The sequence below is a fragment of the Nonomuraea sp. H19 genome, from assembly GCF_052068215.1.
Classification (GTDB): Bacteria; Actinomycetota; Actinomycetes; order Streptosporangiales; family Streptosporangiaceae; genus Nonomuraea.
The window spans coordinates 111,214-224,225 of sequence record NZ_JBQHCV010000009.1 but is presented as its reverse complement, the minus strand read 5'-3'; the positions used below and the strand labels follow the sequence as shown (position 1 = coordinate 224,225).

The window sequence follows — 113,012 nt, the reverse complement described above, 5'->3', positions numbered from 1 at the left end:
CGACGTCGTCGGTGGTCACCTGGATCTCGGCCATCCCCGTCCAGCCGGACTCGTGGACCAGCTCGGCGCGGTATTCCTCCGCCGACAGGCCGAGCGAGGCCGCCTTGACCCGCATGGGCAGGTCCTTCGACACCAGGACGACGTCGCAGCCTTCGGCGGCCAGATGGCGCGCCACGGTCAGGATGCGCGTGTCGTTGTCGCCGAGGCGGAATCCCACGGGCAGGATGGACGGATCACTGTGATTGAGCTCAACCCTGATCGTGCCATCCCCCGTCGGCATCTGCTCGTCGAGCCTGCCGTACTGGATCCGCAGATCGTCGAGGTAGCGCAGCGCCTTTCTCGCGAAGTAGCCGAGCTCGGGATGGTGCCGCTTACCTTCCAGCTCCGTGATGACCACGATCGGAAGGACCACGTCGTGCTCGGCGAATCTGGTCATGGCCGCCGGGTCGGCGAGCAGGACCGAGGTGTCCAGCACATACGTGCGCTTGGGCTGGTTCGTAGGGTTGCTCGAGGACACTGCCACACGTTCTCCCCCGGGCGCCCAACATTCGGGCACCCTGCAGACGAGGCGGGATTCGGACCGGACCCGCGTCCCCGACCGCGAACTGCCGGGCGGCGCCGGGTTCCGGCCCCCTCGGCAGGTGTTGGTGCAAAGGCGGGCCCTCTCCGGAGTGTCCGGCCTGTGGCCGGACACTTCTTACGTTACGTCCTTGATGCCCGATTGTCGTGTCAAGAACCGTAACGACGGTGCCTCGCGGCGTAGTCGCGCAGCGCCCGCAGGAAGTCGACCCTGCGGAAGTCCGGCCAGTAGGCCTCGTGGAAGTAGAACTCGGAATGAGCGCTCTGCCACAACATGAAGCCGGACAAGCGCTGCTCGCCCGAGGTCCGGATGAGGAGATCCGGGTCGGGCTGGCCGCGAGTGTAGAGATGCTCCGCGATGTGCTCGACATCGAGTACCTCGACGAGGTCCTCGATGCTCGCCCCCTTGCTCGCTTGCTCCTGGAGGAGTGAGCGCACCGCATCGGCAATCTCACGTCTTCCTCCATACCCAACTGCAACGTTCACAATCAGGCCGGGACGGTGTGATGACGCTTCTTTTGCATTTTTGAGGACATTCGCCGTCCGGTCGGGGAGCAGGTCAAGCGCGCCGACCGGGCTGATCCGCCAGCCCTCGGCCACGAGCTCCTGCGTGACGTCCTCGATGATGCGCAGGAGAGGCTCCAGCTCCTCCCTCGGCCGGTTGAGGTTGTCGTTGGACAGCATCCACACGGTGACGACCTCGACGCCGGTCTCCCGGCACCAGTTGAGCAGCTCGGAGATCTTGTCCGCGCCCTTGCGGTGGCCGGTGGCCACGTCGCGCATGCCCATGGCACGCGCCCAGCGGCGGTTGCCGTCGATGATGACCCCGACGTGCCGAGGGATGCTGTCCTTCGACAGCTTGGCCTCCAGCCGGCGCTCGTACAGCCGGTAGACGAGGTCGCGCAGGCCCACGGAGTGCCTCCCCAGCGGTGCTGTGCCTTCGGTCCTTTGACCCAACAGGTCATTATCACCGCGATTCGCCCGTGCCTGCTCCCTCTATCGGATTCCTCACCAGATCCCTACCCGCCAGACACCTCTCGGCCTCTTCCACGAGACCCCGTACGAACGCCGACAGCTCGCCCGACGTCAGCACCGCCCGCAGGCCCACGCCCGTCGCCCCCCACGCCTCCACATAGGCCCGCCTGATCAGCCGCCACTCGCCGCCTCCGCCCCGCCGGGGGACCCAGAGCGGGATCGTCCTGAGCTGGCAGCGCAGCTCGCCGCCGCCGACCAGGCTGGACCTACTGCGATAGCGGAAGGAGAACAGCTCGCCGTCGGGCTCGTCGCCGGGGAACCTGTCGTCGGGATCGGCCCATCGTCTGGCCGCTCCCATGCCCCGGCGGGCCTGGTCGACGCCGCATGCCAGGCGGGCGAGCAGCCAGCCGCACCGCTCACCGACGCTTCCGTACGGGGTGCCGTCGCGACGCAGCTCCAGGGTGACCTCGTACGGCGTGCCGAGGCTGTCCGTGCACGCGACAGGCGTGACGGTCAGATAAGATCCATCGACGCAGCGTAGTCCCCCCATCTCTCCACTGTTTCCTGCCGAAATCTCACTAAACCCGACTTTGTGGCACCAGACCCCCACGATTCAGTGGTGTTTCTCTGGCACCAGACGGGACCACCAACGGGGCTTGGGAGGCGGATTCTGCGGCATCCTGCCGCGTTCGCGTAGCCAGGCGGCGAAGTCGTCGGCGTCGGTGCGGTAGTCGGGCGGTGGCGCGCTGCGGGAGCGGGCGTAGGCGGCGAACTCGGCGGCCAGGTCGGCTCCCGCGGCGATGGCGGCGTCGGGGCGGATCCTCGCCACGATGCCGCGCCGCTTGGCGATCAGGCTGGCCGCCTGCGCCCGCATCCGTTCCCGGTCGAAGCCCTCGGGGAGGTCCGCCCCGGCGACCAGCGCCGCGACCAGCCGTCCCTGCGCCTCGGCCAGCCGCCGCTGTGCCGCGGCGAGCTCTTCCCGGTCGGTCACCGGGTCTCCCTCGCCGGTGACATCGCGGCCCTGATCCGGGACAGCTCCCCCGCCAGCACCGTGTCGCTCGGGTATTCGTCGTCCCACTCCAGCAGCACGCCCGGCGGGGTGGCGCGGGCGCACAGCTCGGTGAGCACGTCGAGCACCGGCTCGGGCGCGGAGGTGGTGTGCGTGTCGTGCCAGATGCCGTGCTGCTCATATCCGCCGGCAACGTGCACGTAGGCCAGGTGTTCCAGAGGGAGCGTGTCGAGCGCGGCCACCGCCGACAGGCCCAGGTTGAACTGGTTGGTGTAGAGGTTGGCCACGTCGATCAGCAGCTTGATCCCGGTACGCGCGACCAGCTCGGCGAGGAACTCGGCCTCGGTCAGCTCGTCGTCGGGCCAGCCGAAGATGGCCGCGACGTTCTCCAGGGCCAGCGGGACGGGCAGCGCGTCCTGCGCCCGGCGCACGTTCTCGGTGATGACCCGCAGGGACTCGCGCGTACGCGGGACGGGCAGCAGATGGCCCGCCTCCAGGCCGCCGCCGCGGACGAAGGCCAGGTGCTCGCTGACCAGCGGCGCGTCCAGGGCCTGCGCGCAGGCGGCCAGGTGCGCGAGCCGGTCCGGCGACGGCGGCTCGGCGCCGCCGACGCCGAGCGACACCCCGTGCGGGATCACCGGCACACCCCTGGCCCGCAGCACCTCCAGCGACTGGGGCAGGCGGGCGGGCTTGACGTTCTCGGCCACCACCTCGACGAACTCGACGCCCGCCATCCGCTCGATCGTCAGGTCCAGCTCCGCCCGCCAGCCGATCCCTACGCCCAGATTCGCCACATCAGCCCCTCTCCTGTCGGACCCTCCGCGCAGCCACGGCGGGCTGGGTACCGAGAAGACGTATGAAGCAGGCGTAGCGGTTCCGTCTGCTCAGATACAGTTCCGCGCCCTGTGCTGCGCGCCGTCAGCTGCTGCCGCCGCAGCTCGACCCACCGCCACCGCAGCTGGACGACGACCCTCCTCCGCAGCTCGACCCGCCACTGCCGCAACTGGACGACGAGCCTCCTCCGCAGCTCGATGAGCCGCCGCCGAAGTCCAGGCCGCCGTAGGAGTCGCCGCCGCCGCTGTGGGTCCCGCAGGATCCGGCGCAGTCGGCGGACGGGTCGCCGGCCGACAGCTCGTCGCAGAGCGTCTGGTCGCCGGCGTCCGCGAGGCCGTACAGGGCGACGGGCACCCCCACCGCCATGGCCAGCGAGCCCGGGTCGCGCAGCCCTCTCGGGTGGTAGCCGCGAGCCGAGCTCAAAACCTCGCGCCCCTCGCGGGTGATGACGTTCCGCAGCCTCCGGCGCTGCTTGCGGAGTTTGGCGAGGCCGTTGAGGAAGGCCATCACGGCGAAGAACAGCGAGATGAAGAACGCCGGTGAGTGCCCGGCAGGGCCGGCCACGGCCAGCACGATCGCCAGCACCACGAAGCCGGCGGCACCGGCGACAACGAACTCCAGTTGCTCCCTGAGCCGCCACGCCCTGGCGAACGCCTGCTCGGGCACGATCAGGCCGCGCCGTTCGAGGCCGGCGGCCAGCTCGGCCAGTGCCGGGGCGCCGCGAGCTCACGCCGCAGCTCGCCGGCCCGGTAGCCGCCCGGCCTGGTCGCCAGCACGTCGAGCACGGCCTGCTCGATCGGCACCGGCGAGGGCGGCGCGCCGTAGACGGGGGTGACCTGCGAGCCCCGTGACACGCGGATGGCGCCGGCCGTCGCCAGGACGGCCAGCGCCGTGTTGATGGCCCTGCGCGGGCCACCGGACAGGTACGCCAGCTCATAGTGCGACAGGGCGTGGCCGACGCCGCTGAAGGCGAGCTCGCTGACGCGTCTGCGCTCGCGTTCGACTCGTTGCTCGGCTATGCCGACCAGGAGCACCAGGCCTAACGCGGCGACGACGAGGACGTAGTCCACGATGGCCCTCCCTCATGAGTACGGCGGTCGGGCCAGATTAAGGCCGGAGCCGCCGTACCCCACAAGGGGTTTCGCTCACCCGAGGCGGTCGAGCAGCGCGTTGTACTCGTCCCACAGCTCCTTGGGCAGGTGCGAGCCGAACTTGTCGAAGTGGGCCGGGATCAGCGCGGCCTCCTCACGCCACACCTCGCGGTCGACCGACAGCAGCGTGCCCATGTCCTCCTCGGACAGGTCCAGGCCCTCGGTGTCGAGCTCGGCGGGCAGCAGCCCGATCGGCGTGGGCACGGCCTTGGCCTCGCCGTTGAGCCGCTCCACGATCCACTTGAGCACGCGGCTGTTCTCGCCGTAGCCGGGCCAGATGAACTGGCCGTCGGCGTTCTTGCGGAACCAGTTGACGTAGTAGATCCGCGGGAGCACGGCGTCCGCGCGACGGCCGACCTCCAGCCAGTGGCCGAAGTAGTCGCCCATGTTGTAGCCGCAGAACGGCAGCATGGCGAACGGGTCGTGGCGCAGCTCGCCGACCTTGCCCTCGGCCGCGGCGGTCTTCTCGGAGGCGACGTTGGCTCCGAGAAAGACGCCGTGCTCCCAGCTCAACGACTCCGTCACCAGAGGGACGGCGGTGGCGCGGCGGCCCCCGAACAAGATCGCTGAGATGGGCACGCCCTTGGGGTCCTGCCACTCGCGTCCGATGGTCGGGCACTGGGAGGCCGGAGTGGTGAAGCGGGCGTTCGGATGGGCGGCCGGCTCGTCGCTGTCCGGCGTCCACGAGCGGCCCTTCCAGTCGGTCAGGTGCGCCGGGGGCTCATCGGTCAGGCCCTCCCACCACACGTCGCCGTCGTCGGTGAGCGCGACGTTGGTGAAGATGCTGTTGCCCCAGAGCGTCTTGATCGCGTTGGCGTTGGTGACCTGGCCGGTGCCGGGCGCGACGCCGAAGAAGCCGGCCTCGGGGTTGATCGCGTAGAGGCGGCCGTCGGCGCCGAAGCGCATCCAGGCGATGTCGTCGCCGATCGTCTCGACCTTCCAGCCCGGGATGGTGGGCTGGAGCATGGCGAGGTTGGTCTTGCCGCACGCGCTCGGGAAGGCGGCGGCGATGTAGCGGGTCTCGCCGGACGGCGGCGTGAGCTTGAGAATCAGCATGTGCTCGGCCAGCCAGCCCTCGTCGCGGGCCATGACGCTGGCGATGCGCAGGGCGTAGCACTTCTTGCCGAGCAGGGCGTTGCCGCCGTACCCGGAGCCGTAGGACCAGATCTCGCGGGTCTCGGGGAAGTGGCTGATGTACTTGGTGGAGCTGCACGGCCAGGGCACGTCGACCTGGCCCGGCTCCAGAGGGGCGCCGACGGAGTGGACTGCCTTGACGAAGTCGCCCCGCTCTTCGATGAGACGCAGCGCCCTGTCGCCCATCCTGGTCATGATCCGCATGGACACGGCGACGTACGCGGAGTCGGTGATCTCCACGCCGAGCTGGGAGATCTCGCCGCCCAGCGGGCCCATGCAGAACGGCACCACGTACATCGTCCGGCCGCGCATGCAGCCCTTGAAGAGCGTGCCGAAGGTCTTGCGCATCTCGGCCGGCGCGATCCAGTTGTTCGTCGGCCCGGCGTCCTCTTCGCGCTCCGAGCAGATGAAGGTGCGGTCCTCGACCCTGGCCACGTCGCTGGGGTCGGACTTGGAGTAGAAGCTGTTGGGCCGGGCGGCGAGCCGCGTGAAGGTGCCCTGCTCGACGAGGAGGTTGGTCAGGCGCGTCCACTCCTCCTCCGAACCGTCGCACCACTCGATCCGGTCTGGCTGGGTCAGGGCTGCTATCTCGTTCACCCATGCGGCCAATTCGCTATTGCTCGTCGGCGTGGGCACTGCCACCGAAACAGACACGTCTGCGACTCCTCCACTCTCTCAGGGCCCAGTCATCATTAACGACGAAGCGGCTGGAAAGCCAATTGGCATAGACCTGTTGGCGTAGCCGTCGCCGCAGGCAGCGGCCCTGACGATTGGGGGAGCCTACCCATGCGGAGCGGATTTAAAAAATTAATTCCCGGCAGTGGTCCAGTCCAATTGGGCTGGTCTAAACCAATTTCCGCAGTGGTTTAGTCCATTGCTCGGGCCGTTTCCGCTGGACGGTCTCAGGAATTGACGTCCGGGCCCGCGGAGCGAACTCTGTCGACGTGCTGGAGCGCGTCACGCAACTCGGCGAGCCACGTGTCGGTGTTCTTGCCGACCAGGCGTACGCACCAGGCCAGTGCGTCGCTGCGACTCCTGGCCACCCCGGCGGCCACGAGCGTGTCCAGGACCTGGCGTTCCGCCTGGCGCAGCCGGGTCATCACGGGCACGGAGAGTGTGGTGAACATCACAGTCTCGCCGCCGCAGCTCACGCCCCAGGAGACCTTCTGCCGGAACCTGTGCTCGGCCTCCCTGGCGATCTCGATGCGCCGCTCCCGCGTCTCTTCCCGGAACCGCCTGATCAGTCCCTCGATCAGAGCCGCCCGCTCGGCCTCGGGCACCTCACCGGGCGGATCCGGCAGCACTCCGACCACCGCGATCTCCTCGCGATCCCTGACGATCTCCGGCGCCCCCGCGAACCACCCTTCGGGCAACCGCCCGGTGAACCAGCCATGAACCTCGGCCGTCGTTTCGTCTGTAGTCATGTAATTGAGATTACACACTTGCACCGAAAATGCACGTGCTGGCGGCTCACAACTTCCCCGCAACCGGCCAACGGGTCACCACGGAGCCGGGCAACATGGGCTCGCGTAACGGCGGCACGCCACTGACCGGTCAGCGGCCGTTTCCTGGACAGAGGCAAGCCGGCGGCGGCGGGTGGCCGGCCACGGCAGCGCGTAAAGGATGGTTATCAAGCCACCGGTCAGCGGCCGTTTCCCTGGACAGAGGCGAGCCAGCGACGGCGAGTGGCCGGCCACGGCAGCGCCTAACAGATAGAAAAGACGAAAGCGGTTAACGCACCCCGGCCGCGGCGGCGGGGCTTACTCTTACGACGCCGGCGAAGCCGCGGGTGTGGACGGGGGAGATCTTGACCACGTCGCCGGTGCGTGGGGCCTGGATCATCTTCCCGTCACCCCAATAAATCGCCACATGCGAGATATAACCCGGATTCGTCGGGTCAAGGCGCCAGAAGATGAGGTCACCCGGCTGCGCCTGCGACAACGGCACCTGCGGCCCGGCCACCCACTGCTGGTGCGTCACTCGTGGCATCCGCACCCCGGCCTTGGCGAAGGCCCACTGGACCAGCCCGGAGCAGTCGAACGTGTCAGGCCCTTCGGCCCCCCACACGTACGGCCGGCCCAGCTTGGAAGCGGCGGCCTTCAGCGCCACCATGATCTGGTCGCCGGTCATGAACGAGCCGGTCGGCCAGTTCTGCTTGGCGGTCTGGGGCTGCGGCAGCACCGGGTTGACCATGACGACCTGCGTGCCTTTGGGCAGCACGTCCAGGATCTTGTCGCGGAGGGTGGCGGAGTTGGCGTCGGGGGCGCTGACGATGAGCGCGTTGTCGCGCGGCAGGCCGAGCGTGCGCCCCACGTTCTTGGAGACGACGGCGTCCACCGCGCCGAATCCGGTGGTGGCGTACGCGCCGATCCGCAGCGGCCCCGCCGGGCCGTCCACGTGACGATGCAGCGTGAGCCCGCCGTCGCTGCCGAGCACGAAGGAGACCGCCACGTCGCCGGCCGCGACGTTCTGCCACAGCGCGTCGGAGGAGGCGGTCACCTTGGGCGTGTAGGACCGGAACGTGGACGGGTTGACCGCGAGCGTCTGCACCCGCTTGCCGTCCAGCGTGACCGACGCCGCGTCGGCGAGTTCCAGCGCCCGCACCCCGCGCAGCTTGGCCACCTTCTGTAACAGCTCGTTGGTGAAGGGCTTGCGGGTGAGCACGAACAGGTTGGGCTTGTGCAGCTTGCGCAGCGGCGCGACCGGCTCGACGGCCTTGGTGGTCTGCTTCGGTTGCTCGTGCGGCTGCTGCTGCGCCATCAGCGTCTGCTTCGGTGCGGGCTGCTGGCGCAGCGGCTCGCTCTGCGGACCGGATTGCGCCAGCAGCAGCACGTCAGCGGTCAGCACCGCGACCAGCAGCACCACGATGAACGGCACCAGCTTGTACGGGTCGCGCCGCTTACCCGTCTTGACGAGAAAACCGAGATCCTGCCGGATTCCAGAGCCATGCATGAATTCCGCCGGGCCAGCGGGGACCCGGCGGTTTGTTTCCAGGGGTGTCAGTTGCCGATGTACGGCACTGCCTCGAGGATCTCGACGGTGTTCTGGCGCCCGTTGGGGAGCGAGTAGGTCGCCTTCTCCCCGATCTTCTTGCCGTTGATCGCCGCCCCGAGGGGGGACTTGGGCGAGTAGACGTCGATCGGTGCTCCGCTCTCCTCACGGGAGGCGAGCAGGAAGGTGACCTCGTCGTCGTCGCCGACGAACCGGATGGTCACGGTCATTCCGGGGCCCACGACCCCTTCTGCCTTGGGCGCCTCTCCCACCTGGGCGTTGTCGAGGATCTGCCGGAGGTGGAAGATCCGGGCCTCCATCTTGCCCTGCTCGTCCTTGGCGGCGTGGTAACCGCCGTTCTCGCGCAGGTCGCCCTCTTCACGGGCGGCCTCGATCTTCTTGGCGATGTCGACGCGCCCGGGGCCAGAGAGATATTCGTACTCCGCCTTCAGGCGGTCATACGCCTCCTGCGTCAGCCATGTGACGTTCTCATCGCGAGAGTCGGCCACGGGTTCTCCTTGCTTGCCTAGGGGGCCCTGAGATCACTTGAGGTTTCCAACGGTTGAATTGCGAAAGGCTAACAACTTAACCGCTCGAACGCTTCCCCAAATGTCTCACTATACGAGATTGCAGTACTGGATGTGGACGGACGTGGCCTGACCACTGGTGTCGAGGCTTTCCTTGAGCTGCTTACTACCCTCACCAGCCGGGATTCTTACTTCCTTGCTTCCCACTTCCGCGTGATTGACATCCAGAGCCCTGATCCGGCAGACCGCCACCCTATCGTCTGGCTTGTACACCTCAAAGGTGATCTCGGCTCGTGTCGGGCCCTCGACGCTGAACGTCACGACCTGCGCCGGCGCCTCCGAGCCTCCGGCCGTCATCGACCACATCACGTAGCCCCACCCGCCCGCGATGATGGCCACCAGCACGCCGATCACCACGTGGACGACGAGCCGGCCGCCTCGTCTGCGACGATCGGGCAAGTCATCGGGTGTGCCGAGAACGGGGCCGTTCTCGACATCTCTGGTGACCATGGCGGAATCTCCCTGCACTCCCTCAGCGTTATCCGAGACAATTGTCGCCCGCGGGGGTCCCAGTACAAGACCTGGCCCTCCGTAACCGCATGCAGACAAACTAAGCGACCGGTCCGACTGAGGAGACATCGAGCCCGTGAGTGCACCGCTGAGGCTGATGGCCGTCCACGCCCACCCCGACGACGAGTCGAGCAAGGGCGCCGCCACGATGGCGCGTTACGTGCGTGAAGGCGTGGAAGTGCTGGTCTGTACCCTCACGGGCGGCGAGCGCGGGTCCGTACTGAATCCGAAGATGGACCGCCCCGAGATCGTTGCCAACATCGGGGAGGTGCGCAGGGCGGAGATGGACCGCGCGCGCGAGATCCTCGGCGTGCGGCAGCAGTTCCTGGGCTTCATCGACTCGGGGCTGCCGGAGAACGAGGAGGAGCAACTGCCCGAGGGCTGCTTCGCCCTGCAGAAGCTCGAGGACGCCTCCCAGCCGCTCGTGGCGGCGGTGCGCGAGTTCCGGCCGCACGTCATCATCACCTACGACGACGACGGCGGCTACCCGCACCCCGACCACATCATGACCAACAAGGTGTCCGTCGAGGCGTTCGAGGCGGCCGGCGACCCCGACCGCTACCCGGGCACCGGCGACCCGTGGCAGCCGCTGAAGCTCTACTACCAGATGGGCTTCACCAAGGAGCGATTCGAGGCGCTGCACGAGGCGATGACCGAACGCGGGCTCGGCTCCCCCTACGCCGACTGGATCTCCCGCTGGGAGGACCGCCCGGCCAAGTGGCCGGTCACCACCCGGGTGCCGTGCGGCGACTACTTCGACATCCGCGACGAGGCGCTGAAGGCGCACGCCACCCAGGTCGATCCCGACAGCTGGTGGTTCGTCTGCCCGCGGGAGCTGCAGCAGGAGGTCTGGCCGACCGAGGACTACCACCTGGCGCGCTCGCTGGTCGACACGGAGCTGCCGGAGGACGACCTGTTCGCGGGCATCCACGCCGAGGACGTCTCCCCCGCCTGCCACTGAACGGACCGCCCATACCCGGTGGCAGACTGGAAGTGTGAACGTTCTAGCAGCCGGTGAGGTGAGTCCGGGTCTCCTGGGCTTCGTCGTCGTCGCCCTCATCGGGGTGGCTCTTTACATGCTGATCAAGTCGATGAACAAGCAGATGTCGAAGATCCAGGTACCGCATGAGGGTGACGCGGACGACAAGAAGGCCGAGTAGATGGCGATCGAAATAGTCGACAACTCGACGGAGAGCCGCTTCGAGGTTCTCGTGGACGGCACGGTCGCCGGGTTCGCCGACTACCGGCTGCGGCCCACGAAGATCATCTTCACGCACACCGAGGTGCGGCCCGAGTATGAGGGGCAGGGGCTGGCGGGCAAGCTGGTCGGGCACGCGCTCCAGGCGAGCGCCGACACCGGGCTCCGCGTCGTGCCGGTCTGCCCCTACGTGGCGAAATACATCGAACGCCACCCGGAGTTCAAGGAGCTCGTGGACGGCTGATCACTCCGGCGCGGGCGACCAGGCGCGCTCCAGCGCCTTCGGCAGCCCCCACCAGCCCAGCGGTGTGAGCACGTCGTCCTCGTCCACGACGCCGAGATAGCCCCACAGCGCCACCACCGACGCGAACAACCGCTCGGTCGCGTCGATGTCGTCGTCGTCCTGGTCGTCGATGTCGAGGTCGATGTCCTCGGACTCGGCGATGAGCCGGGCCATCCGCTCGGGCGAGGCCAGCACCCCGGGACCCATTCTGGCCAGCGCCGCCACCCCGGCCAGCCAGTCGGCGTGCTGGATCGCGCACAGGTTGGCCAGCGCCGCGTCCTCCGCGCTGAGCTCTCCCTCGAGATCGGCGAACTCCTCCAGCACGTCCCCGTTCTCCGAAAGATCGGAAATGGGCCCGGCGATGCCCGCCGCGACCGCCAGCCACAGCTCCCTGTCGTCGTCCGGCATCGGGTGATCCTCGAATCCGGCGCAGGCCCGCAGCACGTTGGCGGGGTAGCCGGGCAGCGCGAGCAGCGCGCGCAGGCGGGCCCCTGCCGCGTCCAGCTCGGCGGCGGGCAGCTCGGGCTGCTTGGGCAGCTCTCCGACGATGCGCCGCAGCTCGGACAGCGCGAAGGCCTCCTCCTCGTCCCAGGCCGAGAACAGCTCCGCGTCCTGCTCGTCGTTGACCGCCGCACCGGGCACCCGCCCGTCGGGCAGCGGCGTGCTCAGCCAGCGCTCCTGCAGTTCCTCGTACGCCGCCCGCGCCTCCCGGTCCCCCGCCGCCAGCGCGTCGGGATCGATCTCCCCGGCCGCGACGCGCTCCTCCAGGTAGGCGACCAGCCGGGCGAACATCTCGGCGGCCACCGGCCCGCGCTCGTCCTCCTCCGGCCAGACGAAATAGCTGGGCGTCATGAGGATCGGCTCGGTGCCGGTGGACTCGACCCAGCGCTGCACGTCGCCGACCGTGGCGACGCCCGCCTCGATGGAGCTGAGCGTGGCCTTGGCGGAGTCCCAGAACGGGAGCGAGAGCGGGTTGCCCGCCGCCATCATCGCGCGCCGCAGGTCGGGCAGCTCGACCAGCGCGACCCCGGAGGGCACGGCGAGCAGCGCCCTGGCCACGTCCCTGCGCGTCAGGGCGGTAGCGGGGCGTCCGGCGTAGGCGCAGACAAAGTCCATATCCACGCTCCGTAACCTACGCCGTGCTACGGTCCCGAGTCAGCCGCGGGCCCCCTGCAGCCCCCCAGGCACCGCTGGACCATGGCCTTCACGCCGCCCTCTCCCGCCTGCCGCATTCCGCGCGGTGGATGGGACGGGCAGCGCAGGCGCTGGGGCGCCGACGGGGAGGGAGCCTGAAGGGCGGGTGCACCGGTCAGGAAGGAGGGCGGTTTAGGGTGAGGCGAGGGAGGTCATGATGAACCGCTTGAAAGACGCCACCAGCCCCTACCTGCTGCAACACGCCGACAACCCGGTGGACTGGCACCCGTGGGGCGAGGAGGCGTTCGCGGAGGCCCGGCGCCGGGACGTGCCCCTGCTCATCAGCGTGGGCTACTCAGCCTGCCATTGGTGTCACGTCATGGCCCATGAGAGCTTCGAGGACGCCGCCACCGCACGCCTCATGAACGAGCACTTCGTCAACATCAAGGTCGATCGCGAGGAGCGACCGGACGTGGACGCCGTCTACATGGGCGCCACGCAGGCCATGACGAATCAGGGCGGCTGGCCGATGACGGTGTTCGCGACGCCCGACGGCCATCCGTTCTACTGCGGCACCTACTTCCCGCGACCCCACTTCCAACGCCTGCTCACCGAGGTCCACAACGTGTGGACCGGCGACAGGGAGACCGTGCTGAAGCAGGGCGCGAAGGTGGTCGAGGCGCTCAACGCGCACAGCATGCTGCCCAGCGGCGCCGTGCCCGGCGAGGAGACGCTGGCGGAGGCCGTACGCAATCTGCGGGAGGCCTTCGACCCCGTCAACGGTGGTTTCGGCAGGGCGCCCAAGTTCCCGCCGTCCATGGTGCTGGAGTTCCTGCTGCGGTCCGGCGAGCGCGAGATGAGCGGCAAGACGCTGGAGGCGATGGCCCGCGGCGGCATGTACGACCAGCTCGGCGGCGGGTTCGCCCGCTACAGCGTGGACGCGGAATGGGTCGTTCCGCACTTCGAGAAGATGCTCTACGACAACGCGCTCCTGCTGCGGGTCTACACCCACTGGTGGAAGGCGGGCGGCGGCGATCTGGCCCGCCGGGTGGCGCTGGAGACGGCCGGCTGGATGCTGCGCGAGCTGCGCACTCCTGAAGGCGGGTTCGCCTCGGCCCTGGACGCCGACAGCGAGGGCGTGGAGGGCAAGTTCTACGTCTGGACGCCCGAGCAGCTCCGCGAGGTGCTCGGGGAGGACGACGGGCGGTGGGCGGCCGGGTTGTTCGACGTCACCGGCACGTTCGAGCACGGCACGTCCGTGCTGCAGCTCCCGCGCGACCCCGAGGACCCCGCGCGATACGCGAGCGTGCGCGAGCGGCTGCTCGCCGCCCGTGAGCAGCGGGTACGCCCGGGGCGCGACGACAAGGTCGTGGCCTCGTGGAACGGCCTGGCGATCGCGGCGCTGGCCGAGACCGGCGTGGTGTTCGAGCGGCCGGACCTCGTGGCGGCGGCCACGGAGGCGGCGGAGCTGCTGGCCGGCACGCACGTGCTGAACGCCAGGCTGCTGCGCACGTCGCGGGACGGCCGGGCGGGCACGAACGCCGGCGTGCTGGAGGACTACGCGAACGTGGCCGAGGGGCTGATCGCGCTGTACGGCGTGACCGGCGAGGCCAGGTGGCTGCGCCTGGCGGGATCGCTCCTCGACGTCGTGCTCGACCGGTTCACCAATGGAGCGGGCGGGTTCTACGACACGGCGGACGACGCCGAGCGGCTGTTCCAGCGGCCACAGGACCCCACGGACAACGCCACCCCGTCGGGCCAGTACGCGGCCGCGGGCGCCCTGCTCTCCTACGGGGCCCTGACCGGCTCCGCACGCCACCGTGAGGCCGCCTACGCCGCACTCGGCACCGTCTCCGTGCTGGCCCCGGCGCATGCCCGGTTCGCCGGGTGGGGACTGGCGGCGGCGCGGGCCGCGTTGGAGGGGCCGGTGGAAGTGGCCGTCGTCGGGCCGCCGGACGACCCGCGCACCGCGGCGCTGCACAGGGAAGCGCTGCTGGCGGACGCGCCAGGGCTGGTGGTCGCGCTCGGCGCCGGCGACTCGGCCGACAGGGGCGCTGCCGGAGACCCGCTCATGCCGCGCGCGGAGACGTTCCCCGCGTTGCTCGAGGGCCGCGGCCTGGTCGGCGACGCCCCTGCGGCGTACGTGTGCAAGGGCTTCACCTGCCGGATGCCCGTCACGACGGTCGAGGCGCTACGGACCGAGCTGGCGCGGCGCCCATAGCGGGCCCTTGACGGACGCGGCGCCCGTAGCGAGCCCCTGCCGGAGCGCGGCGCCCGTAGCGAGACCCCGCTGGCTGTGGGGCCGGATCGGGCGGCGTGTCAGCCCGGTGGGCGGTCTCGGTTCTGGCCGGTGTCGGCGGTGGGGTCCGTCGTGGGCTGGTCGGGGAACTGCGTGGGCGGTGGCCCGCTCTGCTCCGGCCGGTTGTCCGGCCGGTTGTCGTTCGGCGCCTCCGTCACCGGCGGGTCGGTGGCGGGGGGCTCGCTGAAGTCGGGCTCGGGCGTGTTCCACTGGTCCGGGTTCGCCGGCGGCGTGTACTCCTGCGAGGGCACCTCCCGGCCCTGGTCCGGAACGGAGTAGTCGTTGGAGTAGCCGTAGTCCGACGGCTCCGGGAACTCCTCGACCGGTTTGCCCGCCATGGCCTCGGTCATGAAGGCCCGCCAGATCTGCGCGGGCAGCTGCCCGCCGAACTGCGTGCCGTATCCCGGGATCGTCACCGTGGCGTTGTCGTCGCGGAACATGTCGACCGCCACCGCGAGCTGCGGTGTGTACCCGTTGAACCACACCGACTTGGACTTGTCCGTGGTGCCCGTCTTGCCGGCCACCGGGCGGTCGTAGAGCCGGGCGGCGGTGCCGGTGCCGTATTTGACGACCTGCTGCATCGCGTACGTCGTGTCGGCCGCGGCCTGATCGCTGACCACCCGCGTGGAGACCGGCTTGATGACATCCTTGCGGCCCGTGCTGTCGGTGACCGACTTGATCACGTGGGCCTCCATGTGGACGCCCTTGTTGGCGAACGTGGAGAAGCCGGAGGCGTTCTGGACGGCGCTGACGGAGGCCACGCCGAGCGGGAAGGTGGCGGCCTGCTCGTGCTGCTCCAGCTGGGCGGCGGGGATGCCGGCCAGCTCGGCGGTCTTGGCGACCTTGCCCAGGCCCACTTTCTGGCCGAGGTCCACGAACGCGGTGTTGACCGAGTTCTGGGTGGCGGCCACCAGGTCGATCTGGCCGTACGAGCGCCCGCTGTCGTTGGGGATGGGCTTGGACGCGGACGCGACCCGCAGCGGCGAGTTGCCGTCGACCCTGGTGGACAGGTCGAAGCCGTTGTCCAGGGCGGCCGCCAGCGTGTACGGCTTGAACGTGGATCCGGCCATCACCTTGGCCGAGAACGCGCTGTCGTAGTAGGCCGACTGCGAGGGACGGCCGCCGTAGAAGGCGACGACCTCGCCGGTGGCCGGATCGACGGCGGCCAGGCCCGTACGCACCTTCTTGGGCGTGGACTCCGGCAGCACCTCCTTGACCGCCCGCTGCGCCGCGCCCATGAGCTTCCTGTCGAACGTGGTGACGATCTTGAGCCCGCCGCTGTTGATGTCCTCGTCGGTGTAGCCGCGCCGGTTGAGCTCGGCGGTCACCTGCTCCAGCATGTATTGGGCCTGGCCCTTGAGCTCGAACGGCTTCTTCGGCGCCGTCAGCTCGGGGAACTTCTGGGCGGCGACCTGCTCGGGCGTCAGCGCGCCCGTCTGCCTCATCGCGTCGATCACCGACTTCCAGCGCTCCTGGGCCGCCGCGAGGTCGGCGCCCTTGGGGTCGGCGAACCGGCTGGGCTGCTGGATCACCGCCGCCAGGTAGGCGCCCTCGGCCACGCTCAGTTTGTCGACGTCCTTGCCGAAGTAGGCCCGTGCGGCCGACTGGACGCCGTTGGCGCCGCGCCCGAAGTAGATCGTGTTGAGGTACTGCTCCAGCACCCAGTCCTTCGACTTGGACTGGTCGACCTTCATCGCGATGAGGATCTCTTTGAACTTGCGGGTGACGGAGCGCTCCTGGCTGAGGCCGCTGTAGTAGTTGCGCACGAGCTGCTGGGTGATCGTCGAGCCGCCCTGGAGCTGCTGCCCGGTGACCGTGGACCAGACCGCCCGCGTGGTGCCCTTGAGGGAGACTCCGGCGTCCTCGTAGAACGAGCGGTTCTCGGCGGCGATGACCGCGTCGCGCACGTGCACGGGCACCTTGGCCAGCGGGACGACCTTGCGGTCGACGCCCTGCCGGGCGAGCACGCCCTTCCCGTCGCGGTAGTAGATCACCGAGCCCTGCGCGGTGGCCTCTTTCTGCGTCGTGTCGGGAATGGGAGTCATGGCCCACGCGACCGCGAAAAGCCCGACCAGGAGGAGAATTCCCGCGCCAATGGAGATCAGGAGTAGTCGGAGAATCCGCCGCTTTCGCATCCCGTTTCCTCCACCGCCTCGCACCCTCAACCCCCTCTTCCAGCTTCGCCCAACTCAACGCCGTGCAACCCCGCAAGCTGGGCGAATGCCAAGGTTAAACGATCGACGACGGTGCCTCGTCCTCTTGCGATAGTAACTACTACCGCGACCCGCGACGCGGAACATCGGCGACCAAGGGCAGCACTCGGTAAGGAACCGGGGTGTCCAGGGCGATGATCGAATTAGTCCGGAGTACGCCCTGAACATCGACGATCTGGTCGATAACTCGCTGCAAATCGGCATTCGTCCGGGCCACCACGCGGCAGAGCAGATCGCTGTCGCCGGTGATCGTGTGCACCTCCAGCACCTCGGGGATGTCGGCCAGCCGGTGCGCCACCGGATCGTGTCCGGCGACCTGCCTGATCTCCATGGTGACGAACGCGGTGACGTCGTAGCCGAGCGCGGCGGGCGACACGTCGGGCCCGAACCCGGTGATCACGCCGCGCGCGATCAGCCGGTCGAGCCTGGCCTGTACGGTGCCGCGGGCCACGCCGAGCCGGCGCGAACATTCGAGCACGCCCAGGCGGGGCTCGGCGGTCAGCAAGGCGAGCAGTCGGGCGTCAAGGTCATCGATCGTCATGCTGTACACATCTACTGGACATTTCGCACGGTGACTAGGCAGATTGTGCACTCTTGAAAGTAACTCTTGCGCAACTCGTCCAGGAAAATCGAGAGTTGTCGGTATGAGCGATGTTTTTCCGGTTAACGGGATGGATGCCGTGGTCTTCGCTGTGGGCAACGCCAGGCAGGCGGCCCACTACTACTCGACCGCGTTCGGCATGAGGCTGGCGGCCTACCGAGGGCCGGAGAACGGCAGCCGCGACGCGGTGTCGTACGTGCTGACCTCGGGCGGTGCGACGTTCGAGTTCCGGGGCTCGCTGCGGCCGGGCACGGACCTCGCGCGGCACGTCGCCGCGCACGGGGACGGCGTGATCGATCTGGCCCTGCAGGTGCCCGACGTGGAGGGGGCCTACGCGCACGCCCTCGCGCACGGGGCGAAGGGGCTGGCGGAGCCGTACACGATGGAGGACGAGCGCGGCAAGGTGCAGCTCGCGGCCATCGCCACGTACGGCGAGACGCGGCACACGCTGGTCGACAGGTCCAACTACGGCGGCGCGTACCTGCCCGGTTACGTCCCCGCCGAGCCGCTGGTCGCACCGCCGCCGACCAAGGGCGGGCGGCTGTTCCAGGCCATCGACCACTGCGTCGGCAACGTCGAGCTGGGCAAGATGGACGAGTGGGTGGAGTTCTACCGCAACGTCATGGGCTTCACCAACATGGCCGAGTTCATCGGCGACGACATCGCGACCGAGTACTCGGCCCTCATGTCCAAGGTCGTGGCCGACGGCACGCGGAAGGTCAAGTTCCCGCTCAACGAGCCGGCCGTCAGCCGCAGGAAGTCGCAGATCGACGAGTATCTGGAGTTCTATGGCGGTCCAGGCGTGCAGCACATCGCGCTGGCCACCAACGACATCCTGACCACGGTCGACCACATGCGCGCGGCCGGGGTGCGGTTCCTGGAGACACCGGACTCGTACTATGAGGATCCCGAGCTGCGGGCGCGCATCGGGAAGGTGCGGGCGCCGATCGAGGAGCTGAAGAAGCGCGGGATCCTCGTCGACCGGGACGAGGACGGCTACCTGCTGCAGATCTTCACCCAGCCGGTGCAGGACCGGCCCACGGTCTTCTTCGAGCTGATCGAGCGGCACGGCTCGCTCGGATTCGGCAAGGGCAACTTCAAGGCCCTGTTCGAGGCGATCGAGCGTGAGCAGGAACGCAGGGGCAACCTTTAGTTTGCCCTGACTTAGTACTGGTCATCCCGACTTCATGGGATCACCACCGGGGCTGGCGGGATGCCGGCGGGCGGCTGCCCGCCGGCATCCTTGACCGGCCCATCGTCACGTCGTGTCCGTGCCGTTCAGCTGGACGAGCTGGGATCGCGTCTAGGATCGTGCGACGACGCCTGCCTTACTCAGGGTAATATTCCCGTCACTAATTGAAGGGGGCTCGTTCGCCTATGCGGTCCAGGAAGGTAGCGCTGCTGGCGGCGCTGATCAGCGCGCTCGCCTGTGCGCCCGTCGACGGGCCGCGACAGTCGGTGGAACGGGGTGACGGGGCGCCGCCGTCGGCGTCAGCGCCGGCAGCGGCGATGCCCGGCGCGCCGGGCATCGGCGACACCGACTTCCCCAAGGACGGCAACGGCGGCTACGACGTCTCCCACTACGACATCGCCATCCGCTACACGCCCGCGACCAAGCGGCTCGACGGCGTGACCACCATCCAGGCCGCCGCCACCCAAGCCCTGTCGAGCTTCAACCTCGACCTGTCCGGACTCGACGTGCGCCAGGTGACCGTCGACGACACGCCGGCGACCTACACGCGCCAGGGCGACGAGCTGACCGTGCGCCCGGCCCGGCCGATCGGCAACAGCTCCCGCTTCGCGGTGAAGGTGTCCTACTCGGGGGTGCCCGAGCCGGCCAAGGACCAGGGCAACCTGGGGACGTACGGCTTCGTGCCGACGGCCGACGGCGCGTTCGTGGCCTCCGAGCCCAACGGCTCCAAGACCTGGTTCCCCGCCAACGACCATCCCGCCGACAAGGCCGCCTTCGACTTCACGATCACCGTGCCCGCCGGGGTGACGGCCCTGGCCAACGGCGAGATGGTCGGGCAGCCCACGACCGCGGGCGGCAAGACCACCTACCGCTGGCGCGAGCGGAACCCGATGGTGACCTATCTGGCGACGGCCACACTGGGCAAGTTCGAGCTGCGCCAGGGCCGCACGCCCGCCGGCATCGCCAACCTGGCGGCCGCCGACCCGAGGTTCAAGAGCTCACTCGATCGCCTCTACACCACCACCGCCGAGGTCACCGACCACTGGACCACGGTCTTCGGCCCCTACCCGTTCGGCTCGACCGGCGGCGTGGTCGACGACTACGCCGCCGGATACGCGCTGGAAAACCAGACCAAGCCGCTCTACGGGGGCTTCGACCCGGGCGAGAGCATCATCGTGCACGAGCTGGCCCACCAGTGGTTCGGCAACAGCCTGAGCATCAGGCGATGGAAGGATCTCTGGCTCAACGAAGGCTTCGCCACCTACGCCGAGTGGCTGTGGTCAGAGCACAAGGGCAGGCGCACCGCCGAGGCGATCTTCACGCAGTACCACAGCCGCCCGGCCACCGACCCCATCTGGAAATACCCGCCGGGGCGGGCCCGGCCCGACGACCTGTTCAACCAGTCGGTCTATTCGCGCGGCGCCATGACGCTGCACGCCCTGCGCAAGGCCGTCGGCGACCAGACGTTCTTCCAGCTCCTGAAGCAGTGGGCCGCCGATCACCGCTACGGTCACGTCACGACGGACGAGTTCGTCGCGCTCTCCGAACGCCTGTCGGGCAAGGAGCTCGACGCCCTCTTCGACGCCTGGCTCTTCCAGCCGCGCCGCCCGAGCTGATTCCTCCGGCCTGACCAGGGCCGAAACGCTTTTCGTCGCTCGGTCCAAGTACGGGTGTAAGGCGAACGACGAAGGGAGCGAGGCCAGTGCGCCTCAACGAAGACCCCGCGGCCTTTGAGGCCTTCTATCGCCGCCACGTCGATGCCGTACTGAAATTCGTGACTCGGCGGGTGAGTGATCCTCATCTCGCCGCCGACCTCACAGCGGACATCTTCCTGGCGGCCCTGGACTCGGCTCACACCTATGTCCCCGGCCGGGGCAGCGAGATCGCATGGCTGTACGGCGTGGCGCGCAACGTCGTGTCGGCCCGGCATCGCCAGGCGGCCAGGGAGGCGCGGGCGACCGGCCGCCTCGCGGGCCGCAGGCTGATGGACGACGACGATCTCGTTCGCATGGAGGAGCGGATCGACGCCGAGCGCCGGATGCGCAGCGCTCTGGAGGCCATGGCGGGCCTGCCGGAGGGCGAGCGCGCCGTACTGGAGCTCGTGGCGATCGATCAGCTCACCGTCTCCGAAGCCGCCAAGGCCCTGGGCATCAGGCAGGTGACCGCACGAGTCCGGTTACATCGGGCGAGACGAGCCCTGGAAAACGTCGCTTCGCCGGCACCTGTGTACGTGGAAGGACAGGCATGAGCAACTTCGAAGATCGCCTTCTCAGTGCACTCAAGGAAGAGATCACGACGAGAACGGCGGAGGACAACATGACCACCACTGTCACACCGGTTCAGCGTGGCTCGCGGCGGCGCCTCTTGGGGCTGTCCGCGGCGGCGGCGGGGCTCGCTACGGCCACCACGGCCGTAGTGGCTCTGACGGGGATCGCCGGCAGTCCGGCGTACGCGGTCACGAAGGGTTCGGACGGCGCGGTCAGCGTGCGGATCGAGTCGTTCACCGACCCTGAGGGGCTGGAGGCCGAGCTGGCCGACGCCGGTGTCAAGGCGGTCGTCGACTACCTGCCGTTCGGGCAGACCTGCAAGTCTCCCCGTGGCGAGCCGGGGTCCCTCCAGGGGCAGTTCGCGGTGAGCATGCGCAAGGAGGGTGACGGCATCTCGTTCACGATCGAGAAGGGGCAGGTTCCGGAGGGCGAGACGCTCGTCCTGGCGGTCTCCCAGAGCAGGGACGGCTCGGAGGGGGCGCCGTTCGGCAGCTCTCTGGAGGTGGTGAAGGGGGCGGTCGCGGACTGCGAGCCCACCGCGATGCCCGCCCCCGGCTCGCCCCGTGGCCGGGGCGGCGACTCCGGTTTCCACACCAAGAACGACGACGGCACGAACACCGGTCCGAGCACGGACTCGGTCACCGAGTAACCCACTCTCCAGGGCGGCTTCCTCACGTCGCCGTCCTGCCCTCGACCCGGCGGCCTCCACACTGTGACAGCCGACGGGGCGATCAGGCCCGGCGGCCCTCCCGAGCAGCGGGGCCGCCGGGCCTTCACCTCCAGTAGCTCTCCTCCGCCAGGATCAGCGCGGCGGCGCCCACCAGCCCGGCCTCCTGGCCCAAGGCGGCGGGCATGACCTTGACCCGGCGCGCGAACTCCATCCTGGCGTGCTCGCGCAGCGCCTCGTCCAGCGGCCCGAACAGCGGCTCGCCGGCCTGCGACAGCCCGCCGCCGATCGTGACCAGGTCCAGATCGCACAGGTGGGTGGCCGAGGCGATCGCGATGCCCAGCGCCCGCCCGGCCCTGCGCATCGCCCGCACCGCCGCCGGATCACCGGCCCGCGCGTCGGCCGCCAGCGCCCGCGCCGTGACCGCCCGATCCTCTCGGTACGTCCCGTCCTCCCAGACACTCGCCTCTGGCCCTGGCTGTGGCCCTGGCTGTGGCCCTGACTGTGGCCCTGGCTGTGGCCCTGACTGTGGCTCTGGCTGTGGCCTTGGCCCGTCGCCACCAGCCCGCCCGGACCGCACGGCAAGGGCCGGTCCGGGCTGTGCGGCGGTGCTCGGCACCCAGCCGTGGTCCAGGGCCCAGGCGGTCAGGGCCGGGCCCCGGGCGACGGCCTCGAGACAGCCGCGACCGCCGCAGCCGCATGGCGGGCCGCCCTCCGGCTCGACCACAACGTGCCCGATGTGCCCGGCGTTGCCGGTACCGCCGTTGACCAGCCGCCTTTGCAGGATCAGGCCGCCGCCGACCCCTGTGGAGACCACCATGCCCAGCATGTCGGCGCTGCCCTGCCCGGCGCCCTTCCAGTGCTCGGCGACGGCCAGGCAGATGGCGTCATTGTGCAGGCGTACCGGTGAACCGGGGAAGCGCGCGGCCAGCCGGGCGCGCAGGGGGAAGCCGCGCCAGCCGGGGATGTTCAGGGGCGAGACCTCGCCGTCGGGCCAGATCATGGGCCCGCCGCAGCCCACACCCACCCCTTCGACGCCGTGCGACAGCGGCTCGATCAGCTCGACGAGCGTCTTCCACAGGGTCGAGGCGTCCGCGTCCTGCGGTGTCGCGACGCGCTGGGACCGCACCACCGTCCCGTCCGGGGCCACCAGGCCGGCGGCCATCTTGGTGCCCCCGACGTCGATCGCGAGGATCAAGGACGGCCTTCTCTGCTCATTGCCTCACTCCGTTCGGCGGGCTCGGTCGCCCTACGCCGCTGCGGCTCATGAGTTACCCGCTGTGCTGGAGAAGACCAGGATAGAGGCGGTGAAACCGTGCACGTGGTTGTGGCCCGCGACGGGGCCGACCTCGCCGGCCGCGAAAAAGCCGGCCATGCCGATCGGCCCGAGCGTGTCGCGAAGGGCGACCGGGTCGTGGTCCGCGGTGCCGAACATGGCCGAGCCCCGCCCGTTGCACGAGAACAGCAGCGCCCCGTCCACCTTGCCGAGCTGCTCCCGGTGGGCGTCGAGCATGTCGTACAGGTCCTCGTCGGCCGTGGCCGCGTCGCGTACCTGGAAGCGCACGGTCCTGCCGATCTCCACGATGTCGCCGATCGCCACGGCCTCGCGTTCGGGGTCGATGCCGATGACTCCCCTGATGAGGAAGTCGCCGCGTTCGTGGCGTTCGGCGTACTCGTCCATCGCGATGCCGATCTGCAGCCCGGCGGCGACCAGCTCGCGGTCGTCCTCGTCCAGCTCGCTGACGATGTCCTCCAGCCGGGCCAGCGCGGGCTGGCCGGCCAGTTCCAGCAGCAGGTTGTCCTCCGACGCCGTGACGACCATGCTGGGGCCGATCGGGCGGCAGCCCTGACTCACCACGGTGCTGACCTTCAGCGGTCCGCTGAGCAGCACGCCGATCGCGCCCTCGGTGTAGATGCGGCCGTCGGCGAAGAGCCGTACGGAGCCGCGCCCCTGCAGCCCGTTGGCCAGCCCGCCGATCAGCGGCAGTTCGCCGAGCACGTCGACCGAGCGCTCGACGAAGGCGTCGGCCGGGAACGTGTACGGATCCGCGAGCAGTATCGCCACATGGTCGTCCGCGCCGCGCTCAGGCAGCCCGACCACCACGAACTTGTCCTCGGCCGCCAACGTGTCCAGCGCGAACGTGGTCAGCCGCGCCCCGTCCAAAGTGGCCGCCCAAGCGCTCACGGCAGGCGTCAGCTCCACGCCTTGCCCGTCTCCGATCACCCCTGTGGCGCTGCATCCGATCACATGTGCGCCGGGCGCGAGCTTCATCGCGGCCTGACCGGCCCGCGCGACATCGTCCGGATCATCGCCGCAGATGAAAAAGCAGACCAGGTCGGCCTGGCCGCTGAGCCTCGACAGTGCCTGACTGACGGCGTTCTGCGCGGCCTCCACCAGGTCGGAACCCACGGCGAGGCCGTCGGCGAAGCGGCTTGTCAACACGGCCACGGGTCTCGCCTCCCTCGACATTCCAAGTTCCCTAGGCCCGATTCTCCCCACTAGAAGGACAAGCATGTACACGAACCGTCACGCAATAGCCAAGATCCGAAATCTCCGCCAGATGCGAAACTCTCTGCCGCATTCCTCGCTGGGGACGTAGTCTCGTTCCCGTGCATCAGCCACGTATTCTCCGCGAGTTGCGAGAGAGCGGCCACGTTCATCGCACCGTCAAAGCCGAGGTCCGCGAAAATCTGCTGGCCAAGCTACGGGCGGGTGAGCCCAGGTTCCCGGGCATCGTCGGGTTCGACGACTCCGTCCTGCCGAACCTGGAGCGGGCCCTGCTCGCCGGTCACGACCTGGTCCTGCTCGGTGAGCGCGGCCAGGGCAAGACCCGGCTCATCCGCACCATCACCGGCCTGCTCGACGAGTGGACCCCCGTCGTCGAAGGGTGTGAGATCAACGACCACCCTTACGCGCCGGTCTGCACGCGCTGCCAGGCGCTGGCGCGGGAGCTGGGCGACGAACTGCCGGTCGCGTGGAAGCACCGCGACGAGCGTTACGGCGAGAAGCTCGCCACGCCCGACACCTCCGTAGGCGACCTGATCGGCGACATCGACCCGATCAAGATCGCAGAGGGGCGGACGCTCGGCGACCCCGAAACGGTCCACTACGGGCTCGTCCCCCGCACCAACCGCGGCGTCTTCTCCGTCAACGAGCTGCCCGATCTTGCCGAGCGCATCCAGGTGTCGCTGCTCAACGTGCTGGAGGAGCGCGACATCCAGGTGCGCGGCTACAACCTGCGGCTGCCGCTCGACATCCTGCTCATCGCCAGCGCCAACCCCGAGGACTACACCAACAGGGGCCGGATCATCACGCCGCTGAAGGACCGCTTCGGCGCGGAGGTCCGCACCCACTACCCGCTCACGGTCGAGGACGAGCTCACACTCATCCGCCAGGAGTCCGTGCCGGACATCGGGGCCGACATCCCGGAGCACCTGGTCGAGGTGATCGCCAGGTTCACCCGGCTGGTCCGTGAGTCCACCGCTGTGGACGCCCGCTCCGGCGTGTCCGCGCGCTTCTCGATCGCGGCCGCCGAGACCGCCGCGGCCGCCGCCGTACGCAGGGCGGCCCTCACGGGCGAGGAGCAGGCCGTCACGCGCGTGGTCGACCTGGCCACCGTGGTGCACAGCCTGCGGGGCAAGGTGGAGTTCGAGGTCAGCGAGGAGGGCAGGGAAACCGAGATCCTGGCCCACCTGTTGCGCAGGGCCACGGCGGAGACATTCAGGAACCGGTTGGGCGGCATGGACCTGTCGGCGGTGACCGACAAGTTCGCCGAGGGCAACCAGGTGGAGTCCGGTGAGCTGGTCCCGGCCGGCGAGCTGCTGCACCGCATGGGTCCCGTGACCGGCTTGGCGAAGATCATGTCGAGGCTCGGCATGGGCGCGGGCGAGGAGTCGCCGGGTCACGCCGCGGCGGCGCTGGAGTTCGCGCTCGAAGGGCTTTACCTCATGCGTCGCCTGTCCAAGGAAGACCTTGACGGAGTGACGGTCTACCGGACGTGAACATCGGGGCAGTCTCCCGCGTCATAGTTGATGGCTGATCACTTTGACGGGGGACGACCACCCATGCGCCTGCTTGCCTGTGCCACCGCTTTTACCTTGGGCTTCCTCGCCATGCCCGCCGACGCCGCGACGACCAAGGTCGTGTACGGATACGCCTGGGGCGACGGGAGCGGCCACCTGCGAATCGTGCCCAAGTCGGCCACGCTCGCGAAGAAGCGCTACACGCTCAAGGTCATTCCCGGGGCCCGGGAGCTGCGGCTGGACTACACGGCGGCCGCGTACGGGCGGATCACCGTGGCCTGCGACCTGAAGGAGACCGAGGGCCGGGTCGCGCTCGACGCCAAGGGCCTGGGACGGACGGCCTGCAAGCCGGGCGACCTGACGGATGAGCTCGGGCGCGGCCCCGCCTCTCTGCGGATCGAATACCGGGGCGGCAAGGCCGTCAAGATCAACGAGTTCCTGCCCGCCAGGTGGCCGGGCTCGCGTACCGCGGAGGGCACGCTCAAGCGCGTCAACGACAACACCGTGCTGTTCGCGACCGGCGGAAAAACGGTCAAGCTCGGCTACATGTACTTCACGGGCTTCTTCAGGGTCACGGCCCGCTGCAGGGACGGCTGGCTGGCGGGACGCCCGGTCAACGCCGACAACCAGGGACTCGGCAAGAAGCAGTGCAGCGCCGCCGACCTCACCAGGGCACTCAAGCGGGAGCGGCACCCCGTACTCGTGAAGATCGACTACACGCCCGACGTCGGGAGCATCGAGCAGGTTCGGGAGGTCTACGGGGACGCGTAAACGGCCTTAGCGGGTTAGCGTGGTTGGGTGATGGCCCACCGCTATGGCGAGTACCACAACGGCCCCGACCCTCTCGCTCCCCCCTACGACGTGCGGGCGGCTCTCGACGAGATGGGTGACGCGATCCTCTCGGGCTCGACGCCGGTCCACGCCCTGCGCGACCTGCTCAAGCGCGGCCTGCCCGGCACCCAGGACCGCCGCGGGCTCGACGACATGCTCCGAGAGGTCCGCAGGCGCCGCCGCGACCTGCGCGAGCGCGGCCGGCTCGACGGCACGCTGGAGCGCGCCAGGGCGCTGCTCGACAAGGCCATCGGACAGGAGCGGGCCGAGCTGTTCCCCGATCCCTCCGACGACGCGCGGCTGCGGGAGGCCGGGCTCGACGCGCTGCCCGAGGACACGTCCAGCGCCATTCAGGAGCTGAGCACGTACGACTGGCGCTCGGCCGCGGCGCGGCAGACGTTCGAGGAGTTGCGCGACCTGCTGCGGCGGGAGGTCCTGGACAGCCAGTTCAGGGGTCTGCGGGACGCGCTCGCCAATCCGGACCCTGAGGCCATGGAGCGCGTCCGCCAGATGATGTCGGATTTGAACGACATGCTGGACCAGGACGCCCGCGGCCAGCACACCCAGGAGGACTTTGACGCCTTCATGGAGAAATATGGCGATTTGTTCCCCGAGAAGCCGCGCAACCTCGAGGAACTCGTCGACATCCTGGCCCGCCGCGCCGCCGCCACGCAGCGCATGCTGGCCTCGATGACCCCGCGCCAGCGCGAGGAGCTCAGCAACCTCATCAACCAGACCCTCGACCAGGCCGGGCTCTCCGAGCAGATGCGCCGCCTCGGCGAGGCACTCTACGCCCGCCGCCCCGAACTGGCCTGGAACGCCCCCGAACGCCTCACCGGCGAGGAGCCCCTGGGCATGGGCGACGCGGTCACCGCCCTGGAGGAGCTGGCCGACCTCACCCAGCTCGAAACCGCCCTGCGCCAGGACTACCCGGGCGCCCGGCTCGACGACATCGACGAGGCCGCCGTACGCCGCGCGCTCGGCCGCTCGGCGGTCGACGACCTGGAGGCGCTCAGGCGGATCGAGCGGGAGCTGGAGGAGCAGGGCTACCTCCTGCGCCGCCGCGGCAAGCTCGAGCTGACGCCCAAGGCGGTGCGCCGGCTCGGCGAGACGGCGCTGCGCCGGGTGTTCTCCTCCCTCGACGCGGGCCGGCGCGGGGACCACGACCAGCACGACGCCGGCTCGGCCGGAGAGCTCACGGGCTCGTCGCGGCCGTGGCGCTTCGGCGACGAGCAGCCGATCGACGTGGTTCGCACCCTGGTCAACGGCGTCCGCAACGGCGGCGTCGCGCCCGGGGCCACGGCCGTACGGCTCTCCGTGGACGACTTCGAGGTGGCCGAGACCGAGCGCCGCACCGCCGCGGCCGTCTGCCTGCTCGTCGACCTGTCCTACTCGATGGCCCTGCGCGGCACGTGGGCCGCCGCCAAGCAGACGGCGCTGGCGCTGCAGGCGCTGGTGGCCTCCAAGTTCCCACAGGACGCGGTGCAGATCATCGGCTTCTCCAACTACGCCCGGGTGCTGCAGCCGGACGAGCTGGCCGGCCTCGACTGGGACATGGTCCAGGGCACCAACCTGCACCATGCCCTCCTGATCGCCGGCCGCCACCTCGACCGCCACCCCGACTTCGAGCCGGTGGTCCTGGTGGTCACGGACGGCGAGCCCACCGCCCACCTCATGCGCAACGGCCGGTCGGCCTTCGAGTGGCCGCCGTCGCACGAGACGCTGGAGCTCACGCTGGCCGAGGTGGACAAGATGACCCGGCGCCGGGCCACGATCAACATCTTCATGCTGGCGGCCGACGACCGGCTGAAGGAGTTCGTGGACGAGGTGGCCCGCCGCAACGGCGGCCGGGTGTTCTCGCCCAGTGCCGAGCGGCTGGGCGAATACGTCGTCAGCGACTTCCTCCGGCTGCGGCGGGCCCGCTGAATTGTCGGTCCCTCCTGCCAGACTCGCTTGGCATGAGCGATGACGACGTGCGGTTGAGGGATGTCGTGGAGGCGGATCTGGAGGTGTTCCTGGCGCAGGAGCACGATCCTGAGGCGGTTCGGAGGTCGAGGTTCACTCCTCGGCCGCGGGAGAGGTTCCTCACGCACTGGAAGACCCGGATCCTCGACGATCCCACGGTGTTCGTGCAGGCGGTCACGGTGGGCGACGCCTTGGCCGGAAACCTCGTGGCATGGTGGGACGGAGATCGGCGCTTCATCGGCTACTGGCTGGGCCGCGAGTTCTGGGGCCGCGGCATCGGCACCCAGGCCCTGGCCCTCTTCCTCCGCCAGGAGAAGACCCGGCCGCTCTATGCCGACCCGTTCCACGCCAACACCGCCTCGGTCCGGCTCCTGGAGAAGCACGGCTTCCAGCGGGCCGGGACCGTCCGGCACGACGAGGACGAGCACATCATGCTCGTCCTCCACGACCCGACACCGCCCGGTCCATAGCGGGGGCTCATGGTGTTGTTCTGGGGTTACTCGGTGCGGTGCGGTGAAGACGCAGACCCAGGCGGGCTCAGCACCTCGGTGATCAACTGAGTGTCGGTGTACTCGGTGATGTCAGCTACCTTGCCGTTCCGCATCACGAACACCCAGCAGTAGCGGTTCGGATAGGCAGGCCCGGCCTTCGTCACGCTGTGATTGCGGCCTTCAACGACGATCAGGTCACCTTCGGCTATGAAACGTTCGGCGCTGACGAGATTCGGCCCGGCGAACTGCTCCGCGAGTGGTCCGAGCAGTTCGTCGAGCACGGCCCGCTTCCCCTCATAGGTACGCGACCAGGCGGTCCCACCGATGATCGTCCAGCGGACGTCTTCGGCCAGCGCCTCTACGAAGGGCCGGCCGTTGCCCTTTGCGGTCTCGGCGAACACCTGCTGCAACAGTGCCTTGTTGTCGGCTTGGGTCACCTGACATACCTCCTGCCAAAGGGCATCGCCTTGAAGTGCCACCCGGACAGGGTGCCAGAAGACCTCGGCGATCCCACGCTCTTCATGAGGCGATCATGGCCGGTGATGCCTTGGCCGGAAACCTCGTGGCATGACGGGACGGAGATCCGCAAGCTGACGCAAGGACGGCGGCCCCTGCCTGATCACAGCAAGCAGGCGCCGCCTTCGCCACTGTAAGTGATGGCACGCCTCCGATGTGTATTGATTGCCGCAAGACGCCATCATAGGAAGATCGGAGCCACAGTGCCGCTGCAGTCAACGAGCAGGGGAGCCCTACCGGCGACGGCGGTTCGCGAGCCGCACGGCGGCGAACACCACGCCCCCTAAGACCACAATCAGGGCAAGGATGATGATGAGTTCGGGAAGACCAAGATTCATATGCGGAACATAGCCCGCGGCGGTTGACGTCCTGTTGAGGATTGGTTGAGCGAGGAGCCAGAGGGCACGGGCACGTCTCCCGCCGCCGTACCCAGTGGGTGATCGCCTCGCAGGACGACGGTTACCGCCTGATCAATGAGACGACCGGCTCGCTAGGCGCCGACGAGGCGGGAGTAGAAGTCGAGGGCGGTGCCGAAGCCGTCGCGGCAGTTGCGGTGGGAGCGATAGCAGGGCCGCCAAGCCGTGCTGGCGCCTACCCCGGCCCGGGCGTCCTGAAGGGCCGAGGGGACTCGCTCCGGCTTCGGGAGCAGGCCGTTGCCCAGGTAGCGGACTCCGGTCAGCTCGGTGTGCCGGCCTCGCCCGCCCGCGACGAACGTGCCCAGACGCCAGCCGCTCTCCTCGTCCCACACCAGCGCGCTCCCGTCGGCCAGCTGGAGCGTGGCGGCACGCGGATCGCACGGACACTCCCACCAGTCCGTCACCTCGGCTCCGAGCTGGTGGACGACCTGGCGCACGTAGCTGATCGGCTGCTGCAGCCACTCGTCGGTATACGGCTCGACGTGCCTGATGGCCACGGACGGCACCCCCTTGTGCCCTAACGGTAAGTAAAAAGCGACGGCCCCCAACCATACCCGGGCCGAACTTATTCCGTTGCACATGCGTCTAGTCATTACGGACGATATTTACGTCCGGCACGGGGAAGTAGGGGTGCCCATGATTGCCACGATTCTCCTCCTCATGCTGATGGTCGTCGCCGTGACGGTCACCGAGCTCATCATGTACTGCTCGATGCAGGGCAAAGAGAGTGTCGAGTCCCGCAGCGAGATCGTCGGGGACTAGTCTCTGCGGCATGTCGTCCCTGCTTCTCTGGCTGCACATCGGCTTCGCGATCTTCACGATCGGCCCGGTCACCGCCGCGACGATGGCCGCGCCGCGCGTCATCCGCAACAAGAACGTGTCCGCGCTGCAGTTCATCCAGCGCATCACAAGGATCTACAGCCTCGGCTCGATCGGCGTGTTCGTGTTCGGGCTGGCGCTCGGCGCGGTCCTCGGCAACGGGCTGCTCGGCAGGTGGTACATGACGGCCTCGATGACGTTGTTCATCGTGGCCGCCGTGCTGCTCGTCATCATCGACCGCGACCTGCGTACCGCCGTCCGGGCGCTCGCGAGCGAGGACGCGGCCGATGACGCGAAGGTGCAGAACGGCCGGATCGCCGCGATCAGCGGGCTGCTCTCGGTGATCTGGCTGGTGATCCTGTTCCTGATGGTCGTCCCCACCGGCTGACCGGCCCGGAGGCGCGGCTCAGCCGAGCGCCTGGGTGAGGTCGGCGAGAAGGTCGTCGATGGTCTCGATGCCGACCGACAGCCGCACCAGGTCGGCGGGCACCTCCAGCGGCGACCCCGCCGCCGAGGCGTGCGTCATCCTGCCCGGGTGCTCGATGAGCGACTCCACCCCGCCGAGCGACTCGCCCAGCGTGAACAGCTTGGCCCGGTCGCACACGGCCACGGCCTCCGCCTCGCCCCCGGCGACGCGGAACGACACCATGCCGCCGAACCGCTTCATCTGCTTGGCCGCCACCTCGTGCCCGGCGTGCTCGGCCAGCCCCGGGTAGAGCACCTCGATGACGCGCGGGTGCGCGAGCAGCAGGTCGACGACGCGCTCGGCGTTGTCGCAGTGACGATCCATGCGGACACCGAGGGTCTTGAGCCCGCGCAGCGTCAGCCAGGCGTCGAACGGCCCGGCCACCGCACCGATCGCGTTCTGATGGTAGGTGAGCTCCTCGCCGAGTCCGCTGTCGGCCGCGATCAGCGCGCCGCCGACCACGTCGGAGTGGCCGCCCACGTATTTGGTGGTGGAATGCACCACGACGTCCGCGCCGAGGGCCAAGGGCTGCTGCAGGTACGGCGACGCGAACGTGTTGTCCACCACCAGGAGCGACCCGTTGTCGTGGGCCAGCTGCGCAAGCGCGGCGATGTCGGCGATGCCGAGCAACGGGTTCGTGGGCGTCTCGACCCAGACCACCCTGGTCTTCTGCGTCATGGCGGCGGCCACGGCGTCGAGGTCGTGCAGCGGGACCGGGTCGAAGTGCAGGTCCCAGCGCTTGTTGACCTTGGCGAACAGCCGGTACGTGCCGCCGTAGGCGTCGTTCGGGATGATGACGTGGTCCTGCGGCTTGCAGACCGTCCGCAGGAAGGTGTCCTCGGCGGCCAGCCCCGAGGCGAACGCGAGCCCGCGCGCGCCGCCCTCCACCGCCGCCAGCGCCTCTTCGAGCGCGGTCCTGGTGGGGTTGGCCGAGCGGCTGTACTCATATCCCGAACGCAGACCGCCCACGCCGTCCTGCTTGTACGTGGACGTCGCGTAGATCGGCGGCACGACCGCGCCCGTCAGCGGGTCGGGCTCCTGACCTGCGTGGATGGCCAGAGTCTCAAAACCGTTGCTCATAGAGGCCACGTTAACGGACGACGGCCCCGTACAAGACGACCCCTACGCCCCAAGGGACGGCGTCCCAGCGTAAAACAGCCCTGAACAGGCGAACGGCCCGCGATCCGTTCCCCAACGGATCGCGGGCCGCCGGTGCGGGCGCCGTCCCCAACGGCCGCCCGCGAGGCCCGCGCACCATGCCCGCGCGGGCCCGGGTCGGTCAGGCCGCCTTGGGCTCGTGACGGTCCGCGCCTGACCGGGGCGCGAGCCGTACCACGTCCGCGTCGACGAACCGGCCGCTGCCGCCCTCTGCCGGCTCCCCGTTGATCCGGGAGAGCAGCACCGGGTCGGCCAGCGCGAGCAGCACTGCGACGACCAGTCCGACACCTAGCAGTGCGAACCCCATGGCAACCATTTCTGTCCCCTTCCGACACATCCCAGCATCGGCGATGCACCCTGACCGCCGCCTCCACTGAAGGGTTGGTCTGCGGCGGGCCGGCTCGGCCGAACGGTTGATACGACATGTCCGACTTCCGGCCTAGGCTCGGGGCCGTGGCTGATTCCAAGCGCCTGGTGTACTGGATCCGGCGACTGAGCGAGATCGCCATGCTCGGCTGGCTGGGCATGCTGCTGATGATCGACCTCGTGCTCGCCGCCGGCATCGGTGGCATCCAGTGGCTCGTGCCGTTCTGCGGTGCGTGCGGCATCGCGGCCGTGGCGCTGCGGCGCAGGCATCGCGTCGGCGGGTTCGGCATCATGCTGGCGCTGTCCATCGGCACGTCCGCGTTGATCGGCAGCAGCGGGTTCGACGGCGCCCCCGGCATGGCGGAGACCGGGTCGCTGCTCGTCCTGCTGATCGGCGCGTTGCGGCACGTGGAGCCGGTACGCCGGGCGGCGGTGCTGGCGTGCGTGGGGCTGGTCGCGCTGATGTCCGAGGCCGCCGGGCGCGACTATCAGAGCTCGGGGCTGGTGCTCTCGTTCGTGCTGTTCGCCGGGTGGTCGATGGCCGCCGGGATCGGCGGCTACCTCCGCTTCCAGCAGGAGCGCCGGGTGGAGGCGGTCCATTCGGTACGCCGGGCTGAGCGGCTGGAGCTGGCCAGGGAGCTGCACGACCTGGTCGCCCACTACATCACCGGCATCGTCGTCCAGGCCCAGGCCGCGCGCACGGTCGCCGAGACCAAGCCGGAGGCGGTGGCGCCGGCGCTGGACGCGATCGCCACGGCCGGGTCGGAGGCGCTGACGTCGATGCGGCGCATGGTCACGGTGCTGCGTACCGAGGACGACCCCGCCCGCAGGCCCGGCACCGTGCTGGCGGACCTGCGGATGCTGACCGAGCGGTTCTCGAGCGACGGACCCAAGGTGGCGTTCGAGATCGGGGCCGGAATCGACGACCGGACTCTGGCGCCGGAGGTCATGACCACCTTGCACCGGGTGCTGCAGGAGTCGCTGACCAACGTACGCAAACACGCCTCGCGAGCCGCCTGGGTGGAGGCGGATCTGCGGCGGTACGAGAAGGTGGTGGTGTTACGGGTGCGGAACTTCGGATCGTCGTCAGATCCACGGCTTTCCCGCCTTGGTGGCGGGTTCGGGCTGGTCGGCATGGCCGAGCGGGTGGAAGCGCTGGGCGGCAGGCTCTACGCGGGCCCGTCCCCGGAGGGGGCTTGGGAGGTGGTCGCCGAGTTCCCGCTGTCCTGACGCGAACGCCCGCTCGAAGGCCTCATCTCCCAGGGCGGTACGCAGCCTGCGGGTGATCCGGTCCACGTCGCACCGCTCACCGGAGGGAAGCGGCGCGCCCACGGCCTGCCTGGCAGCGGCGGCCGCCCCGATCAGCCGTGCCGCCTCCACCGCATCGCCGCCCGCGACGCGTGCGCGATCGTCGCCGATGTCCTCGGCCGCGTCACCACCGCCGATGCCCATCCGACCGCCGTCGGCACGATCCGGCCAACCGCCGGCGGTGTCTGCGGGCCGGGCGCGCGGCTGGAGCGACATGGCTCCGGCCAGCCCTTCAAGTGCCAGCGCGATCGCCCGGGGGTCCCCCGTCGCCTGTGCCGCCTCGTAGCCCTCCCGCTGCCGGGCCAGCGCCACCTCCGCATCCCCCCGCTGCTCGGCGACGAACCCCAGCTCGGCCATCACGAAGGCGATCCCGGGCGTCCCCCGTACCCGCCGCAGGAACTCCAGCACCGGCCGCAGGTACGCCTCCGCCTCCTCGTACCGGCCCTGCCTCCGGGCGCTCAGGGCCAGCCCGAGCAGGGCGTGCTCCTCGGCGGGCTTGTAGGACTGCTCGACCGCCAGCCGCCGGGCGCGCTCGTGGTAGTCGTCGGCCCCCTCGTAGTCGCCCGTCAGCAACGCGATCCGCCCCAGGCCGGCCAGCCTGAACGAGGTCTCGAACCCCAGTTCCTCGGCCATCCGCAGGGCGTCCTCGCGCAGGCGGGCGGCCCCGGCATAGTCGCCGCGGATCTCGGCCGCCCGGTCGAGCACGTCCATGGCCTCGATCTGGCCCCATTCGTCACCCAGCTCCCTGAACAGCGCCAGGCCCCGCTCCCCGTCCCGCTCCATCGCCGCCAGGTCGGCCCGCCCGACGGCGAGCTTGCCGCGCAGGCACAGGGCCGCCGCCATCCCCCACCGGTCCCCCAGCTCCTCGTACGCGGCCAGTGCCCGGTTCGCCGCCGCCTCGTGCGCCGTCCTGTCGCCGTACGCCCACCGGACGTCACTCAGCCACCAGTCGGCCAGCGCCGCGCCCGCCCGGTCGAGCCCGTCGCGGCGGACCGGCGACACCGGCTCGCCGATCAAGATCTCGATCCCGGCCAGCCACACCGACGCCCGCGCCGCCGCGACGGGGTCCACGGCATCGGGGGCGGCCAGGACGGTGGCCAGGGATCTGCGGGCCTCACGGAGCCTGCCGCGCAGGACCCAGTACCAGGCCAGGGCGTTGACCAGCCGCAACGCCTCCGGTCCCGCGAGCGCGTGCAGCAGGTTGGCGTACTCGGCGTCGAGCCGTACGAGCCACTCCCGCTGCCCCGGCCCCCTGAGATCCGCCCGCTCGGCCAGCGCGGTGTAGTAGCGGGCGTGCCGCTGCCTGACCAGGTCGTGCTCGCCCGCCTCCCTCAGCCGCTCCACGCAGTACGCGGCCACGGACTCCAGCAGCCGGTACCGAGGCCCGGCCGCCACCACGACCAGTGACCGGTCCACCAGCCTCGCCAGCGTATCGAGCACGTCCACCCCGGGCTCGGCGCACACCTCCTCCGCCGCCTGGATCGTGCAGCCACCGGCGTGCACGGCCAGCCGCCGCAGCACCATCCGCTCGTCCTCGGTGAGCAGCTCCCAGCTCCAGTCGATCATCGCCCGGAGCGTGCGCTGCCGGGCCGGCGCGTCCCGCATGCCCGCGTTGAGCAGCCTGAACCGGTCGTCCAGCCGGTCGGCGAGCTCCTGTACGCCGAGCGCGCGCACCCGGGTGGCGGCCAGCTCCAGCGCCAGCGGGATGCCGTCGAGCCGCCGGCAGATGGTCGCCACGGCCTCGCTCGGGGGCACGTTCGCACGGGCCGTGAAGAGCCGTACGGCCTCGGGTTCCGGGAGCGGTGGCACCACCCGTACGTGTTCGCCCGTCACGCCCAGCGGCTCCTGGCTGGTGGCCAGCACGCGCAGCCCGGGGGCGGCCCGCAGCAGGGCCGCGACCAGCTCCGCCGCCTGCGTCACCAGGTGCTCGCAGTTGTCGAGCACCAGCAGCATGCGCTTGGCCGCCATCGCCCCGGCCAGCCTGGGCAGCAGCGGAACGGTGGCGTCGTCGCGGACGCCGAGCACGGCCGCGACCGCCTCGGCCACGTTCACCGCCCCGGCCAGTTCCACCAGCCACACCCCGTCAGGGAAGGCCAGGTCGCGGGCGGCGGCCAGGGCGAGGCGGGTCTTGCCGACGCCGCCCGGCCCCGTGAGCGTCACCAGCCGGGACGTCGCCGGCAGCCCCCGCACTTCGGCCAGCTCGGCGTCCCTCCCGATCAGATCGGTGAGTGGCGCGGGCAGGTTCGAGCCCGCCGCCGGAGCCCCCGCGAGGAGCCCCGGATCCTGGCGCAGGATCGCCTGGTGCAGCCGGGCCGGCTCGGGCGACGGATCCACGCCGAGCTCGTCGCGCAGCCGCTCCCGCAACTCCTCGTACGCGGCCAGCGCCTCGCTCTGCCGTCCACCTCGATACAGAGCCAGCATGTGGGCGGCACGCAACCGCTCCCGTAACGGGTGAAGCGCCACCAGCTCGCCGAGGTCCACCCGTTCGCTCAGCTCCAGCCGTACCTCCGCCTGCTCTTCCAGCGCCGCCAGGCGCGTCTCCTCCAGGCTCGCGGCCTCCGCGCGGGCGAAGTCGGCGTCGGGGAAGTCGGCGTACGCGGGCCCGCGCCACAGCGCCAGCGCCTGTTCGAGCTCGGCGGCCCGCGTATGAAGATCCGGGGAGCGGCGATTGACGAGGTCGCGGAAGCGGCCGGCGTCGCAGTCGTGGGCCGCCAGCAGGTATCCCCCGGGACCGCGCACGATCAACCCGGGGTCGCCGAGCGCCCTCCGCAGCTGGGAAACGCGGGCCTGGAGCGTGCCGGCCGGGTTGCGGCCCGCTCGCGCGCCCCAGAGGTCCTCGATGAGCCGGTCCGCCGAGACCGGCCCGCCCCCGTGCGCCAGCAGGTCGGCCAGCAGCGCGCGGACCTTGGGCTCGGCCACGTGCACGGCCCGGCCGTCGTCCGTCCACACGGCCAGCGGCCCGAGCACCCCGAAACGCACCACATCACTTCCTAACCCGTAGCGGGGCCGAAGGATTTCCGTAGCGGCACATCCCAAGGTGGGAGGCATGAGTCAAGTGACGGTTGTGGGGCTCGGCCCGATGGGGTCGAAGATGGCCGAGACGTTCCTGGCCGCCGGCCACCAGGTGGCGGTGTGGAACCGTACGGCGAGCAAGGCGGAGCCGCTGGTTGCCAAGGGAGCCGAACGAGCGAAGGACGCGGCGGACGGCGAGCTGCTGGTGTTCAGCCAGATCAGCTACGAGGCGATGTACGCCAGCGTGGGCGACGCCCGGCTGGACGGCAAGGTGGTGGTCAACCTCAGCTCGGACACCCCGGAGAGGCTGCGTCAGGCGGCCGCGTGGGTGGCGGAGCGCGGCGGCACGCTGATCACGGGAGGCATCATGGTGCCGCCGCCCGGGATCGGGCAGCCCGGCGCGTACACGTTCTACAGCGGCCCGAAGGACGCGCTCGATCGGCACGCGGGCACACTGGAGGCCCTGAGCACGGTCACGTACGTGGGTCAGGACCAGGGCCTGGCGATGATGTACTACCAGGCCCAGCTGCTGATCTTCTGGTCGAGCCTGACCAGCTTCATGCACGCCATGGCGCTGCTGCGCACGGCCGGCGTGGCGCCGGCGGACTTTCTGCCGTTCGCGCGGTCGCTGTTCACCGAGATGGGCGCCGACGGCCCCATGGGGTACGCGAAGATCCTCGCTGAGGAGTTCGCGGCCGGGACGTACCCGGGCGAGGAGAACTCCCTGCACATGCAGGCGGTCGGCATCGGCCACGTCGTCGAGGCGCTGCGGGACGCGGGCCTGGAGACCACGGTGCCGAGCGCGCTGAAGGAGCTCTTCGAGCGCGCCGACGCCGAGGGCCGCGGCCACGAAGGGCTCGGCACCGTGATCGAATCGATCAGAAAGCCCTAGTGGTTGGCGAGGAAGGCGAGCAGGTCCTGCCGGGTGATCAGCCCGCAGGGCTTGCCGTCTTCCAGCACTACAGCCGCATCGGCCTTCTCCAGCGCCTCGACCGCACGCGCCACAGGTTCACCACTGCCGATCGTGGGTAGCGGCGACGACATGTGATCGGCGATCGGATCGTCGGAGGAGAGCCTGCCGTGGTAGAGGGCTTCGAGGAGGTCTCGCTCCACGATGGAGCCGATCACCTCGGCCGCCATGACCGGCGGCTCCTCCTTCATGACCGGGAGCTGGGACACCGAGTATTCGCGCATGATCGAGATGGCCGTGCCGACGGACTCGTGCGGATGCGCGTGCACGAACTCCGGCAGCCCCGGTCCCTTGCGCGCCAGCACGTCGCCGACCAGCCCCTCCTCCGAGGAGGTGGTCAGGAAGCCGTAGTCGGCCATCCAGTCGTCGTTGAAGATCTTCGACAGGTAGCCGCGGCCGCCGTCGGGCAGCAGCACCACGACCACGTCGTCCTTCCCGGCCCTGGCCGCCACCTGCAGCGCCGCCACGACCGCCATCCCGCACGAGCCGCCGACCAGCAGCCCCTCCTCACGGGCGAGCCTGCGGGTCATGGTGAAGGAGTCCTTGTCGGAGACCGCGATGATCTCGTCGCAGATCGTGGTGTCGTACGTGGCCGGCCAGATGTCCTCGCCGACCCCCTCCACGAGGTAGGGGCGCCCGGAGCCGCCCGAGTAGACCGAGCCCTCGGGGTCCGCCCCGATGATCTTCACCCGGCCGCCGGAGACGTCCTTGAGATAGCGGCCCGTGCCGCTGATCGTGCCGCCGGTGCCGATGCCCGCCACGAAGTGCGTGACCCTGCCCTCGGTGTCCTCCCACACCTCGGGGCCGGTCGAGTGGTAGTGGGAGTCCGGGTTGTTGACGTTGGAGTATTGGTCGGGCTTCCAGGCGTTGGGCACCTCGCGGGCCAGCCGGTCGGAGACCGAGTAGTAGGAGTCCGGGTGGTCGGGCGAGACGGCGGTCGGGCAGACCACGACCTCGGCCCCGTACGCGCGCAGCACCGAGATCTTGTCCTGGGCCACCTTGTCGGGGACCACGAACAGGCACCGGTAGCCCTTCTGCTGGGCCACGATGGCCAGGCCGACTCCGGTGTTGCCGGACGTCGGCTCGACGATGACACCGCCTGGTCGCAGCTCGCCGGACTTCTCGGCGGCCTCGATCATGCGTTCCGCGATGCGGTCCTTGACCGAGCCGCCCGGGTTGAAATATTCGACCTTGGCCAGCACCTGGGCGGGCACTCCCGCGGAAACCTTGTGCAGCCGGACCAGCGGGGTGTTCCCCATCAGGTCGACCAGGGAATCGTAAATGCGCACCGAGGTGCTCACCTTCTTTGCCGAAGCTTGATCAGCTTGCTTGTGGCCGAGATCCAGTGGGGGTGGCAGGCCCTCGGCTAGTTTCAAGGAAACGCTACCGCCGCGACCGGGGAGGGACGTACGCGTGGTCTGGGCAGCAGGCATGGCGCGGGCGGCACGTAAGATCGCTGCTGCGGCGGCGCTCGGTGGAGGCGGGCTGACGGCTCTCGGAGCCACGGCCTACGTTCTGTTGATCGCCGAGGGCATGCTGGCGCGCAAGGCCATCGGGCGTCCGCACGGGCTGGACGGCCCGGACTCGGACGGCCACTACGGCGACTTCCCCGGGGACCCGCTCAGGCTCGCCATGCTCGGCGACTCCACCTCCGTCGGGCTCGGCATGACGGATCCGGCCGACACCCCGGGCGTGCTGCTCGCGAACGGGCTCGCCGCGGTGGCCGAGCGTCCGGTACGGCTGCTCGTCGCCGGCAAGTCGGGCGCCCCGTCGGCCGAGCTGGGTGAGCAGGTGGACGAGGCCCTGGCCATGCAGCCGGACGTGGCGGTCATCTTCGTGGGGGCGAACGACATCATCACGCAGACGCCGCCGGCGATCGCCGTGCGGCATCTGGCCAAGGCCGTGCGGCGGCTTCGGGACGCGGGGGTCGAGGTGGTCGTGGGCACCTGCCCAGACCTCGGCACGGTGCGGCCGATCTCGCAGCCGCTGCGCTGGGTGGCCCGGCGGTGGAGCCGGCAACTCGCGGCGGCGCAGACGGTGGCGGTGGTGGACGCGGGCGGGCGTACGGTGGCGTTCGCCGACGTCCTGGGGCCGGAATTCGCGACAAATCCGACAGAAATGTTCGGACCCGATCGTTTCCATCCATCTGCCCGAGGTTACGCGCAGGCCGCTTACGCGGTGCTACCTTCAGTGTGCGCTGCGTTGGGACTGTGGCCTGAGCCGCGCCCCGCACGTGGCGAAGCACTGCAACCGATCTACCTTGCGGCGGCTACGGCCGCGGAGGAGCCCGGCACCGAGGTCACCGCGACCCGGGTCGACGGACGGGCGACGGGCCTGCACGGGAAGTGGGCGGCGTTGTTCCGCCGGCGGCTCGGCGAGCAGATCGACGCCTAACACCGGTTACCCTCCGAGCCCGAGCCGTCACTCCTAGTCCCCTTTGGAGTGGATTGCCCGTGCTCCGGCCCCTCTGGAAACCGTCCATCGCCCTCGCCGGAACCCTGGCCGTCACCGCGTGCTCCGGCAGCGACGCGGCCACCTCCAGCTTCCCGACCTGGCACAACACCGAAGTCAACGCGGTCAGCCGCATGGTCGTGGCCGGCGGGGTCGTCGCGACCACGTCCATGAAGCCCGACGGCGCTCTGGAGACCGTCGCGATCGGCCTGCGCGACGGCAAGCGGCTGTGGGCGTACCCTGCCACGATGGCCGGCCGCCTGCCCGGCATGGGCGTCTCCGCGCCCGCGATCGTGGAGACGGCCACGGACGAGGGCGTGGTCGTCGCGCTCGACCCGGCCAAGAAAGGCCAGTGGAACGCCACCCTCATCGCCCGCGACGCCCGCTCCGGGGTGCAGAAGTGGACCAGGCCGGTGCATTCGACGTTCGGGCCGCAGCGCTGCGGCCCCTACATCTGCCTGTCCGAGCACACCGCCTTGACCAAGGCCCGCATGGTGGTCCTCGACCCGGCCACGGGCAAGCAACTGTGGAAGCTGCCGGGGATCTCCGAGGTCGAATGGTCCGACGCGGCCCGGGTCCTGCTGCTCAGGCTGGCCGCCAACCCCATGATCGAGTCGTACGAGCTCAAGACCGGCAAGCTCCAGTGGCAGCAGCCGATCGAGCAGGCGCTCGGCCCGGGCATCGACATGTCGGGCGGCTGGGCGTTCGGCGCCGCGGGCGCTGACCTGGTCGGCTACGTCGCCCCCTACACGAATCCCAAGACGAAGAAGGTCTCCACCTTCGGGCTGTTCTCCATCAAGATCGCCGACGGGACGATCAACTGGATGCGGCCCTCGGTCGTACGCGTCTATCCCAGCGGCAACCCCGGCTACGCCCCCGTCGTACGCCCCGTCGACCGTCAGGGCGCCTATGGCGGGTTCGCCCGGCTCGACGCCACGACCGGTCGCGTGGTCGGGCAGATCTCGGCCGCCGACGTGCCGGGCTCGGGCTGGTGGCTGGCCTTCCCCGACCGGATGGACAAGCTGGGCTTCCTCCAGCACAACGCCAAGGGCACGGCCTTCGACCTGGTTTCCGGCAAGCCCGTGGCCGTGGAGGGGACGCGCGGCTGGTCCTTCTGCGTCACCGATCCCAAGCCTCTGTCGCTGCGCGGGCAGCCGCCGGGGTTCTACTCGACGGCGGCCATCTGCGAATACGACCTGGGCACCGGGAAGCGGGTCTCGCCTGCCGCCGCGCCACCGCCGTGGTTCACCGGCAGCCAGGACGGCTGGCGGCTGTGGCGCGATGAGAAGGGCGCCGTCCACGCGGTGAACGATCACACCGCGACGGCGCCGGGCATGTATGGGTAGGGTCTGAAAGGACGGCCGAATATAGTTCTACTATCAGCGCCGGACAAAGGAGGGGCCATGCCCGAGGCAGTCATCGTCGCAACCGCGCGTTCCCCGATCGGACGAGCCTTCAAGGGGTCGCTCAAGGACATCCGGGCCGACGACCTGACCGTGCAGATGATCCAGGCGGCGCTGGCCAAGGTGCCGCAGCTCGACCCCCACACGATCGACGACATCACGCTGGGCTGCGGCCTGCCGGGCGGCGAGCAGGGGTTCAACATGGCCCGGGTGGTGGCGGTCATGCTGGGCCTCGACGACGTGCCCGGCACCACGATCACCCGCTACTGCTCCTCGTCGCTGCAGACCACCAGGATGGCCTTCCACGCGATCAAGGCGGGCGAGGGCGACGTGTTCGTGTCGGCCGGCGTGGAGGCCGTCTCGCGCTTCACCAAGGGCAACTCCGACTCGCTGCCCGACACGCACAACCCGATCTTCCTGGACGCGCTGGCCCGCACCAACGCGTTCACCGAGGGCGGGCAGACCTGGCACGACCCGCGCGAGGACGGCGCCGTCCCGGACATCTACATCGCGATGGGGCAGACCGCCGAGAACCTCGCCCAGCTCAAGGGGATCACCCGGCAGGAGCAGGACGAGTTCGGGGTGCGCTCACAGAACCTCGCCGAGAAGGCGCTGGCCGACGGGTTCTGGGCCAAGGACATCACGCCCGCCACCATGCCCGACGGGACGGTGGTCAGCCAGGACGACGGACCGCGGCCGGGGACGACGTACGAGAAGGTCTCCGGTCTGCAGCCGGTCTTCCGGCCGGACGGCACCGTGACGGCCGGCAACTGCTGCCCGCTGAACGACGGGGCGGCCGCCGTCATCGTGATGAGCGACGTCAAGGCGGCCGAGCTCGGGATCACGCCGCTGGCTCGGATCGTGTCCACGGGCGTGTCCGCGCTGTCGCCCGAGATCATGGGTCTGGGGCCGGTGGAGGCCAGCCGGCAGGCGCTGTCCCGGGCCGGGATGGCGATCGACGACATCGACCTGGTCGAGATCAACGAGGCGTTCGCGGCGCAGGTCATCCCGTCCTATCGGGAGCTGGGGATCGATCTTGACCGGCTCAACGTGAACGGCGGGGCGATCGCGGTGGGGCATCCGTTCGGGATGACGGGGGCGCGCATCACGGCCACCCTGATCAACAGCCTCCAGCACCACGACAAGTCCATCGGCCTCGAAACCATGTGCGTCGGCGGCGGCCAGGGAATGGCAATGATCCTTGAAAGGCTCGTCTGATCCGTGGGTTGACGCCCGGGCGATGGCCCTCCGGGCGCCGGGCCGGCGGTGCTCGGCGCAACGTGGACGGCGCCCGGGGCAGGCCACGTAACCGGCCGGCGGCTCACCACGGAGCCGGGCAACATGGGCTCGCGTAACGGCGGCGCGCCACTGACCGGTCAGCGGCCGTTTCCCTGGACAGAGGCCAGCCAGTGGCGGCGGGTGGCCGGCCACGGCAACGCGTAACAGATGGGCATCAACCCGGCTGACCAGGTAACGCGTAACAGATGGAGTGGTCAGCCGTGGTGGTCGGGGCCGGCGCGGGTGGGGGTGATGCGGAGGATGACGCGGCGTTCGCGGAGCATGGCGGCGCGGTAGTCCGACCAGTCCGGGTGTTCGCCCGAGATGTTCCGGTAGTAGTCCACCAGGTGGTCCATGGCCTCGGGCAGCGAGATGATCTCGGCTGTGCCGTCCACCTGGATCCACTCCCCGTAGAAGGCGCCGGTGAAGGCGCACAGCGAGACGTTGGGGTCGTGGCGGAGGTTGCGGACCTTGACCGCCGTTTCCCTGGTGCTGATGACGATGCGTCCGTCCTCCACCCCGGCCGTCACCGGTGACATCTGCGGGCGCCCATCGCGATGCCGGGTGAGCAGGACGGCGTGGTGGTTGGCGCGGAGGAAGCCGAGGGCTTTGTCGAGATCCATCCACCCATGATGACGCGCCCGCGCTTGGAGCACGGGCGCGAGGATGGAAGGGCTTAGATGAAGCCCATGCGGTTACGGCGGTGCCGCTCGTGCTCGAGCACGATCGCGGCGGCGTAGCCGTGGGACAGCCCGTGCTCGTCTGCGAGCCAGTTGGCGCGTTCGTCGCACCTTAGGAAAGCCGGGCCGTTGTCGATGGCTTGGAACCACTCTGGGAGTTCGCGTCCCGTTATGGTGGGGACCCTTGCGATCAGCTTCGTCTGCGTCTCCGGTGAGTGGTTCAAGGACATGGGCACCTCCGCGGATTAAGGTCCTTTGCTCGACACTGCAACACCATCGTCCGAATGGCAAGCCCCCAACCAGGCATCATTTCGTGACGTCACGTAGATTTTCGGTCGCGCAAAGGAGGGCCCCGCCTGAACGGCGGGGCCCTCCGGGGTTACGCGGGTGCGAACAGTCAGTCGCTGTTAGTGAAATAGCTGATGAAGCGCAGCACCTCGAGGTAGATCCACACGAGGCTCAGCGTCAGCCCGAAGGCGCACTGCCAGGCGAACTTCTCCGGAGCGCCCTGCTTGACCCCCTGCTCGATCGAGTCGAAGTCGAGCAGCAGGAAGAAGCAGCCGATCAGGATCATCACGATGCTGAAGATCCAGCCGATCGGGCTGTCGGTGCGCAGGCCGAGCCCGACGCCGTTGAAGATGCCGACGAGCAGGTTGACGAGCACCAGCCCGAGGGCCGCGATCGCCGCGGCGATGCCGTACTTCACGAGCTTCGGTGTGACCCGGATCACACGCAGGGAGTAGACCGTCAGCACGGCGCCGAAGGCGAAGGCCGTGCCGAGCACCGCCTGCAGCACGATGCCGCTGACCATGCCTTCGAACAGGGCGCTGATCTTGCCCAGGAACACGCCCTCGAAAACGGCGTAACCCAGGATGAGCGCCGGGTTGGTGCTCTGCGTGAACGAGGCGATCAGGCCCAGGATCAGGGCCACGACGGCGGCGCCGATGGCGACCACCGGGGGAACGTTCAGCACCCAGGCCGCCGCGGCCGCGACGACCAGGGCACCAAGGGTAAGGAAGCCGCGCACCACGACGTCGTCGAGGGTCATGGTCCGGTACGCGGGCCGGGTCGGTGGTGCGTACGACGGGGCGTCGTACATGTTCTGCAGCATGTCGGGCGACGGGTTGGGCCCTGCCCATCCTCCGGCCTGTTGACGCGACTTGCTGAATACGGGGTTCTTGCTCTCCATCGCTGCCTCCTGTGACGCCGAGCCTACGGGGCCTGGCGGCACCTTGGTCAACTCGCGCTCAGATCGATGTTCTTTTGGGACTTCGGCAGCGTTGACAACGAACGTGCCCGGCGCAGAGTTCCCGAGGTCATGGCGAGTCAGAAAAACCTATTTCCAATGGTAGAAGCATGTGCCCCCGGCGGGATTCGAACCCGCACTACAACCCTTTTAAGGGGTTCGCCTCTGCCATTGGGCTACGGGGGCGCCGCAATCATACGAAACGGACCATGCTTCCGAGGAGCACAACTTCGCATCAGGCGTCACAACTGTGAAGTCTGCGGTGAAGCGATAGTGCTCCGGTCACTCTGTCCAAGAAGAGTAGACCGTCCAGATGGTCCAGTTGGTGCTGAATGCAGCGAGCTTCCAAGGCATCCGCTTCGATGGTGACGGGCTCGCCGCTTCCTGGCAAATGCCCATGTACGGTGATATGCGTCGCACGCAGTACGTCTGCCGTGAGCCCTGCGACGGAAGCGCACCCCTCGCGCGCCTGGTCCCAATGGGACGCCTTGGCAAGGCGTGGATTGGCCACCACGAGCTCTCCAGCGCAGGAGCGGCTGCGGGGGTGGAGTCCGGCGTCAAAGGCGATCAGGCGCCAACTCAGGCCGATCTGGGGGGCAGCCAGACCGGTCGTGGACGGCTCCCGGCGGAGGGTGGCCAGAAGATCGGCGGCGCCGGCCACTACTTCGGGGGCGGTCGGGTCCACGGGCTCGGCCGCGGTGGACAGGACCGGATGCGGGGCGACGATCACTTCGCGCGGCCCGCCTCGCGGCCCGGTCACAGCAGGTCCGGTTCGACGGGGCGGAAGGTGATCTCGGAGTCCAGGCTGGCGCCGACGGCCGCCAGCCTGCGCATGAGCGCTGCCACGTCCACCTCCTTAGGCAGCTCGACGTCGGCGATGAGCACGTAGAGCCGCCCGGTGAGCCTGGTGCTCATGCCGGTGATGTTGCCGCCGTCGGCGGCGAGCACTGCGCTGATGGCGGAGATGATCCCCGGCCGGTCCGGGCCGTGCACGGTCAGCACGTAGCCGAGCCCGCCCCCGTCGTCGCAGAAGTGGCGCCGGGCATCGATGGCCGAGGCGGTCACCACCAGGTCGGGCGCGCGCAACCGTTTCAGCAGCTCGGCGGAGTCCAGGTTGCCCGACACCAGGAGCATCATCGCCACGTGGCCGCCCAGCAGCGTCATCGTCGAGTCCTGGATGTTCGCCCCGCACTCGGCGAGTGAACCGGTTACGGCGGCGATCACCCCGGGCCGGTCCACGCCGAGCACGGTCACCGCTGAGAGCCCCACCCGTGGTACCCCTTCCACATGCGAATACGGGCGCCGATACGCCCCGGCGATGCGCACCGGAGCGCTGCCGTACCCGGGCTAGCGGCGAGTCGTCGCGACGGCGGCCCTGAAGTCCTCGCGCGGGTGTTCCATCTCGCCCAGCGAGATCGTCTCTCGTTTGAAGAACAGGGCCAGGGTCCAGTCGACGACGACGCGGACCTTGCGGTTCAGCGTCGGCACCCGCGACAGATGGTAGGTCCGGTGCATGAACCACGCAGGGAATCCGCGAAGCTTGACGCCATAGACGTTGGCGACACCCTGGTGGAGACCCAGACCGGCAACCGATCCGACATACTTGTGGCGGTATTCGACTGGTTGCTGGCCACGCAGGTGGCGGACGATGTTGTCGGCCAGCACCTTGGCCTGCCGGACCGCGTGCTGGGCGTTGGGCGCGCAATACTGGCCCGGGGTGGTGACGTCCGGCACGCCGGCCGCGTCGCCGGCGGTGAAGGCATCCCGCGTGCCCGCGACGGTGAGCATGGCGGTGGCCTTGATCCGGCCGCGCTCGTCGAGGGGCAGGTCGGTGTCGTTCACCACGGGGCTGGGCTTGACGCCTGCGGTCCACACGAGGGTCTCGGCGTCGAACTCCGAGCCGTCGGAGAGCATCACGTGCCCGCCCACGCACGACTCGAGCCGGGTTTCGAGCTTGACGTCGATGCCGCGCTCGCGCAGCTGCTCCAGAGTCCACTCGCCCATCTCGGGGCCGACCTCGGGCAGCACCCGGTTCGTCGCCTCGACCAGCACCCAGCGGATGTCGGCGGGCGTGATGTTGCGGTAGTAGCGGGTGGAGTCCTTGGCCATGTCCTCGAGCTCGGCCAGCGCCTCCACACCCGCGAAGCCCGCGCCGACCACCACGAAGGTGAGCGCCCTGCGCCGCACCTCGGGGTCGTCGGTCGACTCCGCCACGTCGAGCAGGTGCAGCACGCGGTTGCGCAGTGCGATGGCCTCGCCCACGGTCTTGAACCCGATGCCGATGTCGATCAAGCCGGGAATGGGCAGCGTGCGGGAAATCGATCCGGCGGCCATCACGAGCACGTCGTAGGCCACTTCGCGCGACTGGCCCTCCGCCGGCTGGAAGGTGACCGTGCGCCCGGAGTGATGGACCTTGGTGACCATGCCGTTGAGTATGCGCACCTTCGGCAGGATCCGCCGCAGCGGAGCCACCAGGTGCCGGGGCGAGAGGTTACCCGCCGCCGCCTCCGGCAAGAAGGGCTGGTAGGTCATGTAGGACTGGGGGTCGATGATCGTGATGCGCACCTCGCCGGAGCGCAGCTCTCGCTTGAGCGTGCGCTGCAGCCGGAGCGCTGTGTACAGGCCGACGTATCCGCCGCCGACGATCAATATGTGCTTGTTCATCCTGAGGCCCCATCCCTCGTGGAATGCTTGTGAAAGCATTCACAAGCTTACGTCAAGCGCTCTCGACGAATCCAATCCGGGGGTGGTGCAACGCGTCACACAGCCAGTGACCTGGCCCTGGTGAAGACGTCGTCCAGCATCTGGGCGGTGACGCGGCCGGTGAAGGTGTTCTGCTGGCTGGGGTGGTAGCAGCCGATCAAGGTGACGGGCGCGGCGGCGTACCCGGCCTCGGCCTCGACGCCGTGCCGGAACGGCGGCCTGCTGCGCGGCAGTTCGTAGCCCGCGTCCTTCAGCGCCGGCCACATGGCCTGCCAGGCGTACCCGCCGAGCGCCACCACGACCCGCACGCCCGGCGCGACCAGCGCCAGCTCGCGGGCCATCCATGGGAAGCAGGCGCTCTTCTCCGCAGGCGTGGGCTTGTTGGCCGGGGGCGCGCAACGCACCGACGCCAGCACCCGCGCGCCGAGGAGCTTCTGCCCGTCATCCGCGTGCGTGCTGGTCTCCTGGGAGGCCAGCCCGCTGCGGTAGAGCGAGGCGAACAGCCAGTCACCGCTGCGGTCGCCGGTGAAGATCCGCCCGGTCCTGTTGCCCCCGTTGGCGGCCGGCGCCAGCCCGACGATCACGATCCGCGGCTGCTCGTCGCCCCAGCCGGGGACGGGACGGCCCCAGTACGTCTCGTCCGCGAACGCGCGCCGCTTCACCTCGGCGACCTGCTCGCGCCATTCCACCAGGCGGGGACAGGCCCGGCAGACGGACTGCCGGGCCGTGAGCTCCGCGAGGGTGCTGCTGGAGGCGGCGAGGCGGCGCACGTCCGCGGAGTCGAGGGCGACCGGGGTGTCAGCGGTCGCGGGGTCACCGGGCCAGCCGGTGCCAGGTGGTACGAAGCTCATGACTCCGATGGTGTCACTTGCTCCGGGAAGGACTGGGCGTGGCCGTCGGGCACGCCCTGGGTGCCGAAGGCGTCTCCTCGGGCACCGCCACATCCGTGTCGACCAACGGCAGCGGGTAGCGGTTGAGTATGGGCTCGCCGCACGCCCTGTCCACCGAGTAGCCGTAGTTTTCGGGGTTGGTGATGACCGGCTTGCCGTCCTGGTCGTAGAGGTAGACGTCGGTGAGCGGGGTGCCATCCTTCGCGTAGGGCTTGATGTTGTAGACCTCGTTGAACGCCGACGCCGGCGACACGTAGACGCTCTGCTCCGGCTCGCTCATGGCAATGGCGCCGGACCTGCCGGTGTTCCACGACGACGCCGCCACCAGGCCGATGAACAACGCCAGCGCGCCGGCCACATTGGCGAGCGAGGCGAGCAGCACGAGCACGCGTCCCCTGCGCCGCCTGCCGAACCACACCGAGGCGCAGACGGCGGCCACCACCAGCGCCCAGTCCACGAGCCCTTGAGGCGCCAGCCTGCCACTGTCTGCCACCGTCAGCAGCAGCATGGCCAGCAGGTAACCGCGCAGCACCCACCAGCCCGGCCGCAGCTCGGGCAGGAAAGCCATGAAACCGCGGTAGGAGCCCTGCCGCAGCAGGGCGGCGTGCGCCCTCTGCACCCACTCACGCGGGCGCGCACGGCGCTTCTGGCGGCTCTCAGTACGGCCTCCGTAGGCGGCCATGAGCTCCTCGGCGTAGGCGGCCGGCGGCCCGAGCCTGTCCTCCAGCGGCAGGTCCGACTCCGCCGCGATCTCGGCAAGGTGATCGTCGAGGTCCTCGAGTAATTCTTCCCGGTCAGGGTGCTCTCCCACGGCATCGCGTACGGCCTGCGCGTACTGGTCGGGGGTCATCCTCGTCCCTCCTTGAGCAGGTCTGCCATGGTGGCCGCGAAAGAGGCCCAGGTCTTGGCCGAGCTGGCGTACATGTCCCTGCCTACGTCGTTGAGCCCGTAGTACTTGCGATGCGGCCCCTCGTCGGAGGCCACCACGTATGAGGTCAGCGCGCCGGCCTTGAACAGGCGGCGCAGCGTGCCGTACACGGAGGCGTCGCCGACCTCTTCGAGGCCCGCCTCCCTCAACCTGCGCACGACGTCGTAGCCGTAGCCGTCGCGCTCGTTGAGAACCGCCAGCACGGCCAGGTCGAGCACGCCTTTGAGCAGCTGACTGCTATCCACGCAAAGCACACTACTGTGCAAAGCAGAATAGTGGCAACAAGAAAACCGGGTGGCTCCCGGAGGTGCCACCCGGTCGTGGTTCAGTCACTCACCCTCGTGTCGCTCACTAAGCCGACGGAGAAGGCGACGGGGACGGAGTCGGCGTCACCGGCGTGCAGGCGGCGTAGGACTGCGTGATCGCCTCGCTGTTGTTCGGCCCGGTGACCGTCAGCGTGACGTTGCCGCCCTTGGTGGCGTCACCGGTCAGCGGCAGATCGCCGAGCGCGACGGTCTTCGAGCCGGCGCCGTCGAAGGCGGCCTCGCCCTTGAGCACGGACTGGCCGTTGACCGCCCAGGTCCACTGGACCTTCGCGGCGCCGGTCGAGCTCACGGTGGCGTGGGCGCCGACCTTGCAGCCGTCGTTGTTGGTGCCGGTCACCAGACTGGAGGCCGAGACCTTGACGGCGGGAGCGGGGGCCGGGTCCTTGCACCAGACCTTGTAGTAGGCCCGGTTGGACACCGCACCGTCGGGGCGGAGGACCTCCAGCTGCGCCCAGCCGCGCTGGCTGTGACGCGGGGAGATGCCGAAGCCGACCTTGCGGGCGTCGTAGACCTTGATCTTGCCGTAGTCGACCACGTCACCGTTGAGGACCCAGCGGTAACGGACCCAGCTCGGCCGGTTGACCTTGATCAGACCGACGAAGTCAATCTTGTCGCCCGGAGTGCATTCGCCGACGTAGGAGCTGGGGGAGGCCCAGGCGCGAGCCGACACCGAGAAGTCCCAGTTCGTACGGACCTCGTCGAGCGGCTTCTCACAGGAGACGGAGAAGTAGCCCTTCTTGGACGTGACCTTCTTCGGACCGAGGACCTGGACGGCCTCCCAGCCCTTGACGTCTTCCTTGAAGGTGATGGCCTGCTTGACCGTCACCGTCTTGGTGCCCTTGCCCGAGAGCTTGATCACCTTGACCTTGCCCTTGGACCCGTCACCGTGCAGCCAGCGGTAAGCCAGCTCGGTCTTGCCCTTGACGGGCACCTTGATCTTGGCCGAGAAGTTGACCTTGACCGGGCACGAGCCGTCGAACTCGCCCGGCGAGGCCTTGGGCGCGGACACCGAGACCTTGGGTCCCGCGGCGGTCTTGGCGGCCGTCTTCGCCGTCGCCGCCTGTGCGGGGCTGGCGACCAGGCCCGCGGTCAAGGCGGCCAGCATCGCGGCGGACGCGCCGAACGCCGCCGCCCTACGTGCTGCTAACCCAGAGAACTTCATGTGAGAGTGCTCCATTCCGTGAGGGAAAAGACGCGCTCGGGAACGGTCGCCACGCCAGTACCTTCCGTACACAGCGATATGGCAAAGCCCCCGTAATGCACCTTTACCTAAGCACAATAATGATCGCACACTCAACACAGGCTGTAGATCGGAAATGTCCGGATTTAGCCTTGCCTATCGGGCGAGGGACCAGGCAATACCGTCCAGGATGTCGTGCTCGCTGACAATGACCTGCGAAAACGCGAAACGGCGGACGATCCGGTCAAGAATTAGCGCACCAACGCCTATCACGTCAACTCTCCCGGGATGCATCACCGGTACGGCGGCGCGCTCACCATGGGTCATCGCGAGCAGCCGCCGCGTCACCTCATGGACCTGCTGAGCGGAAATCCGGGAGTGATGGATTCGCGCCGGATCGTAGTGGGAGAGGTCGAGCGCGATGCCCGCGACCGTCGTCACCGACCCGGCCAGGCCCACGAGCGTGTGCGCCCGCTGTACGGGCACCTCCGCCTCCACCCGGTCGAGCGCCGCCTCGATGTCGGCCACCACGGCCTCCAGCGCCGGCGCGGACGGCGGGTCTCCAGCGTCGCGCAGGTGCCGCTCGGTCAGCCGCACGCAGCCGATGTCCACCGACAGCGCCGCCTCGGCGTGCTCGGAGCCGACCACGAACTCGGTGGACCCGCCACCGATGTCCACCACCAGGTACGGAGGCAGCGGCCCCTGCGGCACCTCCGTCTCGGGCGACAGCCGCACCAGCCCCTTGGTCGCGCCGGTGAACGACAGCTCGGCCTCGTCGGCCCCCGTCACGACCTCCGGCTCCACCCCGAAGATCGCGCGCACTCCGTCCACGAACTCGTGCCGGTTGGCCGCGTCCCTGGTCGCGCTCGTGGCGACCACCCGGGTCGCGACGGCGCCGTATTGGTCGATCAGCTCGCGATAGTCGCGCATGGCCTTGAACGTGCGTTCCAAGGCGTCGGGGGCGAGCCTGCCGGTCCTGTCGACGTCCTGCCCCAGGCGGACGATCTCCATCCGCCGCTCGACGTCCTCGATCAGATCGTCGTGGAAGTCGGCGATGAGCAGGCGTACGGAATTGGTGCCGCAGTCGATGGCGGCTACACGCATGGTCCGTCACTCCACCAGTCGGGGAGGGCGTCGAGCGCCTCCCTGCCGAACGGGTTGGCACCGGGCGCCGCCAGCTCGTGCGCGACGAGCGCGTGCAGGCACTTGACCCGCTGCGGCATGCCACCCGTGCTTTGCATGTCGCGCGGCAGCGGCGCCAGGCCCTCCTCCAGCGCCGCCTGATCGCGCCTGGCGATGTAGTCCTCGTGCGCGGCCTCGTAGGCCGCCGCCAGCTCGGGGTCCGCGGCCAGCCTGGCCTGCATCTCACGCATCAGGCCCGAGCCCTCCAGCGTGCCGATGGCCGAGGCCGCCTTGGGGCAGGTCAGGTAGTAGAGCGTCGGGAAGGGCGAGCCGTCGGGGAGCCGCGGCGCGGTCTCCACCACGTCGGGGTTGCCGCACGGGCACCGGTGCGCCACCCCGCGCAGCCCTCTGGGCGGCCGCCCGAGCTGCTTCTCGACGACCTCGGCGTCCTTACTGTCCAACGCTTTCCTTTCCTGTGACCGCCCGGCGGCCGGTGCCCTTGTCCGCCGCCTCCACGGACTCCCAGAGCGTCTGGTACCACGGCGGCACCGCCGCCTGCTGTTTCACCGCCGCCTGTTCCTTGCCCTGTTCGGACTCCATCACCACAAAGCATTTCTCGCCGGGACCGCAGTAATGCAGCCGCTCCTTGGCCGTCTTCTTGATCCAGTTGGGATCGTTGCTCTGCTGCTCGCGGGCCAGCAGCGCCCGCTTCTCCGCCTCGACCTTGGCCTTCTCCGCACGCAGCTCGGAGATGCTGCGGCGCAGGCTGATGTATTCGCGCACAGGGTAGGCCAGGCTCATCGCGATCGCGCAGACCACGACGGCGAGGATGGCGGCCCGCCCGGTCAGCTGCGGCCTCTTCGCCAATTGCTGCACACCCCCTCAAGTACGGCTCGCGGCGTGTTCGCCGGTCTCACGGCGGGCTCGGTCGCCCCATATGCCGCGAGCCGTACTCGAAACTAGCGCTGGAAACGCGGGAACGCGGCGCGACCCGCGTAGCGCGCGGCGTCGTCGAGAAGCTCCTCGATGCGCAGCAGCTGGTTGTACTTCGCCACCCGGTCCGAGCGCGCGGGCGCGCCGGTCTTGATCTGCCCGCAGTTGACCGCCACCGCCAGGTCGGCGATCGTCGTGTCCTCGGTCTCGCCGGAGCGGTGGCTCATCATGCACCGGTAGCCGCTGCGGTGGGCCAGGTCGACGGCGTCGAGCGTCTCCGACAGCGTGCCGATCTGGTTGACCTTGACCAGCAGGGCGTTGGCCGTGCCCGCCTTGATGCCGCGCTCGAGCCGCTCCGGGTTGGTGACGAACAGGTCGTCGCCGACGAGCTGCACCTTGTCGCCGAGGGCCGTGGTGATGGCCTTCCAGCCCTCCCAGTCCTCCTCGTCCAGCGGGTCCTCGATGGACACCAGCGGGTAGTTGGTGACCAGGTCCTCGTAGAAGGCGATGAGCTCCTGCGCCGACAGGCCCTTGCCGTCGATCGTGTAGACGCCGTCCTTGTGGAACTCGGAGGCGGCCACGTCGAGCGCGAGCGCGATGTCCTCGCCGGGCGTGTAGCCGGCCCGCTCGATCGCGACCAGGATCAGGTCGAGCGCGTCGCGGTTGGACGGCAGGTTGGGCGCGAACCCGCCCTCGTCGCCCAGGCCGGTGGCGTAGCCCTTCTCCTTGAGCACGCTCTTGAGCGCGTGGTAGACCTCGGTCCCCATGCGCACGGCCTCGCGGAACGTCTCCGCCCCGATCGGGGCGATCATGAACTCCTGGATGTCGACGTTGGTGTCGGCGTGGGCGCCGCCGTTGAGGATGTTCATCATCGGGACGGGCAGCACGTGCGCGTTGGGCCCGCCGACATAGCGGAAGAGTGGCAGGTCGGCGCTGTCGGCGGCGGCCTTGGCCACGGCCAGCGAGACCCCCAGGATGGCGTTGGCGCCCAGCTTGGCCTTGTTGGGCGTGCCGTCCAGGTCGATCATGATCTGGTCGATGATGCGCTGGTCCTCGGCCTCGACCCCGTTGATCTCGTCGAAGATCTCGTCGGTCACGGCGAGCACGGCCTTCTCCACGCCCTTGCCGCCATAGCGCTTGCCGCCGTCACGCAGCTCCACCGCCTCGAACTGGCCGGTGGACGCCCCGCTCGGCACAGCCGCCCGGCCGGTGCTGCCGTCGTCCAGCACCACCTCGACCTCGACCGTGGGGTTGCCCCGGGAGTCGAGGATCTCGCGAGCGTAAACGACCTCGATGGTAGCCACGGGATGCGCTCCTAAATCGAAAGGCAATATGCCATCAGAGCCTATCGGTCCCCCTGCCATCGCTGGTCGCATACCCTCGCCGGGACTTCGTCTCGACGGAGTACGGGCCACGGAGCCGTGCCATGGGCTACCACGTAACCGGGCAACGGGTCACCACGGAGCCGGGCAACATGGGCTCGCGTAACGGCGGCACGCCACTGACCGGTCAGCGGCCGTTTCCTGGACTGAGGCCAGCCAGCGGCGGCGGGTGGCCGGCCACAGCAGCGCGTAAAAGCTGGAATTAACCCCGCGACTCCCAAGCATGAACCCGATCCCGATAGGTGCGGGCGGCGGCGCGTAGTTCGGCCTCGGCGTCGAGTCCGCCTGCGGCGGCGCGGCGGACCAGGTCGAACAGCTCCCTCGCCACCCCCTGCCCGACCCCCGCCGACAGCGACTCAGGCGCCCCGGCCCGCTCGGCCCTGCGTAGCAGCTGAGCGGCCAGCGCCAGCGCCGGCTGCCCCATGGGAACGCCCTCGAGGACGGACTCGCTCCCCTTGGACGCCCGCTCGGCCGCCTTGATGGCCTCCCAGTTGTCGTTGACCTCGTCGGCGCTCTCGGCCCGCACCGAGCCGAACACGTGCGGATGGCGGCGTACCAGCTTCTCCACGATCCCGGCCGCCACGTCGTCCATGTCGAAGTCCGCGGCCACCCGGGCGTGGAAGACCACCTGCAGGAGCAGGTCCCCCAGCTCCTCGCGGAGCGCGGGATAGTCGCCCGCCTCGATGGTCTCCAGCACTTCGTAGGCCTCTTCGAGCAGGTACGGCACCAGCGTCTCGTGGGTCTGCTTGCGATCCCACGGGCACTCCGTACGCAGCCGGTCCATCACCGCGACCAGGTCGAGCACCCGTGCGCCCGGCAGATCGTAGGAGCCGGGCACGACCTCGATCAACGGCGGCTCGTCGAGCGCGACCGCCGCGTGCCCCACCGCGCGCATGAAGTCCTCGTCGTCCCCCTCCGAAGCCGACCCCGCGAGCCACACGACGGTCTCGGTGACCGCCCGGACGGCCAGCGCCCGCGGGTCCGGCTCGACGACCTCGACCTCGACCCCGGCCTCGGCCAGGTAGGGCAGCTGCGGATGCGCGCCGGAGCCGGTCAGCACCGGCCCGGAGCGCAGCACCTGCCACGCCTGATGGCTCAGCAGCCCGGGCGCGATCCTGGGCGACGTGGTGACGACGATCAGCGGCACGGGTTAGCCCTGCTGCTGCTGCGGCGGCTGTTGCTGCTGCTGCGGGGCGAGCTTGCCGAACCTGCCGGTGTCCACGAACACCGACGGGTTCTCCTGCGACGGCTGCGGGTTGAGCGCGCCGTAACGGGGGTTGAAGATCGGCTTGATCGCGCCGAGCTCCTTGCCCAGCCGCTCCCGCCCGCTCTCGCCGCCGAACTGCTGCTGCAGCTTCGTCAGGCCGACCAGGACCCGCCCGTAATCCTCGGCGTCAGCCGGCGAGACGCCGCTGGCCAGCAGGTTGATCTCCGGCGACTGGAACTGGCCGGGGTTCTTGAGCGCGGTGTCGATCTCCGACTGGGTCACCTGTACGCGGTAGCGCTCTATGAGCTGCCTGGAGGCGGCGACGTTGACCAGGCGCTGCAGCACGATGTGGCTGGCGGGCACGCCGCCGAGCGCCGACTCGTCCAGCTTGGCCCGCTTCAGCGCAGCGATGTATTCCTGCGTGTCCGTGTTGAGCTGGCTCGTCGTGATGCGTTCGTTCCCCACCACGGCCGCGGCTCCGGCCTGCATGGGGGAAGAACAGGCGGTCAGCGCGATGCCCACCGCCGCAGCGGCCACAGCCACTCGTATCGACTTCACGTGCGTCCCTTTCCGACCGAAAAACCGCCGCTAGCTTACCCGGGCCGGCTCGAGGAACATCGCCTCAACCAGGTCACCGCACCATTTGAGCAGATCGAGATCACGGAGCGGCTGCCCGCCCAGCGGCTTGGTCTTGGGGACCGGCACCAGCAGCGTCTCCGCGGCCTGCTTGTAGATGGCCTTCTTGTAGAGCCGGTCCAGGCGCACCTGCTGCGACTCCCTGAGCCGGGCCGGGCCGAACTTGATGTTCTGTCCCTGCAGCGTGACGTCCGTGAGCCCGGCCCGCCGGGCCATGATCCGGAACCTCGCGACCTCCAGGAGGTTGTCCACCTCCGCCGGCGGCTTGCCGTAGCGGTCGGTGAGCTCGTCGCGCACCTCGTCGATGTCGGACTCCGAGGCGATGGCGGCCATCCGCTTGTACGCCTCCAGCCGCAGCCGCTCGGAGGTGACGTAGTCGTGCGGGATGTGCGCGTTGATCGGCAGCTCGACCTTGACGTCGTGCAGTTCTTCGCGCACCTCGCGGCCGTCGAGCTTGGCCTTCTGCTCCGCCACGGCCTCGGCCATCAGCCGCACGTAGAGGTCGAACCCGACGCCCGCGATGAAGCCGGACTGCTCGGCGCCGAGCACGTTGCCCGCGCCGCGGATCTCCAGGTCCTTCATCGCGACGTACATGCCCGCGCCCATCTCGGTGTGCTGCGAGATCGTGGCCAGGCGCTCGTGCGCGGTCTCGGTGAGCGGCTTCTCCGGCGGATAGAGGAAGTACGCGTAACCGCGCTCCCTGCCTCGCCCGACCCGGCCTCTGAGCTGGTGGAGCTGGGACAGGCCGTAGTTGTCGGCGCGGTCCACGATCAGCGTGTTGGCGTTGGGGACGTCGAGGCCCGACTCGACGATCGTGGTGCAGACGAGCAGGTCGTACTCGCGCTCCCAGAAGCCCACCATGATCTTCTCGAGCTGGTGCTCGTTCATCTGCCCGTGCGCGATCGCGATGCGGGCCTCGGGGACCAGCTCACGCAGCCGCGCGGCGACCCGGTTGATCGAGGCCACCCGGTTGTGCACGAAGAAGATCTGCCCATCGCGCATCAGCTCGCGCCGGATCGCGGCGCCGATCTGCTTCTCCTCGTACGGCCCCACGAACGTGAGAATCGGATGCCGCTCCTCCGGCGGCGTGAGGATCGTGGACATCTCGCGGATGCCGGTCAGCCCCATCTCCAGCGTGCGCGGGATCGGCGTGGCCGACATGGCCAGCACGTCCACCTGCGTGCGCAGGTGCTTCATGGCCTCCTTGTGCTCGACACCGAACCGCTGCTCCTCGTCGATGATGATCAGCCCGAGATCCTTGAACCTGACCTCGGGGCTGAGCAGCCGGTGGGTGCCGATCACCACGTCGATAGCGCCGCTCCTGAGCCCGTCGAGCGTGCCCTTGACCTCGCCGTCGGTCTGGAACCGGGAGACCGGCTTCACCGCGACGGGAAAGCTGGAGAACCGCTCGGCGAACGTCGACATGTGCTGCTGGACCAGCAGCGTCGTCGGCACCAGCACCGCGACCTGCTTGCCGTCCTGCACCGCCTTGAACGCCGCCCGCACCGCGATCTCGGTCTTGCCGTAGCCGACGTCGCCGCAGATCAGCCGGTCCATCGGGACGCCGCGCTCCATGTCGCGCTTGACCTCGTCGATGGCCGCGAGCTGGTCGCCGGTCTCGGCGTACGGGAAGGCGTCCTCCATCTCCCGCTGCCACGGCGTGTCGTCCCCGAACGCGTGTCCCGGCGAGGCCATGCGGGCCGAGTAAAGCCTGATCAGCTCCCCGGCGATCTCCTTGACCGCCTTCTTCGCCCTGGACTTGGCCTTGGCCCAGTCGGCGCCGCCCATGCGGTTGAGCGTGGGCGCCTCGCCGCCGACGTAGCGGGTGACCTCGTCGAGCTGGTCGGTGGGGACGTAGAGGCGGTCGCCCTTGGCGTATTCGATGACCAGGTATTCGCGCGTGGCGCCCTGGATCGTGCGCTGGACCATCTCGACGTAGCGGCCCACGCCGTGCTGCTCGTGCACCACGTGGTCGCCGACCTTGAGCTGCAGCGGGTCCACCATGTTGCGGCGCCGCGACGGCAGGCGCCGCATGTCCTTGGTGGACGCCTTCTGCCCGACCAGGTCCAGGTGGGTGAGCACGGCCAGGTTGGGCGTGATGAACCCGTGCTCGATCAGGCCGGTCGAGACGTGCACGACCTTGGGCTCGGGGGCCTTGTCCAGGAACTGCTGGAGCCTGGCGGGCACGTCCACGCCCTTGAGCAGCTCCACCATCCGCTCGGCCGGGCCGTGGCCCTCACTGAGCAGCACGACCGCCTTGTCGTCGGCCAGCCAGCCCTTGATGTCGGCCAGCGCCTTGGCCGTGTCGCCGCGGTAGGCCTCGGAGTCCTGGGCGTCCAGCTCCACCCCGCCGCCGAACGGCGCCAGCGTCCACCACGGCTGTCCCAGCGCGTCGGCGTGGTCGCGGATCTCCTCCAGCGTGCGGAAAGCCGCCGCGCCCAGGTCGATCGGCGCCTCGCCGCCGGCCGCCGCGTTGATCCAGGAGGCCTCCAGGAACTCCTGCGAGGTGCGTACGAGCTCCTCGGCCCGTCCCCTGATCCGCTCGGGATCGCACACGAACACGGCCGACCGGATCGGCAGGTGGTCGAGCAGCAAATCCATCTCACCGGACAGCACGGGCGCGAACGCCTCCATGCCCTCGACCGGCGAGCCCTCGGCGAGCTGGTCGAGCACCTCGGCCAGCGCCGGATGTTGTTCGGCCAGCTCCCGCGCCCTGGCCCTGACCTCGTCGGTCAGCAGCATCTCGCGGCACGGCGGCGCGAACAGCCCGTCCTCGGCCGCCTCCAGCGAGCGCTGGTCGGCCACCTTGAACCAGCGGATCTCCTCGACCGTGTCGCCCCAGAACTCCAGCCGCAGCGGATGCTCCTCGGTCGGCGGGAACACGTCCAGCAGCCCGCCGCGCACGGCCACCTCGCCGCGCTTCTCCACCATGTCGACCCGGTGGTAGCCGTTGGTGACGAGGGCGTCGACCACGTCGTCGAGGTCGGCGTCGTCGCCCGCCCGCAGCCTGATCGGCTCCAGGTCGCCCAGGCCCTTGACGATCGGCTGCAGCAGCGCCCTGACGGGGGTCACGACCACGCTGAGCGGCCCGGCCGAGGTGTCGCCCTTGACCGGATGCGCCAGCCTCCTGAGCACCGCGAGCCGCTGCCCCACGGTGTCGCTGCGCGGCGAGAGCCGCTCGTGCGGCAGCGTCTCCCACGCCGGGAACACCGCCACCGAGCTGGGCTCGACGAGGCTGGTCAGCGCCGCGGCGAGGTCTTCGGCCTCGCGTCCCGTCGCGGTGATGGCGAGCACGGTCCGCTGGTCGTGCATGGCCAGCGCGGCCACGCCGAACGGCCGCAGCGCGGACGGCGCGATCAGCGAGACGTCGCCGCCCTCTTCCAGGGCGGCGGTCAGTTTCGGGTCGGCGCGAACAAGGTCAAGCAGTCCGGAAAGACTCATCAGATACGCCCACAGCCCCACGACGGCAACACGACTACCCCCGGCCGGAGAAGGTTGCGGGGGTTCCTCTCAAGGGTACTAGCCGTGCGCCCTCACCCGGCCTGGTAACCAGGTACGGAAGGCCAGCGGACGGTCAGCACGGTGGAGGCCTCTTCCGCCTGCCACGAATGGTCCACGCCCTTGCCCCAGACCACGTAGTCGCCCGGCTCGGACAGCAACACGCTCCGGCCCGGGAACTCCAGCCGGAACCGGCCGCTGATCAGGACGAGCAGCGCGGTGCGCGTCTCGCCGCCGGCCCACCGCGCCCGCTCCTCGCCCGGCGGATGCACGCCCCACTTGATCTCGACGTCCTGACTGTGCCGTGGATCGCCAGGGGGTTTGAAGTGACCGAGAAGCCAGCCCGCGTCGGCGCTCCCGTCGACGGTCGCGTTTCCCACGTAGATCTGGTCGCTCACGGGGAAGGACGCTAGCAGGGAAATGCCTTACCGATCCGGATCGATTGATTACTGTAGGTGACATGTCTGAGGTGCGATCGATCGCCCAACGAGGCGATCTCTTCGGTCAGCGCGTCCGCGAGCACTGGGCGGGCCAATACGGCAGGCGGCTCGACGTGCTGGTCGCAGGGTGCGCGCACGACCATCCGCTGGAGCTGGAGCGGATCGAGATCAAGGCCACCGGAGTCGACGAGGACCAACCGGCGATCAGGATGGCGTTGGAGGAGCGGGACGACCTGGTCGCCTGGTCGCTGGGCGACCTGCGCAGCGTGCCGCTGCCGCCGCGGGCCTTCGACCTGATCCAGCTGTCGTTCCTGCTGGAGCGGGTCAGGCATCCCGAGCTCGTGTTCGACCGGCTGCTGCACTCCCTGCGCCCCGGCGGCCTGGTGCTCCTGCGCATGCGCGACCGCAAGTCCGCCTACGGGCTGCTGGACCGGATCACGCCGGCATGGCTGCGCCGCCTCATGTGGCGCCCTCTCGTGCCCTCCGGCATCCCGGGGCCGCTGCCTGCCGTCTACGAGCCACTGACCTCGAGCGACGGCATGCACACGTTCTGCCTCAGCCGCGGCCTCATGATCCTCGATGAGGAGCGCAACACCAGCGGCCCCGCGCGCGCGAGCAGGATCGGCCGCGCAGCGGTCAAGGCCGCCGCCAACGCCACCCGCGACCGCTACCCCGCCTCGCACGACGAGATCACGATGGTGATCAGGAAACCGCAGCATCACTTCGCCCGGGTCATCTAGCGGCACACCGGCATCAACCGCTAAACTCCTTCCCTACCAATTCAATCGGAATAGTTGGGATGCAGGAAACGTGGAGTGGACTCCCGGCCCCCGCGAGCTGGCCGACCTCGAGCTGCTGCTCTCCGGCGCCTTCGAGCCGCTGATCGGGTTCCTGGGCCACGACGACCTCCACGCGGTGCACGAGCGCGGCACGCTCGCCGACGGCACCCCGTGGCCCGCCGCCGTCACCCTCCACCTGCCCGTCGAGGTCTCCCCCGGCGACGAGGTCACCCTGCTCGACCCGGAGGGCCTGCCGCTCGCCACCCTCACCGTAACGGCCCAAGAGGCCGATGGGCTGACCTCGGGGCCGATCAAGGGCCTCGGCACGCCGGAGCACGGGCCGTTCGCGCGCTTGCGGCGTACCCCAGCGGAGGTGAAGGCCCAACTCGGCGGTCGTCCCGCGCTCGCCGTCACCATGCGCGGACCCCTCGACGATCTCTCCGAGATCGTCGCCACCGCGAAGGACCTCAACGCGGTGATCATGCTTCTCCCCCTCTCGTACGGCGAGGCGGGCCCCGCGGTCGTACGCGCCGCGCTGCGTGCCCAGGAGCGGTTGCCCAAGGACACGCTCGCGGTCTCCGTTCCCCTGGCGCCGCGCGCGGAGCCCGAGATCGACCTGGAGCTACGCGAGCACATCGCCACCGCCTACGGCGCGACCGAGCACCTGGCAGGCCCCGAGCCGGTGAGCATCCCGGGGCCGCCGCACCGGCGCGGGCTCGTGGTGTTCTTCACCGGGCTGTCGGGCTCGGGCAAGTCCACGATCGCCCGCGGCCTGCACGACGCGCTGCTGGAGATCGGCACCCGCACGGTGACCTATCTCGACGGAGACGTGGTGCGCCACCTGCTGTCGAAGGGTCTGACGTTCTCCAAGAGCGACCGCGACCTCAACATCCGCCGCATCGGCTTCGTCGCCGCCGAGGCCGCGCGCCACGGCGGGCTCGCCATCTGCGCGCCCATCGCCCCCTACGCGGCCACCCGCGAGGAGGTGCGCGAGATGGTCGAGTCGGTCGGCGCCGACTTCCTGCTCGTTCACGTCGCCACGCCGCTGGAGGAATGCGAGCGGCGCGACCGCAAGGGCCTGTACGCCAAGGCCCGCGCCGGGCTCATCCCCGAGTTCACCGGCATCTCCGATCCCTACGAGGAGCCGGACGACGCGGACCTGGTGATCGACACCACGCACGTCACCATCGAGGCGGCCGTCTCCCAGGTGCTGGAGACACTGCGGTCTGGAGGCTGGGTCCGTTGACGGAGCGAACCCGACGCGCTGAGCGGAGTGGAAAGCCGAGGAACGAGGCACTCCGCGGAGCGGAGGAGGAGCTGGTGAGCGACCAGTGAGCGTAGATCTCCCCCTGATCGGCGGGTCCTTTCTCGTCGCCATCGTGGTCGGGCTGACCGGGATGGGCGGCGGCGCCCTCATGACGCCGATGATGATGCTGTTCTTCAACGTCCCCCCACTGGCCGCGGTCTCCAGCGACCTGGTCGCCTCGGCCGTCATGAAGCCGGTCGGCAGCGCGGTGCACCTGCGTCGCGGCACGGTCAACCTGCGTCTGGTCGGCTGGCTGTGCGCGGGGTCGGTGCCGACCGCGTTCTGCGGGGTGTTCCTGGCACGCGCGTTCGCGGTGACCGACGCCGTCAAATACGCCCTCGGCGTGGCGCTGCTGCTGGCCGTGGTGGGCATGGCGGTCAAGAGCTGGCTCGGCGCCCGGGGAGGCACGTCGAGCGCGCACGAGATCGTCGTGCGCCCAATTCCGACCCTACTGGTCGGTATGGTAGGCGGATTGGTCGTCGGCGTCTCCTCCGTCGGATCCGGATCGCTGATCATCGTCGCCCTGCTCGTCCTCTACCCGGCGCTCAAGGCCAACCAGCTCGTCGGCACCGACCTGGTGCAGGCCGTGCCGCTGGTCGCCGCGGCCGCGCTCGGCCACCTGATGTTCGGCGACTTCCAGCTGGACCTGACGCTGTCACTGCTCATCGGCTCGATCCCGGGCGTCTACCTCGGCGCGAAGATCTCCTCACGGGCTCCCGGCGGCCTGATCAGGGCCATGCTGGCGATCGTGCTGCTGGCCTCCGCCCTCAAGCTGCTCGACGCGAGCAACACGCTCACGATCTGGGCCCTCGCGGTCGCCATCGTGGTCACGATCGCGGGCGCTGTGAGGGAGCGCATCAGGGCCTCGGGACGCTCGTCGAGCGAAAGTACGGATCTCGCGCGAGTTCCGTGAACGCCCGGCCGGCCGCGGAGTTGGAGTCGAAGCTGGTGTCCCCGCGCGGCGCCCGCGGCGAGTCGAAGTAGAGCAGCGCCTTGATCTGCGGATAGCGCTTGATCTGCCGGCGCACCGACGCGAAGAACTCCTTCTTGAACGAAGGGTCGTCCTGCCGCTCGAACACCCCCCACTCGGCCACCATGACCGGCTTGCCGGGAAAGCGGGCCTGCATCCACCGGTAGAACCCGGGCCACCGCGCGTACTCCTCGCGCGTCTTGTTGACCAGCCCGTCGAAGTCCTGGACGCGGTCGTCGGCGTAGGGGTCCATGGCCACCCAGTCCACCACGTCGTCACCCGGGTAGAGCTCCTCGAACCACGGCTTGGCCGCCCAGTTGGGCGCGCCCATGTACGTCATGACCGTGACCGCGTTCTTCACGCCCTGCTCGCGCAGCCTGAGCACGACGTGCCGGAACATGGCCGCGTAGTCGGTGGCCTGCATGCCCGAGCCGGAGGAGGCGTCCACGTCGTTCTCCGGTTCGTGGTGGATGGTGAGGAAGAACCGCTCGGGAAAGGTGCGCCGGAGATAGCCGGCCAGCCGGTCGATCCTGGCGTCGAGGGCCCCGCCGGCGATCTCGGCCCACGTATGGTCGAACGACGGCTTCCAGTTGATCATGAGCAGCCGCGGCCGCGCCGGGTCCCGGGCCAGCCGGACCTCCGCGGCGGTGGGGAACAGCTCGCTGCCCCGGTGGTAGACGTGCAGCACGTCGGCGGCGGCCCCCATGCGCGCCTCCGCGCCGTGCACCGCCTGCTCGATCGGCGCGCCGGTGAAGACCTCGGGCGCCAGGCCCCACCAGGCGCCGCACGACGGAATGAGCCTGGCGGTGGCCGTGCAGGCAGGCGCGCCCTCGAGTTCCTTGGCGGCGGTCTCGACCGGCGCCCGCGTGCCGGAGCCGGCCGCGCTGGAGTGCTCCGCGCCGGAGCAGGCGCCCAGCGCGGCCGGCACCGCCACCACGGCCAGAATGATTGTTGTGGTTTGAGAAATTCCGTGTAGCCGCAAAGTCTTCCAACCCCCCTTGCTGAAGGACCCCCGCCCTGTCACACCTGAACCTTGCCATGTCATTCCTGGAACTTCAGCCAGAGTGGAAGTATCCCCAGTTCGCGATGGGTTGCGGTGCGCCCGAATTTTCATGGAATTTCGATTTATTTGAAGCTTTGCTTTATGGCCGTACCGGAGAAAATCTTGCGTATTCAACCTGGGTGCTGACCGTCCGCCCTATAGTGGGCGCACATCTCGGCACGTGACGCAGAGTCGCCGGTCCGCGACACTGCGCACACCATCAGGAGACCCGCCCCCCATGAGCCAGTCACCGGACGTCCAGGTCCGCCGCCCCGGCGCCGACCTGGACGAACATCTCTCGCTGCTGCGCAGGCGGTGGCTGCTCCTCACCGGCTGCGTCGTGTTCGGCGGCACGGCCGGACTCGCGCTGATGCGCCTCACGCCGCCCGCCTACACCGCCACCTCGCAGGTGCTCGTCATGCCGGTCGGCCCGCAGGAGCCGGGCAACTCGGTGACACCCCGCCAGCGCGAATCCCTCAACCTCGACACCGAGGCCCAGGTCGCGCAGTCGGCCGTGGTCGCCGCCCGCGCCGCCAGAACGCTGGGAACCGGCGCGCCCGAGCCCGTCGAGGTCTCGGTGCCGCCCAACTCGGCGGTCCTGTGGATCTCGGTGACCGCCCCCGACCCCGCCGCCGCGGCCGCCCAGTCCCACGCGTACGCCGACGCCTACCTCGCGCACCGGCGCGAGAGCGCGCTGGCCGCGCTGACCGCGCAGCAGCAGGCGGTGCTGAGCAAGTTCAAGCAGGTCAACGCAGGCATCAGCGCGGTGATCAAGGAGCTCGCCCGGCTGCCCAAAGGCAGCCCTGAGCACGCCATCGCGCTGCAGCGGCAGAGCGTGCTCAACCGGCAGGCCGCAGGCCTCGCGCTGAAGTACGACACGCTGCGGACGGTCGCGGTGACCCCCGGCACGATCATCAGCCGGGCCGCGCCGCCGGCCGCGCCCAGCTCGCCCCGCCTGCCGCTCTACCTCGGCACCGGGCTGATGATCGGGCTGCTGGCCGGCTCCGCCGCGGCCTACGTCCGCGACCGGCTGGACACGCGGCTGCGGACGGCCGCCGACGTCGAGCGGCTGACCGGGCTGCCGGTGCTGAGCGATCTCTCCGGTGCGCGGGAGCACGGCGTCCTGCACGAGCTGGCCTGCGCCGTGGTGGCCGCGTGCCCGGGCAAGCGCCTGCTGGTCCAGGCGCTGCCCGCGGACCTGCACGCCTCGTCACCGGCGGAGCTGGCGGTCAGCGCCCCGCTGTCGGTGCTCGACGGCTCCGACGTGCGCGACCTGGCCCGGGCGGACGCGGCCCTGCTGCTGGTCGGGCTGGGCCGGGTCACCGCCGAGGAGGTCGCGGCCGCCGTACGCCGGTTCGGCAGGCATGACGTGCCGATCATCGGCGTGGTGACGGCGGCCGACGCGGTGCCGTCGTTCGTGCCGCTGCTGGAGCCGCGCACGCAGACCCCGCTCGGCAAGCTCGTCGCGACCGGTGAGTTCGGGGTGAGCGTGTCGGCCGAGACCACACCCATGCAGGTGATGCGCCAGACCCTGCCGGGCCAGCAACCGTGAGAGGACCGGCCTGGCCCATCGCGGCGCTGCTGGTCGGCTATCCGCTCTGGTGGGCGCTCGGGTTCGGCGGCCTGTCGGTGGTCGTCCTGGCGGTGCCGATGGCGGTGCTGCTGTGGCGACGCCGGCCGATCAGGGTGCCGCCGGGCTTCGGGCTGTGGGTGCTGCTGCTCGCCGGCTATCTGGTGAGCGCGATGATGCTGGCCGAGACGCCGCCGGGCACGTACGGCGAGCTCGGCCCAGGCCGGGTCGTCGGCTACGCCATGCGGCTGGCGCTGTACACGGCAGTCCTGATCATGGCGCTCTACCTGGGTAACCTGACCGAGCGCGAACTGCCACAACTGCGCCTGGTGCGCATGCTCGGCGTGCTGTTCGTCACGACGGTCGCGGGCGGGCTGCTCGGCGTGCTCGTCCCGGACTTCTCCTTCACCTCGCCGGTGGAGCTGCTGCTGCCGGAGTGGCTCAGCGGGAACCCGTTCGTGCAGAACCTGATCCAGCCCACCGCCGCGCAGACGCAGAAGGTGCTCGGCTTCTCCTCCCCTCGGCCGGAGGCGCCGTTCGAGTGGGCGAACGCCTGGGGCAGCAACGTGTCGGTGCTGCTGGTCTGGTTCGTGGTCGGCTGGTGGGTGTACGGCGGGCCGCGCCGCAGGTTCGCCGCGGCCGTGTTGATCGCCCTGGCCGCGATCCCCATCGTGTACTCGCTCAACCGCGGCCTCTGGATCGGCCTGGGCCTGGCCGTGGTGTACCTGATCGTCCGGGTTGGCGGGCGCACCAGGGCGGCGTTGTGCGCTGCCGTGGCCGCCGGGGCGGTGGCGTTCGCGCTCAGCCCGCTCGCGGCGATGTTCGCGCAGCGGCTGGACAAGCCGCACTCCAACGACATCAGGGCCTTCACCGTGACCGCCACGCTCGCGGCGGCCGGGCACTCGCCGGTGATCGGCTACGGCAACACCCGCAACGCGCTGGGCAGCCACCGCACGATCACCACCGGCAAGACCGAGTGGTGCCCGACCTGCGGGCATCCGCCGCTGGGCAGCGACGGGCAGCTCTGGCTGCTGATCATCACGCAGGGGTTCACGGGGGCGGCGCTCTATGTGGCGTTCTTCGTGGCCGCGATCCGCCGCCACTGGCGCGACCGCAGCCCGATCGGGCTGGCCGGGGTGCTCGTGATGGGGCTCGTGCTGCTCTACATGTTCATCTACGACGGCCTGGTCACGCCCCTCAGCCTCTATCTCATCTCGTTCGCTCTGCTGTGGAGGAACGCGTGAACGACGCCGACGTCCGGCTCGGCTACCTCGCCGAGACCGTCCGGCTGCTGTATCCGGGGTCCGGCTCGCCCCGGGCGTACACGGTGCTGCCGCACGCCGCCGTGCCACGCCGGCTGGCGCCGCGCCGCTGGTGGCATCTGTGGTCCCGCGTCGTCGTGCCGGACGAGGGGTCGATCCGGGCGCACCTGAGCGAGGTCTTCGGCCGGCCGGTCGAGACCGTCCTGCACGTGCGGCCCGCGCGGCGGGCCAACCGCAAGCCCATCCTGGAGGTCCGCTCCGGCGGGCGGCGGCTGGCGTTCGTCAAGATCGGCGACAGCGCGCGGGCGCGCGAGCTGATCAGCGCCGAGGCGGCGGCTCTGCGCCGGTTGGCCGGGATGCGCCTGGCTACGGTGACCGTGCCCGCCGTGCTGCACCACGGCGAGTGGCGCGGGCTCGCGGTGCTGGCCCTGACGCCGCTGCCGGTGCGGCGCGGCCGGGTGCCGCGGGAGCTGCTCCTCGACGCGATCAGGGAGATCGCGGGCACCGGCGCGCCCGGCGCGGCCTGGCACGGCGACTTCGCACCCTGGAACATGTGCCCGTCCGCCGACGGGCGGCTGCTCGTGTGGGACTGGGAGCGCTACGCGGTCGGCGTGCCCTATGGGTTCGACGCCGTACATCACTTCTTCCAGCGGGCGCTGCGCAGGATGGACCCGCCCACGGCCGCCCGGGCGTGCGTGGCGCGGGCCGTACGCGAGCTCGCGCCCCTAGGCCTGTCGGGGGCCGTGGCCAAGCAGACCGCGCTGCGGTACCTCATCGCGCTCGCCGACCGGCACGCGGCGGACGGGCACTGGCCGCTCGGGGCGCCGGAGACCTGGCTCAATCCGGTCGTGGACCACGAGGAACTAGTGATATGAGGACGATGAAGCGGGCCGTGTTGTCGTTGTCGCGGACCGCCGGCAGGTTCACGTCGGGGGCGCGGATGCTGCCGTCGTTCCTGATCGCCGGGGCGCAGCGGTGCGGCACCACGTCCCTCTACCGGGCGCTGGCGCAGCACCCGCTGCTGCTCAAACCGGTGCTGCACAAGGGCGTGCACTACTTCGACGTCGCCTACTGGCGCGGGCTGCCATGGTATCGGGCGCACTTTCCGTTGCGGATCAGCGCGGCGCTGCTCACGCATCGGTACGGCGCCCGGGCACTGGCGTTCGAGTCGTCCCCCTATTACCTATTTCATCCGCTGGCCGGGGCGCGGATCGCGGCCGATCTGCCCGGGGTGAAGCTGATCGTGCTGGTGCGCGATCCGGTGGAGCGGGCCTGCTCGGCCCATGCGCACGAGCTGGCCAGAGGGTTCGAGGACGAGTCGCACTTCGAGTACGCGATCGAGCTGGAGACGCGGCGGCTGGCGGGTGCCGAGCAGCTGCTGCGCGAGTCGCCGTACGCGCTGCACCACGCGCACCAGCATCAGGCATACCTGGCGCGGGGCCGCTACGCCGAGCAGCTGGACCGGCTGGAGCCGCTGTTCGGGCGGGATCGGATCCTGGTGCTGGACAGCCATCTCTTCTTCCGTGAGCCGGAGTCCGTTTACGAGCGGGTGCTGGAGTTCCTGGGGGTGCCGCATTTGGGGTATCCGGCGTTCGAGCGGCACAACGGCCGGCCGCTGCCCCGGCCGCTGCCGCGTGCGCTGGAGCAGGCGTTGCGCGACCATTTCGAGCCGTACGACGCGCGGCTGGTGCGGTGGCTGGGTGAGGAGCCGTCGTGGCGGCGGTGACGCGGGGCGGGATCGCGGGCGTCACCGGAGCGGGGTTCTCCGCGCTGGCGCAGTTCCTGCTCGTGGTGGTCGTGACCAGGGCGTTCAGCGCCGCCGAGGCGGGGGCGTTCTTCGCCGCCACCGCCGTGGCGCTGATGGCGGCGGGGGTCGCCAAGTTGGACGCGGGCAATGGGCTCGTGTACTTCATCGCGCGGGCGTCAACGTACGGGCATCTCGGTATTTCGGGATATATCCGGGCGGCGGTCGTGCCCTGCGCGATCGTGGCCTGCGCCGCCGCCGTGGTGCTCTACCCGCGGCTGGGCGTGCTGGCGGCGATGCTGCCGGTGATGGTGCTGGGTGACGTTCTGCTGGCGGCCGGCCGGGGGTTCGGGTCCATGCGGGCGACGGTGCTGCTGGACGGGGTGCTGCTGCCGGCCGCGCAGCTCGTGCTGGTGGCCGGGGTGGCGGTGGCGGGGGCGCCCGAGTGGTTGCCGGTGGCATGGGGGCTGCCGTACGTGCCGGTGCTGGTGCTGGCGGCGGCCGGGTTGCGGGGGCGGGTGCCGCGGAGCCCGTACCTGCCGGGCACGGGGCGGGATCTGTGGCGGCACACGGCTCCGCGCTCGGTGGCGGGGGCGCTCCAGGCGGTGTTCCAGCGGGTGGACATCGTGATCGTCGCGCTGCTCGGCGGCCCCGCGCAGGCCGCCGTCTACACGGCCGCCACCCGGTTCAAGGTCGTGGGGCAGCTGGCGAACCAGGGGCTGGCGCAGGCCGTACAGTCCCGGCTGGTCGAGGCGCTGGCGCGCGGGGAGCTGGCGCGGGCCAGGGAGCTGTACCAGGGCGCCACGGTCTGGCTGGTGCTGCTGACCTGGCCGGTGTGGCTGGCGTATGGGGCGCTGGCGCCCTGGCTGCTGGGGGTGTTCGGGCCCGCGTACGAGGCGGCGGCGCCGGTGGCGCTGGTGCTGGCCGGGACGATGATGGTGGCCACGGCCTGCGGCATGGTGGACGTGGTGCTGACCGCCGCCGGGCACACCGGGAGGAGCCTGCTCAACCTGCTGGCGGCGATCGGCTGCACGCTGGCCCTGGACCTGGCCCTGATCCCCGCCCATGGGGCGCTGGGGGCGGTCGTCGGCTGGTCCGGCGGCGTGCTGGTCAAGAACCTGCTGCCGCTGTGGCAGCTCCACCGCCGCTACGGCCTGCACCCCTTCGGCCGCCACAGCCTGGCGGCGTTGCGTCTGCGCAGGTGGGCCGCGGCATGAGCGATCCCATCCTGGTGACGGGGCTGCCGCGGAGCGGTACGAGCTGGACCGGCAAGATGCTCGCGGCCGGCCGTGACGTGGTCTACGTCAACGAGCCGCTCAACCCCGAGCACCCGCCCGGCCGCTGCCCCGGCGTGCTGCGGGCCGAGGTGACGCACCGGTTCCAGTACATCTGCGACGACAACGCCGCCGACTGGCTGCCTGCCTTCCGCGCCACGGTCGCGCTGCGCTACCACTGGCTGGCCGAGCTGCGCGCGAACCGCGCCCCGTACGACCTGGCCCGCCTGCTCCGCTACGGCACCGCTTTCACGCTCGGCCGCCTGGCGGGCCGTCGGGCCCTGCTCGACGACCCGTTCGCGGTGCTGAGCGCGGGCTGGTTCGCGCGGCGGCTGGGGTGCCGGGTCATCGCGCTGGTACGGGACCCGGTGTCGTTCGCGGCGAGCTGGCAGCGCCTGGGATGGACGGTCTACTTCCACGAGCTGCTGGAACAGCCGCTGCTCGTCCGTGACCATCCGGAGCTGCTGGAGCTGCGTGCCCTCGTCGGCTCCCAGGACCGCCTCGCCAAGGCCGCCGCCCTGTGGCGGGTCACCCACGCGATCCTGTCCCGGACGCCGGGGATCCTCCTCACCTCGTACGAGTCCCTGGCCGCCGACCCGCTGACCGGCTTCCAGCGTCTGTACGCCTACGCGGGCCTCCCATGGACGCCCGCCGCCGAACGCCGCATCGCCAAGGCGTGCACGGGGCCCGTCTCGGCGGCCGGTTTCGCCTGGTCGGGGCTGTCGCGCACGGCGTACCGGCGGATGGACTCACGCCGGGCTCTGGACCTGGCCGGCCGTGGGCTGAGCCCCGAGGAGGCGGCGCGCGTCCGTACCCTCACATCCTCCTGAGCCGGGTGACGAGGCAGCGGCCGAGCAGCCGTACCGCGAACGGAAGGTCGTCGACCAGGTAGCGGCGCGCCAACCGGGCAGGCTCGCCGCCGAGCCGGAACGCCCACTCCAGCCCGATCCGCCGCATCCACACCGGCGCCCTGGGCACCGTCCCCGCCGCGAACGCGATCGCCGCCCCGCACCCCAGGAACCACGTTTCCGGCAGCTCTTCGCGCAGGTCCGCGATGAGCCGATCCTGCCGGGGGAACCCGAGCCCGACGAACACCAGCCTCGGCCGCGCGGCGATCACCGCCCGCCGCACCCGGTCGCCGCCCTCGGGGGTGGCGTCGAAGCAGTAAGGCGGCGCGTGGACGCCGCAGATCCGCAGCCGGGGGTAGCAGCTCGTGAGCTCGCGGGCGGCCTTCTGCGGGGCGCCTGGGGGGCCGCCGAGCAGGTAGACGGGCCAGCCGTGGCGGGCGGCGAGCTTGCTCAGGGACCAGATGAGGTCGGCTCCGGTGACCCGCTCGGGCAGCGGCGTGCCGAGCAGCCTGGCCGCCCACACCAGCGGCATCCCGTCGGCCACCACCAGGTCGGCGGTGCGGACGAGGTCCTTGAGCGCGGGATCGACGGCCGCGGCCCGGCAGATGTCGACGTTCGGGGTGACGATCCGCCCGCCCCTCCCTGCCGCCAGCTCAGCGGCCACCCAGTCGACCACCTCGTCCTCGGTGACCGCGTCAAAGCCGACCCCGGCAACCTGCACCCGCCCGCCACCGCCGCCTCGCCCCTGCGGATCGCACCCGCTTGCCGCAATCCCTCGCACCTCCCGAGCGGCCGGGTCGCGTCCTTCCGCTTGTGCGTCGGGAGCGCGTTCCCCGGCGCTGTGGCCCGCAGTGGCAGGTGCCCGTTGGACGCTGCCGATGTCTCGTGCCGCCGGAGCCGAGTCCTCGGCGGCCGCCGGCGCAGGCGCCTGTGGCGGGACGTCGGCAAGACGCTGGACGGGGAGGTTGCGCGGGGTCACGGTCAAATGCCGTGCCCCCGACGGTGCAGCAGCGACAGCACGGCGGGCGCGGGGACGAGGCCGGCCGCCACCGCCAGCGCGATAGGGGCGCGGGGTTCGCCGAGCCGGGCCGCGAACGTGCGAGCGGCCCAGCGAACGGCCTCCCGCCGGTGCCCGAGCGCGGCGTGGCTGAAGGCCAGCTGGCCGTAGACCCGTGCCGCGCCGCGCGGGTCCACGGCCAGTTCGGGGTGCCGGGCGAGCATCCAGTCGAGCCCGGCAATGCGGTCCGCCCACCGGGTGGCGTAGTGGGATCCACCCCATCGCACCCGCACGAGCGGCCGGTCGACGTTGACGATCGGCCGCCGTTTCGCCGCCCGCAACGCCAGGTCCCAGTCCTCGTTCTGCCCGGCGGGCGCGCTCTCGTCGGCCCACAGCGCGCCGCGCTCGAACAGGAACGTCGACGAGTGCACCATCACCATGCGCGACCTGGCGAGAGCCGCCGCGGTCACGGTCGAGGCGCCGGCGAGGCGTGGCACGCGGCGGCGGCCGTACTCGATCTCGATGCCGCAGCTGGCGAATTCGCCGCCGTCGTCCAGAGCCCGCGCCTGGGCGGCGAGCTTGCCCGGCAGCCAGACGTCGTCGTCGTCGCAGAAGGCGACGAGGTCGGTGTCGCAGGCGGCGATGCCGGTGTTGCGTGCCCCGGGAAGTCCGGGCGTGCGGGTGTTGGGCAGGACGCGCAGGCGACGGCGCGTATCGACGCCCACCTCCCCGGCAGGAACGCCGTCGGCCACCACGACCACGGAGAGCCGCCCCGGATAGTCCTGCGCCAGCACCGCCTCGACGGCCTCGCGCAACGGGCCGGGGCGGTCGCCGCGGGTGGGGATCACCACGCCCACGGATCGCGGCCGCCGGGTCACGCCGCCACGCGGACAGGGCACGCCGCCCGGCGATGGCCGGGTCACGCCGCCGTCCCCCAGTAGCCGTACCGGGCTCTGAGCGGCCAGGTGAGTGCGTTGACCACGCGCCGGTCGCCCTCGGGCAGGCTCGTCACCCAGGAGTCGTCTCGCCGCAGCTCCAGCCGTCCCACGTGGAACCGCATCGGGTTGCCTGAGGCGGTGTGCGAGGGGCCCAGCCAGGCGGTCCGGCCCTCGACGAACGGCAGCCGCGGCGCCCCCGCCAGCCCGAGTCGTCGCGTCAGCGTCGCGAGCGTGGGCTCAGGGGCGGCCAGCAGGTCTTCGTAGCGGACTCTGGTGACCAGCGCCCCGCGCCCGGCGAGCAGCTCCAGCGCGGCGTTCTGGGCCGTCCAGTGCAGCGCGGTGCGGGCGGGCCCCCACCGGGTCATGGGGCGGCCGTCCTCGGGCCGCTCCACGGTCCTGCTCCAGGAGTGGGCGACCGCCCGCGGGTCCCTGACCACGTGCACGACCCGCACGTCCAGGCCGCTCGTCACCAGGCACCAGGCCAGCGACGCGTGCTTGCTGGAGTCGATCACGACCTGGGCGCCCGTGGCCTCGTAGAGCAGCCGGTACGCCAGCGCGTATTCGGCCAGGTCGGGATGCGCGATGGACGCGATCCTGCGGGTGCGGTCGACCCGGTGCCGCAGCATCAGGACCCGCTCCGCCAAGTGTCTGGTCCAGCCGCCGAACGCTCGCTCCCCCACCTGCCGCCAGAAGGCGCAGGCGGGAAAGGCCACGCCGCACCCGCAGGGCTCCCCCGCGAGCACTCCCCGCTCCCAGAGGTGCACTACCTCTCCAAGCGCGACCACGCCGGGAAGCTCCGCTAGGAGCCTCTCGAGCAGGGTGGTGCCGCTACGGCCCAGGCCGCCCAGGTAGATCACCCGGGTGGTGGTTGCGCTGTCGGTCACGGAGCAGGGCTTTCGCGTCGTTGAACACGGAACGCGAAGACCCTAGCGCGGAGAGTAATCAGCCGGTCAGCGAAACACGGAAAGATCTACCTCAGCGCGAGTCCAAGATCATGCCCGCGCCCACCGTGCCGTTGGTGGCCTCGTCCACCAGGATGAAGCCGCCTGTGAGCCGGTTGCGCCCGTAGTCGTCGACGAACAGCGGTTGCGTGACGCGCAGTGAGACCCGGCCGATCTCGTTGAGGCCGAGTGAGGTGGCTTCCTCGTCGCGGTGCAGGGTGTTGACGTCGAGCCGGTAGTGCAGGTCGCGGACGAGTGCGCGGGCGCTCCGGGTGGTGTGCTTGATGGTCAGTTTGGAGCGCGGGGTCAGTTTGAGCCCGTCGGCCATCCAGCAGACCATGGCTTCCAGATCCTGTGCCACGTGCGGCTGGTTGTTGGGGCGGGCGATCATGTCGCCGCGCGAGATGTCGAGGTCGTCTTCGAAGCGCAGCGTCACCGACATGGGCGGGAACGCCTCTTCCACCGGGCCGTCGAAGGTGTCGATGGAGGCGATCCGGGTGGTCAGGCCGGAGGGCAGGTGCACCACCTCGTCGCCGGGCTTGAGCACGCCGCCGGCCACCTGGCCGGCGTAGCCGCGGTAGTCGTGGAAGGCGTGCTCGGTGGCCCGCTGCGGGCGGATGACGTATTGGACGGGGAAGCGCACGTCGACCAGGTTGCGGTCGGAGGCGAAGTGGACGTTCTCCAGGTGGTGCAGCAGCGAGGTGCCCAGATACCAGGGCATGTTCTGCGAGCGGGAGACCACGTTGTCGCCGATCAGCGCGGAGATCGGGATGAAGGTCAGGTCGGAGACGTTGAGCTTGGAGGCGAACGCGGTGAACTCGTCCTTGATCTCCTCGAAGCGTTCCTGGGAGTAGTCGACCAGGTCCATCTTGTTGACGGCCAGCACCAGGTGCGGCACGCGCAGCAGCGAGGTCAGGAACGCGTGCCGGCGGGACTGCTCCAGCACGCCCTTGCGGGCGTCGATGAGGATGATCGCCAGGTCGGCGGTGGAGGCGCCGGTGACCATGTTGCGGGTGTATTGGATGTGGCCGGGGGTGTCGGCGATGATGAACTTGCGGCGCGGCGTGGCGAAATACCGGTACGCCACGTCGATCGTGATGCCCTGCTCGCGCTCGGCCCGCAGCCCGTCGGTCAGCAGCGACAGGTCGGTGTATTCGGTGCCGCGGTCGCGCGAGGTGCGCTCGACGGCCTCGAGCTGGTCCTCGAAGATCGCCTTGGAGTCGTAGAGCAACCGTCCGATGAGAGTGGACTTGCCGTCGTCGACGCTCCCCGCGGTGGCAAAGCGAAGAATGTCCATTAGAAGTAGCCCTCTCGCTTGCGGTCCTCCATGGCGGCCTCGGAGGAGCGGTCGTCGGCCCTGGTGGCCCCCCGCTCGGTGATCCGGGTGGCCGCGATCTCCTCGATGATCTCCTCCACCGTCGCGGCCGTGGACTGCACGGCGCCGGTGCAGGTCATGTCGCCCACGGTGCGGTAGCGCACCACGGCCTCGATCAGCGGCTCGTCGTCGCCGCGCTGGACGACGTCGGCGTCGGGCAGCAGCATGCCGTCGCGTTCGAAGACCTTGCGGGTGTGGGCGAAGTAGATGGACGGGATCTCGATGCCCTCACGCCGGATGTAGTCCCAGACGTCGAGTTCGGTCCAGTTGGACAGCGGGAAGACGCGGATGTGCTCACCCTTGCGGATGCGCGCGTTGTAGAGGTTCCACAGCTCGGGGCGCTGGTTCTTCGGATCCCACTGGCCGAAGTCGTCGCGGAAGGAGAAGACCCGCTCCTTGGCGCGGGCCTTTTCCTCATCGCGCCGCGCGCCGCCGAAGACGGCGTCGAACTCGTGCTCCTCGATCGCGTCCAGCAGCGTGGTGGTCTGCAGGCGGTTGCGGGAGGCGCGCCGCCCGGTCTCCTCCACGACCCGGCCCTGGTCGATGGAGTCCTGCACGCTGGCCACGATCAGCCGGGCGCCGAGCTCGGCCGAGCGGCGGTCACGGAACTCGATCACCTCGTCGAAGTTGTGACCGGTGTCCACGTGCATCAGCGGGAACGGGATCGGCGCGGGCCAGAACGCCTTCTCCGCGATGCGGAGCATGACGATCGAGTCCTTGCCCCCGGAGAAGAGCAGACAGGGACGCTCGAACTCGGCGGCCACCTCGCGCATGATGTGGATGGCTTCGGCCTCGAGCACGTCGAGCTGCGACGTCGTGTAGTCGCGCTGGAGCATGGGAGCATTCCTCCGGCGGTTCAGCGGTGCAGGTCCCGAATCCCGGCGAGCAGGGATGCCGCCAGCTCCGGTAGGGAAACCAGAATATCTGGTAGTGAAGGGTCGGCTTGGTTGTAGGTCGGCGCCGCGCCGTCGATGCGGCTCGCGTGGGCTCCGGCGGCCAGCGCGACGGCGACCGGCGCGGCCGAATCCCACTCGTATTGGCCTCCGGCGTGCACGTATGCCTCGACCTCGCCGGTGAGCACCGCGGAGATCTTCGCCCCGGCCGAGCCGATCGGCACGAGGTCGGCGCCCACGAGGAAGGCGAGGTTCTTGACGAACTCCGGCGGCCTGGTGCGGCTCACCGCGATGCGGAAGCGCCCGCCGGCGAACTCCGGCAGCTTGGGCGGGTCGGCGGTGGTCAGCGTGCGGCCCTGGGCGGGCAGCGCCACGGCGCCCGCGCTCAGCCGGCCGCGCTCCCACAACGCCACGTGAACGGCCCAGTCGGCCCGGCCCTCCTCGGAGAACTCCCGGGTGCCGTCGAGCGGGTCCACGATCCACACCCGGTCCGCCTTGAGCCTGCGCGGGTCGAGTCGCTCCTCGCGGGTGGCCTCCTCCGACAGCACGCTGTCGCTCGGCCGCAGTCGCCCCAGCGACTCCATGAGGAAGACGTGGGCGGACCGGTCCCCCTCCGCCTTCAGCCCGGCCGGGTCATCGAACCCCAGGCGCTCGCGAGTCCGCAAAAGCCGCTCCCCCGCCTCTGTCGCCAAATCGGCGGCGAGCGCGTGGTCGTCGCGAATCGTCATCAATATGCTCCTTGCCCGCGGGCGACTGCCGACCAGGTCTTCCACAGGATCTGGAGGTCCAGGGTGAGGGACCAGTTCTCAACGTAACGCAGGTCGAGACGTACGGATTCCTCCCACGATAGGTCAGATCGGCCACTGACCTGCCACAGCCCGGTCAGCCCGGGGCGTACGAGGAGTCGTCTACGCACGTCGTCACCGTAGCGCGCCACCTCTTCAGGCAGCGGCGGGCGCGGCCCGACGAGCGACATCTGGCCCAGCACGACGTTGATGAGCTGGGGCAGCTCGTCGAGCGAGTGACGGCGCATCAGCGTGCCGAGCGGCGTGATCCGCGGATCATTGCGGATCTTGAACAGCAGCCCGTCGCGATCGCTGACCAGGGTGATCTTCTGCTGCTCGGAGCCGCGGCGCATGGTGCGGAACTTCAGGATCGTGAACGGCCTGCCGTCCCTGCCGATTCTGGTCTGCCGGAACAGCGCGGGCCCGGGACTCGTCACGCGTACGGCCACCGCCAGCCCCGCCAGCACCGGCGCCAGCACCGTCAGCAGCGCGACGGCCACCAGCCGGTCGAAGACGTTTTTGACCAGTTGCCTGGCTCCTGTCAGCTCGGGATGCTCCACGTGCAGCAGCGGCAGTCCGGCCACCGGTCTGATCATGGTGCGCGGCCCGGCCACGTCCATCAGCGCGGGAGCGACCACCAGCTCCGTACGGGTGCGCTCCAGCCGCCAGGCCAGCCGTCGCAGCGCCTGCCCGTCCATTTCGGGGCAGGCCAGCACGGCCACGGTGTCGGCCCTGTGCTGGTCCACGACGATCGGCACGTCGCTGAGGTCCCCCGCGACCGGCACGCCGGCGATCCGATCACCGGGGCCGGTCCCGGGCAGGCAGGCGGCCACGACGTCCATGCCGTGGTGGCGCTCCTTGCGCAACAGCTCCACCAGCTCCGCGATCGAGGCCGCGTGGCCGACCGCCACGACCTTGCGCATGCACTCGCCCGCGGCTCTGCGCCGGTGCAGGGAGCGGCGCAGGGCGTATCTGAAGACCAGGGTGAGCAGCGTGACCAGCGGCAGCGCGAGCACCACGTAGCCGCGCGCGACGTCGGTCTTGGTGACGTAGGAGCCGATGGCGGTGGCGGCGGTCAGCGCCACGCCGGACTGCACGACTCTGCGGAACTCCTCGGAGCCGACGCCGATCATGCGCGGCTCGTAGGCCCGGTGCAGTGCCACCGCGCACGTCCACACCACCGGCAGCGCCAGGCTGACCAGCAGGTACGGCAGCACGTATGGGGTGAGCCCGCCGAACCTGACGGTGAAGGCGACGGCGGAGGCGATGCCCGCCCCGCACAGGTCGGCCAGCACGGCGCGCAGGCGATAGGAGTGAATCCAGGCAGGCGTGCGCGGGCTGACCCGCCATGAGGCCACGTGACCGGATCCGACCACGGTCATGAGTCCCTCCACGCGCACGCGCGACCTCCAGGTGACCATTCCTGAACGGACAGTCACAGATCGTAGCGGCGCGGAGGGCGGCGAACCGGCGAACGGCTCTATGCGGCGATCAGCGAGGAGGGCCGGAAATGTGCAGATCAGCCCGGTGGAAGTCGTTCTGGGTCGCCTCCAGGCCGCGGGCCATCAGCGACTCCACGACGTCGGCCGCCCGGTCGACGAGGAAGGGCAGATCCTTGCGCTCCGCGGTCGCGAAGTCCTTGAGCACGAAGGCGGCCGCGTCCATGCGGCCGGGCGGGCGCCCGATGCCGAAGCGGACGCGCAGGTAGTCACGGGTGCCGAGGACCTTGGTGATCGACTTGAGGCCGTTGTGGCCGTTGTCGCCGCCGCCGAGCTTGGCGCGCAGCGCGCCATAGGGGACGTCGAGCTCGTCATGGACGACGATCAGCCGCTCAGGGCCGATCTTGTAGAAGTCGCAGAGCGCCTTGACCGGACCGCCGGACAGGTTCATGTACGTCAGCGGCTTGGCCAGGATGGCGTCACGGGTCTCGCACACCTCGGCACGGCTCTTGTGCGCCTTGAACCGCCCGCTCGCCCTGGTGGCCAGCTCGTCGAGCACCATGAAACCGGCGTTGTGCCGGTTGCCGGCGTATTCGGGCCCCGGATTGCCCAGTCCGGCGATCAGCCAGCGGTCCATTAGCACCCCTCGTAGCCGAAACGGGGCGGCCATGGTGGAGCCGCCCCGTTTCCGATCGAATTACTCGGCCTCGGCCTCGGCGGAAGCCGCGGGGGCCACGCCCTCGGCGCCCTCTTCGCCCTCCTCCGCAGCCTCCACCGGCTTGGCGCTGACCTGGAGGATGACGGTGTCCGGGTCGGCGATCAGCGTGGTGCCCTGCGGGAGCGGGAGCTGGGCGGCGGTGATGACGGTGCCGACCTCGAGGCCCTCGACGTCGACCTCGACGCCGGTCGGGATGTGGGTCGCCTCGGCCTCGACGGCGATCTGGACGAGCTGCTGGTCGAGCAGGCCGTCGGAGTGGACGTCGCCGACGGTGGTGACCGGGATCTCGACGGTGACCTTCTCGCCGCGCTTGACCAGGATCAGGTCGACGTGCTCGACGAAGCCCTTGATCGGGTCGCGCTGCACGCCCTTGGGCAGGGCCAGCTCGTCCACGCCGTCGCCCTCGAGGCGGATCAGCACGTTGGGCGTGCGGAGCGCGAGCAGGACCTCGTGGCCCGGCAGGGTGAGGTGCTTGGGGTCGATGCCGTGCCCGTAGAGAACGGCGGGCACCTTGGCGGCGCGGCGGATCTTGCGCGCGGCGCCCTTGCCGAACACGGTGCGCGGCTCGGCGGCGATACGTACTTCGGACACGACATCTCCTAGGGATGCTCGGGATCGGTTTGTTGAGCGCTCACCCTCACCCGCCCTAGCGGAAGGCGTTACGAGCGCAACCTGTTCAGTTTACTGGTCTCAGGTGTCTCCCTCGAACAGGCTCGTGACCGAGCCGTCCTGGAAGACCTCGGTGATGGCGCGGGCGATGAGCGGCGCGATGGACAGCACCGTCAGTTTGTCGAACCTGTTGGCCTGCGCCAACGGCAGCGTGTTGGTGACGATGACCTCGGAGATCCGGGAGTTCTTCAGCCGGTCGACCGCCGGGTCGGAGAACACCGCGTGGGTGGCCGCGGTGATCACGTTGGTCGCGCCCTGATCGTAGAGGGCGTCGGCGGCCTTGCAGATGGTGCCCGCGGTGTCGATCATGTCGTCGATCAGCACGCAGGTGCGGCCGCGTACGCGTCCGACGACCTCGTTGACCTTCACCGAGTTGGCCACGTCGAGGTCGCGGCGCTTGTGGATGAACGCCAGCGGCGTGCCGAGCGTGTCGGCCCAGCGCTCCGACAGGCGGACGCGGCCGGTGTCGGGCGAGACGACGGTGGTGTTCTCCAGGTCGAGTTTGTTCTTGAGGTAGCTCTCCAGAACCGGCATGGCGAACAGGTGGTCCACGGGACCGTCGAAGAAGCCCTGGATCTGGGAGGTGTGCAGGTCGATCGACATGAGCCGGTCGGCGCCGGCGGTCTTGAACATGTCGGCCATCAGCCGGGCCGTGATCGGCTCGCGGCCGCGGCCCTTCTTGTCCTGGCGGGCGTAACCGAAGAACGGCATGACCACGGTGATGCGCTTGGCGGAGGCCCGCTTGAGCGCGTCGACCATGATGAGATGCTCCATGATCCACTTATTGATGGGAGCCGTGTGGCTCTGGATCACGAAGGCGTCGCAACCGCGTACGGACTCCAGATAGCGGGCGTAGATCTCGCCGTTGGCGAAGTCGATCAGTTTGGTGGGGGTGAGGGAGACGCCCACGTGCTGGGCGATCTCCTCGGCCAGCTCCGGGTGTGCCCGGCCGGAGAAGAGCATGAGGTTCTTCTCACCGGGCTGTTTGATGCTGGTCACTGCTGCTTCTCCTGCTGCTCTTGCCCGGCAAGCGCCCGCTGGGCGGCCGCGGCCGACTTCGTGCCCGCGCGCCTGCGCAAGACCCATTTCTCGATGTTGCGCTGCTTCGCCCTCGCCACGCCTATCGCGCCGGGGGGAACGTCGTCGATGATCACCGAGCCCGCCGCCGTGTAGGCGCCGTCGTTGATCGTCACTGGTGCGACGAGCATGGTGTCGCAGCCGACGAAAACGCCGTCACGCACGGTGGTGTGATGCTTGTCGACCCCGTCATAGTTGACGAAGACGGTGGAGGCCCCGATGTTGACGTCCTCGCCGATCGTGGCGTCGCCCGCGTAGGTCAGGTGCGGCACCTTCGACCGATCACCGACCGTCGCGTTCTTCATCTCCACGAACGTGCCCGCCTTCGACTTGTGCCCGAGCACCGTGCCGGGCCGCAGGTAGGCGTAGGGGCCGACGCTGGCCTCCGGGCCGATCTCCGCGCTGTCGCAGACGGCGTTGCGCACGACCGCCCCCTCGCCGACGTGGGTGTCGGTCAGCGTGGTGGCGGGGCCGACCTCGGCGCCGGTCTCGATGACGGTCTTGCCGTGCAGTTGCGTGCCGGGGTGGATGACGGTGTCGGGCGCGATCCGCACGTCCACGTCGATCCACGTGCCGGCCGGGTCGACGATCGTGACCCCGGCCCGCATGTGTGCTTCGAGCAGGCGCTGGTTGAGCACCTTGCGGGCGGCGGCGAGCTGCACCCGGTCGTTGACGCCCTCGACCTCGACGTGGTCGCCGGCCACATAGGCGCCGACCCGGTGGCCGTCGCCGCGCAGGATGGCGAGGACGTCGGTGAGGTATTCCTCGCCCTGGGCGTTGTCCGTGGACACGCGCTTGACGGCGTCGGCGAGCAGGTCGCCGTCGAAGGCGTAGATGCCGGAGTTCATCTCCTTGATGGCGCGCTGCTCGGGCGTGGCGTCCTTCTCCTCGACGATCTCCATGACCGCGCCGCTCTCATCGCGGATGATCCGCCCGTAGCCGGTCGGATCGGGCACCTCGGCCGTCAGGACGGTGACCACGTTGTCGTCGGCGGCGTGCCGTTGGAGCAGCGCGGCGAGGGTCTCGGTGCGTAGGAGCGGCACGTCTCCGTACGTGACCAGCACCGTGCCGGAGATCGCGCCGACCTCCTCGAGCACGGTGCGGACCGCGTGGCCGGTGCCGCGCTGCTCCCGCTGGACGACGGCGCGCGCGTCGGGGCTGGTGGCGGCCAGATGGCCGCCGACCCGCTCCAGCGCATGGCCGATGACGACGATGAGCTGCTCGGGACCGAGGTCGCGGGCGGCCGTGAGCATGTGGTCGACCAGCGCGCGGCCGCACAGCTCATGCAGGACTTTCGGGGTCTGGCTCTTCATCCGGGTGCCCTCGCCGGCGGCGAGGACGATGACGGCTGCCGGGCGCGGCACACTCACGGACTGAGGCTCCCTGTGGCTGGACGGATCAGGGCTATTGGTACGGCTACCGCACCGACACCCTCCCGACACCGTGAGGATACCTGGCCGACCCCCGAGCATTCGCGTCGGGGACGGCCTCAAAGCTCCCGGAAGAGGACTCGAACCCCTACAAAGTGGACCAAAACCACTTGTCCTGCCGATTAGACGATCCGGGACAGATCGGACACGTGGCGTCCGACACACCACATACGATACAGAGCCCGCACCCACTCGCGCGCCCGTAATAAGAGCGCGTCTCCGGCTTGCAGGCGAACTCCCCAGGTGAGAGCCGGTGTCCGGGGTGGCACGCACATAACAGACCACCCGAAAAGCCGCAAGGCGCGAACCCCACCCACCTCGGGACGGCAAACCGTCACCTTCCTCACATCAGCTTAGGGCTTCCTTACTTACGATGGCGTAGGTTACGGTTGCGTAGGCAGGACATTCATCCTCATACATGCATTTGGAGGTCGCCCATGACCGTTCTCGCCGAGCGCTCAGCGCCTACCCCGAAGCCTGATTTCGAACCCGAGCCGAAGTCCCGCACAGAAATGGTCACCTTCGCTCTGGTCGTCGGGCTGCCCCTGATCGCGATCGCCGCGGCCGTGCCGCTCGCGTGGGGATGGGGACTCGGCTGGACGGACATCGCGATCGCGTTCGTGTTCTACGTGGTCTCCGGTCTAGGCGTCACCGTCGGGCTGCACCGCTACTTCACGCACGGCTCGTTCAAGGCCAAGCGGCCGCTGAAGATCGCGCTGGGCATCGCCGGCACCCTGTCGCTGGAGATGTCCGTGCTCGACTGGGTGGCCACGCACCGCAAGCACCACAAGTTCTCCGACAAGGAGGGCGACCCGCACTCGCCGTGGCGCTTCGGCCCCGGCTTCCTCAACATGTCCAAGGGTCTCCTCTACGCCCACATGGGCTGGCTGTTCGAGAGCGAGCGGACCAACCGCGAGAAGTACGCCCCCGACCTGTGCAAGGACCCGGACGTGGTCAAGCTGCACAAGTGGTTCGCCCCCCTCGCCCTCACCTCCATCCTGCTTCCCGGCGTGCTGGGCCTGCTGCTCACCTGGTCCTGGCAGGGCGGGCTGACCGCGCTGTTCTGGGGTTCCCTCGTCCGCATCGGGCTCCTGCACCACGTGACCTGGTCGATCAACTCCATCTGCCACGTCTTCGGCGAAGAGGACTTCCAGACGCGCGACAAGTCCCGCAACGTGTGGTGGCTGGCCATCCCGTCCTTCGGCGAGTCGTGGCACAACCTGCACCACTCCGACCCGACCTGCGCCAGGCACGGCGCGCTCAAGGGCCAGATCGACCTGAGCGCCGGCCTCATCCGCATCTTCGAGAAGCTGGGCTGGGTGTACGACGTCCGCTGGCCGACCCCGGAGCGCCTGGCGGCGAAGCGCATTGCCTGACGCGCCTGTTCCGATGAACGGTCACGCAGGCGTGGCCGTCATTATGGAAACCGTGACCGAACCCCGATCTCGCAGGCGCATGTCCGGAAGCGAGCGAAGAGAGCAGCTGATCCGCATCAGCCGCACCCTCTTCGCTGAGAAGGGGTTCGACGGGACCTCTATAGAGGAAATCGCAGCTACCGCACAGGTGTCGAAGCCCGTGGTATACGAGCATTTCGGTGGCAAAGAGGGCGTCTACGCGGTCGTGGTCGACCGCGAGATGCAGAAGCTGCTCGGCATGATCACCGAGGCCCTGTCCGCGACGCACTCCCTGATCAAGCTGGAGCGCGCCGCGCTGGCGCTGCTGCGGTACATCGAGGAGAGCAGCGAGGGCTTCCGCATCCTGGTCCGCGACTCGCACGCCGCCTCGGGCACCGGCACGTTCGCGAGCCTGATCAGCGAGATCGCCAGTCAGGTCGAGGACGTGCTGGCCGATGAGTTCGCGAGCCGGGGCTACGACCCCAAGCTCGCCCCGATGTACGCCCAGATGCTGGTCGGCATGGTGGCACTGACCGGGCAGTGGTGGCTCGACGTCCGCAAGCCGGGTCGCGAGGAGGTGGCCGCCCACCTGGTCAATCTGGCCTGGAACGGCCTGACGGGGCTCAATCCCGACCCGGCGATCACGGTGACGTCCCGCGAGCTCTCGCTACCGTCCAAGCCGCGCCCCAGCGAGAAGGAGCTGCGCGAGCTGGAGAAGGCCCGCGAGAAGGAGTTGAAGGAGGCGGAGAAGATCCGCCAGCGCGAGCTGAAGGAGGCCGAAAAGGCCCGGGTGCGCGAGCTGAGGGAGCGCGAGCGGCTGCTGAAGGAGGCCGAAAAGGCCCGTGAGCGGGAGGAGAAAATCCGCCAGCGCGAGGCCCGGCTGGCCGAGCGCGCCGCTCGCCTCGGACAGGCCGACCAGCCGGAATGACGGCTTGAACAGCGAGGACGCCCTGGGTGACCATTGTATGGAGCGGGGCTGACCGGCGGAGCGAGTCGTTGCGGTCCCGTTAACGTTCTGTTCAACCAAACGGGGCAATATAGACCATATGTCCGCAGAACCGTTGCATGCCGCCAACGACCTGCCGCTACCACAGGAGCGGTTCCTCAATCGTGAGGAAAGCTGGCTCCAGTTCAACGAACGAGTGCTTGAACTGGCCGAAGACCCCGCGCTGCCACTGCTGGAGCGGGTGCGCTTCCTTGCCATCTTCGCGAACAACCTGGACGAGTTCTTCCGCGTGCGGGTGGCGGGGCTCAAGCGGCGCATGGCCACGGGCCTGCTGCTGCGGACCAAGAGCGGGCTGAAGCCGCGCGAGGAGCTGGCGAGGATCGCCACGATCGCGGATGAGCTGGCCAGACGGCACGCGGGCGCGTTCCACGACAAGATCTCCCCGCAGCTCGCCACCGAGGGCATCGAGATCGTCCGGTGGGACGACCTGGGCCGTGAGGAACGCACCGAGCTGCGCAAGCTGTTCAGGGAGCGGATCCGGCCGGTGCTGACCCCGCTGGCCGTGGACCCCGCACACCCTTTCCCCTACATTTCCGGCCTCAGCCTGAACCTGGCGGTCCTGGTCCGTAATCCGGCGACCGACCACACGGTCTTCGCCCGGGTCAAGGTCCCCTCGCAGCTGCCCAGGTTCGTGCAGGCCTCCAAGGACAGGTTCGTCCCGCTGGAGGACGTCATCGCGGCCCACCTGGGGCAGCTCTTCAAGGGCATGGAGATCCTGCAGCACCACGTCTTCCGCGTCACCAGGAACGAGGATCTCGACGTCGACGAGGACGTCACCGAGAACCTCATGCAGGCCCTGGAGAAGGAGCTGCTCAAGAGGCGCTTCGGGCCGCCCGTCCGGCTGGAGGTCGAGGACACGATCACCCCCGAGGTGCTGGCCCCGCTCGTGGAGGAGCTGGAGCTGGCGCCGCACGAGATCTACCGCCTGCCCGGGCCGCTCGACCTGTCGGGCCTGCACGCCATCGCCGACCTGGAGCGCGGCGAGCTCAGCTACCGCCCGTTCGTGCCGGCCGAGGTGTTCAACGCCGAGGACGACATCTTCGCGACGCTGCGCGAACGCGACGTGCTGCTGCACCACCCGTACGACTCGTTCGCCACCAGCGTGCAGCACTTCATCGAGGTGGCCGCGGCCGACCCCAGGGTGCTGGCGATCAAGCAGACCCTCTACCGGACCAGCGGCGAATCCCCCATCGTGAACGCCCTGATCGACGCGGCCGAGGCGGGCAAGCAGGTCGTGGTGGTCGTGGAGATCAAGGCGCGCTTCGACGAGCACGCCAACATCTCCTGGGCGCGCAAGCTGGAGCGGGCCGGCTGCCACGTCGTCTACGGCGTGGTCGGCCTGAAGACCCACTGCAAGCTCGCCCTCGTCGTGCGCCAGGAGCCCTCGGGCGAGCTGCGCCGCTACTGCCACATCGGCACCGGCAACTACAACCCCAAGACCGCCCGGCAGTACGAGGACTTCGGCCTGCTCACGGCGGACCCGCTGGTCGGCGAGGACGTCACGGACCTGTTCATCCACCTGACCGGCTACTCCAACCACTCCGCCTACCGCAGGCTGCTGGTCGCGCCGCACTCCATGCGCAGCGGGCTGCTGGCCAGGATCGAGCGCGAGATCGCCCACCAGCAGGCCGGGCGTCCCGCCCGGATCAGAATCAAGACGAACTCGCTGGTGGACGAGCCGATCATCGACGCCCTCTACCGGGCGTCCAGGGCGGGCGTCAAGGTGGACCTGTGGGTCCGCGGCATCTGCACCCTCCGGCCGGGGATTCCCGACTTGTCCGAAAATATCCGCGTAAGGTCGGTCCTGGGGCGGTTCCTGGAGCACTCCCGGGTGTACGAGTTCGGCCTCGGCCGGCGGCCCGAGGTCTGGATCGGCAGCGCCGACCTGATGCGCAGGAACCTCGACCGCCGCGTCGAAGCCCTCGTCAAGGTGACCTCACAGCAGCACAAGGCCTACCTCATCGAGCTGATGGACCAGGCCATGGCCGAGACCACGAACGCGTGGTGGCTCAACTCCGACGGCAAGTGGGCCCGGCATTCCGGCGATGACCTGCAGAGCCGTCTCATCGGCACGCGCCGCTGGAGGACCATTGACGACTGACCTGCTCCGCGCCGCCGGAGCCGTGGTCTGGAGAGGCGAGGAGAGCGGCCCGGAGGTCGCCGTCATCCACCGGCCTCAATACGACGACTGGACCTTCCCCAAAGGCAAGCTGAAGACCGGTGAGCACCTGATCGCCGCCGCACTCCGCGAGGTGCGCGAGGAGACCGGGCTGACCGTCGCGCTCGGCCGCGCCCTGCCTTCCGTCCACTATCTCAGCAGGGGCCGGCTCAAGCGGGTCGACTACTGGACGGCCCGGCCGGTCGCCGACGCCGGGTTCGTCCCGAACGACGAGGTGGACGAGCTGCGCTGGCTACCGCTGGATGAGGCCAAGGGGCTGCTGACGTACGAATGGGACGCCGGGCTGCTGCGGGCGCTGACGGTCGCGCCGCTGGCGACCGTACCCCTCGTCCTCGTCCGGCACGGTTCGGCGGGCTCCAGGAACGAATGGGACGGCGACGACGCGCTGCGCCCGCTGGACACCGACGGCGCGTCCCAGGCGGCGAACCTGGCCACCGTGCTGCCCGCCTACCGGCCGGAGCTGCTGATGAGCTCGCCCAGCGCCCGGTGCGTGCAGACGCTGGAGCCGTACGGGGGCGAGATCAGGACGGAGCCGCTGCTCAGCGAGGAGAGCCAGGATGCGCACAAGACGCCCGCGCTGGTCAGGGACATCACTGTGCCCGCGGCCGTGTGCAGCCACGGCAAGGTGCTGCCCGACCTGATCCACGCGCTGAGCGGCGAGGACGTGCAGCTCCACAAGGGCGCGTTCGCGGTGCTGCACAAGGCGGGCGAGCACGTCGTCAGCATCGAGCACCACACCACCTGACCGGCGTCCGGCGCGCGCCGCGGGGCGTCACGAGGCGGGAGCGACGCGGCCGAGGCGATGCGCCAGCGAGCCGAGATCCTCGACGAGGGTTTCGCGGAGCCGGGTGGTGAACCGCGCGGTCAGCAGGGTAGCGCTGACCGCCACGGGCGTGGGGCGGTTGCCCGGCAGGGCGACGCCCACGCAGGTGATGCCTTCGGTGTTCTCCTCGTCGTCGACGCTGTAGCCACGCTCGCGGGTGGCGTCCAGGTCACGGCGCAGGGCGTCCATGGACCTGTGGGAGCGGGCGGTGAACGCCGGCAGCTCGTGCACTCCGCCCAGGCGCCGCTCCAGCTCGTCCGGGGGCAGAGAGGCGAGCATGGCCTTGCCGAGCGCGGTGACCACGGCCGGCATCCGCCGTCCGATGTCGCTGGCCAGCCGGACGGGCTGGCTGCCGTCGTGCCGGGCGAGGTAGACGACGTCGAGGTCGTCCAGTGTGGCCAGGAGCAGCGTCTCCTGTGAGGCCACGGGCAGCGCGGCGGCCGCCGTGCGGAACTCGCTGAGGATGTCGGTGCCGGCGAGGAAGCCCTGGCCGAGTTCGAGCACCTTGTAGTCCAGGGCCCAGCGGCCGTCGATGCGCCGGATCATGTGGCTGTCCTCCAGCGCCGCGCAGAGATTGGCGACGGTGGACTTCGCCAGGTCGAGGGCCCTGGCCAGCTCGGTCACGGACAAGGGCTGCCTGCTCTTGGACAGGATCTCCAGCACCGCGACCGCCCGGGTCACCGCCGGCGAGCGGCTTTCGACGGAGCGTAGCGAACGCCCCTCGGGCTGCTCCGCCAGTGAGGCGCGCGCGGCCTGGATCATGAGGGCTCCTCTTGTCACTTCGCTGTGCTCCCATATTACGAACGATGTCCCAGCCCGGCATCGACGAGCGGGAATTTGTACAGCTATTGGGACAACGTTCCGCTATCAGAACAGGCGAGGTCAGCGGCTCGGCCGGCTCGGGGTGCCCGGCAGCGGGGTCGCCGCGGCCTGGCCGTCCAGGACGGCCTCGATGTTGCGGGCCGCGAGGTCCACCATCGCCGCTCGCGTCGCCTCGGTCGCCGAGCCCACGTGCGGCAGCACCACCAGGCGCGGCTCGGCGAACAGCGGATCGTCCGGATCCGTGCGCGGCTCGTCGGTCATCACATCCAGCCCAGCTGAGTGCAGCTCTCCACGGCGCAGTGCCGACAGCAGGGCGTCCTCGTCGACGATCCCGCCTCGAGCGGTGTTGACCAGGGTCGCCGTCGGCTTCATCCGGGCCAGCTCCGCAGCGCCGATCATGCCGGCGGTCTCGGGGGTCAGGGGCGTGTGGACGGACACCACGTCGCTGGTCGACAGGAGCTCGTCGAACGTGACCCAGCGGGACAGCGCGTCGTCCTCCTTGCGCCTCGGGTGATGGTGCTGCACGCGCATGCCGAATCCGGCCGCCCTGCGCGCCAGGGCCTGGGCGATCTGGCCGTAGCCGATCAGCCCGAGGGTCGTGCCGTGAACGTCGAGGCCGAAGAAGGCGTTCATGCGGAAGGAGCCCCACTCGCCGCGGCGCATGGCGTCCATGCCGGCGACGAGCCGGCGCCGCGCCATGAGGATCAGTGCCATCGCCACGTCGGCGGTGGTGTCGGCCAGCACGTCGGGCGTGTGGGTGACGACGACGCCGTGCTCGGCCGCCGCTGCCACATCGACGCTGTCGTACCCCATCGAGGCCAGCGCCACGACGCGGAGCCCCGGCCCGGCGGCCTCCAGCAACTCGGCTCCGATCTGGTCGTTGCCGACGGCGAGCAGGGCATCGCAGCCGCGGACCAGCTCGGCGAGCTCGGCGGGGGCGGGCGGCGCCGTTCCCGCCCACGCGGTGACGTCGTAGCGGGAGGCCAGCCGCGCGACGGCGTCTCCCGGCAGGTCGGCGCGAGAGACCGCGAGGCGCGGGCGAGGTGCGGGCGTGCCGGACATGCTGTGCTCCGTTTCATCGGGATGTACTGACTGATCATCAGGCGTACCGGACCCGGCCGGCGACCGGGTCACGCCGCGCCGGGGTCGGCGAAGTCGAGCAGGACCTTGCAGGATCGGGCCGGGTCGGACGCCAGCTCGAACGCCTCGCTCGTACGTGCCGCCGGGAGCACGGAAGTGATCACCGGATCGACGGGGAGGCGGCCGTCGGCCAGCGCCTGGAGCACCTCCCCGAGCTCGGTGTCGAAGCGGAAGGAGCCGACGAGCCGCAGCTCCCTTGTGATCACCGCGTTGGCGGGAAGCGGAGTGTCTCCTGGGGGCAGCAGACCGAGGCCCACCACGGTGGCGCCCCGGTCGACTCCGTAGACGCAGGTGCGCAGTCCTGCGGGGTTACCGGAGGACTCGATGGCGAGGTCCGCCGCGAGGTCCGCGATCTCGTCGAGATCCGCGGCCCCGCCGACCCGGACGACCGAGGTGGCGCCCACCGCCTTGGCGACGGCCAGCGGCTCCTCGAACACATCCGTCACGACGATCTCCCCGGCGCCGGCCGCCCGCAGCGCCGCGACCACCAGGCAGCCGATGGGGCCGGCGCCGGTCACGAGCACCCGTTTCCCGCGTACGTCACCCGCCTGCCGCACGCCGTGCCAGGCCACCGCCGCCGGCTCGGCCACGGCGGCCAGCCTCAGATCCAGCCCCTCGGGGAGCGGCAGCACCCGCTCGGCGGGCACCACCAGGACGTCGGCGAAGCCGCCCTGCACGTGAGGGTGGCGGGCGGCGCTGCCGAGGTAGCCGGTGTCCAGGCAGGTGTTGCGCCGGCCCGCGAGGCACTGCCGGCATTTCCCGCACGACACCAGCGGGTGCACGGCCACCGGGGTTCCCGGGGCGACGCTCGTGCCGGGGCCGGCCTCGCGCACCCGGCCGACGATCTCGTGGCCCAGGATCAGCGGCTCACGCAGCCGGAACTCCCCGACCGCGCCGTGCCGCCAGTAGTGCAGGTCGGAGCCGCAGATGCCGCCGTACCGGATGTCCACCGCCACCTCTCCCGGGCCCGGTGCCGGGATGGGGCGCTCTTCCAGGCGCAGGTCTCCCGCGCCGTGCGCCACCACCGCGCGCATGGCCGGCCGCGCCGGCGTCGAAGTCATGTCCTTGACCCACCCTTTCTCAGATGACCGCGGTCAGCCCGCCGTCGACGGCGATGACCTGGCCGTTGACGAAATCCGATGCCGGCGCCGCGAGCCACACCAGCGTCCCGACGAGATCCTCGACCGATGCCCAGCGCCCCGCCGGGGTGCGACCCCGGATCCAGGAGTCGAAGGCGGGGTCGTCGACCAGCGGGCGGGTCAGCTCGGTGATCACATAGCCGGGGGCGAGTCCGTTGACCGTCACGCCCGAGCCCGCCCATTCCGCGCACATGCCCTTGGTCAGCATCGCCAGACCGCCCTTGGAGGCGGAGTAGGCCGCGATGCCGGGCCGGGCGAGCCAGGTCTGCACGGAGCAGATGTTGACGATCTTTCCGTAGCCGCGCTCGATCATGCCCGCGGCGACCGCGCGTCCCACGAGGAAGGCGCTGGTCAGATTGGTGTGGACGACTCTCTCGAAGTTCTCCGCCGACACCTGCAGCAGCGGCTCGCGGTGCTGTATCCCGGTGTTGTTGACCAGGATGTCCACGGCGCCGATCCGGCTCTCGATCTCCTGGACCGCCCGCTGCACGGCCGCGGCGTCGGTGACGTCGAAGGGCATCGTGTGCACCTTCACCCCAGTGCGTTCTGTCAGCTTGTCTCTTGCGCGTTCCAGCGCCTCGGGGTCGCGGCCGTTGAGCACGAGCTCGGCGCCGGCCTCGGCCAGCCCGGTGGCCAGGGCCGCCCCGATGCCCTTGCTGGACCCTGTCACCAGGGCCCGGCGTCCGGACAGGTCGAACAACGCGGAACCCCTCATGAGTCAGCCTCCGTGGGACTGTAGTAGTGCATCAGCGCGGCGTTGTCGGCGTCGCCGTGACCGGCGGCGGCCAGCCAGCGGTGCAGCTCGGCGACGGCGGTGGTGACCGGCAGTGGCACACCGGCCGAGCGTGCGTAGTCGCGGACGGCCTCCAGGTCCTTGACCATATTGCTCACTCGCCCGGTCGGCGTGAGATCGAACTCGGCGAACTTCACAAAGAACTCCCGCAACAGCGCCGAATCGGCCCTGCCCCCGGTGAGCGCGGCGAGCACCTGGCGCGGCGGCAGATCGGCCGCCCGCACCAGCGCGGCAGCCTCGGCGAGCGCGGCGAACCCGCAACCGACCAGCACCTGGTTGACGGACTTCGCCAACTGTCCGGAGCCGGCCGGTCCCAGGTGGGTCAGCCGGGACGCCAGGTCTTCCAGCACCGGCAGCGCCCGCTCAACGTGCGCCTCATCGCCCCCGAGCATCAGTGTCAGCTCGCCGCGCGCCGCTCCCGGCGCCCCGCCCGACAGCGGCGCGTCCACCCAACCGGCGCCGAGCTTCGCGGCGCGCTCGGCGAATTCGCGGGTCCGCGCGGGGTCGATGCTGGACATGTCGATCATCAGTACGCCGTCAGGCGCTCCGGCGAGTACGCCCTCCGGCCCGAAGGCCACCTGCTCGACGATCTCGGCGGTGTTGAGCGAGAGGAGCACCACGGACGAGTCGGCGAGTCCCGCCGGCGACTGCGCCGCGAGCGCCCCGTCCGAGGAGAGCTCCGCTACAACGTCCGGACGAACGTCGTAGACCCTCACGGATCGCCCTCGTTCCAACAGCCGCCGGGCGATCGCCGAGCCCATGACACCGAGCCCGGCGACGCCCACCTCCGCATGCTGCATCATGTGACCTCCTGGCCCATATTCTGTCCTCATGTCAGCATATTGAACTCCCTCCCATGAACCCTGGCAAGCGCAGGGAGCTGCAGAGATCGCAGATAGGCAGGTCAATGCCGCTTATAGGCCGTATCACAGCGCCATGTCGCAAGAAAAGCGGTGTTCAGAATATTGGCTTATGTGCCACTTGCTGTTACGGTCTGTGTCGTCTGCAGATGAACTACGTGTTACATCGGCCGTGAGACGGAAGGCGGCATCCCCCATGCAGGTGCCAACCACGACATCCCAGCCCGCCGACGGCGACAGCACCGCTGCGAACCCGGGACTGCGCCGCGCGCTCCTGACCAGTTCAGTGGGCAGTGCCCTCGAGTACTACGACTTCGCGATCTACGGCATCGCCTCGGCCCTGATCTTCCGGCACCTGTTCTTCCCTGGGCTCGGCTCGGCGGTCGGACTCGTGGCGATCTTCGCGACCTACGCGGTCGGCTTCGTCGCCCGCCCGCTCGGCGGACTCTTCTTCGGATCGCTGGGCGACCGGCACGGCCGGAAAACGGTGCTGGTGGTGACCGTCGCGCTGATGGGCGGGTCATCGTTCGCCATCGGGCTGCTGCCCACCTATGAGACCGCGGGCGTGTGGAGTCCCGTCCTGCTGATGGTCCTGCGGCTGCTGCAGGGCTTCGGCGCCGGGGCGGAGCAGGCCGGCGCGTCGACGCTGATGGCCGAGTACGCCCCGAGTGCCCGGCGCGGCTACTACGCCGCGCTGCCCTTCGTCGGCATCCAGATCGGCATGCTGGCCGCCACCGCCCTGTTCATCCCGCTGGCCAGGCTGGACGAGGACGTCCTGTTCGGATGGGTCTGGCGGGTGCCGTTCCTGCTGAGCGCGGTGCTCATCGTGCTCGCGGTCTACATCCGGCGGCAGATGAGCGAGAGCCCCGCCTTCGAGAAGCTGGCGGAGTCCGGGGAAGTGAGCAAGCGTCCGCTGCGGGACCTGTTCGCGCACAGCCGCCGCAACCTGTTCATCACGTTCGGGCTGCGGATGGCCGAGAACGGCACGTCCTATCTGTACTCCACGTTCAGCATCAGCTACGTGACGGCCGTGGTCGGTGTGTCCGCCTCGGTCGGCCCGCTGGCGGTGGCCTGCGCCTCCCTCGCGGGCGTGGTCACCATCCCGCTGTTCGGCATGCTGTCCGACCGGATCGGCCGGGTGCCGCTGTACCGCATGGCCGCGCTCTTCCAGGCCCTGTTCGCCATCCCCGCGTTCGCGCTGCTGAGCACCGGCAACACCATTCTGATCTGCGTGGTCATCACCCTGGGCATCGGAGTCGGGGTGAACGGCATGCTGGGCTCGCAGTGCGCGCTGCTGTCCGAGCTGTTCGGGGCCCGGCACCGCTACACCGGCGTTGCCATCGGCCGGGAGTTCAGCGCGATCGTCGCCGGTGGCGTGGCGCCCATGATCGGCGCGGCGCTGCTGCTGGCCTTCAACGACTCCTGGTGGCCCCTGGCCGGATACGTCGTGGTCCTTTCGCTGATCACCTTCGGCACCACCTTCGTCACGCCGGAGACCCGAGGCCGGGATCTCGCCGACCTCGCCGACGCCCGATAGCGGACCGGCACCCGTCCCGCGGCTCGCAGGCCCGGGACGGGGCGTCCTGCTCCCAGCCGAACGGAGACGATGATGAAGGTCGCGGGCGAGGTGGTGCTCGGGATCGACCTGGGCTCCACCACGATCAAGGTCGTCGCGGTGGACCGGGCGCACCGGCTCGTCTCGACGGTCGAGCGCCCGGCTCCGATGCGCACCGGGCGTGCCGGTGAGGCCGTGCACGACCCCGGATCGGTGCTCGCCGGGGTGTTCGACGCGGTCCGCGAAAGCGTCGGCGCCTGCGCGCAGCACGGCCTCGCGGTGCGTGGGCTGTCCTTCAGCGCCGCCATGCACACGCTGCTCGCGCTCGACCCCTCCCACGACCCGCTGACCCCCGCACTGAGCTGGGCTGACTCCCGCTCGGCCGAGGTCGCCCGGCGCTTGCGCGCCGAAGCAGCGGGCGCGGAGCTGCACCGGGCGACGGGCACTCCCGTGCATCCCATGTCGCCGGTGACCAAGCTCGCCTGGTTCTCCGCCCACGAGCCCGGGCTCGTCCGGCGTACGGCCCGCTGGTGCGGTCTCAAGGACTTCGTCCTGCTCCGGTTCACCGGGCGGCTGGTGACCGACCTCTCCTGCGCGTCCGGCATGGGGCTCCTGAACCTGCGGACCGCCCGATGGCACACGCCCGCGCTGGACGTCGCCGGGGTGTCCGGCGCGCGGCTGCCCGAACTCGTCGCGCCCACCGAGGTGATGGCGCTGCTTCCCGAGCCGGCCCGCGCGCTGGGGCTGCCCGCGGGGCTTCCCGTGGTCGCCGGAGCGGGGGACGGCCCGCTGGCCAACCTCGCCGTGGGCGCCACCGCCCCGGGGATGGCGGCGTTGTCCCTCGGCACGAGCGGGGCCCTCCGGGTCGTACGCGACCGGCCGGGTGTGGACGAACAGGGGCGGGTGTTCTGCTATTACCTCGCCGACGGGCTGTGGGTGCTCGGCGGAGCGGTCAGCAACGCAGGGGTCGTCGCCCAATGGGCGGCCGAGTCCTTCGGCGGCGTCGATCTCGCCGACCTCCTCAAGGAGGCGGCCGAGGTCGAGCCCGGCGCCGATGGGCTGATCGCGCTGCCCCACCTGCTCGGCGAGCGCGCCCCGTGGTGGGACCCGGACGCGAGAGGCGCCCTGGTCGGGCTGCGGCGCGGACATGGCAGGGCGCACCTGACCCGGGCCATGATCGAGGGGGTCGGGCAGCAACTGGCGCTAGTACGCGACTCGCTGCTCGCCGCCGGGTCCACGGTCACCGCGGTGCGGGCCACCGGCGGCGCGCTGCGCTCCCCGCTGTGGGCGGAGGTCCTCGCCGCCGCGCTCGACATGCCGCTGGAGATCACGGATGACGCCGCCGGCTCCGGCTTCGGCGCCGCGCTGCTCGGCTGGCACGCTCTCGGCGCCCTGCCTTCGCTGTCGTCCCTGACGTCCGAGGCCGGCTTCCGTACCCATCGCACCGTGACCCCCGACCCCGTGGCCGCGCGGCGGATGGCCGCCACGCGGCACCTCACCGAACAGCTGTACCGGCTGTTGCGGGGGATGCCCTGGGAGGCTACCGATCCGCCCTCTCGGGCCGGATGAGGGAGGGCGGCCCGGTGACGACCGCTCCCGCGTCGCGCCGAAGGCGTACGGCCTCCGCGACAGCGGCGAGCGGAAGCAGCGCGAGCAGCAAAAGAGCCACCTGGTACGCCGCCGCCGGCCCGCCCAGGCCGAGGAGCGGCGCGAGGGGCTGGGCGGCGCGCAGCGCCAGCGCGGCCAGCGCGATCCCGAGACCGGTGGCCAGTTGCTGGACGGTACTGGTGAGGGCGCTGGCACCGCTGGTCCGGTCCGGTCCGATGTCCGCGAAGCCGATCGTGTTATAGGCGCTGAGCGAGACCGAGCGGCACACACCGCTCGCGAACAGGGCGCACACCACCAGGATCAGCGGGGTGTGGGGGCCGAGCAGCGCGCACAGCACGAAGGTCACCGCGGTCGCCACCCCGTTCACCACGATCACCGTACGGAAGCCGAAGCGGCGCAGCATCGGGGTGGTGAGGGGCTTGATGGCGATGTTCCCCGCGAAGACCGCGATGAGGACCAGCCCGGCCGTGACCGCGCTCCAGCCGAAGGCCTCCTGGAACATCAGCGGAAGCAGGAAGGGGACGGCGCTGATGGCGGCCCGGAACAGCGACCCGCTCGCGTTCGACACCCGGAAGGTCGGCACCCGCATGATGCTGAGATCGAGCAACGGGCGGTCGCTGCGCAACAGGTGACGGACCGTCAGTGCGCAGATCACCGTCCCGGCGCCGAGCCAGGCCGCCGCCGCGCCCCAGGCGGCCGATGGGCCGCCGAAGAGCTCCAGGCCGTAGACCACCGCTCCCAGCCCGGCTCCGCCGAGCACGAAGCCCGCCCAGTCGAGCGCGGGCCGCTGCGCGTCCCGCAGGTCGGGCACCATCCGCAGGGCCAGCGGAAGCGCCACCACGCCGAGCGGCACGTTGATCAGGAAGATCCAGCGCCAGGAGGCGTAGGTGGTCAACAGGCCGCCGAGCGCGGGCGCCAGGACGGGGGCGAGCAGTCCCGGCCAGGTGAGGTAGGCGACCGCGCGCAGCAGATCGGCCTTCCTGGTGGCGCGCAGCACCGCCAGCCGGCCGACGGGCACCATCATCGCGCCGCCGGCGCCTTGCAGCACCCGCATCGCCACCAGCTCAGGCAGACCGCCGGCCGCCGCGCACAGCGCCGAGGCCACCGTGAACACCACGATCGCGCAGGCGAAGACGCGGCGGGCGCCGTAGCGGTCCGCGGCCCAGCCGCTCACCGGGATGAACACGGCCAGGGCGATGAGATACGCGGTCATGGCGAGGTTGACGTCCACCGGCCGCACACCTAAGGACGCGGCCATGTCGGGGGCGGCCGTCGAGATGATCGTGGCGTCGAGGTTCTCCATGAAGAACGCCCCGGCCACAAGGAGTGCCAGCCGCCGGCCGCCTCGTTCGCTCATCCGCGCATCCCCGTGCCTCCCTGTCCGAGCACCGCCATCGTGGCATCCCGGCCTGGCCGAACACGGGCCGGGTGGGCCTCAGCATTGATCTCAGTCCTTCGCGTGGTGCGGCGGATCTGCGGGGATGCCTCGGAGAATGTCCAGGACGACGCTGTTGTCGAGGTGGCCGAGTCCCCGGGCGTCGACCACGTCGTACAGCCGGGCCACGGCCGTGGAGAGCGGCAGCGCGATCTGCTCGCCGGCCGCGCTTTCCAGGACGAACCCGAGGTCCTTGCGGAGGTAGCGGGCGGGGCCCGAGGGCGTGAAGTCCCCGGTGGCCAGGTGATGGCGCTTCTGGGCGAGCACTTCTGAGGAGGCGAGGCCACCGGCCAGGACGTCGAGCAGCGCGGCCGGATCGAGATCGCCGCGCTCGGCGAGGACAACGGCTTCGGCCAGGGCGACCAGGGTGCCCGCGACGACGAGCTGGTTGCACGCCTTGGCGAGTGACCCGGCACCGGTGTCGCCCATCCGTCGGACGGTCGAGCCCATGGCCTCCAGGTACGGGCGCACCCGCGCGACGGCGTCCGCCGGCCCGCCCGCCATGATCGATAACGTGGCGTCGCGGGCACCGGGCACGCCGCCGCTGACGGGTGCGTCGATGACCGTGACGCCGTGCGGGCGCAGCCGTCCGGCCAGAGCGCGAACGCCGGTCGGGGAGACGGTGCCCATCACGAGCAGGGTGTCCATGGCCGGTTCCGCGGACAGCAGCCCGTCCTGGCCGTACAGCACGTCGGTGACCTGGGGCAGGTCGGGCAGCATGGTGATGACGACGGATGCGGCGGCGCCCACCTGCGCCGGCCGTGCGGCGGTGCGGCAGCCGGCCGCTTCGGCGGCGTCCAGCGGCGCGCGACCGCGGTTCCAGGCCAGGACGTCGAATCCGGCACTGGCGAGGTTCGCCGCCATCGGCAGGCCCATGGCGCCGAGCCCGATGAAACCGATGGGCTTCATGAGCGCGTCCTGGCCGCGAGCGCGCCGAGCCGGTCGGCAAGGCGTGGCCGCTCGACCACATCACGGTTGACCACGAAACGCGGCACACGACCGGCCGCCACATCGAGCACGGCCTGGACCGCGCTGCCGCCGTTGCCTGCCGACATCTCGTCGGTCCACGCCAGCGCGTGCGGACTGAGCACGACGTTGTCCAGGTGCAGGAGGGGGTTGCCGGGGTCGGGCGGCTCGGTCTCGAACACGTCCAGCCCGGCGCCGCGGATGCCGCCCGACAGCAGCGCCTCGATCAGCGCGGCCTCGTCGACGATGGGGCCGCGGGCGACATTGAGCAGCACGGCCGTGGGCCGCATCAGTGACAGCCGCCGCGCGTCGATCAGATGGCGGGTCTCCTGAGTCAGCACGCACATGACGATCACGGCGTCGGCCTCCGCCATCACCGTGTCGAGGTCCGCGAGGCGTACGCCGAGCCGGCGGGCGGTCTCCGGCGGGCAGTACGGGTCGAACGCGGTGACCTCGACGTCGAACGGCCTCAGCAGCCCCACCAGGTCACCGGCGGTGTTGCCGAGACCGATCAGGCCGATGCGGCGGCCGGTGAGCCCGCGGCCCATCCATCGGTCCTTCTCCATCCAGCGTCCCTGCCGTACCAGCCGGTCCTTGGCGGTGAGGTTGTGCAGGGTGGCCAGCAGCAGGGTGAGGGCGGCGGTGGCCACCGGCCGGCGCGCGCCGTCCGGGGTGATCGTCACCAGGGCGTCGTGCCGGGTGCAGGCGTCGAGGTCGACGGCGTCGTACCCCACTCCGAAGCGGGCGAACAGCAACGGGGGGCGGTCGAGGCCCGCGAAGGTGCGTTCGGTGACGGCGGGGGCGGCGAACAGGACGGCGTCCAAGCCGTCCACGTCCATCGCGAGGAGTTCATCGGTGTCGCGCGGCAGGTAATGCCAGGCGATGCCGGCGGCGTCCAGTTCGCCGAGCCGGATGTCGCCCCACACGTTGCGGCCGTGGTCGTCCAGGAAGTCCCGGCTGACGCCCACGGTGATCCGCGGCGTCACAGGACCGCTACCGGGTTCACGGGGGACCCCGTTCCGCCGGGGATGTTCAGCGGCGCCACGGCGAGCAGGAACTCATAGCGGCCCGCGTCGGCGCAGGCGGCGGACAGCGGCTCGAGATCCAGGTTGTCCAGCAGCGGCACTCCCATGGCGGTGATGGCGAGCGCGTGCACAGGGGAATGCAGCCCTTCGACGGGGGACGGGCGCACGTCGCTGTCGCCGTCGGCGCCGATCAGGGCGATGCCGCGGTCGGCCAGCAGCGGTATCGCATCCACGTGGAAGCCGGCGCTGGCGGCGTCGGGGTTCCAGGCGCCGAGTGCCGCGCGGCGGCGGAAGTGGCCGGAGCGCAGCAGCACCGCGTCGCCTTCGCCGATGGTCACGCCCAGCGCCTTCTCGGCGGCGAGGACGTCTTGCGCGTGCACGGCCCGGCCGGGCTCCAGCCAGTCGGTTCCGAGGACGGCCGGCAGATCGAGGAGCACTCCCTTCGTGACGAGCGGTCCGAGCGCGGCGACGGCGCCGAACCGGGCTCCCCCGGCGTCGACGACCTCGCGGGCGGTGCGACCGTCGTAGAGTTGCCCCCGGTAGGCGATGTGGGAGAGAGCGTCGAGGTGACTGACGCCCTTGCCGTGATAGTCGACGGCGATGAAGTCCTTGTGCGTGGCCGGCTCTGGGGCCTCCACGTCGCCGAGGTCGGACATGTAGTGCAGGGCGGGCTTGCCGTTGTCCGGGCCGGGCACGGTGTTCCACGGCAGTGCCATCGGCACGATGACCCCGGTGCGCACCAGCGCGGCGGCCCGCTGGACATGCCCGGGGGTGACCCGGTTCCAGGCGCCCCGGTCGGCGGAGGCCCATCGGCCCCAGGTGCGTACGGCGTCGAAGAGCCCGTCGAACTCCTGTCGGGAGATGCTGGGCCCGTTGCCGGGGGCGGCGGGTGGTGGTGGCGGGGATTCTTCCGGGCGACTGGTCATCTGTTGCTCAGCGCTCCAAGGCTCGGAGGGTGTGGGGGTAGGCGGCCCGCATCGGCGCTACGGTCAGAAGGTCTCGACGACAAAGCGGGTGCGATGGCGTTGTCGTTCAGGGACGCACGACGGACAATACCAATATGCTGAACGATGAACAGAATGATGGGTGGAGTTGCTGGTGAGCGCAAGCGATCCGGGAGGCCTCGTCCCTGCGGTCACGCGGGCGGTGGCCATCCTCGACACGCTCGGCGAAGCGGAGGGGCGCCCGCTGTCGGTCAGCGAGATAGCCCGCGCTCTCGGCCTGCCGAAGTCCTCGACGGCCAACCTGTGCGCCTCGCTCGAGGCGGCGGGCATGATCGCACGCAACGGCCAGGGCTTCGGCCTGGGGCGCAAACTGGTCGAGCTCGGGGGCCGCTACCTGGCCACGGTCGACCAGTTGCGCGACTTCTACGAGCTGTGCCGGCGCAGCACGCACATCTCCAGGGAGACCTCCCGGGTCGCCGTGCTGGACGGCATGGACGTGCTCTATCTGGGCCGATATGACGGCACTCAGCCGCTGCGGCTGACCGCGAACATCGGCGACCGCTTCCCCGCCAACTGCACGGCGACCGGGAAGGCCATCCTGTCGACCCTGGAGCCGGCGGTGGCCGAGGACCGGCTTCGCACGCGCCCCCTGGTGGCGCTGAGCGAGCGGTCGATCATCTCCGTGCCCGCGCTGCTGGCGGACCTGGAGGCCACGCGCAGGCGCGGCTACGCCATCGACGACGAGGAGACCACTGCGGGCATCGTCTGCCTGGCGGTGCCGGTCGGCGGATTCCGGACGGACTCGGCGCCGTTCGCGATCAGTGTCACCGTGCTCAAGGCCCGGCTCGACGACAAGTTCCGCGAGGCGCTGCTCGACGACCTGCGCGAGATCGCGGCGGGCCTGGAGAACCCGCTGCTGCCCAAGGGGGCCGCCACGGACGGCGGCTGACCCGCCGCCACCCAAGGGGTCACCGCGGGCGGCGGCCGCTCTGCGCCACCGGCCCGTCATGGCGGCCGTACGGAGATCGCTCCGTGCGGCCGCCTTAACTTTGCGGCAACAAATACCGCCTCAACTATTGACCAACATACTGGTCGATGTACAGGATTCTGTTCGAGCCGATGGAGTGGTCATCGGCCGGAAGATCCTCCGGAGAAGTCCGTGCATGACGCTCCCGACGCAGCATCCAGTCCGCTGGTGAGCATCCGTGGCCTGCGCAAGCGGTTCGGCGGCACCCTCGCACTGGCCGATCTCGACCTCGACGTCCACAAAGGCAGCGTCCTCGCGCTCCTGGGTCACAACGGCGCGGGGAAGTCGACGCTCATCAAGATCCTCGCCGGCGTCTACCGCGCGGACGAGGGCCGGGTCACCGTGGCGGGCCACCCCCTCGGCACCGGCTCCGCCTCCGCCGAGATGTCCTTCATCCACCAGGACCTCGGCCTGGTGGAGTGGATGACGGTCGCCGAGAACATCGCCCTGGGCACCGGCTACCCGCGCAGCGCCGGGCTCGTCTCCTGGCGGCAGGTCCGCGAGCGCTGCGCCGAGGCCCTCGAGATCGTCGCCGGTCACCTCCATCCCGACACGGCGGTGGCCGATCTGACCCGTGCCGAGCGCTCCCTCGTCGCCATCGCTCGCGCGCTGTCCACCCGGGCCGGGCTCATCGTGCTCGACGAGCCCACGGCCAGCCTCCCCGCCGCGGACTGCGCGCGGCTGTTCGACGTCCTGCACACGCTGCGCGACCGCGGCCACGGCATCGTCTACGTCAGCCACCGGCTCGACGAGGTCTATCAAGTCGCCGACCGCTTCGCGGTCCTCCGCGACGGCCGCCTCATCAGCCAGGGACTCCTCGCCGGCCACGGTCCCGACCGGATCGTGCACGACATCGTGGGACACGAGCCGGACGGCCACCGGCCGCACGACTCTCGCGCCCCCGGTTCCACCGTGCTCCGCCTTGTCGGCGTCACCGCGCAGGGCGCCGGGCCGGTTGATCTGGACCTGCGTGCCGGGGAGGTCCTCGGCATGGTCGGCCTCACCGGCGCGGGTCACATGGAGCTCGGCCGGGCCCTCGCCGGAGCCCGGCCGCTGCTGGGCGGTCAGGCGCTCCTCGACGGCAAGCCGTACCGGCCCCGCTCGGTCGCCGCCGCCGTCGACGCGGGCATCGGTTTCGTCACCAGCAACCGCCACGAGGAGGGCTGCGCGCTCGAACTCACCGTCCGGGAGAACTTCCTGGCCAACCCCCGCGCCGGCGGCCGCTCACTCCTGCGCTGGATCAGCCCCGAGCGCGAGCGCGCCGAGGCGGCGTCCCTGGTCGAGCGGTTCGGCGTCCGGCCCGCCGACTCCGAGGCGCCCATCGCCACCCTGTCGGGCGGCAACCAGCAGAAGATCATGATCGGGCGCTGGCTGCGCATCAGCAGGCGCGTGGTGATCCTCGAAGAACCGACCGCCGGCGTGGACGTCGGCGCCAAGGCCGAGATCTACCGCCTGCTCGACGGCGCACTCGCAGAAGGACTCGCCGTCCTGCTCATTTCCACCGACTTCGAGGAGATAGCCAACGTGTGCCACCGCGCCCTGGTGTTCGTACGCGGGACCGTGACCGCCGAGCTGGGCGGCGAAGACCTCACCGTCACCGAACTCACCCACGCCGCCTCGGCCATGCCCGCTCTGACCGGAACGGCGGACGAGTGATGGCGACCCGCACCGCGGCCTCCCCTCGCACCACGCGATCGGCGACCGGCCGCCTGCGTGGGCAGCTGATCGGCACGTACGGCCTGCTCGTCCTGGCCGTACTGCTGTTCATCGTCTTCTCCCTCGCATTGCCGGACACCTTCCCGACCCTGGCCAACGCCTCGTCGATCCTGTCCAACCAGTCGATCCCGGCCATCCTCGCGCTCGGCGCGATGATCCCCATCGTCATCGGCAAGTTCGACCTGTCGATCGGGTACGGCCTGGGGCTCGCCCACGTCATGACGATGCAGCTCATCGTCGGCAACGGCTGGCCCTGGCCGCTGGCCTGCGCCACCGTCATCCTCGGCGGCGCGATCGTCGGCGTGCTCAACGGCGTGCTCGTGGAGTTCGCCCAGATCGACTCCTTCATCGCCACCCTCGGCACCGGCAGCGTCCTTTACGCCCTCACCCTCTGGAGCACCGACGGCGCCCGGATCGTCCCAGGCCCGCAGGGCCTTCCTCCGGCCTTCACGGACCTGTACGACTCCAAGCTCCTCGGCCTCCCCGTGCCCGCCTTCTACGTGCTCGCCCTCGCCGCCGCGCTCTGGCTGCTGCTCGAGCGGCTGCCGCTCGGCCGCTACCTGTACGTCATCGGGTCCAACGCCCGCGCCGCCGAACTGGTCGGCATCCCCACCCGCCGCTACGGCATCTACGCCTTCGCCGGCTCGGGGGCGGTGGTCGGCTTCGCCGGCGTCCTGCTGGCCGCGCAGCAGCAGATCGGCAACCCCAGTGTCGGCATGGACTACCTGCTCCCCGCGTTCGTGGGCGCCCTGCTGGGCTCCACCGCGATCAAGCCGGGCCGTGCCAACGCCGCCGGCACCGTGGTCGCCGTCGCCATCCTGGCCATCGGTCTCGCGGGCATCGGCCAGTTCGGCGCCGCTTTCTGGGCAACGCCGCTGTTCAACGGCAGCACCCTGCTGCTCGCGGTCGGCCTGGCCGGTGTCTCCGCCCGCCGCAGGCTCCGTGCGGGCGCCACCGCCACCCGCCGGCCGCTGCCCGATGCCACGGAGGACACCGCGGGACCGCCGCCGTCGACCGCCGGGCCGACGCCCGACGAGCCCCGGCGCGTCCCCTGATACGCGCCTGCAGCCAGCCCACACCCGCAGCCCCGTCTGTTCCGCATGCCGTCAAGGAGTCCCCGTGCCGCACCTCACCCGCGAGCAAACCCTGCGAACCCTGGCCGCCCTGGCCGTGGCCGCCGCTTCCGTCACCGGCTGCACCCGCGGGTCGGAGACCGCCGCCACCACCGCGGCCGCCGCTGCCTCGCAAGCCGGCTGCCCCGACGTCCTCGCGGCCGCGAAAACGGCCGTCGAGCAGGCCGAAGACGTGAACGCCCCCTGGGCCGGCCCGGCCGGAGGCCCGAAGGCGGCCCCCGGCAAGGCCATCGTCTACGTCGCCCAGAGCATGACCAACCCCGGCGTCGCCGGCACCGCCGAAGGCGTCAAGGAAGCCGCGCAGGCCATCGGCTGGCAGGTACGGATCATCGACGGGCAGGGCACCCCGGCGGGCATCCAGGCGGCGCTCAGCCAGGCCGTCGCCGTCAAACCGGCCGGCATCGTCCTGTCCGGCTTCGACCCCAAGTCGACCGCCCAGCAGCTGGCGCTGGCCGACGCCGCGGGCATCCCGCTCATCGGCTGGCACGCCGTCGCCGCACCGGGCCCGAGCAAGGACCCCCAGCTCTTCACCAACATCACCACGAAGGTCGAGGAGGTCGCGAAGATCAGCGCGGACTGGATCATCAGCCAGTCCAACGGCCGGGCCGGCGTGGTCGTCTTCACCGACGCCTCCATCCCCTTCGCCAAGGGGAAGTCGGACCTGATCAAGAAAGAGCTCGCCACCTGCTCCGGCGTCGAACTCCTCTCAGAGTCGAACATCCCCATCCCCGACACCAGCACCCGCACCCCGCAGGAGGTCTCCTCCCTGCTGTCCCGCTTCGGCGACAAGTGGACGCACTCCGTGGCCATCAACGACCTGTATTTCGCCGACGCCGCCCCCGCTCTGCGCGCGGCGGGCAAGCAGGGCGGGGACGCCCCGTTCAACATCGGCGCGGGCGACGGCGACCCGTCGGCCTTCCAGCGCATCAACGGCAAGGCGTTCCAGTCCGCCACGGTGCCGGAACCGCTGTCCGCGCAGGGCTGGCAGATCGTCGACGAGTTCAACCGGGCCTTCGCCGGCGAGCCCGCCAGCGGCATCGTCGCACCTGTCCACATCACCACGGCCGCCAACAGCGGCGGCGGCTCCTCGTGGGATCCGAAGGGCTACCGCGAGGCGTACCGGAAGATCTGGGGCAAGTAGTCATGGTGGGGTGGGCCGCGTTCAGCGGACCGCCGCAGGCAGCGGGGTCTGCGTCTACCAGGTGACCGGGAGCTCGGCGAACCCGTCGGCGATCCTCCCCTCGCTGCGCGGCAGCTCCGCGGCCGGTACGGCCAGCCGCAGCGTCGGGAAGCGCTGGAACAGCCTGCTGAAGACGGCGATCAGCTCGACCCTGGCCAGGCTGGCGCCGATGCAGAAGCGTGGGCCGTACCCGAAGCTCAGGTGCGGCTCGGGTTGCGGACGGCGGATGTCGAACACGTCCGGATCCGGATAGACCCGCTCGTCCCGGTTGGCCGCGCCCGGCAACAGCACGACGGCCTCGCCTCGCCGGATCGTCAGGTCGCCGATCTCGATGTCCTCGTGGGCGTACCTGGGCAGGCCGTGCAGGCTCGTCACGGCCATGCGCAGGATCTCCTCGACCGCGCCCGGAGCCAGGCCCGGGTCGGCCTTGAGCAGGTCGAGCTGGTCCGGGTTGGCGAGCAGGAGCAGCACGCCGAAGTCGATGCGGTTGACCGTGGTCTCGTGACCGGCGAACAGCACCGTGCCGGCCAGCCGCGCGACCGTCCCGTCGTCGTCCAGCTCGCCCGCCAGGTCGGACAGCAGGTCCTCGGCCGGATCCTGCCGCTTGCGCTCGATCAGGCCCGCCATGTACGTGCCCAGCTCCTCGCGGGCGGCCAGGCTCGTCTCCTGGTCGAGCATGTCGCCCATGCGGACCGACACGCCGCCGAAGTATTCCCTGTCCTCGTACGGGACGCCGAGCAGCTGGCAGATGACCAGCACCGGCAGCGGGAAGGACAGCTCGGCGTGCAGGTCCACCGGCGGCGTCAGCTTGGCGAGGTGGTCGAGCCGCTCGTCCACCAGGTCGCCGACGTGGTCGGCGAGCGCCTTCATCCGGCGGGCCGAGAACGACGGCATGAACAGCTTGCGCATGCGCTCGTGCTCGGCCTTCTCCGTGGCGATGTCGCCCTGGGGGCCGCCGAGCAGGGCCGAGCCGGACAGGCGCGCGGCCTTGTCCGGCTCCGGGTGCGAGCGGCCGAGGCGGCCGTCGTTGAACAGTTTGCGTGCGTCCTCGTAGCCGCTGACCAGCCAGAACTCGTCACCCGTCCGGGTGCGTACCCTGGCGATGCCCTCGCTGAGGCGAAGGTCGCGGTACGCCGCGGGGACCTGGAGTAAGTCGCTGCGTTCGAAGGGAATGACCGGAAGATCGCTCATAGAAGCTTCCCCACTGCTTTGACAGTTTCCGCCCATACCCTGGGGAAGTCGGCGTGTGCCCGCTCGGCGGTGTTGCGTTCGATCCCGACGAGCAGCCCGTACGTGAACGTGTCCTCGCCCGCCTGGCGGGCGCTCTCCGCCTCCTTAGCCAGCGTTTCCTGCGCGACCACGCCGTCCTGGTGCGTCCCCAGTACTTCCTGGATGTCCTCTGCCAGCTTAGCCAGCCGGGCCATGTCCTTGCCGAGAGCGGGTTGGAGCGCTTCTGCAGTGTATCGAGCGCGTTTGGCGGCCTTGCGCACGTCGTGCATGGCGATCTCGCGGCGTTCCAGGTCGTCGATGGCCTGGGCGCTCTCGTACGCCCTGGTCACCCGGTCCCAGCCGGCCGCCGCGATGGCGCCGAGCTTTTCCTGGGCCGGCTTGGCCGCCGCCTTGCCCAGGCTCGGCGCGGCGACGAGGTCGTCGAGGGCGTTGAGGAGGGTGTAGTAGCGGTCGCTGCTGAGCGCCTCCTTGATGCGCTCATACGCCTCCTGCTCACGCGCGTGCAGGTCGGAGCCGAGCCGGGTCTGGATGGGGCCGATGATCAGCTCGGGGGCCAGGCCTGCCAGCCGTTTGCCGAACCTGGCCCTGGTCACCTCCAGGTCGCGGGCCTCGCCGAGCACCACGCCAAGCCAGCGCAGCTCCTCCTGAAGAGGTCCGGTGTCGCGCACCACGCTCTTGAACGCCTTCAGCGCGCTACGCAGCCTGCGGGCCGCCACGCGCATCTGGTGCACGGCGTCGTCCTCGGCCCGGCGGACCCGCGGATCCTGCGACAGGAGGGCGTTGACCTGACCGGCCAGGTAGTCGACGACGACCTCGCCGGCCGAGCCGGGCTTCGTGGCGGCTTTGGCGGGCGATGCGGGTTCGAGCAGCTTGGCGAGCTTGCTGGTGGCATCGGAAGGTGTGGCGCCGGCCTTCCTGAGCCGCTTGCCGATCTTGGCAAGCAGCGCCTTGTCGCCGCCGTCGCACAGCTCGGCCTCGACCTCGCGCCACCGTACGACCTTTTCATCCACGTACACAGTGCCCTTGACGCGGTCGTCGGCGATCTCGGCCAGCTTGGTGTCGCCATCGAGCAGGATGGTGACACTCCTGCGGGTGTCCAGCTCCGCGACCACCTGGAGTTCGGCTCCGCGGGTGTGCGCACGGACGAGTTCGGCCAGCTCCGGGGGCACGATCTTGGTGCTGCGGGTGAGCGGGCGGGTGATCTCCTGGCGCACGCCTCTGGCCTTGGGCAGTTTCAGGTGCCAGCCGGCATCCTCGCCGCCCCGCCGTCTCCTGAGCGTGACGCCCCGGGACGCGAGTCTCAGATCGGGCGTGTCATAGTACAGCGCCACTAGCTGGTAACTCTTGGGACCCACGACGTCGGCCAGACCGCTCAGGTCCGGGATCGTGTAGTCCGGGGGAACGTCGAACTTGTCCTCGATCTCGATACCCACTACGCCTCACAAGTGTCCGATTTCGGACAATGATGCCACTACAAGGTGAACATCACAGGGCTTGCAGGAGCTCTAATCTGTTGCCGACCGGGTCAAAGACGTAAATCCGGCGGTAGCCGGGGAAGAGGTCGTCGGGCACGGCGCCGGGCAGCCTGGCGGCGTACGCGTCGAGGTCGTCCACCAGGAAGGCGGGATGGGCCTTGCGCGCGGGCCTGAAGTCGTCCTCGATGCCGAGGTGGATCTCCACGCCCTCACCGCGGAACCAGATGCCGCCGCGCTTGGTCAGCTCCGGCGGCTTGGCCACCTCACAAAAGCCCAGCACGCCCGCGTAGAACTCCCTCAAGAGCGGCTCGCTGCCCGCAGGCGCGGCGAGCTGGACGTGATGCAGTGCTCTGATCATCACTTCTGGGCCACCACGAAGATCCTTCTGAACGGGAAGGGCGTCCCGTAGCTCGTCGCCGGGTAGGCCTCGGCGAGCGGCCCGGCCAGATCGGCCGTGAACTGCCGCTGCTCGTCCGGGTCGAGCCGGTCGAGCATCGGGCGCAGCGCTGTGCCGGAAACCCAGTCGAGCACCGGGTTCTCGCCCTGGAGCACGTGCACGTACGTCGTCTCCCACGCATCCACCTGGGCGCCGCCATGGTGGAGCAGGTCAAGGTAGTGGACGGCGTCGCCGACCGGATTCCCCCTCGTGAGGTCGCCGAGCTTGTCGCACCAGGTCCGCGAGGCGCACACCTCGCGGATCGCGACGTGGCTCGGCGCGTCGAAGTTGCCCGGCACCTGGAAGGCCAGCCAACCGCCCGGGGCCAGCCCTTCCATCCAGTGCTCCAGCACGTCACGGTGCTCCGGCACCCACTGCAGGACGGCATTGGAGACGATCATGTCCATCGGCCGGTCAGGACGCCAGGTGGTCACGTCGGCGACGGCGAACCTGGCGGACGTCTCCAGCTGGCGGGCCTTGATGATCATCGCGGGCGAGGAGTCGAAGCCTTCGATGGTGGCGTCGGGCCAGCGCTTGGCCAGCTCAAGGGTGAGTTCGCCGCTGCCGCAGCCCGCGTCGACGACATAGTCCGGATTGACCGCCCCCACCCTGGAGATCAGCTCCACGAACGGCCGCGACCGCTCGTCGGCGTAGACGGCGTAGGTCACTGGGTCCCAAATATCTCTCGACATAAAGATAATTGATATCGAGAGATATATCTCGATGTCAAGACAGTACACTTCTGTGTCATGACGGAGGATGCTAGGGACGAGGTCGATCGCCTCGTCGCGGCTTGGCGAGCGGAACGACCCGACCTCGATGTCGAGCCGCTCCAGGTTCTCTCTAGGGTGTCACGATTGGCCAAGCATCTCGACCGTGCCCGGCGGGCGGCGTTCGCCGAGCACGATCTGGAGCCATGGGAGTTCGACGTGCTGACGGCGCTGCGGCGGGCCGGCAAGCCTTACGAGCTCAGCCCAGGGGCCCTGCTCCGCGCCACGCTGGTCACCTCGGGGACCATGACCAACCGCATCGACCGCCTGGCCCAGGCCGGTCTCGTCCGCCGGCGGCCGGATCCCGAGGATCGGCGCGGCGTGCTGGTGTCCTTGACGGACCCGGGACTGGCCAGAGTGGACGCCGCGTTCTCCGACCTTCTACGCCGCGAACACGAACTGCTGTCAGGCCTCGGCCTCGACGATCAACGTGCCCTCGCCGGCCTGCTCCGCACCCTGCTCTCCCCCTTCGACTCTCCCCGTTGAACCGAGTGGCCGCCGACTCACCGAAGAAGGCGGCCAAGAGTGCGCTCGTAACGGCGAGAACCCTGTGAGCGTTCACGACCGGCGCTCAAAGGCCGCGAGCCGACGTCGGCGGGTCCGGTCAGCTCGGCACCGCCGTAAAAAATGAAGACCAGGAACTCACTCGCCCAGGCGGTCGGCCAGTTCGAGCCACTCGGACTCGATCGTGTCCTTCTGGGTGGTGATCTCGCGTAGTTCGGCGTCGAGGCTGCCCAGTTTGGCGTAGTCGCTGGCGGCTTCCGCCATGGCGGCGTGGAGGCGGGTCTCCTGGTCCGTCAGCTTGTCGAGCTGGCGTTCCAGGCGGCTGAGCTCCTTGCGGAGCTCGCGTTCCTCCTTGGCGTTCAGCGCCGCCGCCTGGCCTGGCGATGTCGTTGCCGGCTCACGCGCAGCGTCCGTCGCGGCAGGACCACCGGCGGCAGCGGTCGTGGCGCGGCGGGCGGTCAGGGCGGTGCCTGCTGCGCGGCGTTCGAGATATTCGTCCACTCCGCCGGGCAGCAGTGAGAGCCTGCCGTCGCCCAGCAGCGCCACGGACCTGTCGGTCACCCGCTCCAGGAAGTAGCGGTCGTGGCTCACCAGGATCAGTGTGCCGGGCCAGCTGTCCAGCAGGTCTTCGAGCTCGTTGAGCGTCTCGATGTCCAGGTCGTTGGTGGGCTCGTCGAGCAGCAGGACGTTCGGGTCGTCCATCAGGAGCCTGAGCAGCTGCAGCCGCCGCCGCTCACCGCCGGACAGGTCGCCGATGAACTTCCACTGCGCCTCGCCCTTGAAGCCCAGGCGTTCGAGCAGCTGGGAGGCGGACCACTCCTTCTTGCCGACCTGGAGGTACTTGCGTACTTCCTCGACCGTCTCCAGCACCCGCCGCGTCGGGTCGAGCTCGGCGAGCTCCTGGGACAGGTGCGCGAGGCGTACGGTCTTGCCTCTGGTCACCCGGCCGGAGTCGGGCTTGATCGTGTCGGCGAGCAGCCGCAGCACGGACGACTTGCCCGACCCGTTGACCCCGATCAGCCCGACCCGGTCGCCCGGGCCGAACTGCCACGTGCAGCGATCGAGCACCAGCGGCCCACTCTCGGGCCCGCCGGCGTGCAGGGTGACGTCCTCGAGGTCGTAAACGGTCTTGCCGAGCCGGGCCGCGGCGAAGCGCATCAGCTCGACGCTCTCGCGCGGCGGCGGCTCGTTCGCGATCAGCGCCTGGGCCGCCTCGACGCGGAACTTCGGCTTGGACGTACGGGCGGGCGGGCCGCGCCGCAGCCAGGCGATCTCCTTGCGCATGAGGTTTTGCCGGCGATCCTCGGCGGCCTGGGCGATCCGCGCCCGCTCGGCCTTGGCGAGGACGTAGGCGGCGTAGCCTCCTTCGTACCGCTCGACGCGCCCGTCCACGACCTCCCACGTGCGAGTGGACACGGCGTCGAGGAACCACCGGTCGTGCGTCACGACCACCAGCGCGCTCTTCCTGCCCGCCAGGTGCGCGGCCAGCCACGCGATCGCCTCGATGTCGAGGTGGTTCGTGGGCTCGTCCAGCATGATCAGGTCGTGGTCGTCGATGAGCAGCTTCGCCAGCGCCGTGCGCCTGCGCTCGCCGCCCGACAGGTTGCCGGCCTTGGCATCGAGGTCGAGGTCGCCGATCAGGCTCTCCAGGATCTCGCGAACCCGCTGGTCCCCCGCCCACTCATGCTCGGCCAGCTCACCGAGGACGATCTCTCGTATGGCGGCGGCCGGATCGAGCGTGTCCTGCTGCGACAGGAAACCGACCCGCAGGCCCCGGGTATGGGTGACGCGCCCGCTGTGGGGCCGCACGTCTCCCGCGATGACGGACAGCAGGGTCGTCTTGCCACCCCCGTTACGCCCGACAACGCCGATGCGCTCCCCGGCCTCGACGCCTAGCGACACATCGCTGAGGAGTGGCTTTGGCCCGTAGGCATGGGAAACCGACTCAAGATTGACCAGATTCATGACGTACACAGGGTATCGGCTCCCGGGGGGCGGCCGAATGGACGCACCGGACCAGCCGGCCACCGTCCCGAGACGGCCGCCGATTCACCGAAGAAGGCGGCCAAGAGTGCGCTCGTAACGGCGAGAACCCCGTGAGCGTTCACGACCGGCGCTCGAAGGCCGGAAGCCGGTGTCGGCGAGTCCGGTCAGCTTGGCACCGCCGTAAAGAATGGGTGCTCCCGATGGAACGACCTGACCAGGCCCTTCGCCGCTGACGAAGGGCTCAATGCGGCTGAACCAGGGTGGCGCCGCGGACGGGGCCGTGGGCGGGGACGGCGGTGTGGGTGGCGCCCGTGGTCGTCAGGCTGAGAGCCAGATCGCTGGCGTGCAGGGCGTCGATGGCCAGGAAGGCGCAGGTGGGGCCCGAGCCGGAAACGATCGCCCCCAGAGCCCCGTGCTGGCGGCCCGCTTCGAGAGTCGGGGCGAGCTCCGGCCGGAGGTTGAGTGCGGCGGCCTGGAGGTCGTTGCTGAGGTGGGCGCCCAAGGCATAGGCGTCGCCGGTGCCCAGCGCCTCCAGCAGCGAGTCGTCCAGCTGGGGCCAGGGCACGTCGGCCCCCGCGACCGCGCGGAGCCGATCGCATTCGGCGTAGACGCTGGCCGTGGACAGGCCGCCGTCCGCGAGCGCGAACACCCAGTGGAACGTGCCGCCGGTCGGGAGCTCGGTCAGTTGCTCGCCCCGCCCCGTGCCGACCGCGGTGCCGCCGAGCAGGGAGAACGGGACGTCGCTGCCGAGGTCGCCGGCGATCTCCATGAGATCGTCGAAGGGCAGCCCCAGTCCCCAGAGCTCGTTGCATGCCACGAGGGCGCCCGCGGCGTCGGCGCTGCCGCCCGCCATCCCCCCGGCCACGGGAATGGCCTTCTGAATGACCAGGTCGGCGCCGTAGGTGCGGCCGGCGTGCTTGGCGAGTGCGCGGGCGGCCCGGATGGCCAGGTTGCTGTCGTCGACCGGCACCTGGTCGGCCCAGTTTCCGTTGACCGACACAGTGATCGACTCGGACTCCTTGGCCACGACCTCATCGAAGATCGACACGGCGTGGAAGACGTTGACCAGGTCGTGGAAGCCATCTTCCCTGAGCGGGCCGACAGAAAGCTGCACGTTGACCTTCGCGGGCACACGTACGGTCACCGAACTCATCGATCTACAGCCACTCTCATCACTTGCCGGGGTCAAAGACACTCGATGTTATCGGGGCCTGCCACCCTGACATGCTGTTCTGAAAATATGACCGAGCGAACGTCCGATTCATCGACACGCAGCGTCAAGATACCGGTCATGTGCCGCCGTCCTGATCGGTGACGAAGAGTGAACTGGAACCCGCTGGACGAGGGCTGTAGCGTGCTTGCCACCCTGGGGGTGGTTTTCTACCGAGGAGAGGTGTGTTGTCCGTGGTGACGGTTGTCGAGGTGCCGCAGTGGCGGGGGTCGGGATCGCGTACGGCGCAACGTCTTCGCGAGGGGGCGCGGTTGCTCGCCGATCTGGTGGAGGCGGATCACCGGGTGCGCGTCGACGTCGACGACGCGGA

At 70.1% G+C, this 113,012-nt stretch carries 108 protein-coding genes, 2 tRNA genes and 1 pseudogene (2 of these 111 only partly in view); 41 read left to right on the top strand and 70 right to left on the bottom strand.

The features are described from left to right. The 12 genes from ACTMTI_RS21940 to ACTMTI_RS21885 form a co-directional block, all read right to left on the bottom strand. Window positions 1-523, bottom strand: partial view of a PhoH family protein gene (locus ACTMTI_RS21940; protein WP_441122316.1) — the 5' end (the start) only. Its footprint begins 794 nt before the window's first position; 523 of the gene's 1,317 nt are visible here — the first part of the coding sequence; it begins with the start codon at window positions 521-523; its stop codon lies beyond the left edge, outside the window. A gap of 206 nt (window positions 524-729) precedes the next feature. Continuing rightward, complete coding sequence (locus ACTMTI_RS21935) at window positions 730-1,491, bottom strand: isoprenyl transferase (RefSeq protein WP_441122315.1); 762 nt, start codon at window positions 1,489-1,491, stop codon at window positions 730-732. A 55-nt stretch (window positions 1,492-1,546) separates the two neighbouring features. Then, on the bottom strand, window positions 1,547-2,104 hold the full coding sequence (locus tag ACTMTI_RS21930; RefSeq protein ID WP_441122314.1) for a hypothetical protein: 558 nt from the start codon (window positions 2,102-2,104) through the stop codon (window positions 1,547-1,549). A 63-nt stretch (window positions 2,105-2,167) separates the two neighbouring features. Further along, on the bottom strand, window positions 2,168-2,545 hold the full coding sequence (locus ACTMTI_RS21925; RefSeq protein ID WP_441122313.1) for a hypothetical protein: 378 nt from the start codon (window positions 2,543-2,545) through the stop codon (window positions 2,168-2,170). After that, window positions 2,542-3,357 (bottom strand): DUF692 domain-containing protein, encoded by an 816-nt coding sequence (locus ACTMTI_RS21920; protein WP_441122312.1) that lies wholly within the window; start codon window positions 3,355-3,357, stop codon window positions 2,542-2,544. Before ACTMTI_RS21920 ends, ACTMTI_RS21925 begins: the two co-directional genes overlap by 4 nt. 124 nt (window positions 3,358-3,481) lie before the next feature. After that, the gene (locus ACTMTI_RS21915) at window positions 3,482-4,063 is read right to left on the bottom strand and encodes a hypothetical protein (RefSeq protein ID WP_441122311.1); all 582 of its coding nucleotides are present in this window, start codon (window positions 4,061-4,063) and stop codon (window positions 3,482-3,484) included. Between the two features lie 2 nt (window positions 4,064-4,065). After that, a complete protein-coding gene (locus ACTMTI_RS21910) occupies window positions 4,066-4,467 on the bottom strand; it encodes a TIGR04222 domain-containing membrane protein (protein WP_441122310.1) in 402 nt (133 codons plus the stop codon). A 75-nt stretch (window positions 4,468-4,542) separates the two neighbouring features. Next, window positions 4,543-6,336, bottom strand: coding sequence for a phosphoenolpyruvate carboxykinase (GTP) (locus ACTMTI_RS21905; protein ID WP_441122309.1), 1,794 nt, complete (start codon window positions 6,334-6,336; stop codon window positions 4,543-4,545). Between the two features lie 248 nt (window positions 6,337-6,584). Then, window positions 6,585-7,106, bottom strand: a complete 522-nt coding sequence (locus ACTMTI_RS21900) for a hypothetical protein (RefSeq protein WP_441122308.1) — start codon at window positions 7,104-7,106, stop codon at window positions 6,585-6,587. A 307-nt stretch (window positions 7,107-7,413) separates the two neighbouring features. Further along, window positions 7,414-8,634: a C40 family peptidase gene (locus ACTMTI_RS21895; protein ID WP_441122307.1), complete on the bottom strand. Its 1,221-nt coding sequence runs from the start codon at window positions 8,632-8,634 to the stop codon at window positions 7,414-7,416. A 47-nt stretch (window positions 8,635-8,681) separates the two neighbouring features. Further along, window positions 8,682-9,182, bottom strand: a complete 501-nt coding sequence (gene greA / locus ACTMTI_RS21890) for a transcription elongation factor GreA (RefSeq protein WP_043628806.1) — start codon at window positions 9,180-9,182, stop codon at window positions 8,682-8,684. 108 nt (window positions 9,183-9,290) lie between these two features. Beyond that, on the bottom strand, window positions 9,291-9,710 hold the full coding sequence (locus tag ACTMTI_RS21885; protein ID WP_441122306.1) for a DUF4307 domain-containing protein: 420 nt from the start codon (window positions 9,708-9,710) through the stop codon (window positions 9,291-9,293). A gap of 136 nt (window positions 9,711-9,846) precedes the next feature. Here ACTMTI_RS21885 and mca point away from each other — a divergent pair, with 136 nt between their 5' ends. The 3 genes from mca to ACTMTI_RS21870 are packed head-to-tail and all read left to right on the top strand — an operon-like array spanning window position 9,847 to window position 11,212. After that, on the top strand, window positions 9,847-10,731 hold the full coding sequence (mca, locus tag ACTMTI_RS21880) for a mycothiol conjugate amidase Mca (RefSeq protein ID WP_441122305.1): 885 nt from the start codon (window positions 9,847-9,849) through the stop codon (window positions 10,729-10,731). Window positions 10,732-10,765: 34 nt separating this feature from the next. Continuing rightward, window positions 10,766-10,930, top strand: a complete 165-nt coding sequence (locus tag ACTMTI_RS21875) for a hypothetical protein (RefSeq protein ID WP_441122304.1) — start codon at window positions 10,766-10,768, stop codon at window positions 10,928-10,930. Beyond that, entirely contained in the window at window positions 10,931-11,212 is a 282-nt protein-coding gene (locus tag ACTMTI_RS21870) for a GNAT family N-acetyltransferase (protein ID WP_441122303.1), read from the top strand. Here the strand turns inward: ACTMTI_RS21870 and ACTMTI_RS21865 are convergent, their stop codons facing one another. Then, window positions 11,213-12,367: a hypothetical protein gene (locus ACTMTI_RS21865; protein WP_441122477.1), complete on the bottom strand. Its 1,155-nt coding sequence runs from the start codon at window positions 12,365-12,367 to the stop codon at window positions 11,213-11,215. Between the two features lie 232 nt (window positions 12,368-12,599). On the opposite strand from ACTMTI_RS21865, the gene ACTMTI_RS21860 reads away from it, so the two are divergent. After that, window positions 12,600-14,606, top strand: a complete 2,007-nt coding sequence (locus tag ACTMTI_RS21860; protein WP_441122302.1) for a thioredoxin domain-containing protein — start codon at window positions 12,600-12,602, stop codon at window positions 14,604-14,606. Window positions 14,607-14,704: 98 nt separating this feature from the next. On the opposite strand, the gene ACTMTI_RS21855 is transcribed toward ACTMTI_RS21860, so the two are convergent. Together ACTMTI_RS21855 and ACTMTI_RS21850 are read right to left on the bottom strand one after the other, a co-directional pair. Continuing rightward, entirely contained in the window at window positions 14,705-16,729 is a 2,025-nt protein-coding gene (locus tag ACTMTI_RS21855; protein WP_441122301.1) for a transglycosylase domain-containing protein, read from the bottom strand. Window positions 16,730-16,958: 229 nt separating this feature from the next. Further along, on the bottom strand, window positions 16,959-17,438 hold the full coding sequence (locus ACTMTI_RS21850; RefSeq protein WP_441122300.1) for an Lrp/AsnC family transcriptional regulator: 480 nt from the start codon (window positions 17,436-17,438) through the stop codon (window positions 16,959-16,961). A gap of 130 nt (window positions 17,439-17,568) precedes the next feature. Between ACTMTI_RS21850 and hppD the strand changes: the two genes are divergently transcribed. From hppD to ACTMTI_RS21830, 4 genes are all read left to right on the top strand, one after another. Next, window positions 17,569-18,651, top strand: coding sequence for a 4-hydroxyphenylpyruvate dioxygenase (hppD, locus tag ACTMTI_RS21845; RefSeq protein WP_441122299.1), 1,083 nt, complete (start codon window positions 17,569-17,571; stop codon window positions 18,649-18,651). 224 nt (window positions 18,652-18,875) lie between these two features. Beyond that, window positions 18,876-20,306, top strand: coding sequence for a M1 family metallopeptidase (locus ACTMTI_RS21840; protein ID WP_441122298.1), 1,431 nt, complete (start codon window positions 18,876-18,878; stop codon window positions 20,304-20,306). 86 nt (window positions 20,307-20,392) lie between these two features. Continuing rightward, window positions 20,393-20,938, top strand: coding sequence for an RNA polymerase sigma factor (locus tag ACTMTI_RS21835; protein WP_441122297.1), 546 nt, complete (start codon window positions 20,393-20,395; stop codon window positions 20,936-20,938). Next, window positions 20,935-21,606, top strand: a complete 672-nt coding sequence (locus ACTMTI_RS21830) for a hypothetical protein (protein ID WP_441122296.1) — start codon at window positions 20,935-20,937, stop codon at window positions 21,604-21,606. Before ACTMTI_RS21835 ends, ACTMTI_RS21830 begins: the two co-directional genes overlap by 4 nt. 124 nt (window positions 21,607-21,730) lie before the next feature. Here ACTMTI_RS21830 and ACTMTI_RS21825 read toward each other — a convergent pair whose 3' ends face one another. After that, on the bottom strand, window positions 21,731-22,822 hold the full coding sequence (locus ACTMTI_RS21825; protein ID WP_441122295.1) for an ROK family protein: 1,092 nt from the start codon (window positions 22,820-22,822) through the stop codon (window positions 21,731-21,733). Window positions 22,823-22,888: 66 nt separating this feature from the next. Then, on the bottom strand, window positions 22,889-24,064 hold the full coding sequence (locus ACTMTI_RS21820) for an FIST signal transduction protein (protein ID WP_441122476.1): 1,176 nt from the start codon (window positions 24,062-24,064) through the stop codon (window positions 22,889-22,891). 170 nt (window positions 24,065-24,234) lie between these two features. Between ACTMTI_RS21820 and ACTMTI_RS21815 the strand changes: the two genes are divergently transcribed. The 4 genes from ACTMTI_RS21815 (at window position 24,235) to ACTMTI_RS21800 (ending at window position 28,913) form a co-directional block, all read left to right on the top strand. Further along, window positions 24,235-25,626, top strand: coding sequence for a sigma 54-interacting transcriptional regulator (locus ACTMTI_RS21815; protein WP_441122294.1), 1,392 nt, complete (start codon window positions 24,235-24,237; stop codon window positions 25,624-25,626). Between the two features lie 63 nt (window positions 25,627-25,689). Then, a complete protein-coding gene (locus ACTMTI_RS21810) occupies window positions 25,690-26,418 on the top strand; it encodes a hypothetical protein (RefSeq protein ID WP_441122293.1) in 729 nt (242 codons plus the stop codon). Window positions 26,419-26,448: 30 nt separating this feature from the next. Continuing rightward, window positions 26,449-28,404, top strand: coding sequence for a vWA domain-containing protein (locus ACTMTI_RS21805; protein WP_441122292.1), 1,956 nt, complete (start codon window positions 26,449-26,451; stop codon window positions 28,402-28,404). Between the two features lie 32 nt (window positions 28,405-28,436). After that, window positions 28,437-28,913: a GNAT family N-acetyltransferase gene (locus ACTMTI_RS21800; RefSeq protein ID WP_441122291.1), complete on the top strand. Its 477-nt coding sequence runs from the start codon at window positions 28,437-28,439 to the stop codon at window positions 28,911-28,913. Window positions 28,914-28,939: 26 nt separating this feature from the next. Here the strand turns inward: ACTMTI_RS21800 and ACTMTI_RS21795 are convergent, their stop codons facing one another. After that, a complete protein-coding gene (locus ACTMTI_RS21795) occupies window positions 28,940-29,371 on the bottom strand; it encodes a nuclear transport factor 2 family protein (RefSeq protein WP_441122290.1) in 432 nt (143 codons plus the stop codon). A gap of 569 nt (window positions 29,372-29,940) precedes the next feature. Then, window positions 29,941-30,363: a DUF6292 family protein gene (locus ACTMTI_RS21790; RefSeq protein WP_441122289.1), complete on the bottom strand. Its 423-nt coding sequence runs from the start codon at window positions 30,361-30,363 to the stop codon at window positions 29,941-29,943. A gap of 139 nt (window positions 30,364-30,502) precedes the next feature. Between ACTMTI_RS21790 and ACTMTI_RS21785 the strand changes: the two genes are divergently transcribed. Both ACTMTI_RS21785 and ACTMTI_RS21780 read left to right on the top strand, forming a co-directional pair. Continuing rightward, on the top strand, window positions 30,503-30,628 hold the full coding sequence (locus tag ACTMTI_RS21785) for a hypothetical protein (protein WP_441122288.1): 126 nt from the start codon (window positions 30,503-30,505) through the stop codon (window positions 30,626-30,628). A 10-nt stretch (window positions 30,629-30,638) separates the two neighbouring features. After that, complete coding sequence (locus ACTMTI_RS21780) at window positions 30,639-31,073, top strand: hypothetical protein (protein ID WP_441122287.1); 435 nt, start codon at window positions 30,639-30,641, stop codon at window positions 31,071-31,073. An 18-nt stretch (window positions 31,074-31,091) separates the two neighbouring features. Here the strand turns inward: ACTMTI_RS21780 and ACTMTI_RS21775 are convergent, their stop codons facing one another. Continuing rightward, on the bottom strand, window positions 31,092-32,231 hold the full coding sequence (locus ACTMTI_RS21775) for a cystathionine gamma-synthase (protein WP_441122286.1): 1,140 nt from the start codon (window positions 32,229-32,231) through the stop codon (window positions 31,092-31,094). A 199-nt stretch (window positions 32,232-32,430) separates the two neighbouring features. Continuing rightward, on the bottom strand, window positions 32,431-32,625 hold the full coding sequence (locus ACTMTI_RS21770; protein WP_441122285.1) for a hypothetical protein: 195 nt from the start codon (window positions 32,623-32,625) through the stop codon (window positions 32,431-32,433). Between the two features lie 107 nt (window positions 32,626-32,732). Here ACTMTI_RS21770 and ACTMTI_RS21765 point away from each other — a divergent pair. Continuing rightward, window positions 32,733-33,839, top strand: a pseudogene (locus tag ACTMTI_RS21765) (sensor histidine kinase); the annotation flags it as partial. Here the strand turns inward: ACTMTI_RS21765 and ACTMTI_RS21760 are convergent. Beyond that, the gene (locus tag ACTMTI_RS21760; RefSeq protein ID WP_441122284.1) at window positions 33,762-36,965 is read right to left on the bottom strand and encodes a BTAD domain-containing putative transcriptional regulator; all 3,204 of its coding nucleotides are present in this window, start codon (window positions 36,963-36,965) and stop codon (window positions 33,762-33,764) included. The pseudogene ACTMTI_RS21765 and the gene ACTMTI_RS21760 overlap by 78 nt on opposite strands. 64 nt (window positions 36,966-37,029) lie before the next feature. Between ACTMTI_RS21760 and ACTMTI_RS21755 the strand changes: the two genes are divergently transcribed. Continuing rightward, complete coding sequence (locus tag ACTMTI_RS21755) at window positions 37,030-37,887, top strand: NAD(P)-dependent oxidoreductase (RefSeq protein WP_441122283.1); 858 nt, start codon at window positions 37,030-37,032, stop codon at window positions 37,885-37,887. Here ACTMTI_RS21755 and ACTMTI_RS21750 read toward each other — a convergent pair. Then, window positions 37,884-39,254: a cystathionine beta-synthase gene (locus ACTMTI_RS21750; RefSeq protein ID WP_441122282.1), complete on the bottom strand. Its 1,371-nt coding sequence runs from the start codon at window positions 39,252-39,254 to the stop codon at window positions 37,884-37,886. The genes ACTMTI_RS21755 and ACTMTI_RS21750 overlap by 4 nt on opposite strands. 124 nt (window positions 39,255-39,378) lie before the next feature. On the opposite strand from ACTMTI_RS21750, the gene ACTMTI_RS21745 reads away from it, so the two are divergent. Genes ACTMTI_RS21745 through ACTMTI_RS21735 form a run of 3 tightly spaced genes read left to right on the top strand, consistent with a single transcriptional unit; the run spans window position 39,379 to window position 43,037 of the window. Beyond that, entirely contained in the window at window positions 39,379-40,359 is a 981-nt protein-coding gene (locus tag ACTMTI_RS21745) for an SGNH/GDSL hydrolase family protein (RefSeq protein ID WP_441122281.1), read from the top strand. Between the two features lie 59 nt (window positions 40,360-40,418). Continuing rightward, window positions 40,419-41,762, top strand: coding sequence for an outer membrane protein assembly factor BamB family protein (locus ACTMTI_RS21740; RefSeq protein WP_441122280.1), 1,344 nt, complete (start codon window positions 40,419-40,421; stop codon window positions 41,760-41,762). Window positions 41,763-41,819: 57 nt separating this feature from the next. After that, window positions 41,820-43,037: an acetyl-CoA C-acetyltransferase gene (locus ACTMTI_RS21735; protein WP_441122279.1), complete on the top strand. Its 1,218-nt coding sequence runs from the start codon at window positions 41,820-41,822 to the stop codon at window positions 43,035-43,037. Window positions 43,038-43,312: 275 nt separating this feature from the next. Here the strand turns inward: ACTMTI_RS21735 and ACTMTI_RS21730 are convergent, their stop codons facing one another. The 19 genes from ACTMTI_RS21730 to ACTMTI_RS21640 all read right to left on the bottom strand — a co-directional run bounded on the left by ACTMTI_RS21730 (window position 43,313) and on the right by ACTMTI_RS21640 (window position 60,226). Further along, window positions 43,313-43,720, bottom strand: coding sequence for a PPOX class F420-dependent oxidoreductase (locus tag ACTMTI_RS21730; RefSeq protein ID WP_441122278.1), 408 nt, complete (start codon window positions 43,718-43,720; stop codon window positions 43,313-43,315). A 53-nt stretch (window positions 43,721-43,773) separates the two neighbouring features. Next, window positions 43,774-44,007 (bottom strand): DUF4287 domain-containing protein, encoded by a 234-nt coding sequence (locus tag ACTMTI_RS21725; RefSeq protein WP_441122277.1) that lies wholly within the window; start codon window positions 44,005-44,007, stop codon window positions 43,774-43,776. A gap of 167 nt (window positions 44,008-44,174) precedes the next feature. Continuing rightward, window positions 44,175-44,966 carry a Bax inhibitor-1/YccA family protein gene (locus ACTMTI_RS21720; protein ID WP_441122276.1) on the bottom strand — a complete coding sequence of 264 codons (792 nt, stop codon included), beginning with the start codon at window positions 44,964-44,966 and terminating at the stop codon, window positions 44,175-44,177. A 170-nt stretch (window positions 44,967-45,136) separates the two neighbouring features. Further along, window positions 45,137-45,209: transfer RNA gene (locus ACTMTI_RS21715), tRNA-Leu, on the bottom strand. Window positions 45,210-45,258: 49 nt separating this feature from the next. Beyond that, window positions 45,259-45,753 carry a peptide deformylase gene (locus ACTMTI_RS21710; protein ID WP_441122275.1) on the bottom strand — a complete coding sequence of 165 codons (495 nt, stop codon included), beginning with the start codon at window positions 45,751-45,753 and terminating at the stop codon, window positions 45,259-45,261. 26 nt (window positions 45,754-45,779) lie between these two features. After that, a complete protein-coding gene (locus tag ACTMTI_RS21705) occupies window positions 45,780-46,292 on the bottom strand; it encodes a glycine cleavage system protein R (RefSeq protein ID WP_441122274.1) in 513 nt (170 codons plus the stop codon). Window positions 46,293-46,370: 78 nt separating this feature from the next. Then, window positions 46,371-47,687 (bottom strand): NAD(P)/FAD-dependent oxidoreductase, encoded by a 1,317-nt coding sequence (locus ACTMTI_RS21700; RefSeq protein ID WP_441122273.1) that lies wholly within the window; start codon window positions 47,685-47,687, stop codon window positions 46,371-46,373. Between the two features lie 95 nt (window positions 47,688-47,782). Then, window positions 47,783-48,577 carry a uracil-DNA glycosylase gene (locus ACTMTI_RS21695; protein ID WP_441122272.1) on the bottom strand — a complete coding sequence of 265 codons (795 nt, stop codon included), beginning with the start codon at window positions 48,575-48,577 and terminating at the stop codon, window positions 47,783-47,785. A gap of 13 nt (window positions 48,578-48,590) precedes the next feature. After that, window positions 48,591-49,466, bottom strand: coding sequence for a hypothetical protein (locus ACTMTI_RS21690; protein WP_441122271.1), 876 nt, complete (start codon window positions 49,464-49,466; stop codon window positions 48,591-48,593). Next, entirely contained in the window at window positions 49,463-49,789 is a 327-nt protein-coding gene (locus ACTMTI_RS21685) for a PadR family transcriptional regulator (RefSeq protein WP_441122270.1), read from the bottom strand. The genes ACTMTI_RS21690 and ACTMTI_RS21685 overlap by 4 nt, the downstream gene beginning before the upstream one ends. A gap of 106 nt (window positions 49,790-49,895) precedes the next feature. Beyond that, on the bottom strand, window positions 49,896-51,032 hold the full coding sequence (locus ACTMTI_RS21680) for a hypothetical protein (RefSeq protein WP_441122269.1): 1,137 nt from the start codon (window positions 51,030-51,032) through the stop codon (window positions 49,896-49,898). 174 nt (window positions 51,033-51,206) lie between these two features. Next, window positions 51,207-52,154: a Ppx/GppA phosphatase family protein gene (locus ACTMTI_RS21675; protein WP_441122268.1), complete on the bottom strand. Its 948-nt coding sequence runs from the start codon at window positions 52,152-52,154 to the stop codon at window positions 51,207-51,209. Then, window positions 52,145-52,633: a DUF501 domain-containing protein gene (locus ACTMTI_RS21670; protein WP_441122267.1), complete on the bottom strand. Its 489-nt coding sequence runs from the start codon at window positions 52,631-52,633 to the stop codon at window positions 52,145-52,147. The genes ACTMTI_RS21675 and ACTMTI_RS21670 overlap by 10 nt, the downstream gene beginning before the upstream one ends. Next, window positions 52,623-53,039 carry an FtsB family cell division protein gene (locus ACTMTI_RS21665; RefSeq protein WP_441122266.1) on the bottom strand — a complete coding sequence of 139 codons (417 nt, stop codon included), beginning with the start codon at window positions 53,037-53,039 and terminating at the stop codon, window positions 52,623-52,625. Before ACTMTI_RS21665 ends, ACTMTI_RS21670 begins: the two co-directional genes overlap by 11 nt. 92 nt (window positions 53,040-53,131) lie before the next feature. Next, on the bottom strand, window positions 53,132-54,409 hold the full coding sequence (gene eno / locus ACTMTI_RS21660) for a phosphopyruvate hydratase (RefSeq protein WP_441122265.1): 1,278 nt from the start codon (window positions 54,407-54,409) through the stop codon (window positions 53,132-53,134). 280 nt (window positions 54,410-54,689) lie between these two features. After that, entirely contained in the window at window positions 54,690-55,634 is a 945-nt protein-coding gene (locus ACTMTI_RS21655) for a MazG family protein (RefSeq protein ID WP_441122264.1), read from the bottom strand. Window positions 55,635-55,637: 3 nt separating this feature from the next. Continuing rightward, window positions 55,638-56,252 (bottom strand): SurA N-terminal domain-containing protein, encoded by a 615-nt coding sequence (locus tag ACTMTI_RS21650; protein WP_441122263.1) that lies wholly within the window; start codon window positions 56,250-56,252, stop codon window positions 55,638-55,640. A 30-nt stretch (window positions 56,253-56,282) separates the two neighbouring features. Further along, window positions 56,283-59,771 carry a transcription-repair coupling factor gene (gene mfd, locus ACTMTI_RS21645; protein ID WP_441122262.1) on the bottom strand — a complete coding sequence of 1,163 codons (3,489 nt, stop codon included), beginning with the start codon at window positions 59,769-59,771 and terminating at the stop codon, window positions 56,283-56,285. A gap of 92 nt (window positions 59,772-59,863) precedes the next feature. Beyond that, window positions 59,864-60,226: a signal peptidase I gene (locus ACTMTI_RS21640; protein ID WP_441122261.1), complete on the bottom strand. Its 363-nt coding sequence runs from the start codon at window positions 60,224-60,226 to the stop codon at window positions 59,864-59,866. A gap of 62 nt (window positions 60,227-60,288) precedes the next feature. Here ACTMTI_RS21640 and ACTMTI_RS21635 point away from each other — a divergent pair, with 62 nt between their 5' ends. The 3 genes from ACTMTI_RS21635 (at window position 60,289) to ACTMTI_RS21625 (ending at window position 63,266) form a co-directional block, all read left to right on the top strand. Next, window positions 60,289-61,008, top strand: coding sequence for a class I SAM-dependent methyltransferase (locus tag ACTMTI_RS21635; RefSeq protein ID WP_441122260.1), 720 nt, complete (start codon window positions 60,289-60,291; stop codon window positions 61,006-61,008). 70 nt (window positions 61,009-61,078) lie between these two features. Then, entirely contained in the window at window positions 61,079-62,293 is a 1,215-nt protein-coding gene (gene cysC / locus ACTMTI_RS21630; protein WP_441122259.1) for an adenylyl-sulfate kinase, read from the top strand. Between the two features lie 151 nt (window positions 62,294-62,444). Beyond that, on the top strand, window positions 62,445-63,266 hold the full coding sequence (locus ACTMTI_RS21625) for a sulfite exporter TauE/SafE family protein (RefSeq protein WP_441122475.1): 822 nt from the start codon (window positions 62,445-62,447) through the stop codon (window positions 63,264-63,266). Here the strand turns inward: ACTMTI_RS21625 and ACTMTI_RS21620 are convergent. After that, on the bottom strand, window positions 63,211-64,260 hold the full coding sequence (locus tag ACTMTI_RS21620; protein WP_441122258.1) for a glycoside hydrolase family 26 protein: 1,050 nt from the start codon (window positions 64,258-64,260) through the stop codon (window positions 63,211-63,213). The genes ACTMTI_RS21625 and ACTMTI_RS21620 overlap by 56 nt on opposite strands. A gap of 101 nt (window positions 64,261-64,361) precedes the next feature. On the opposite strand from ACTMTI_RS21620, the gene ACTMTI_RS21615 reads away from it, so the two are divergent. Genes ACTMTI_RS21615 through ACTMTI_RS21585 form a run of 7 tightly spaced genes read left to right on the top strand, consistent with a single transcriptional unit; the run spans window position 64,362 to window position 71,045 of the window. After that, complete coding sequence (locus tag ACTMTI_RS21615) at window positions 64,362-64,550, top strand: hypothetical protein (protein ID WP_441122257.1); 189 nt, start codon at window positions 64,362-64,364, stop codon at window positions 64,548-64,550. Window positions 64,551-64,603: 53 nt separating this feature from the next. Next, on the top strand, window positions 64,604-65,917 hold the full coding sequence (locus ACTMTI_RS21610; RefSeq protein WP_441122256.1) for a Wzz/FepE/Etk N-terminal domain-containing protein: 1,314 nt from the start codon (window positions 64,604-64,606) through the stop codon (window positions 65,915-65,917). Further along, window positions 65,914-67,179, top strand: coding sequence for a hypothetical protein (locus tag ACTMTI_RS21605; RefSeq protein WP_441122255.1), 1,266 nt, complete (start codon window positions 65,914-65,916; stop codon window positions 67,177-67,179). The genes ACTMTI_RS21610 and ACTMTI_RS21605 overlap by 4 nt, the downstream gene beginning before the upstream one ends. After that, the gene (locus ACTMTI_RS21600; protein WP_441122254.1) at window positions 67,176-68,072 is read left to right on the top strand and encodes a hypothetical protein; all 897 of its coding nucleotides are present in this window, start codon (window positions 67,176-67,178) and stop codon (window positions 68,070-68,072) included. The genes ACTMTI_RS21605 and ACTMTI_RS21600 overlap by 4 nt, the downstream gene beginning before the upstream one ends. Further along, window positions 68,069-68,923, top strand: a complete 855-nt coding sequence (locus tag ACTMTI_RS21595; RefSeq protein WP_441122253.1) for a sulfotransferase domain-containing protein — start codon at window positions 68,069-68,071, stop codon at window positions 68,921-68,923. Before ACTMTI_RS21600 ends, ACTMTI_RS21595 begins: the two co-directional genes overlap by 4 nt. Beyond that, window positions 68,911-70,158, top strand: a complete 1,248-nt coding sequence (locus ACTMTI_RS21590; RefSeq protein WP_441122252.1) for a lipopolysaccharide biosynthesis protein — start codon at window positions 68,911-68,913, stop codon at window positions 70,156-70,158. Before ACTMTI_RS21595 ends, ACTMTI_RS21590 begins: the two co-directional genes overlap by 13 nt. Then, window positions 70,155-71,045 (top strand): sulfotransferase, encoded by an 891-nt coding sequence (locus tag ACTMTI_RS21585; protein WP_441122251.1) that lies wholly within the window; start codon window positions 70,155-70,157, stop codon window positions 71,043-71,045. The genes ACTMTI_RS21590 and ACTMTI_RS21585 overlap by 4 nt, the downstream gene beginning before the upstream one ends. Here ACTMTI_RS21585 and ACTMTI_RS21580 read toward each other — a convergent pair. The 12 genes from ACTMTI_RS21580 to ACTMTI_RS21525 all read right to left on the bottom strand — a co-directional run bounded on the left by ACTMTI_RS21580 (window position 71,032) and on the right by ACTMTI_RS21525 (window position 82,462). Continuing rightward, complete coding sequence (locus ACTMTI_RS21580) at window positions 71,032-71,784, bottom strand: WecB/TagA/CpsF family glycosyltransferase (RefSeq protein WP_441122250.1); 753 nt, start codon at window positions 71,782-71,784, stop codon at window positions 71,032-71,034. The two genes, ACTMTI_RS21585 and ACTMTI_RS21580, sit on opposite strands and share 14 nt — an antisense overlap. 260 nt (window positions 71,785-72,044) lie before the next feature. Beyond that, on the bottom strand, window positions 72,045-72,983 hold the full coding sequence (locus ACTMTI_RS21575) for a glycosyltransferase family 2 protein (protein ID WP_441122249.1): 939 nt from the start codon (window positions 72,981-72,983) through the stop codon (window positions 72,045-72,047). Next, a complete protein-coding gene (locus ACTMTI_RS21570) occupies window positions 72,980-73,882 on the bottom strand; it encodes a sulfotransferase (RefSeq protein WP_441122248.1) in 903 nt (300 codons plus the stop codon). The genes ACTMTI_RS21575 and ACTMTI_RS21570 overlap by 4 nt, the downstream gene beginning before the upstream one ends. A 91-nt stretch (window positions 73,883-73,973) precedes the next feature. Further along, window positions 73,974-75,236, bottom strand: a complete 1,263-nt coding sequence (locus ACTMTI_RS21565) for a sulfate adenylyltransferase subunit 1 (RefSeq protein WP_441122247.1) — start codon at window positions 75,234-75,236, stop codon at window positions 73,974-73,976. After that, a complete protein-coding gene (gene cysD, locus ACTMTI_RS21560; protein ID WP_441122246.1) occupies window positions 75,236-76,150 on the bottom strand; it encodes a sulfate adenylyltransferase subunit CysD in 915 nt (304 codons plus the stop codon). Before cysD ends, ACTMTI_RS21565 begins: the two co-directional genes overlap by 1 nt. 20 nt (window positions 76,151-76,170) lie before the next feature. After that, entirely contained in the window at window positions 76,171-76,935 is a 765-nt protein-coding gene (locus tag ACTMTI_RS21555; RefSeq protein ID WP_441122245.1) for a 3'(2'),5'-bisphosphate nucleotidase CysQ, read from the bottom strand. Beyond that, entirely contained in the window at window positions 76,935-78,374 is a 1,440-nt protein-coding gene (locus ACTMTI_RS21550; RefSeq protein ID WP_441122244.1) for a sugar transferase, read from the bottom strand. The genes ACTMTI_RS21555 and ACTMTI_RS21550 overlap by 1 nt, the downstream gene beginning before the upstream one ends. Window positions 78,375-78,483: 109 nt before the next feature. Next, complete coding sequence (pth, locus tag ACTMTI_RS21545; RefSeq protein WP_441122243.1) at window positions 78,484-79,068, bottom strand: aminoacyl-tRNA hydrolase; 585 nt, start codon at window positions 79,066-79,068, stop codon at window positions 78,484-78,486. A gap of 60 nt (window positions 79,069-79,128) precedes the next feature. After that, window positions 79,129-79,740, bottom strand: a complete 612-nt coding sequence (locus ACTMTI_RS21540) for a 50S ribosomal protein L25/general stress protein Ctc (protein ID WP_441122242.1) — start codon at window positions 79,738-79,740, stop codon at window positions 79,129-79,131. A gap of 99 nt (window positions 79,741-79,839) precedes the next feature. Then, the gene (locus tag ACTMTI_RS21535) at window positions 79,840-80,817 is read right to left on the bottom strand and encodes a ribose-phosphate diphosphokinase (protein ID WP_441122241.1); all 978 of its coding nucleotides are present in this window, start codon (window positions 80,815-80,817) and stop codon (window positions 79,840-79,842) included. Further along, window positions 80,814-82,265, bottom strand: a complete 1,452-nt coding sequence (glmU, locus tag ACTMTI_RS21530) for a bifunctional UDP-N-acetylglucosamine diphosphorylase/glucosamine-1-phosphate N-acetyltransferase GlmU (RefSeq protein ID WP_441122240.1) — start codon at window positions 82,263-82,265, stop codon at window positions 80,814-80,816. The genes ACTMTI_RS21535 and glmU overlap by 4 nt, the downstream gene beginning before the upstream one ends. Window positions 82,266-82,390: 125 nt before the next feature. After that, a tRNA-Gln gene (locus tag ACTMTI_RS21525) sits at window positions 82,391-82,462 on the bottom strand. A gap of 300 nt (window positions 82,463-82,762) precedes the next feature. On the opposite strand from ACTMTI_RS21525, the gene ACTMTI_RS21520 reads away from it, so the two are divergent. The 4 genes from ACTMTI_RS21520 to ACTMTI_RS21505 all read left to right on the top strand — a co-directional run bounded on the left by ACTMTI_RS21520 (window position 82,763) and on the right by ACTMTI_RS21505 (window position 87,649). Continuing rightward, complete coding sequence (locus ACTMTI_RS21520) at window positions 82,763-83,701, top strand: acyl-CoA desaturase (protein WP_441122239.1); 939 nt, start codon at window positions 82,763-82,765, stop codon at window positions 83,699-83,701. A gap of 13 nt (window positions 83,702-83,714) precedes the next feature. Further along, window positions 83,715-84,647: a TetR/AcrR family transcriptional regulator gene (locus ACTMTI_RS21515; RefSeq protein ID WP_441122238.1), complete on the top strand. Its 933-nt coding sequence runs from the start codon at window positions 83,715-83,717 to the stop codon at window positions 84,645-84,647. A 118-nt stretch (window positions 84,648-84,765) separates the two neighbouring features. Continuing rightward, entirely contained in the window at window positions 84,766-86,826 is a 2,061-nt protein-coding gene (locus ACTMTI_RS21510; RefSeq protein ID WP_441122237.1) for an RNA degradosome polyphosphate kinase, read from the top strand. Next, the gene (locus ACTMTI_RS21505; protein ID WP_441122236.1) at window positions 86,816-87,649 is read left to right on the top strand and encodes an NUDIX hydrolase; all 834 of its coding nucleotides are present in this window, start codon (window positions 86,816-86,818) and stop codon (window positions 87,647-87,649) included. The genes ACTMTI_RS21510 and ACTMTI_RS21505 overlap by 11 nt, the downstream gene beginning before the upstream one ends. A gap of 27 nt (window positions 87,650-87,676) precedes the next feature. On the opposite strand, the gene ACTMTI_RS21500 is transcribed toward ACTMTI_RS21505, so the two are convergent. The 5 genes from ACTMTI_RS21500 to ACTMTI_RS21480 all read right to left on the bottom strand — a co-directional run bounded on the left by ACTMTI_RS21500 (window position 87,677) and on the right by ACTMTI_RS21480 (window position 92,424). After that, complete coding sequence (locus ACTMTI_RS21500) at window positions 87,677-88,489, bottom strand: IclR family transcriptional regulator (RefSeq protein WP_441122235.1); 813 nt, start codon at window positions 88,487-88,489, stop codon at window positions 87,677-87,679. A 120-nt stretch (window positions 88,490-88,609) separates the two neighbouring features. Beyond that, on the bottom strand, window positions 88,610-89,611 hold the full coding sequence (locus ACTMTI_RS21495; protein ID WP_441122234.1) for a 2-hydroxyacid dehydrogenase: 1,002 nt from the start codon (window positions 89,609-89,611) through the stop codon (window positions 88,610-88,612). A 68-nt stretch (window positions 89,612-89,679) separates the two neighbouring features. Then, window positions 89,680-90,750: an L-idonate 5-dehydrogenase gene (locus ACTMTI_RS21490; RefSeq protein WP_441122233.1), complete on the bottom strand. Its 1,071-nt coding sequence runs from the start codon at window positions 90,748-90,750 to the stop codon at window positions 89,680-89,682. Between the two features lie 19 nt (window positions 90,751-90,769). Continuing rightward, window positions 90,770-91,543 (bottom strand): SDR family NAD(P)-dependent oxidoreductase, encoded by a 774-nt coding sequence (locus ACTMTI_RS21485; protein WP_441122232.1) that lies wholly within the window; start codon window positions 91,541-91,543, stop codon window positions 90,770-90,772. After that, window positions 91,540-92,424, bottom strand: coding sequence for an NAD(P)-dependent oxidoreductase (locus tag ACTMTI_RS21480; protein ID WP_441122231.1), 885 nt, complete (start codon window positions 92,422-92,424; stop codon window positions 91,540-91,542). The genes ACTMTI_RS21485 and ACTMTI_RS21480 overlap by 4 nt, the downstream gene beginning before the upstream one ends. Window positions 92,425-92,677: 253 nt before the next feature. Here ACTMTI_RS21480 and ACTMTI_RS21475 point away from each other — a divergent pair, with 253 nt between their 5' ends. Together ACTMTI_RS21475 and ACTMTI_RS21470 are read left to right on the top strand one after the other, a co-directional pair. Further along, on the top strand, window positions 92,678-94,018 hold the full coding sequence (locus ACTMTI_RS21475; protein ID WP_441122230.1) for an MFS transporter: 1,341 nt from the start codon (window positions 92,678-92,680) through the stop codon (window positions 94,016-94,018). Window positions 94,019-94,087: 69 nt separating this feature from the next. After that, window positions 94,088-95,605: a gluconokinase gene (locus ACTMTI_RS21470; protein WP_441122229.1), complete on the top strand. Its 1,518-nt coding sequence runs from the start codon at window positions 94,088-94,090 to the stop codon at window positions 95,603-95,605. On the opposite strand, the gene ACTMTI_RS21465 is transcribed toward ACTMTI_RS21470, so the two are convergent. The 4 genes from ACTMTI_RS21465 to ACTMTI_RS21450 form a co-directional block, all read right to left on the bottom strand. Next, window positions 95,577-97,001: an MFS transporter gene (locus ACTMTI_RS21465; RefSeq protein ID WP_441122227.1), complete on the bottom strand. Its 1,425-nt coding sequence runs from the start codon at window positions 96,999-97,001 to the stop codon at window positions 95,577-95,579. The two genes, ACTMTI_RS21470 and ACTMTI_RS21465, sit on opposite strands and share 29 nt — an antisense overlap. 90 nt (window positions 97,002-97,091) lie before the next feature. Next, entirely contained in the window at window positions 97,092-97,988 is an 897-nt protein-coding gene (locus ACTMTI_RS21460) for an NAD(P)-dependent oxidoreductase (protein WP_441122225.1), read from the bottom strand. Continuing rightward, the gene (locus ACTMTI_RS21455; protein WP_441122224.1) at window positions 97,985-99,031 is read right to left on the bottom strand and encodes an NAD(P)-dependent oxidoreductase; all 1,047 of its coding nucleotides are present in this window, start codon (window positions 99,029-99,031) and stop codon (window positions 97,985-97,987) included. Before ACTMTI_RS21455 ends, ACTMTI_RS21460 begins: the two co-directional genes overlap by 4 nt. Next, a complete protein-coding gene (locus tag ACTMTI_RS21450; RefSeq protein ID WP_441122223.1) occupies window positions 99,028-99,996 on the bottom strand; it encodes a cyclase family protein in 969 nt (322 codons plus the stop codon). Before ACTMTI_RS21450 ends, ACTMTI_RS21455 begins: the two co-directional genes overlap by 4 nt. Window positions 99,997-100,168: 172 nt before the next feature. On the opposite strand from ACTMTI_RS21450, the gene ACTMTI_RS21445 reads away from it, so the two are divergent. The 4 genes from ACTMTI_RS21445 (at window position 100,169) to ACTMTI_RS21430 (ending at window position 105,031) form a co-directional block, all read left to right on the top strand. Beyond that, complete coding sequence (locus ACTMTI_RS21445; RefSeq protein ID WP_441122222.1) at window positions 100,169-100,963, top strand: IclR family transcriptional regulator; 795 nt, start codon at window positions 100,169-100,171, stop codon at window positions 100,961-100,963. Window positions 100,964-101,209: 246 nt separating this feature from the next. Further along, the gene (locus ACTMTI_RS21440) at window positions 101,210-102,697 is read left to right on the top strand and encodes a sugar ABC transporter ATP-binding protein (protein ID WP_441122221.1); all 1,488 of its coding nucleotides are present in this window, start codon (window positions 101,210-101,212) and stop codon (window positions 102,695-102,697) included. Next, the gene (locus ACTMTI_RS21435) at window positions 102,697-103,812 is read left to right on the top strand and encodes an ABC transporter permease (RefSeq protein ID WP_441122219.1); all 1,116 of its coding nucleotides are present in this window, start codon (window positions 102,697-102,699) and stop codon (window positions 103,810-103,812) included. Before ACTMTI_RS21440 ends, ACTMTI_RS21435 begins: the two co-directional genes overlap by 1 nt. Before the next feature lie 64 nt (window positions 103,813-103,876). Continuing rightward, a complete protein-coding gene (locus ACTMTI_RS21430) occupies window positions 103,877-105,031 on the top strand; it encodes a substrate-binding domain-containing protein (protein ID WP_441122218.1) in 1,155 nt (384 codons plus the stop codon). 54 nt (window positions 105,032-105,085) lie between these two features. Here the strand turns inward: ACTMTI_RS21430 and ACTMTI_RS21425 are convergent, their stop codons facing one another. Genes ACTMTI_RS21425 through ACTMTI_RS21410 form a run of 4 tightly spaced genes read right to left on the bottom strand, consistent with a single transcriptional unit; the run spans window position 105,086 to window position 108,903 of the window. Further along, on the bottom strand, window positions 105,086-106,261 hold the full coding sequence (locus ACTMTI_RS21425; RefSeq protein ID WP_441122217.1) for a cytochrome P450: 1,176 nt from the start codon (window positions 106,259-106,261) through the stop codon (window positions 105,086-105,088). Then, window positions 106,258-107,733 carry a CYTH and CHAD domain-containing protein gene (locus ACTMTI_RS21420; RefSeq protein WP_441122216.1) on the bottom strand — a complete coding sequence of 492 codons (1,476 nt, stop codon included), beginning with the start codon at window positions 107,731-107,733 and terminating at the stop codon, window positions 106,258-106,260. Before ACTMTI_RS21420 ends, ACTMTI_RS21425 begins: the two co-directional genes overlap by 4 nt. Window positions 107,734-107,785: 52 nt before the next feature. Next, on the bottom strand, window positions 107,786-108,133 hold the full coding sequence (locus tag ACTMTI_RS21415; protein WP_441122215.1) for a VOC family protein: 348 nt from the start codon (window positions 108,131-108,133) through the stop codon (window positions 107,786-107,788). Further along, window positions 108,133-108,903, bottom strand: a complete 771-nt coding sequence (locus ACTMTI_RS21410; protein WP_441122213.1) for a trans-aconitate 2-methyltransferase — start codon at window positions 108,901-108,903, stop codon at window positions 108,133-108,135. Before ACTMTI_RS21410 ends, ACTMTI_RS21415 begins: the two co-directional genes overlap by 1 nt. Before the next feature lie 57 nt (window positions 108,904-108,960). Between ACTMTI_RS21410 and ACTMTI_RS21405 the strand changes: the two genes are divergently transcribed. Continuing rightward, window positions 108,961-109,467: a MarR family winged helix-turn-helix transcriptional regulator gene (locus tag ACTMTI_RS21405; protein ID WP_441122212.1), complete on the top strand. Its 507-nt coding sequence runs from the start codon at window positions 108,961-108,963 to the stop codon at window positions 109,465-109,467. A gap of 156 nt (window positions 109,468-109,623) precedes the next feature. Here ACTMTI_RS21405 and ACTMTI_RS21400 read toward each other — a convergent pair whose 3' ends face one another. After that, a complete protein-coding gene (locus ACTMTI_RS21400) occupies window positions 109,624-111,450 on the bottom strand; it encodes an ABC-F family ATP-binding cassette domain-containing protein (RefSeq protein ID WP_441122211.1) in 1,827 nt (608 codons plus the stop codon). 262 nt (window positions 111,451-111,712) lie between these two features. Continuing rightward, window positions 111,713-112,624: a 4-(cytidine 5'-diphospho)-2-C-methyl-D-erythritol kinase gene (locus ACTMTI_RS21395; protein ID WP_441122210.1), complete on the bottom strand. Its 912-nt coding sequence runs from the start codon at window positions 112,622-112,624 to the stop codon at window positions 111,713-111,715. A gap of 251 nt (window positions 112,625-112,875) precedes the next feature. On the opposite strand from ACTMTI_RS21395, the gene ACTMTI_RS21390 reads away from it, so the two are divergent. Then, window positions 112,876-113,012, top strand: partial view of an arginase family protein gene (locus tag ACTMTI_RS21390; RefSeq protein ID WP_441122209.1) — the 5' end (the start) only. 652 nt of this gene lie beyond the right edge of the window; 137 of the gene's 789 nt are visible here — the first part of the coding sequence; it begins with the start codon at window positions 112,876-112,878; its stop codon lies beyond the right edge, outside the window.

Bases quoted from the DNA above. Each gene is read 5' to 3' on its own strand.
- mfd (WP_441122262.1), bottom strand. From the start codon at position 59,771: ATGAGTCTTTCCGGACTGCTTGACCTTGTTCGCGCCGACCCGAAACTG.
- ACTMTI_RS21700 (WP_441122273.1), bottom strand. From the start codon at position 47,687: ATGAACAAGCACATATTGATCGTCGGCGGCGGATACGTCGGCCTGTAC.
- ACTMTI_RS21450 (WP_441122223.1), bottom strand. From the start codon at position 99,996: ATGACCAGTCGCCCGGAAGAATCCCCGCCACCACCACCCGCCGCCCCC.
- ACTMTI_RS21675 (WP_441122268.1), bottom strand. From the start codon at position 52,154: ATGCGTGTAGCCGCCATCGACTGCGGCACCAATTCCGTACGCCTGCTC.
- ACTMTI_RS21865 (WP_441122477.1), bottom strand. From the start codon at position 12,367: ATGGACTTTGTCTGCGCCTACGCCGGACGCCCCGCTACCGCCCTGACG.
- ACTMTI_RS21690 (WP_441122271.1), bottom strand. From the start codon at position 49,466: ATGACCCCCGACCAGTACGCGCAGGCCGTACGCGATGCCGTGGGAGAG.
- ACTMTI_RS21585 (WP_441122251.1), top strand. From the start codon at position 70,155: ATGAGCGATCCCATCCTGGTGACGGGGCTGCCGCGGAGCGGTACGAGC.
- ACTMTI_RS21490 (WP_441122233.1), bottom strand. From the start codon at position 90,750: ATGACTTCGACGCCGGCGCGGCCGGCCATGCGCGCGGTGGTGGCGCAC.
- ACTMTI_RS21485 (WP_441122232.1), bottom strand. From the start codon at position 91,543: ATGAGGGGTTCCGCGTTGTTCGACCTGTCCGGACGCCGGGCCCTGGTG.
- hppD (WP_441122299.1), top strand. From the start codon at position 17,569: ATGGATGCCGTGGTCTTCGCTGTGGGCAACGCCAGGCAGGCGGCCCAC.
- ACTMTI_RS21470 (WP_441122229.1), top strand. From the start codon at position 94,088: ATGATGAAGGTCGCGGGCGAGGTGGTGCTCGGGATCGACCTGGGCTCC.
- ACTMTI_RS21395 (WP_441122210.1), bottom strand. From the start codon at position 112,624: ATGAGTTCGGTGACCGTACGTGTGCCCGCGAAGGTCAACGTGCAGCTT.
- ACTMTI_RS21885 (WP_441122306.1), bottom strand. From the start codon at position 9,710: ATGGTCACCAGAGATGTCGAGAACGGCCCCGTTCTCGGCACACCCGAT.
- ACTMTI_RS21475 (WP_441122230.1), top strand. From the start codon at position 92,678: ATGCAGGTGCCAACCACGACATCCCAGCCCGCCGACGGCGACAGCACC.
- ACTMTI_RS21805 (WP_441122292.1), top strand. From the start codon at position 26,449: ATGGCCCACCGCTATGGCGAGTACCACAACGGCCCCGACCCTCTCGCT.
- pth (WP_441122243.1), bottom strand. From the start codon at position 79,068: ATGGACCGCTGGCTGATCGCCGGACTGGGCAATCCGGGGCCCGAATAC.
- ACTMTI_RS21615 (WP_441122257.1), top strand. From the start codon at position 64,362: ATGTCATTCCTGGAACTTCAGCCAGAGTGGAAGTATCCCCAGTTCGCG.
- ACTMTI_RS21495 (WP_441122234.1), bottom strand. From the start codon at position 89,611: ATGTCCGGCACGCCCGCACCTCGCCCGCGCCTCGCGGTCTCTCGCGCC.
- ACTMTI_RS21780 (WP_441122287.1), top strand. From the start codon at position 30,639: ATGTCGTCCCTGCTTCTCTGGCTGCACATCGGCTTCGCGATCTTCACG.
- ACTMTI_RS21695 (WP_441122272.1), bottom strand. From the start codon at position 48,577: ATGAGCTTCGTACCACCTGGCACCGGCTGGCCCGGTGACCCCGCGACC.
- ACTMTI_RS21465 (WP_441122227.1), bottom strand. From the start codon at position 97,001: ATGAGCGAACGAGGCGGCCGGCGGCTGGCACTCCTTGTGGCCGGGGCG.
- ACTMTI_RS21755 (WP_441122283.1), top strand. From the start codon at position 37,030: ATGAGTCAAGTGACGGTTGTGGGGCTCGGCCCGATGGGGTCGAAGATG.
- ACTMTI_RS21900 (WP_441122308.1), bottom strand. From the start codon at position 7,106: ATGACTACAGACGAAACGACGGCCGAGGTTCATGGCTGGTTCACCGGG.
- ACTMTI_RS21840 (WP_441122298.1), top strand. From the start codon at position 18,876: ATGCGGTCCAGGAAGGTAGCGCTGCTGGCGGCGCTGATCAGCGCGCTC.
- ACTMTI_RS21405 (WP_441122212.1), top strand. From the start codon at position 108,961: ATGACGGAGGATGCTAGGGACGAGGTCGATCGCCTCGTCGCGGCTTGG.
- ACTMTI_RS21870 (WP_441122303.1), top strand. From the start codon at position 10,931: ATGGCGATCGAAATAGTCGACAACTCGACGGAGAGCCGCTTCGAGGTT.
- ACTMTI_RS21550 (WP_441122244.1), bottom strand. From the start codon at position 78,374: ATGACCGTGGTCGGATCCGGTCACGTGGCCTCATGGCGGGTCAGCCCG.
- ACTMTI_RS21565 (WP_441122247.1), bottom strand. From the start codon at position 75,236: ATGGACATTCTTCGCTTTGCCACCGCGGGGAGCGTCGACGACGGCAAG.
- ACTMTI_RS21680 (WP_441122269.1), bottom strand. From the start codon at position 51,032: ATGAAGTTCTCTGGGTTAGCAGCACGTAGGGCGGCGGCGTTCGGCGCG.
- ACTMTI_RS21725 (WP_441122277.1), bottom strand. From the start codon at position 44,007: ATGTCCTTGAACCACTCACCGGAGACGCAGACGAAGCTGATCGCAAGG.
- ACTMTI_RS21625 (WP_441122475.1), top strand. From the start codon at position 62,445: ATGGGCGGCGGCGCCCTCATGACGCCGATGATGATGCTGTTCTTCAAC.
- ACTMTI_RS21410 (WP_441122213.1), bottom strand. From the start codon at position 108,903: ATGTCGAGAGATATTTGGGACCCAGTGACCTACGCCGTCTACGCCGAC.
- ACTMTI_RS21400 (WP_441122211.1), bottom strand. From the start codon at position 111,450: ATGAATCTGGTCAATCTTGAGTCGGTTTCCCATGCCTACGGGCCAAAG.
- ACTMTI_RS21830 (WP_441122296.1), top strand. From the start codon at position 20,935: ATGAGCAACTTCGAAGATCGCCTTCTCAGTGCACTCAAGGAAGAGATC.
- ACTMTI_RS21800 (WP_441122291.1), top strand. From the start codon at position 28,437: ATGAGCGATGACGACGTGCGGTTGAGGGATGTCGTGGAGGCGGATCTG.
- ACTMTI_RS21610 (WP_441122256.1), top strand. From the start codon at position 64,604: ATGAGCCAGTCACCGGACGTCCAGGTCCGCCGCCCCGGCGCCGACCTG.
- ACTMTI_RS21510 (WP_441122237.1), top strand. From the start codon at position 84,766: ATGTCCGCAGAACCGTTGCATGCCGCCAACGACCTGCCGCTACCACAG.
- ACTMTI_RS21775 (WP_441122286.1), bottom strand. From the start codon at position 32,231: ATGAGCAACGGTTTTGAGACTCTGGCCATCCACGCAGGTCAGGAGCCC.
- ACTMTI_RS21930 (WP_441122314.1), bottom strand. From the start codon at position 2,104: ATGGGGGGACTACGCTGCGTCGATGGATCTTATCTGACCGTCACGCCT.
- ACTMTI_RS21735 (WP_441122279.1), top strand. From the start codon at position 41,820: ATGCCCGAGGCAGTCATCGTCGCAACCGCGCGTTCCCCGATCGGACGA.
- ACTMTI_RS21500 (WP_441122235.1), bottom strand. From the start codon at position 88,489: ATGATCCAGGCCGCGCGCGCCTCACTGGCGGAGCAGCCCGAGGGGCGT.
- ACTMTI_RS21415 (WP_441122215.1), bottom strand. From the start codon at position 108,133: ATGATCAGAGCACTGCATCACGTCCAGCTCGCCGCGCCTGCGGGCAGC.
- ACTMTI_RS21425 (WP_441122217.1), bottom strand. From the start codon at position 106,261: ATGAGCGATCTTCCGGTCATTCCCTTCGAACGCAGCGACTTACTCCAG.
- ACTMTI_RS21770 (WP_441122285.1), bottom strand. From the start codon at position 32,625: ATGGTTGCCATGGGGTTCGCACTGCTAGGTGTCGGACTGGTCGTCGCA.
- ACTMTI_RS21860 (WP_441122302.1), top strand. From the start codon at position 12,600: ATGATGAACCGCTTGAAAGACGCCACCAGCCCCTACCTGCTGCAACAC.
- ACTMTI_RS21460 (WP_441122225.1), bottom strand. From the start codon at position 97,988: ATGAAGCCCATCGGTTTCATCGGGCTCGGCGCCATGGGCCTGCCGATG.
- ACTMTI_RS21850 (WP_441122300.1), bottom strand. From the start codon at position 17,438: ATGACGATCGATGACCTTGACGCCCGACTGCTCGCCTTGCTGACCGCC.
- ACTMTI_RS21810 (WP_441122293.1), top strand. From the start codon at position 25,690: ATGCGCCTGCTTGCCTGTGCCACCGCTTTTACCTTGGGCTTCCTCGCC.
- ACTMTI_RS21785 (WP_441122288.1), top strand. From the start codon at position 30,503: ATGATTGCCACGATTCTCCTCCTCATGCTGATGGTCGTCGCCGTGACG.
- ACTMTI_RS21720 (WP_441122276.1), bottom strand. From the start codon at position 44,966: ATGGAGAGCAAGAACCCCGTATTCAGCAAGTCGCGTCAACAGGCCGGA.
- ACTMTI_RS21555 (WP_441122245.1), bottom strand. From the start codon at position 76,935: ATGACGATTCGCGACGACCACGCGCTCGCCGCCGATTTGGCGACAGAG.
- ACTMTI_RS21635 (WP_441122260.1), top strand. From the start codon at position 60,289: ATGTCTGAGGTGCGATCGATCGCCCAACGAGGCGATCTCTTCGGTCAG.
- ACTMTI_RS21520 (WP_441122239.1), top strand. From the start codon at position 82,763: ATGACCGTTCTCGCCGAGCGCTCAGCGCCTACCCCGAAGCCTGATTTC.
- ACTMTI_RS21480 (WP_441122231.1), bottom strand. From the start codon at position 92,424: ATGATGCAGCATGCGGAGGTGGGCGTCGCCGGGCTCGGTGTCATGGGC.
- ACTMTI_RS21730 (WP_441122278.1), bottom strand. From the start codon at position 43,720: ATGGATCTCGACAAAGCCCTCGGCTTCCTCCGCGCCAACCACCACGCC.
- ACTMTI_RS21855 (WP_441122301.1), bottom strand. From the start codon at position 16,729: ATGACTCCCATTCCCGACACGACGCAGAAAGAGGCCACCGCGCAGGGC.
- ACTMTI_RS21515 (WP_441122238.1), top strand. From the start codon at position 83,715: ATGAACGGTCACGCAGGCGTGGCCGTCATTATGGAAACCGTGACCGAA.
- ACTMTI_RS21595 (WP_441122253.1), top strand. From the start codon at position 68,069: ATGAGGACGATGAAGCGGGCCGTGTTGTCGTTGTCGCGGACCGCCGGC.
- ACTMTI_RS21435 (WP_441122219.1), top strand. From the start codon at position 102,697: ATGGCGACCCGCACCGCGGCCTCCCCTCGCACCACGCGATCGGCGACC.
- ACTMTI_RS21895 (WP_441122307.1), bottom strand. From the start codon at position 8,634: ATGCATGGCTCTGGAATCCGGCAGGATCTCGGTTTTCTCGTCAAGACG.
- cysD (WP_441122246.1), bottom strand. From the start codon at position 76,150: ATGCTCCAGCGCGACTACACGACGTCGCAGCTCGACGTGCTCGAGGCC.